This is a genomic window from Paraburkholderia sp. MM5482-R2 (genome assembly GCF_050436125.1).
Classification (GTDB): domain Bacteria; phylum Pseudomonadota; class Gammaproteobacteria; order Burkholderiales; family Burkholderiaceae; genus Paraburkholderia; species Paraburkholderia tuberum.
The window spans coordinates 2,988,314-3,103,656 of record NZ_JBNDLP010000002.1 but is presented as its reverse complement, the minus strand read 5'-3'; the positions used below and the strand labels follow the sequence as shown (position 1 = coordinate 3,103,656).

At 64.1% G+C, this 115,343-nt stretch carries 88 protein-coding genes, 2 tRNA genes and 5 pseudogenes (1 of these 95 cut by a window edge); 57 read left to right on the top strand and 38 right to left on the bottom strand.

The genetic code is table 11. The features are described from left to right. From OKW37_RS17060 to OKW37_RS17030, 7 genes are all read right to left on the bottom strand, one after another. Positions 1–275, bottom strand: the start of a protein-coding gene (locus OKW37_RS17060) for an MFS transporter (RefSeq protein ID WP_429405121.1). The gene continues 925 nt to the left of window position 1, outside the view; 275 of the gene's 1,200 nt are visible here — the first part of the coding sequence; its start codon is at positions 273–275; its stop codon lies beyond the left edge, outside the window. Positions 276–416: 141 nt separating this feature from the next. Continuing rightward, entirely contained in the window at positions 417–1,241 is an 825-nt protein-coding gene (locus OKW37_RS17055; protein ID WP_429405123.1) for a phosphodiesterase, read from the bottom strand. A 57-nt stretch (positions 1,242–1,298) separates the two neighbouring features. Beyond that, a complete protein-coding gene (locus OKW37_RS17050) occupies positions 1,299–2,345 on the bottom strand; it encodes an ABC transporter ATP-binding protein (RefSeq protein ID WP_429405126.1) in 1,047 nt (348 codons plus the stop codon). After that, positions 2,342–3,256 (bottom strand): ABC transporter permease, encoded by a 915-nt coding sequence (locus OKW37_RS17045; RefSeq protein WP_184063806.1) that lies wholly within the window; start codon positions 3,254–3,256, stop codon positions 2,342–2,344. Before OKW37_RS17045 ends, OKW37_RS17050 begins: the two co-directional genes overlap by 4 nt. A gap of 50 nt (positions 3,257–3,306) precedes the next feature. Then, complete coding sequence (locus OKW37_RS17040; RefSeq protein WP_429405128.1) at positions 3,307–4,131, bottom strand: ABC transporter permease; 825 nt, start codon at positions 4,129–4,131, stop codon at positions 3,307–3,309. Continuing rightward, positions 4,128–5,210, bottom strand: coding sequence for an ABC transporter substrate-binding protein (locus OKW37_RS17035; protein WP_429355802.1), 1,083 nt, complete (start codon positions 5,208–5,210; stop codon positions 4,128–4,130). Before OKW37_RS17035 ends, OKW37_RS17040 begins: the two co-directional genes overlap by 4 nt. An 84-nt stretch (positions 5,211–5,294) precedes the next feature. Beyond that, entirely contained in the window at positions 5,295–6,389 is a 1,095-nt protein-coding gene (locus tag OKW37_RS17030; protein WP_429405130.1) for a LacI family DNA-binding transcriptional regulator, read from the bottom strand. Positions 6,390–6,533: 144 nt separating this feature from the next. On the opposite strand from OKW37_RS17030, the gene OKW37_RS17025 reads away from it, so the two are divergent. Together OKW37_RS17025 and OKW37_RS17020 are read left to right on the top strand one after the other, a co-directional pair. Then, positions 6,534–6,618: transfer RNA gene (locus tag OKW37_RS17025), tRNA-Leu, on the top strand. A 214-nt stretch (positions 6,619–6,832) separates the two neighbouring features. Beyond that, a pseudogene (locus tag OKW37_RS17020) lies at positions 6,833–7,894 on the top strand (tyrosine-type recombinase/integrase). 152 nt (positions 7,895–8,046) lie between these two features. Here the strand turns inward: OKW37_RS17020 and OKW37_RS17015 are convergent. Continuing rightward, on the bottom strand, positions 8,047–8,592 hold the full coding sequence (locus tag OKW37_RS17015) for a flagellar biosynthesis sigma factor (protein WP_260321354.1): 546 nt from the start codon (positions 8,590–8,592) through the stop codon (positions 8,047–8,049). Between the two features lie 83 nt (positions 8,593–8,675). Then, the gene (locus OKW37_RS17010; RefSeq protein ID WP_429405132.1) at positions 8,676–9,596 is read right to left on the bottom strand and encodes a DUF2515 family protein; all 921 of its coding nucleotides are present in this window, start codon (positions 9,594–9,596) and stop codon (positions 8,676–8,678) included. Between OKW37_RS17010 and OKW37_RS17005 the strand changes: the two genes are divergently transcribed. From OKW37_RS17005 to OKW37_RS16990, 4 genes are all read left to right on the top strand, one after another. Then, positions 9,575–11,142, top strand: a protein-coding gene (locus tag OKW37_RS17005; RefSeq protein WP_429405134.1) for an IS3 family transposase whose coding sequence is annotated in 2 segments (ribosomal slippage) — positions 9,575–10,013 and positions 10,013–11,142 — 1,569 coding nt in all. Because the reading frame shifts where the segments join, the coding sequence is not laid out codon by codon here. The two genes, OKW37_RS17010 and OKW37_RS17005, sit on opposite strands and share 22 nt — an antisense overlap. A 556-nt stretch (positions 11,143–11,698) precedes the next feature. Further along, the gene (locus tag OKW37_RS17000) at positions 11,699–12,142 is read left to right on the top strand and encodes a hypothetical protein (RefSeq protein WP_184063821.1); all 444 of its coding nucleotides are present in this window, start codon (positions 11,699–11,701) and stop codon (positions 12,140–12,142) included. After that, on the top strand, positions 12,142–12,438 hold the full coding sequence (locus OKW37_RS16995) for a hypothetical protein (RefSeq protein ID WP_184063824.1): 297 nt from the start codon (positions 12,142–12,144) through the stop codon (positions 12,436–12,438). The genes OKW37_RS17000 and OKW37_RS16995 overlap by 1 nt, the downstream gene beginning before the upstream one ends. Positions 12,439–12,674: 236 nt before the next feature. After that, the gene (locus OKW37_RS16990) at positions 12,675–13,178 is read left to right on the top strand and encodes a M48 metallopeptidase family protein (RefSeq protein ID WP_429355798.1); all 504 of its coding nucleotides are present in this window, start codon (positions 12,675–12,677) and stop codon (positions 13,176–13,178) included. A 47-nt stretch (positions 13,179–13,225) separates the two neighbouring features. On the opposite strand, the gene OKW37_RS16985 is transcribed toward OKW37_RS16990, so the two are convergent. Next, positions 13,226–15,562, bottom strand: coding sequence for an FdhF/YdeP family oxidoreductase (locus OKW37_RS16985; RefSeq protein ID WP_429405137.1), 2,337 nt, complete (start codon positions 15,560–15,562; stop codon positions 13,226–13,228). 151 nt (positions 15,563–15,713) lie between these two features. Between OKW37_RS16985 and OKW37_RS16980 the strand changes: the two genes are divergently transcribed. Further along, positions 15,714–17,147 carry a PLP-dependent aminotransferase family protein gene (locus tag OKW37_RS16980; protein ID WP_429405139.1) on the top strand — a complete coding sequence of 478 codons (1,434 nt, stop codon included), beginning with the start codon at positions 15,714–15,716 and terminating at the stop codon, positions 17,145–17,147. Positions 17,148–17,195: 48 nt separating this feature from the next. Beyond that, positions 17,196–17,486 (top strand): helix-turn-helix domain-containing protein, encoded by a 291-nt coding sequence (locus tag OKW37_RS16975; RefSeq protein WP_184063836.1) that lies wholly within the window; start codon positions 17,196–17,198, stop codon positions 17,484–17,486. Positions 17,487–17,568: 82 nt separating this feature from the next. Here the strand turns inward: OKW37_RS16975 and OKW37_RS16970 are convergent. Next, a pseudogene (locus OKW37_RS16970) lies at positions 17,569–18,137 on the bottom strand (lysozyme inhibitor LprI family protein). 606 nt (positions 18,138–18,743) lie between these two features. Here OKW37_RS16970 and OKW37_RS16965 point away from each other — a divergent pair. The 7 genes from OKW37_RS16965 to OKW37_RS16935 all read left to right on the top strand — a co-directional run bounded on the left by OKW37_RS16965 (position 18,744) and on the right by OKW37_RS16935 (position 25,359). Further along, a complete protein-coding gene (locus OKW37_RS16965) occupies positions 18,744–21,059 on the top strand; it encodes a putative bifunctional diguanylate cyclase/phosphodiesterase (RefSeq protein ID WP_184063844.1) in 2,316 nt (771 codons plus the stop codon). Positions 21,060–21,195: 136 nt separating this feature from the next. Further along, positions 21,196–21,384, top strand: coding sequence for a hypothetical protein (locus OKW37_RS16960; protein WP_062129896.1), 189 nt, complete (start codon positions 21,196–21,198; stop codon positions 21,382–21,384). A 169-nt stretch (positions 21,385–21,553) separates the two neighbouring features. Continuing rightward, entirely contained in the window at positions 21,554–22,951 is a 1,398-nt protein-coding gene (locus OKW37_RS16955; protein WP_429405142.1) for an FAD-containing oxidoreductase, read from the top strand. 28 nt (positions 22,952–22,979) lie between these two features. Continuing rightward, positions 22,980–23,333 carry a cupin domain-containing protein gene (locus OKW37_RS16950; protein ID WP_429405144.1) on the top strand — a complete coding sequence of 118 codons (354 nt, stop codon included), beginning with the start codon at positions 22,980–22,982 and terminating at the stop codon, positions 23,331–23,333. Between the two features lie 144 nt (positions 23,334–23,477). Continuing rightward, entirely contained in the window at positions 23,478–24,053 is a 576-nt protein-coding gene (locus OKW37_RS16945) for a TMEM175 family protein (RefSeq protein ID WP_090800882.1), read from the top strand. Positions 24,054–24,055: 2 nt separating this feature from the next. Further along, on the top strand, positions 24,056–24,862 hold the full coding sequence (locus OKW37_RS16940) for a hypothetical protein (RefSeq protein WP_429405145.1): 807 nt from the start codon (positions 24,056–24,058) through the stop codon (positions 24,860–24,862). Positions 24,863–24,870: 8 nt separating this feature from the next. Then, entirely contained in the window at positions 24,871–25,359 is a 489-nt protein-coding gene (locus OKW37_RS16935; protein WP_429405147.1) for a metallophosphoesterase family protein, read from the top strand. A 66-nt stretch (positions 25,360–25,425) separates the two neighbouring features. On the opposite strand, the gene proP is transcribed toward OKW37_RS16935, so the two are convergent. The 3 genes from proP to argA form a co-directional block, all read right to left on the bottom strand. After that, on the bottom strand, positions 25,426–26,895 hold the full coding sequence (proP, locus tag OKW37_RS16930; protein ID WP_429405149.1) for a glycine betaine/L-proline transporter ProP: 1,470 nt from the start codon (positions 26,893–26,895) through the stop codon (positions 25,426–25,428). Positions 26,896–27,637: 742 nt separating this feature from the next. Beyond that, a complete protein-coding gene (locus OKW37_RS16925; RefSeq protein WP_026225286.1) occupies positions 27,638–27,910 on the bottom strand; it encodes an oxidative damage protection protein in 273 nt (90 codons plus the stop codon). Between the two features lie 74 nt (positions 27,911–27,984). Next, a complete protein-coding gene (gene argA / locus OKW37_RS16920) occupies positions 27,985–29,373 on the bottom strand; it encodes an amino-acid N-acetyltransferase (RefSeq protein WP_090800877.1) in 1,389 nt (462 codons plus the stop codon). 23 nt (positions 29,374–29,396) lie between these two features. Here argA and hrpA point away from each other — a divergent pair, with 23 nt between their 5' ends. Then, a complete protein-coding gene (gene hrpA, locus OKW37_RS16915; protein ID WP_429405151.1) occupies positions 29,397–33,818 on the top strand; it encodes an ATP-dependent RNA helicase HrpA in 4,422 nt (1,473 codons plus the stop codon). A gap of 149 nt (positions 33,819–33,967) precedes the next feature. On the opposite strand, the gene OKW37_RS16910 is transcribed toward hrpA, so the two are convergent. Further along, positions 33,968–36,478 carry a YadA family autotransporter adhesin gene (locus tag OKW37_RS16910; RefSeq protein ID WP_429405153.1) on the bottom strand — a complete coding sequence of 837 codons (2,511 nt, stop codon included), beginning with the start codon at positions 36,476–36,478 and terminating at the stop codon, positions 33,968–33,970. A gap of 594 nt (positions 36,479–37,072) precedes the next feature. Here OKW37_RS16910 and OKW37_RS16905 point away from each other — a divergent pair. The 5 genes and pseudogenes from OKW37_RS16905 to OKW37_RS16885 all read left to right on the top strand — a co-directional run. Then, a complete protein-coding gene (locus OKW37_RS16905) occupies positions 37,073–38,092 on the top strand; it encodes a beta-propeller fold lactonase family protein (protein WP_184063866.1) in 1,020 nt (339 codons plus the stop codon). A 90-nt stretch (positions 38,093–38,182) separates the two neighbouring features. Beyond that, positions 38,183–39,181 carry a sterol desaturase family protein gene (locus OKW37_RS16900; protein ID WP_429405155.1) on the top strand — a complete coding sequence of 333 codons (999 nt, stop codon included), beginning with the start codon at positions 38,183–38,185 and terminating at the stop codon, positions 39,179–39,181. A 201-nt stretch (positions 39,182–39,382) separates the two neighbouring features. Beyond that, positions 39,383–40,216: an EI24 domain-containing protein gene (locus tag OKW37_RS16895; protein ID WP_184048089.1), complete on the top strand. Its 834-nt coding sequence runs from the start codon at positions 39,383–39,385 to the stop codon at positions 40,214–40,216. A 19-nt stretch (positions 40,217–40,235) separates the two neighbouring features. Next, positions 40,236–41,081, top strand: coding sequence for a competence/damage-inducible protein A (locus OKW37_RS16890; protein ID WP_184063872.1), 846 nt, complete (start codon positions 40,236–40,238; stop codon positions 41,079–41,081). A 13-nt stretch (positions 41,082–41,094) separates the two neighbouring features. Then, positions 41,095–42,042, top strand: a pseudogene (locus OKW37_RS16885) (glycoside hydrolase domain-containing protein); the annotation flags it as partial. Positions 42,043–42,352: 310 nt separating this feature from the next. On the opposite strand, the gene OKW37_RS16880 reads toward OKW37_RS16885, so the two are convergent. Then, complete coding sequence (locus OKW37_RS16880) at positions 42,353–42,817, bottom strand: rhodanese-like domain-containing protein (protein WP_184022229.1); 465 nt, start codon at positions 42,815–42,817, stop codon at positions 42,353–42,355. Positions 42,818–43,271: 454 nt separating this feature from the next. Here OKW37_RS16880 and glnA point away from each other — a divergent pair, with 454 nt between their 5' ends. The 4 genes from glnA to OKW37_RS16860 all read left to right on the top strand — a co-directional run bounded on the left by glnA (position 43,272) and on the right by OKW37_RS16860 (position 49,875). Next, positions 43,272–44,687 carry a type I glutamate--ammonia ligase gene (gene glnA / locus OKW37_RS16875; RefSeq protein ID WP_184063875.1) on the top strand — a complete coding sequence of 472 codons (1,416 nt, stop codon included), beginning with the start codon at positions 43,272–43,274 and terminating at the stop codon, positions 44,685–44,687. A 199-nt stretch (positions 44,688–44,886) separates the two neighbouring features. Further along, a complete protein-coding gene (gene glnL, locus OKW37_RS16870; protein WP_184048104.1) occupies positions 44,887–46,029 on the top strand; it encodes a nitrogen regulation protein NR(II) in 1,143 nt (380 codons plus the stop codon). 36 nt (positions 46,030–46,065) lie between these two features. Further along, positions 46,066–47,604, top strand: coding sequence for a nitrogen regulation protein NR(I) (gene ntrC / locus OKW37_RS16865; protein WP_429405159.1), 1,539 nt, complete (start codon positions 46,066–46,068; stop codon positions 47,602–47,604). Positions 47,605–47,757: 153 nt separating this feature from the next. After that, positions 47,758–49,875, top strand: a complete 2,118-nt coding sequence (locus OKW37_RS16860) for a prolyl oligopeptidase family serine peptidase (protein ID WP_429405161.1) — start codon at positions 47,758–47,760, stop codon at positions 49,873–49,875. 51 nt (positions 49,876–49,926) lie between these two features. Here OKW37_RS16860 and xth read toward each other — a convergent pair whose 3' ends face one another. The 7 genes from xth to OKW37_RS16825 form a co-directional block, all read right to left on the bottom strand. After that, positions 49,927–50,703, bottom strand: coding sequence for an exodeoxyribonuclease III (xth, locus tag OKW37_RS16855; protein WP_090800854.1), 777 nt, complete (start codon positions 50,701–50,703; stop codon positions 49,927–49,929). 337 nt (positions 50,704–51,040) lie between these two features. Next, positions 51,041–52,060: an ABC transporter ATP-binding protein gene (locus tag OKW37_RS16850; protein WP_184063896.1), complete on the bottom strand. Its 1,020-nt coding sequence runs from the start codon at positions 52,058–52,060 to the stop codon at positions 51,041–51,043. Continuing rightward, positions 52,057–53,058, bottom strand: coding sequence for an ABC transporter ATP-binding protein (locus OKW37_RS16845; protein ID WP_429405163.1), 1,002 nt, complete (start codon positions 53,056–53,058; stop codon positions 52,057–52,059). Before OKW37_RS16845 ends, OKW37_RS16850 begins: the two co-directional genes overlap by 4 nt. 1 nt (position 53,059) lies before the next feature. Continuing rightward, the gene (locus OKW37_RS16840) at positions 53,060–54,010 is read right to left on the bottom strand and encodes an ABC transporter permease (RefSeq protein WP_429405165.1); all 951 of its coding nucleotides are present in this window, start codon (positions 54,008–54,010) and stop codon (positions 53,060–53,062) included. A gap of 1 nt (position 54,011) precedes the next feature. Beyond that, on the bottom strand, positions 54,012–54,947 hold the full coding sequence (locus OKW37_RS16835; RefSeq protein ID WP_429405167.1) for an ABC transporter permease subunit: 936 nt from the start codon (positions 54,945–54,947) through the stop codon (positions 54,012–54,014). Positions 54,948–54,964: 17 nt separating this feature from the next. Then, the gene (locus OKW37_RS16830) at positions 54,965–56,581 is read right to left on the bottom strand and encodes a peptide ABC transporter substrate-binding protein (RefSeq protein ID WP_429405169.1); all 1,617 of its coding nucleotides are present in this window, start codon (positions 56,579–56,581) and stop codon (positions 54,965–54,967) included. 130 nt (positions 56,582–56,711) lie between these two features. Beyond that, positions 56,712–59,402, bottom strand: a complete 2,691-nt coding sequence (locus tag OKW37_RS16825; RefSeq protein WP_429405171.1) for a TonB-dependent receptor plug domain-containing protein — start codon at positions 59,400–59,402, stop codon at positions 56,712–56,714. 1,072 nt (positions 59,403–60,474) lie between these two features. Between OKW37_RS16825 and OKW37_RS16820 the strand changes: the two genes are divergently transcribed. From OKW37_RS16820 to OKW37_RS16765, 12 genes are all read left to right on the top strand, one after another. After that, positions 60,475–61,086 carry a MotA/TolQ/ExbB proton channel family protein gene (locus OKW37_RS16820; protein ID WP_184063922.1) on the top strand — a complete coding sequence of 204 codons (612 nt, stop codon included), beginning with the start codon at positions 60,475–60,477 and terminating at the stop codon, positions 61,084–61,086. 24 nt (positions 61,087–61,110) lie between these two features. Then, on the top strand, positions 61,111–61,530 hold the full coding sequence (locus tag OKW37_RS16815) for an ExbD/TolR family protein (RefSeq protein ID WP_090800842.1): 420 nt from the start codon (positions 61,111–61,113) through the stop codon (positions 61,528–61,530). Beyond that, positions 61,527–62,270 (top strand): energy transducer TonB, encoded by a 744-nt coding sequence (locus OKW37_RS16810; RefSeq protein WP_429405173.1) that lies wholly within the window; start codon positions 61,527–61,529, stop codon positions 62,268–62,270. Before OKW37_RS16815 ends, OKW37_RS16810 begins: the two co-directional genes overlap by 4 nt. 175 nt (positions 62,271–62,445) lie before the next feature. Continuing rightward, positions 62,446–64,344 carry an extracellular solute-binding protein gene (locus tag OKW37_RS16805; protein ID WP_429408376.1) on the top strand — a complete coding sequence of 633 codons (1,899 nt, stop codon included), beginning with the start codon at positions 62,446–62,448 and terminating at the stop codon, positions 64,342–64,344. Positions 64,345–64,351: 7 nt separating this feature from the next. Continuing rightward, positions 64,352–65,404, top strand: coding sequence for a microcin C ABC transporter permease YejB (locus OKW37_RS16800; RefSeq protein WP_429405175.1), 1,053 nt, complete (start codon positions 64,352–64,354; stop codon positions 65,402–65,404). Beyond that, positions 65,358–66,470, top strand: coding sequence for an ABC transporter permease (locus tag OKW37_RS16795; protein ID WP_429509881.1), 1,113 nt, complete (start codon positions 65,358–65,360; stop codon positions 66,468–66,470). Before OKW37_RS16800 ends, OKW37_RS16795 begins: the two co-directional genes overlap by 47 nt. After that, entirely contained in the window at positions 66,470–68,116 is a 1,647-nt protein-coding gene (locus tag OKW37_RS16790) for an ABC transporter ATP-binding protein (RefSeq protein WP_429405177.1), read from the top strand. Before OKW37_RS16795 ends, OKW37_RS16790 begins: the two co-directional genes overlap by 1 nt. After that, positions 68,113–69,552 carry a TldD/PmbA family protein gene (locus OKW37_RS16785; protein ID WP_429405179.1) on the top strand — a complete coding sequence of 480 codons (1,440 nt, stop codon included), beginning with the start codon at positions 68,113–68,115 and terminating at the stop codon, positions 69,550–69,552. The genes OKW37_RS16790 and OKW37_RS16785 overlap by 4 nt, the downstream gene beginning before the upstream one ends. Next, a complete protein-coding gene (locus tag OKW37_RS16780) occupies positions 69,549–70,937 on the top strand; it encodes a TldD/PmbA family protein (RefSeq protein WP_429405181.1) in 1,389 nt (462 codons plus the stop codon). The genes OKW37_RS16785 and OKW37_RS16780 overlap by 4 nt, the downstream gene beginning before the upstream one ends. A 94-nt stretch (positions 70,938–71,031) precedes the next feature. Next, on the top strand, positions 71,032–71,553 hold the full coding sequence (locus tag OKW37_RS16775; protein ID WP_429405183.1) for a GNAT family N-acetyltransferase: 522 nt from the start codon (positions 71,032–71,034) through the stop codon (positions 71,551–71,553). Beyond that, positions 71,550–72,113 (top strand): GNAT family N-acetyltransferase, encoded by a 564-nt coding sequence (locus OKW37_RS16770; RefSeq protein ID WP_429405185.1) that lies wholly within the window; start codon positions 71,550–71,552, stop codon positions 72,111–72,113. The genes OKW37_RS16775 and OKW37_RS16770 overlap by 4 nt, the downstream gene beginning before the upstream one ends. 7 nt (positions 72,114–72,120) lie before the next feature. Continuing rightward, positions 72,121–75,306, top strand: coding sequence for a multidrug efflux RND transporter permease subunit (locus OKW37_RS16765; RefSeq protein ID WP_429405187.1), 3,186 nt, complete (start codon positions 72,121–72,123; stop codon positions 75,304–75,306). Between the two features lie 5 nt (positions 75,307–75,311). Here OKW37_RS16765 and OKW37_RS16760 read toward each other — a convergent pair whose 3' ends face one another. Beyond that, positions 75,312–75,557 carry a GNAT family N-acetyltransferase gene (locus tag OKW37_RS16760; RefSeq protein WP_429408378.1) on the bottom strand — a complete coding sequence of 82 codons (246 nt, stop codon included), beginning with the start codon at positions 75,555–75,557 and terminating at the stop codon, positions 75,312–75,314. Positions 75,558–76,194: 637 nt separating this feature from the next. On the opposite strand from OKW37_RS16760, the gene OKW37_RS16755 reads away from it, so the two are divergent. Next, positions 76,195–76,271 (top strand) — tRNA-Met (locus OKW37_RS16755). A 222-nt stretch (positions 76,272–76,493) separates the two neighbouring features. Here the strand turns inward: OKW37_RS16755 and OKW37_RS16750 are convergent. Next, positions 76,494–76,589 (bottom strand): annotated as a pseudogene (locus OKW37_RS16750) (aspartate racemase); the annotation flags it as partial. A gap of 140 nt (positions 76,590–76,729) precedes the next feature. Between OKW37_RS16750 and OKW37_RS16745 the strand changes: the two are divergent. Together OKW37_RS16745 and OKW37_RS16740 are read left to right on the top strand one after the other, a co-directional pair. After that, entirely contained in the window at positions 76,730–77,539 is an 810-nt protein-coding gene (locus OKW37_RS16745; RefSeq protein WP_429405189.1) for an RNase A-like domain-containing protein, read from the top strand. Between the two features lie 7 nt (positions 77,540–77,546). Continuing rightward, positions 77,547–77,837, top strand: coding sequence for a contact-dependent growth inhibition system immunity protein (locus OKW37_RS16740; RefSeq protein ID WP_429405191.1), 291 nt, complete (start codon positions 77,547–77,549; stop codon positions 77,835–77,837). Between the two features lie 152 nt (positions 77,838–77,989). Here OKW37_RS16740 and OKW37_RS16735 read toward each other — a convergent pair whose 3' ends face one another. Next, positions 77,990–78,688 (bottom strand): aspartate/glutamate racemase family protein, encoded by a 699-nt coding sequence (locus OKW37_RS16735; RefSeq protein WP_184057359.1) that lies wholly within the window; start codon positions 78,686–78,688, stop codon positions 77,990–77,992. A 163-nt stretch (positions 78,689–78,851) separates the two neighbouring features. On the opposite strand from OKW37_RS16735, the gene OKW37_RS16730 reads away from it, so the two are divergent. Then, a complete protein-coding gene (locus tag OKW37_RS16730) occupies positions 78,852–80,153 on the top strand; it encodes an amidohydrolase family protein (protein ID WP_429405193.1) in 1,302 nt (433 codons plus the stop codon). A 130-nt stretch (positions 80,154–80,283) separates the two neighbouring features. On the opposite strand, the gene OKW37_RS16725 is transcribed toward OKW37_RS16730, so the two are convergent. From OKW37_RS16725 to fixL, 4 genes are all read right to left on the bottom strand, one after another. Next, positions 80,284–82,389 (bottom strand): M3 family metallopeptidase, encoded by a 2,106-nt coding sequence (locus OKW37_RS16725; protein WP_429405195.1) that lies wholly within the window; start codon positions 82,387–82,389, stop codon positions 80,284–80,286. Between the two features lie 323 nt (positions 82,390–82,712). After that, positions 82,713–83,576 carry a bifunctional methylenetetrahydrofolate dehydrogenase/methenyltetrahydrofolate cyclohydrolase FolD gene (folD, locus tag OKW37_RS16720; protein ID WP_429405197.1) on the bottom strand — a complete coding sequence of 288 codons (864 nt, stop codon included), beginning with the start codon at positions 83,574–83,576 and terminating at the stop codon, positions 82,713–82,715. A gap of 448 nt (positions 83,577–84,024) precedes the next feature. Next, positions 84,025–84,669, bottom strand: coding sequence for an oxygen response regulator transcription factor FixJ (fixJ, locus tag OKW37_RS16715; RefSeq protein WP_062129599.1), 645 nt, complete (start codon positions 84,667–84,669; stop codon positions 84,025–84,027). Continuing rightward, on the bottom strand, positions 84,666–87,182 hold the full coding sequence (fixL, locus tag OKW37_RS16710) for a PAS domain-containing sensor histidine kinase (protein WP_221309019.1): 2,517 nt from the start codon (positions 87,180–87,182) through the stop codon (positions 84,666–84,668). Before fixL ends, fixJ begins: the two co-directional genes overlap by 4 nt. A gap of 275 nt (positions 87,183–87,457) precedes the next feature. On the opposite strand from fixL, the gene aceE reads away from it, so the two are divergent. The 3 genes and pseudogenes from aceE to lpdA all read left to right on the top strand — a co-directional run bounded on the left by aceE (position 87,458) and on the right by lpdA (position 93,796). Next, positions 87,458–90,154: a pyruvate dehydrogenase (acetyl-transferring), homodimeric type gene (gene aceE / locus OKW37_RS16705; RefSeq protein ID WP_184056410.1), complete on the top strand. Its 2,697-nt coding sequence runs from the start codon at positions 87,458–87,460 to the stop codon at positions 90,152–90,154. A gap of 83 nt (positions 90,155–90,237) precedes the next feature. Next, positions 90,238–91,884: a dihydrolipoyllysine-residue acetyltransferase gene (aceF, locus tag OKW37_RS16700; RefSeq protein ID WP_429405201.1), complete on the top strand. Its 1,647-nt coding sequence runs from the start codon at positions 90,238–90,240 to the stop codon at positions 91,882–91,884. Between the two features lie 131 nt (positions 91,885–92,015). Then, positions 92,016–93,796: pseudogene (lpdA, locus tag OKW37_RS16695) on the top strand (dihydrolipoyl dehydrogenase). Between the two features lie 318 nt (positions 93,797–94,114). Here the strand turns inward: lpdA and OKW37_RS16690 are convergent. Further along, positions 94,115–94,690 carry a phasin family protein gene (locus tag OKW37_RS16690; protein ID WP_013089827.1) on the bottom strand — a complete coding sequence of 192 codons (576 nt, stop codon included), beginning with the start codon at positions 94,688–94,690 and terminating at the stop codon, positions 94,115–94,117. A 745-nt stretch (positions 94,691–95,435) separates the two neighbouring features. Here OKW37_RS16690 and pbpG point away from each other — a divergent pair. Next, positions 95,436–96,626 (top strand): D-alanyl-D-alanine endopeptidase, encoded by a 1,191-nt coding sequence (gene pbpG, locus OKW37_RS16685; RefSeq protein ID WP_429405205.1) that lies wholly within the window; start codon positions 95,436–95,438, stop codon positions 96,624–96,626. A gap of 143 nt (positions 96,627–96,769) precedes the next feature. Here pbpG and OKW37_RS16680 read toward each other — a convergent pair whose 3' ends face one another. Further along, positions 96,770–97,600, bottom strand: coding sequence for an IclR family transcriptional regulator (locus OKW37_RS16680; protein WP_090800805.1), 831 nt, complete (start codon positions 97,598–97,600; stop codon positions 96,770–96,772). A gap of 178 nt (positions 97,601–97,778) precedes the next feature. On the opposite strand from OKW37_RS16680, the gene OKW37_RS16675 reads away from it, so the two are divergent. Together OKW37_RS16675 and OKW37_RS16670 are read left to right on the top strand one after the other, a co-directional pair. Continuing rightward, on the top strand, positions 97,779–98,501 hold the full coding sequence (locus OKW37_RS16675; RefSeq protein WP_184057341.1) for a (Fe-S)-binding protein: 723 nt from the start codon (positions 97,779–97,781) through the stop codon (positions 98,499–98,501). A 111-nt stretch (positions 98,502–98,612) separates the two neighbouring features. Beyond that, the gene (locus tag OKW37_RS16670) at positions 98,613–100,028 is read left to right on the top strand and encodes a lactate utilization protein B (RefSeq protein ID WP_429355762.1); all 1,416 of its coding nucleotides are present in this window, start codon (positions 98,613–98,615) and stop codon (positions 100,026–100,028) included. A gap of 95 nt (positions 100,029–100,123) precedes the next feature. Here the strand turns inward: OKW37_RS16670 and OKW37_RS16665 are convergent, their stop codons facing one another. Further along, complete coding sequence (locus OKW37_RS16665) at positions 100,124–100,651, bottom strand: hypothetical protein (protein WP_429405208.1); 528 nt, start codon at positions 100,649–100,651, stop codon at positions 100,124–100,126. Between the two features lie 275 nt (positions 100,652–100,926). On the opposite strand from OKW37_RS16665, the gene OKW37_RS16660 reads away from it, so the two are divergent. The 10 genes from OKW37_RS16660 to iscX all read left to right on the top strand — a co-directional run bounded on the left by OKW37_RS16660 (position 100,927) and on the right by iscX (position 108,149). Further along, a complete protein-coding gene (locus OKW37_RS16660) occupies positions 100,927–101,166 on the top strand; it encodes a hypothetical protein (protein ID WP_429405210.1) in 240 nt (79 codons plus the stop codon). Between the two features lie 152 nt (positions 101,167–101,318). Continuing rightward, entirely contained in the window at positions 101,319–101,816 is a 498-nt protein-coding gene (locus OKW37_RS16655) for a low molecular weight protein-tyrosine-phosphatase (RefSeq protein ID WP_018417523.1), read from the top strand. Between the two features lie 163 nt (positions 101,817–101,979). Then, positions 101,980–102,510: a Fe-S cluster assembly transcriptional regulator IscR gene (gene iscR / locus OKW37_RS16650; protein WP_018417524.1), complete on the top strand. Its 531-nt coding sequence runs from the start codon at positions 101,980–101,982 to the stop codon at positions 102,508–102,510. Positions 102,511–102,593: 83 nt separating this feature from the next. Next, complete coding sequence (locus tag OKW37_RS16645) at positions 102,594–103,817, top strand: IscS subfamily cysteine desulfurase (protein ID WP_429405212.1); 1,224 nt, start codon at positions 102,594–102,596, stop codon at positions 103,815–103,817. Between the two features lie 72 nt (positions 103,818–103,889). Further along, complete coding sequence (iscU, locus tag OKW37_RS16640; RefSeq protein WP_090800797.1) at positions 103,890–104,303, top strand: Fe-S cluster assembly scaffold IscU; 414 nt, start codon at positions 103,890–103,892, stop codon at positions 104,301–104,303. 78 nt (positions 104,304–104,381) lie between these two features. Beyond that, entirely contained in the window at positions 104,382–104,705 is a 324-nt protein-coding gene (gene iscA, locus OKW37_RS16635; protein ID WP_090800794.1) for an iron-sulfur cluster assembly protein IscA, read from the top strand. 137 nt (positions 104,706–104,842) lie between these two features. Then, on the top strand, positions 104,843–105,370 hold the full coding sequence (gene hscB, locus OKW37_RS16630) for a Fe-S protein assembly co-chaperone HscB (RefSeq protein WP_429405214.1): 528 nt from the start codon (positions 104,843–104,845) through the stop codon (positions 105,368–105,370). Between the two features lie 164 nt (positions 105,371–105,534). After that, on the top strand, positions 105,535–107,406 hold the full coding sequence (gene hscA / locus OKW37_RS16625; RefSeq protein ID WP_429405216.1) for a Fe-S protein assembly chaperone HscA: 1,872 nt from the start codon (positions 105,535–105,537) through the stop codon (positions 107,404–107,406). Between the two features lie 188 nt (positions 107,407–107,594). After that, on the top strand, positions 107,595–107,936 hold the full coding sequence (fdx, locus tag OKW37_RS16620) for an ISC system 2Fe-2S type ferredoxin (RefSeq protein ID WP_090800789.1): 342 nt from the start codon (positions 107,595–107,597) through the stop codon (positions 107,934–107,936). Between the two features lie 15 nt (positions 107,937–107,951). Beyond that, complete coding sequence (gene iscX, locus OKW37_RS16615) at positions 107,952–108,149, top strand: Fe-S cluster assembly protein IscX (protein ID WP_027198111.1); 198 nt, start codon at positions 107,952–107,954, stop codon at positions 108,147–108,149. 102 nt (positions 108,150–108,251) lie between these two features. Here iscX and OKW37_RS16610 read toward each other — a convergent pair whose 3' ends face one another. From OKW37_RS16610 to OKW37_RS16590, 5 genes are all read right to left on the bottom strand, one after another. Then, a complete protein-coding gene (locus OKW37_RS16610; protein ID WP_429405218.1) occupies positions 108,252–108,950 on the bottom strand; it encodes a glycine zipper 2TM domain-containing protein in 699 nt (232 codons plus the stop codon). A gap of 345 nt (positions 108,951–109,295) precedes the next feature. Beyond that, positions 109,296–110,822 carry a lysine--tRNA ligase gene (gene lysS / locus OKW37_RS16605; RefSeq protein WP_184057326.1) on the bottom strand — a complete coding sequence of 509 codons (1,527 nt, stop codon included), beginning with the start codon at positions 110,820–110,822 and terminating at the stop codon, positions 109,296–109,298. Between the two features lie 174 nt (positions 110,823–110,996). Further along, positions 110,997–112,101 (bottom strand): peptide chain release factor 2 gene (prfB, locus tag OKW37_RS16600; protein ID WP_429363655.1). Its coding sequence is split into 2 segments (ribosomal slippage): positions 110,997–112,019 and positions 112,021–112,101, totalling 1,104 coding nucleotides; the frame shifts between segments, so codons are not numbered across the junction. Positions 112,102–112,210: 109 nt separating this feature from the next. After that, on the bottom strand, positions 112,211–113,917 hold the full coding sequence (gene recJ / locus OKW37_RS16595; protein WP_429405220.1) for a single-stranded-DNA-specific exonuclease RecJ: 1,707 nt from the start codon (positions 113,915–113,917) through the stop codon (positions 112,211–112,213). A gap of 16 nt (positions 113,918–113,933) precedes the next feature. Then, positions 113,934–115,043: a regulator gene (locus tag OKW37_RS16590; protein WP_429405222.1), complete on the bottom strand. Its 1,110-nt coding sequence runs from the start codon at positions 115,041–115,043 to the stop codon at positions 113,934–113,936. Positions 115,044–115,343: the final 300 nt, after the last annotated feature.

The following is a 115,343-nucleotide window of genomic DNA, read 5'->3' as shown; positions in this document are numbered from 1 at the left end:
CCGGCGATCTGCAGCAGGATCAGCAGACGCCGGTCGAAGCGATCGCCGAGCGGCGCGAGCAACAGCATGCCGGCGGCGTAGCCGAGCTGCGTGACGGCCGGCACCGCGCCGACCCATGACGCGCTGCCCGGAAACGACTGGCGGAAGTTATCGAGCAGCGGCTGGTTGAAATAGATGTTTGCGACCGAGACACCGGCGATCGTCGCGAGCAGCAGCAACACGCCGCGCAACGACCGGGCGGAGGAAGCGGAAGTGGAAGCGTCGGAAGTGGACATGACAGGGGCGGATCGACGGACCGGCCCATGCGCGGTCCTCAAGCGTGCCGATCATACCGGAGCGGCGGGGTTCGTGCTGACGGCCGCGCGAGGCTCGCCCGCGCATCCGGTATCAGGCGGTTGCGAAGTGTGTCCGGCGGTTCAGTCGATCAACGCGCCGGCGTCGTAGAACGGATACGGGCCGTCGGCCGCGTCGACATACGCATGATGCGTGACGATGCCCGTCGCGGGATCGTAGTAATGGAGCGCATACGCGGGCGGCTCCATCACGAACGCCGACGGTCCGTCCTCGCGAAAATCGAGCGCCACCTGGTGCGCGGGCGCTGGAATCGCGCTCGCGATCGTGCCGCCGAAGCGCACGAACATCGACCGATGCACGTGCCCGCAGAGCACGCGCTCGACGTTGGGATGCTGAGCGATCAACGCCGCGAGCTTGTGCGACGCCGCCCGGTCGAGCCGGATCTCGTCCATATGCCCGATGCCGCACGCGAACGGCGGGTGATGCAGCGCGACCACGACCGGCTTGCCGCGCGCCGCATCGAGCTGCCGCTCGAGCCACGCGAGCCGCGTGTCGCACAGCATGCCGGCGCTCGAACCGGGCACTAGCGAATCGAGCGCGATCACGCGCAGCGGGCCGACGTCGAGCGCGTACTGCACGAACTCGCCGCCGCTCAGCAATTCCTCGCGCTCGGCAAACGCCGCGCGCAGCGCGTTGCGTTCGTCGTGATTGCCGACCATCAGGAAGTAGGGGATCGCGAGCGGCGCGAGCAGTGTTTTCAGGTGTGCGTACTGCTGCGGGTCGCCCTGATCGACGAGGTCGCCGGTGATCAACACCGCGTCGGGGCGCCGGATGAGCGCGTTGAGCGCGTCGACGCAGCGCGCGAGGTAGGGGGCGGTATCGACGCGGCGATACGCGAGTGCGCCGGGTTGCTTGATATGCAGGTCGCTAATTTGAGCCAGCAGCATGACAGAGGTCCTTCGGGTTGCTTCGTGTCGGGCGCCAGGATGCGGCGCTGTTTTTACCTACGATAGCGCAATCAGTGCGTCCGGCTCGATCGAGATGCCGACCGGCGTGCCGCGCGCAAGCTCGATGCGGCCCGCGACGTCGACGAAGAGCGGCTCGGGCGCGGCACCGCCAATCGTCAGACGCGTGCGTTCGCCGAGGAACGCGGTGCTTTCGATCTGGCCGCGCAGCTGCGCGAGCGCGGGGTCGGTGAGCTGGGCATCCTCGGGGCGAAAGAAGATTTCGTGCGCGCCGCGTGCGTTCGACGCATGCGCGGGCAACGGCACGGCGCCGCCGCTCGTCGCAAGCATGCCGTCGCGCGGCTCGCCCGCGACACGGTTGATCGTGCCGACGAACTGCGCGACCGTGCGATTGGCCGGACGATAGTAGATGTCGCGCGGCGAACCGATCTGCTCGATGCGTCCCGCACTCATCACGACGATGCGATCGCCGAGCTCCATCGCTTCGGCCTGATCGTGCGTCACGTAGACGGTCGTGATGCCGAGTTCGCGCAACAGCGCGTTCATCTCGCTGCGCAATGCGTCGCGCAGACGCGCGTCGAGCGCGGTCAGCGGTTCGTCGAGCAGCAGCACGCGCGGCTGCACCGCGAGTGCGCGCGCGAGCGCCACACGTTGACGCTGGCCGCCCGACAGTTGATCGATCGGTTTGTCGGCGTGCGCGTTGAGCCGCATCATGCCGAGCAGTTCGTCGACGCGTTGTCGCGCGACTGCGGCCGGCACGCGTTTGATCTTCAGACCGTAGCCGATGTTGCCGCGCACGGTCAGGTTCGGAAACAGCGCGTAGCTCTGGAACACCATGCCGACCGCGCGTTTTTCGATCGGCAGCGTGGTCACGTCGTCGTCGCCGAATGCGATGCGGCCGCCCGCGTCAGGTGTTTCGAGGCCCGCGATCAGGCGCAGCGTCGTCGTCTTGCCGCAGCCCGACGGTCCGAGCAGCACGAGGGTTTCGCCCGCGCCGATCGTCAGGTCGAGCGGTTCGAGCACGCGCGTGCCGCGAAACGTTTTGGCGCACTGCGTGAGCGTGATGGGAACCGAGGTCAGTTTCATGGCGTGTCGATGGGCTTCGCGGAAGAGGCAGCGCCGCGCTTCTTCGACGCGCTGCGCTGGCCGGTCGCATCGACGCCGAGCCATTGCATCGCGACGAGCAGCGGCATCGTCATGATGAAGAACAGGATCGTGTACGCGCTGCCGATCTCGATGCGCATCGACGCGTAGGTGTCGGCGAGGCCGACCGGCAGCGTCTTCGTATCGGGCGTGTGCAGCATCCACGTGAGGTTGAATTCGCCGATCGACAGCGTGAGCACCGCGAGCGCGCCCGCGACGATGCCAGGCCGCGCGTTCGGCAGCACGATCGTGACGAAGCGCGTGAAGAAGCTCGCGCCGAGGCTCGCCGCGCCTTCTTCGAGCGTGCGCAGATCGCTGCTCGCGCAGACCGCCGCGACTGCGCGCACCATGAACGGCAGCGTGAACACCACATGCCCGACGACGATGAATGCCGCGCTCATCCGAAACGCCGTGAAGCCGCCGTAGATCACCAGCAGCGCGAGTGCCGATGCGAGGCCGGGCAGCGCGATCGGCAGCACCAGAAACTCTTCGACGATGCGTGCGAAGCGCGTCTTGCTGCGCGCGAGCACGTAGCCCGCGGGCACGCCGGTCAGCAGCGTGACGACGAGCGTCGCCGCGGCCACTTCGAGCGACAGCCACACCGAGTCGTGATACTGGGTCCACACTTCGACGAGCCAGCGCAGCGTGAGTCCGCTCGACACGCCCTTGAAGTAGTTGACCGTCAGCCCGGCGACGATCGACATGACGACCGGCACGATCAGGAACGCGCACAGCAGCAGTGTGACGAACCATTGACCCGCGGCGAGCCATGTTCGTGTGGAAGGCCACGCGCGTCGCGCGCGCGGTCCCGCTGCCGGTTGCGAAGACGGCGAAGGGGCGGTGATTGAGTTCATAGGTAGGTAGTCGTTGCGTTCGCGAACGCGCGGCTCCGGCGACGCGCCGTTCACGCGCTCGCCGCCACGCCCGAACCGCTCGCGCTGCGCGCGATCGCCAGCACTGCCCACGTGACGATGCCCAGCACGATCGACAGGCCCGCGGCCGTCACCATGTTCGCGTTCAGCGTGAACTCGGTATAGATGGTCATCGGCAGCACGTCGATGTCGGTGGCGAGCGTGAACGCCGTGCCGAACGCGCCCATCGCGGTCGCGAAGCACACGGCGCCCGCCGCGATCAGTCCGGGCGACAGCGCCGGCAACACGATGTCGCGCATGATGCGCCACGGCGATGCGCCGAGCGAGCGCGCGGCCTCTTCGAGCGATGCATCGAGCTTGGTCGCCGAAGCCATCACGGTGACGATCACGCGCGGAATCGAGAAGTACAGATAGCCGAGAAACAGGCCGCTCATCGAATACGCGAACACCCAGCGATCGCCCGCGAGTTTCAGCGACAGCGCGCCGATCAACCCTTGACGTCCCGCGAGCATGATGACCATGAAGCCCACGACGACGCCCGGAAACGCGAGCGGAAACGTCAGCAGCGCGAGCAGCGGGCGCTTGCCGGCGAACTCTCGACGCGCGAGCAGCAGCCCCGCGATCACCGAGAGCACCAGCGTGGCCGCCGTGACCGCCGCCGCCAGCACGACGGTCGCGCCAAGGCTCGACATGTAACGCGCATTCGTCAGCATTGCGCGATACGTCGCGAACGCATGGCCGCCGCCGGAGAGCTGCGCGAGCGCGACCATCGGCAGCAGCCAGAACGCGATGAAGACCGCGAGCGCGGGCGCGAGCAAGGCGATGCGCCAGCGCAGCGGGAACGTGACGTCGTTCAATGCATCACCTGCAGATAGCGCTCGCCGAAGCTCGACTGCTTGTCGGCCATCTTCGCGAAGTCGACCGGCTTCGCGCGCGCGTATTCGCTCGCGGGCAGGAACTGCGCAGCCGTCTCGGCGCTCATCGCGCTCGCGCGCACCGGCCGCAGATACGCCTGCGCCCACAGCTTCTGGCCTTCGTCGGACAGTACGAAATCGAGCACCTTCTTGCCGTTCGCTTCGTGCGGCGCGCCTTTCACGAGGCTCATCACGTACGGCACCGAGATCGTGCCTTCCTGCGGAATCACGAACTCGACGTTCGCGTGATCCTTGTACTTCGCGCGATACGCGTCGAAGTCGTAGTCGAGCAGGATCGGAATTTCGCCGGACAGCACGCGCGCGTACGCGGTCTGCTTCGGCACGATCGGCGCGTTCGCCTTGAGCTTTCTGAACCAGTCGAGACCCGGCTCGAAGTTGTCGAGCGTGCCGCCGAGCGCCTGGTTTACCGCGACCGCGCCCGCATAGCCGACGAACGCGCTCGACGGATCGAGATAACCGATCATGCCTTTGTATTCGGGCTTCAGCAGATCGGCCCACGAGCGCGGCACCGGCTTGCCTTCGAGCGCGTCCTTGTTGACGAAGAAGCCGAGCGTGCCCGAGTGGATCGTGAACCAGTAGCCTTGCGGGTCTTTCAGGGCGGCGGGAATGTCGTCCCAGTGCGCGGGCTTGTACGGCTGGATCACGCCCTTGTCCTTGGCCTGGAACGCCGACGATACGCCGAGATACACGACGTCGGCGACCGGGCTTTTCTGCTCGGCCATCAGCTGCGCGATCGATTGTCCTGAGTTCTTGTTGTCGAACGGCACGCGAATGCCGGTCTTTTGCTGGATCGCCTTGATCTGGCTCGCCCAGTCGGCCCATTCGGGCGGGCAGTTGTAGCAGATCGCGGTTTCGTCGGCGCGCGCGGCTTGCGGCGCGAGCGCGACGAGCGCCGCGCCGGCGACGAGCAGGCTCGCCGGCAGTGCGGTCGCGGCGGAGCGCGCGAGTTTTTGCCACAGCGGTATGAGCGAGGATGCGAAGCGTGAGGTTGAGCGGGGCACTGCGGGTCTCCCTGTGTCGGATGGGTTGCGCGGGTTGGGAATGACAGCCAGGGCGCGCGTATGCGCGTGCCTTCATTGGGCTTCTTATGCGAGCGGTTTTTCGGTGGCGGCCGCAGCGCTCGGGACGTAGGTCGGCGACGCTCCGTCGAGGTTCGCGTGCGAGCCGAGTGCCGCGATCGTCGCGCCTTCGCGCAGGCTGTGCGGCAGCGTCAACGCGCGCGAGGTTGCGCAGAACGCGCGCTCGTCGCGCGCGCCGCCGATGCGTGCGAGCAAGCGCTGCCACGCCGCACAGCCGATTTCGCGATTCGGCGCGCAGATGCTCGCGAGCGCCGGCGACAGCAGTTCGCCCATTGCGAGGCCGTCGAAGCCGAGAATCGACATGTCCTGCGGAATCCTCAGACGCGCGCGGCGCAGGCCGCGCATCACGACCATCGCGAGCAGATCGTTGCTGCAGAAGAGGGCGGTCGGACGGTTTGCGCCGTGCGTCAGGTGCGCGAGCACGGACGGCGCGAGTTCGTCGGCGTTGAAATCGACTTCGAGCGCGGGCGCGGCCGTGAGGCCGGCCTGCTGCATCGCCTGCGTGTAGCCGAGATGCCGCTGACGCGCGCGATCCGAGGCCGCGAACGAGCCGGCCAGCATCAGAATGCGGCGATGGCCGTGCGCGATGAGCCGGCGCACGCCGTCGTAGGCGGCGAGGCGATTGTCGACCGACACCGACGGTCGGCGCACCGTGTCGTTGTGCATCAGCACGTATAGCAGGCCGTCGCGGTCGAGTTCGTCGAGCAGCGGATGGGTGTCGGCATCGGCGACGGTCAGGATCAGTCCTTCGACGCGATGCTCGCGCAGCGTTTCGATTGCGTGACGTTCACGGTCCACGTCGTACTGCGTGGTCATCAGCATCAGCCGATAGCCTTGCGCTGACGCGAGATCGTCGATGCCTTGCAGGCATTCGGCGAACACCGGGTTCGCGAGCGTCGGCAGAACGACGCCGACGAGGCGCGTGCGCTCGCCGCGCAATTGCCGGCCGAGCGGGCTCGGGCGGAAGTTCAGCGCGTCGATCGACTGACGTACCTTGTCGAGCGTGACGGGGTTCACGGTGTGCGGCGCGTTGATCGCGCGCGATACCGTGGCGATGGAAAAGCCCGCGTGGGCGGCGACATCCTTGATCGTCGGCGTCATCGGTTTTCGGCCCGCTGTAATCGTTTTCGTGAGCGGATTATCGGCAACGTTTGTGACTTGGGGATGAATGCGGGTGTCGGGCGCTTTTTTGGGGCTGCCGCGAGGCGATGGTAGAATTCGCGACCACGCGCGATTGCCACCTCTGCCGGGGTGATGAAATTGGTAAACATAGCGGACTTAAAATCCGCCGCCTTCGGGCTTGCCGGTTCAAGTCCGGTCCCCGGCACCAAATACTCGCCAACGGATTTCAACGGTTCACCACGAAGCCCCGACAGCTAGCGCTGAGCGGGGCTTTTGTTTGCTGTAGTCTCCAAGGGTTCACCAGCGATTACAACCCAGGGGGTCGTTTCGGGGGTTGCCACGATTCAAGCGCCCGTCGGATTTCAAGCGCCCGTCGGATGGAAAACGACCCCGGCAGCGGCGCGACAACCGGAGACGCAGACATGGCGCTGACCGATGCCACGATCCGTAACACGAAGCCGGGTGAAAAACAGCAGAAGCTGTACGACGGTGGCGGCCTGCTGCTGCTTGTCACGCCAACGGGCAGCAAGCGATGGATTTTCAAGTACCGTTTTGCCGGAAAGGAAAAGAGCCCCGCACTTGGCGTCTATCCAGACGTGCCGCTTGCCGATGCCCGCAAGCGTCGGGACGACGCCCGCGAAAAACTGGCAGCAAACATCGATCCGGGGGAAGCCAAAAAGGCCGGGAAACGCGCCGCCCGCCTTGCTGCTGCCAATTCATTCGAAGCCGTTGCGCTCGCCTGGATGGAAGAGCGCGGTCAGTCCGTTGAAAGCGGGCAGTGTGAAAAAACGCTTGCGCGTTTCAGGAATGACGCGTTTTCCTAGCTTGGCAAGCGACCCATCGCGGAAATTGACGCACCCGAGATTCTGGCAGTCCTTAAACGCGTGGATAGCCGGGGCGCCCGCTTTACGGCTCACCGTCTGTGCAGCGAAACAAGCCCCGTGTTCCGTTTCGCGATCAAGGAGGGCTATTGCAAAACCGATCCGGCACGCGATCTGGTTGGCGCAATACCGCCTGCACAGACAACGCATTTCGCCTCGATCACCGAGCCCGCCAAGGTCTCGGAGATGTTGCGGGCCTTCGATGCCTTTTCCGGCACGTTCCCGGTTTTGTGCGCGCTCAGGCTCGCGCCCATGCTGTTTGTGCGTCCCGGCGAACTGAGACAGGCTGAATGGGCGCAGATCGATCTGGACAAGGGGGAATGGCGCTACCGCGTCACGAAAACCAACACGGATCATCTTGTGCCACTGGCGGCACAGGCCGTCGCGATCCTGCGCGAACTGCGGGCGCTGACGGGTAGCGGCCGCTACGTGTTCCCAGGCGCGCGCGACGCGCACGCCGTACCGTATAACCTTGGTTCGGCGTACAACCGCACAAAATTCATTCGCGAGCGCCGCGAGATGATGCAGGAGTGGGCCGATTACCGTGACCGGATCAAGGCCGGGGCCGAAGTCATTCCGATCAAAGGCGGGACGGTCGCCTGACTACCTCAGCGGGACAATCTTTTGGAACAGCACCTCCCGATGATGGAAGCGTGGGCGGCGCATGTCTTTGCTCACTGAGACCTACGTGACGTTAAACAGAAAGTCCCGCCGAAGCGGGACCACTTGTACTCATCGGCTTCGCGAACTACCGGTTAATAGTCGTCGCGGTTATCCTCAAACACCGGAAAATTAAGGTCGAGGGTAATCAGGTAGCGCTCGTCGTTTGGTCGGCCGTCTGTCCGAAAGCATCGGATATTGAGGGAAACCTGATATTTGTTGCCGGCCTGCCATCGTGTCGTGGGTGCGTCGCACGCCCGAATTGTATTGCGTGTCGCCTGAGTGTCTTCGATGGGGCGATTGGCCGAAGAGTGAAAAGGTTTCCACCCGCCCCGCCTGAATTGGTTCTGTAGGTCCGTAAGGATCGCCATTGATTCATCAAGCGGTAATGTTTCGACTTGCGGCGAGAGTACAAGCGATTCGACCTTGCCTTTCTGGTCGTACTGAACCATGAAAAACTTCGCGGCCGGCGTTACGAAATCATAGTGTGGATCAACAAATCGGAGTTTTGCAGGGCGTATCAGCACCCCAGCCCAGCTTGTATTGGGTTCAATCGGCGGTAACGTCGAGTGCGATTGCTTACGCACCTGTTCATAGGGTTCCCCTAGCGTCAGCACGACCTCATCAACAGGCTTTGCCATTGCGAGCAGTCCCCATAAGGCAGCGCAGCCAACTACGGTGCAAACGAGATATCTAAACCACCTGATTTTTCGACTCAGCATGTTTACCTTGCATGCGCGATGAGATAAAGGGAATTTTCTACGTCATATTTCTTAAGCGGATCGTGTAGCAGTTGGTCGAAACGCTGTGCGGCTCGCAAAACAAATGTCATGCGCTGCTGTGGATCGGCAAGATTTGCGAGAGGCTCCTTGCTGAATCTTTCGTTCTTGGCGTTGGCCCCCGTCACCGTACACTGATTCGCAAAGGCAAGCTGGATTTCCCGCGCCGATCCAGTCGGAATATGCAATGCCCATGCGAACTGGTTGGCGCGCATCAGCAACGCGAATGTTGGATCGTTGTACATGGCCGGTTGCAAGATGTTGATTTGCTCGTGTATTGCCAAGTCTTTGACACCATCTGCAATGCGGTCACTATCAATTGCGGAGAAGGCGCTCAAAATCTGAGGCCTTTCCTCCGCGAACGGAACACTGTTCTCAATCGGCCACAGGACGGAACTGCGCAAGAGTTTGCGTTCGGGTAAGCATCGCTTTAATCGCGCAAGCCCAAACTTCTTGTAGAACATATGCAGCGGCCAAACGTCGAGAAACAGCGACGTGTTGCCCTTTGCCAGCATCTGATAGACCTTGGCACCGCTTTCGGCGGTCGCAGCACTCACCGCCGACTGTGCCCCGTAGGCCGTCATCCATGCAGCCGGGCCAACACTCGCTACCTTGCGCAAATTGGCAACGCTGTCCGAAGCCGATTTGCCGATCATCTCGGCGGCATTGAGCAGCCCGCATCCTACCTGCTTCGACGCGAACGCCGCGAGTCCGGCCCACTGGAAACGTCGGTCATCCCACCAGAGTTGTGCATACGCCGCATTGATGCTGCGGTTACCCCCCGCGTCACAATGGTTGTCGCCTGGATAAAATTGGAATCTGGGGGCGATAAAGAGAGAACAAGTTGGCGCGTTACGGAAAGACATTCAAGGACAGGGCAGTGGCGCGGTTGCTGCCGCCGGAGAGCGCATCAGTGGAAGAGGTTGCGCGAGAGATCGGTGTGGGCGCGCAGACGCTGGAGCGCTGGCGCAGTGATGCGCTGTCCATGCCCGCTCGCGAGCGGGCCTGGACAGCGGCCGCGCGTTTCGAAGCGGTGTTGAGCACGGCAGCGATGGACGAGACGGCCCGCAATGCGTGGTGCCGCGAGCATGGCGTGTATCCGCAGGAACTGGCGCAGTGGCGGCAAGCGGCCACGCAGGCGCTGGCCGAGCCCGAAGAGGCCCGTGCGAGTCCACAGCAGACGAAGCAGGACCAGCGTCGCATCAAGGAACTGGAACGCGAACTGCGGCGCAAGGAGAAAGCACTGGCCGAGGCAGCCGCATTGCTGGTTCTTTCAAAAAAACTCGGGGCGATCTTCAACACGGACAAGGGCGAGGACGAATGATCGGCCTCGAAGATCGCCAGTTCCTGGCCCGGGAAATCGATTCGGCAAGACTGGCTGGCGCACGGTTGCGCCTGGCCTGCGAGGTGGCCGGAATCGACGTGCGTACCCTGCAGCGCTGGAGGGCCAATCAAGGGCTCGTCACTGGCGACGCCAGGCCCGGCGCGATGCGCCTGCTGCCCGCGCACACCTTGAGCCCGCAGGAGCGGGAAAACGTGCTGCGCGTAGCCAGCGAGCCGCGCTTTGCCGACATGCCACCGGCGCGCATCGTGCCGATGCTGGCTGACGAAGGCGTGTATATCGCCAGCGAATCGACCTTTGCACGCGTGCTGCGCGAGCATGGGCAGATGAGGCGCCGTGGCCGTGCCAGAACTCCTTCGAGCGGCCGGCCGCCGACCACGCACGTTGCAACCGCGCCGCGCCAGGTGTGGTGCTGGGACATGACCTATTTGCCGGCAACGGTCACAGGGCGATGGTTCCACCTGTACCTGATTCTGGACCTGTACAGCCGCAAGATTGTCGGCTGGGAGGTGCACGACAGCGACGCGGCCGAACACGCTGCTCATCTCGTACGTCGTACGGCGCTCTCCGAAGGCATTGCCGCCCGTGAGGCCCGGCCGGTGCTGCACGGCGATAACGGGGCGACGCTGAAGGCCACGACCGTGCTGGCGATGCTGCACTGGCTGGGCATCAAGCCGTCGTACTCGCGTCCCCGGGTCAGCGACGACAACGCCTATGCCGAGGCGCTGTTCCGAACCGCGAAGTACCGGCCGGAGTTTCCGGTCACAGGCTTCGAGGACCTGAACGCTGCTCGCACCTGGGCTGCCGGCTTCGTGCAGTGGTACAACTTCGAGCATCGTCATAGTGGCATCCGCTACGTGACGCCTGCGCAGCGTCACGCCGGTGACGATCGTGCGCTTCTCGCCGCTCGGCATGCACTGTACGAGAGGGCCCGCGAGCGCAATCCGGCCCGCTGGTCGCGCCACACGCGCAACTGGACACCGGTTGGTGCCGTGACGCTTAACCCCGAACGCGACTCAGTCGTCGAGATGGCGTCGATCAGCGCAAATAAACAGCCTCTGGCTGCATGAGTGAGGCGACAACTTGCTTGACGCGCGCCGGTTACGCGCAATCGGATCGTCAACGGATACGATGGCCTCGGCCTTCTTCTGATAGAAGCGCCAGCAGTCGATACAGTCCTGCTTGTCCTCTTCCGCTCGCTTTTTTGCGGCGGCCTCTTCCTCTTTTCAGTTCGGATAACAGACCGGACACCTTGGGTTATCGCACTTTTGCATCTTCGTTATTCGCGTTGGTGTTGTACTGACGCCGCGCAAGGCCGATGCCATATTTCGGCGCGCAGTTCTGGGTGAGGGCATGCCGACTCTCTCGGCTCTCCGCTTCGTGAGCGAATCATAAAATGGCCTCACCTTCGACGGGTGAGCGCTGTGGATCACCCTGCGCCAAGCTAGCGCAAACAGGAGGGGGCATTCAATAGGACAGGGTCGATATTTTGTTTAACGATTGTCAAAACAATGGTGATGGTGACCATCGGGTTTAGTGAGTTGTGAGCGGCGGCGCGATAACAAGGAGCCAGCGGTCGCTGTCGCCGTTGTCGGGGGGAGTGACAACCGCTTTCATATGTACAGGATGACCAACCATCAGGTCGCCAAAGCCCTGTACGACGAAGTAAAGAACGGCAACCTGCTGTTTGTGCCCGAGCGGGACGACATGCGCAAGTGTGTGGAGGCGATACGCAAGCAGCGGGAAAAAGGTTCGGGTCCAGCGCCTGCCCGCACACAACAACCGGCCGAGGCGGACATCGCAAGCTCGCTCCATGGCAACAGTCCGCGCGTGCCGCAGAATCTCGGCAATGCAAAGCCGTTGGAGTACGCACCGGACGCGCCGAGCGGCGATGTGCAGCAGATCGCGGCGCGCGGAGTCAGCGCGGCCGAGGAAACTGAGTGCGACGCGATATATCATGCGGAAATGACAGCCTGTTCTGCTGCTGGCGCAATATTCCAAGACCCGCGCACTTATGCGCTGTGCGCGCAACGGGCATTCGCGAATTACCAGACCTGTAGAGGTTATTGATGAGTCAACGACAAACCGCGTTTATCAGTTTTTTCGACGAACACACGGGACAGGTGAAATTCTGCGTTGTGCCGCGACAGTTCGTTCAAACCGCGATTGATCGCGTCATGGCAATCAGCGTGCCGCCGGATGCCGCTGAACACTCCGACGCTCCATTTACAGACGAGGACGCGCGGAAGCTGGGGGGCTTGGCGGTCCTGAGCCTTGCCGCTTCGAATCCTGACTTGAGGTCTCGCTTGCAGATCACGACTGAAGCCCCGATGGTCTGGACACCAGCGAAGCCGTCTGGCGAATAGTGCATTCTTGTAGTCGCTCGACGTCAAGCATGCAGGGTGATTGATGCGATGAAGCGAGCGAATCAATTGCGCGGTGACGACAACGCCATCTTGCACGACGATGGAGGCGTTGAATCAGGCGGTGAAATCATCGACAACATGCACGCCTACGCGCCTTAAGTCGTCCGGAAAGAATCAAACTTGTCGCCAGGCCGGACCATGCGTAACATCACCCCCGCCAACCTCACTCCGCCTTCATGTTCCCCCTCAAATACCTCACCGGCTACCCCGCACCGTTGCAAGACAAGGTGAGAAAGCTGATCGCCGCCGATCAGCTCGGCTCCTACGTCGCGCAGAAGTACCCGAGCACGCACGAGGTGCAAACCGACCGCGCGCTCTACGAGTACTGCGCGGAACTCAAACGCGAACACCTGCGCAACGCCGAGCAGATCGACAAGGTCACTTACGACAGCAAACTCGACGTGATGCGTCACGCGCTCGGCCTGCACACGAGCGTTTCGCGGGTGCAGGGCAGCAAGCTGAAAGCGAAGAAGGAAATCCGCATCGCGTCGTTATTCAAGGCCGCGGCGCCGGAGTTTCTGAAGATGATCGTCGTGCACGAACTCGCTCATCTGAAAGAAAGCGACCACAACAAAGCGTTCTATCGTCTGTGCGAGTTCATGCAGCCGGGTTACCAACAGATCGAATTCGATCTACGTCTGTATCTGACACATCGCGATCTGGCGAAGAAGACCGTGTGAGGTACGCCGCGCGGCGGGCGCGGCAGACGTGACAAACGGAGCTGACTTCAAGCCGCCATTTCCGCGGCATCCTCCACCATCGACGCCGTCAACAACACCGGAATCGACTTCGACGTCGGCGTACCCGCGCCATCTGCGACCGAGGAGAGCGGCACCAGCGGATTCGTCTCCGGATAATAAGCGCCGAGGCAGCCGCGCGGAATGTCGTACTCGACGAGCAGAAAACCGTCCACGCGTCGCTCGATGCCATCGGCCCACACGCTCGTGATATCGACGCGCTGACCAGCCGCGAACCCGAGCATCGCGAGATCGTCCTTGTTGGCGAACAGCACGCGCCGCTGTCCGTACACGCCGCGATAGCGATCGTCGAGACCGTAAATCGTCGTGTTGTACTGATCATGTGAGCGGGTGGTCATCAGCGTCATCAGGCGTTCGCCATGTTGCTTCTTCGCCTGATGAATCGGCGTGTCGAGCGCGATCGCGTGGACGATGAACTGTGCCTTGCCGCTCGGCGTTTTCCAGATGCGATCGCGCGATGCGACGCCGAGATGGAAGCCGCCCGGCTTCTTCAGACGCTCGTTGTAGTCGTCGAAACCGTCGATCACCTTCGCGATGCCGTCGCGAATCAGCGCGTAGTCGGCCGCATGGGCGAGCCAGTCCACCTTGCCGCTGCCCAAAGTTGCATGCGCCATGCGCGCGACGATCGCCACTTCGGAAAGCAGATTGTCCGACGCCGGTTTGTTCATCCCATACGAGATGTGCACCATGCTCATCGAATCCTCGACGCTGACGCCTTGCGCCACGCCGTTCTGAACATCGATCTCGGTGCGTCCGAGCGTCGGCAGGATCAGCGCGTCGCGGCCATGCACGAGGTGGCTGCGATTGAGCTTCGTCGTCACGTGCACGGTCAGATCGCATGCGCGCATCGCGTCCCACGTGCGCGGCGTGTCCGGAGTCGCGATCGAGAAATTGCCGCCCAGCCCGATGAACACCTTCACCTTGCCGTCGAGCATCGCCTGAATCGTGTTGACGACGTCGAGTCCGTGCTCGCGCGGCGGCGCGAAGTCGTAGGCTGCGCCGAGCTTGTCGAGAAACGCTTCAGTAGGCTTTTCTTCGATACCGACCGTGCGGTCGCCCTGCACGTTCGAGTGGCCGCGCACCGGGCACAGCCCCGCGCCGCGCCGGCCGATATTGCCGCGCATCATCATCAGATTCGACAGCAGCTGTACCGTCGCGACCGAGTTCTTGTGCTGCGTGAGACCCATGCCCCAGGTCGAAATCACCGCGCGGCCCTTCACGTAGATATCGGCGAGCTTCAGCACCTCATCGAGCGGCACGCCTGCCTCGGCGACGATCGTGTCCCAGCGCTCGGCGCGCAGATCGTCGGCGAAGGCAGCGAAGCCGACTGTGTGCTGGGCGATGAAGCCGAAGTCGAGCACGCGCTCGAGGCCCGACACGAGCGCTTCGTCATCCAGTTCGAGCACGCGTTTGGCGACGCCCTTGATCAGCGCGAAATCGCCGCCGACCTTCGGACGGATGAATACCGAGCTGATTTTCGTGCTGCCCATCGTCAGCATTTCGACCGGATGCTGCGGGCTCGCGAAGCGTTCGAGGCCGCGCTCCCTCAGCGGATTGATCGACACGATCGTGGCGCCGCGCTTCGCGCATTCGCGCAGCTCGCCGAGCATGCGCGGATGGTTGGTGGCCGGATTCTGGCCGAAGATCAGCAGCGTATCCGCGTGTTCGAAGTCATCGAGCGTGACCGTGCCCTTGCCGATGCCGACCGTGTGCGGCAGGCCACGGCTCGTCGCCTCGTGGCACATGTTCGAGCAATCGGGAAAATTGTTGGTGCCGTACATGCGCACGAACAGCTGGTACAGGAACGCGGCTTCGTTGCTCGCGCGGCCCGAGGTATAGAACGCGGCGCGGTCAGGATCGTCGAGACGCTTCAGATGGCTCGCGATCAGCGCGAATGCGTCGTCCCAGCCGATCGGCACATAACGGTCGCGCGCGGCGTCGTAGACGAGCGGATCGGTCAGGCGGCCGTGCTGCTCGAGTTCGAAGTCGGATTGCCTCATCAGCTCCGTGACGCTGTGCCGCTCGAAGAACGCGGGCGTCACGCGCTTGCCGGTGGCCTCGGCGGCCACGGCCTTCACGCCGTTTTCGCAGAACTCGAATGTCGACGCGTGCTCGCGATCCGGCCACGCGCAGCCGGGGCAGTCGAAGCCGTCAGGCTGGTTCTGCTTGAGCAGCGTGCGGTAGTTGCCGCCCGCGACCTTCTCCTTGAGCAAGTTGATGGCGACATACTTCAGCGCGCCCCAGCCAGCGGCGGGGTGCTTGTACGGCTCGATGCGGGCTTCGGCTTGTGTTTCGTTCTTCTTCATGACGTGGCGGTGGAAAGATTCGACAGGGTTTGCAGACCAATGCCGGAGAGCGTACTGTGTTCCATAAACTACGTCGGGTACAGAAAATTGGAAAGAACAGGAGTACAGTTGCGCGACGATGCCTGAAGCCGCCCGAATCCACCCGAATCGCATGAAGCTCTACGAAAAACTCGCCGACGAAATCACCGAAGCCGTGCGCCGCGGCGTGTTCGCGGCCGGCGAGCGGGTTGCGTCGGTGCGTCAGGCGAGCCAGCAGCACGGCGTCAGCATCAAGACGGTGCTGCACGCGTATGCGCTGCTGGAGAGCCGCGGCATCGTCGAGAGCCGGCCGCAGTCGGGCTATTTCGTGCGCGACGCGGCCGCGCGGGCGCTCGCGCCGGCGCCCGCCGCGGCCCGCGCGGGCCGCAAGTCCGCGCCGCCGCCGGTGCCCGCGACGGTCGACGTGAGCCGGCTCGTGCTGTCGACGCTACGCAGCATCCGCGCGCACGACGCCGTGCCGTTCGGCTCGCCGTATCCCGATCCGTCGCTGTTCCCGTGGCGGCGCATCAACCAGTACGCCAACGCGATCGGGCGGCGGCACGCGAGCTGGAATCTGATCGACGATCTGCCGCCGGGCAACCCCGAGCTGATCCGACAGATCGCGCGGCGCTATGCGGAAAACGGTCTGCCGGTCGATCCGGGCGAAATCGTGATCACGCTCGGCGCGACCGAGGCGATCAACCTGAGCCTGCAGGCGGTCGCCAAGCCGGGCGATACCGTCGCGGTCGAGTCGCCGACCTACTACGCGATGCTGCACGCCATCGAGCGCCTCGGCATGCGCGCGATCGAGGTGGCGACGCATCCGGTCGACGGCATCGACATCGACGCGCTCGCGAAGGCGATCGCGCGGCAGAAGATCGCCGCGTGCATGGTGATGCCGAATTTCCAGAATCCGCTCGGTTTCTGCATGTCCGACGAGCGCAAGCGGCAACTGGTCGAACTGCTGGCCGCGCACGAGATTCCGGCGATCGAGAACGATGTCTACCAGGAGCTGTATTTCGGTGACACGCGGCCGTCGACGCTGAAGACCTTCGACACCCAGGGGCTCGTGCTGCACTGCGCGTCGTTTTCGAAAAGCCTGACGGCGTCGTACCGGATCGGCTGGGCGCTGCCGGGGCGCTATCGCGCGCAGGTCGAGAAGCTCAAGTTCCTGAATACGCTGACGACGCCGTCGGTGCCCCAGATCGCGGTCGCCGATTATTTGCGTCAGGACGGCTACGACCGCCATCTGCGGCACCTGCGCCGCGTGTACCGGCAGCAGGCGAGCATCATGAGCGCGCTGGTGCTGCGCTTTTTCCCGGTCGGCACGCGCGTGTCGACGCCGCAGGGCGGCTACGTGCTGTGGGTCGAGTTGCCCGTTGCGATCGATTCGATGCGGCTTTATCAGGCGGCGCTCGAACGCGGGATCACGGTCGGGCCGGGGATGATGTTTTCGACGCGCAACGATTTTCGGCACTTCATCCGGCTCAACTACAGCTATCCGTGGACCGCGCAGGCCGAAGCGGCGTTGAAGACGCTCGGTGAGCTGGCTACGGCGATGGCGTGACAGGCGCTACGGCGATGCACAACGACACATCACGACAGGTAGACCGACATGGATGACGACGACATCGACCCGCAACTCGCCGCGATACTCGCGCAGCTATGGCGCGCGCATCGCGAGACACCCTGGCGCGCGTGGTCGCTCGCGAAGCTGTCGAAGCAGGCCGGCGTGCCGATGAGCAGCTTGCGGCGGCAATTGACGGCGCTCTCGGGAAGCGGTCTCGTCGATACGATGTGCCACGACGATGGCACCGGAGCCGCGTCGCTGAGCGAAATCGGCGCGCAGCTTTGCGCGGAGCTGTTCGGCACGAGCGAGGGCGGCGAGCCGTCGGCCGCCGGCTAAGCGTCCCGGCGCAACTGCCACCGGCGTGCAATTGATCCGGCGCACGGGTTGATTGTTGTCGTAGTCAGCGCGCTCCGCCGTCTCATTGCCCGACGCTCGCCTGCACCTGCGGTTCTGATTGCGATGGCGCCATGTCCGCCGCCTCGAGCGTGGCGACGCCGCAGAACCAGTCGGCATCGCGCGGCTGATACTTCCACCGCTTGCTGGACTGCCCGATCACGCTCGCACACTGCTCGTTCACCATAAGGTCGGGCTGGCGGCCGTGCATTGCAGTGTCGACGGATCGGAGTGCGCATCCGCATCCACGGACGCCGCGTGCCGCGCGCCGCTCGGCAGGCTCGCCAGCAGTCGCTGCAATTCGTCGATACGCGTCGCGTACCACGTCCGCAGACACGCGGCGTCGCGGCAGTTCGCTTCGCGCCAGGCCCACTTGCTGTCGCTGTCGTCGATGAACGCGCGGCGCTGGGCGACTCGCCGACGTGCCTTCCAGTAGAGTTGGCCCAACGTGTCGTCGAGCGTCGACAGGGCGGCGTCGCCGCAAATCATGCGCTCGGCCGGCGAGCGGCCGCGCTGGCAATCGAAGCTCGCAGCGTTGGCGTACGGATGCGCGAGCAGCAGTCCGGCGATCAGGAGGGGGCGGAAGAGGGTCATCAGGGTCCGGGCGGTGCATCGGTTGATCATGCCGCCGATGATCGACCGGTCGCGCGCCTCGCGGACGTCCGAACAACGCGGGAATTCGGGCGGGTCGTTACCGGATGTTGCCGCGCGGGCTGCCGGCCCAGGTCGGCGCTCGCGCACCTTCGCGTGTCATGAAGTAGGCGCAACGTCTATATGATGGAAGTGGGGGCACTTGGGCCGGCGTGATCAAAGGCGGCCAACGAAAGAGGGAGAACGAATGCAACGACGACTCGTGATCGGTCTTTGCATGGCAGCGGGCCTTCTGATTTTACCCGGCGCGGCCAGCGCGCAGTCACAGGCCTATACGAACAGCGGGTCCAACGTGCGCGCGGGCCCTGCGGCCGACTACCCGATCGTCGCGCAACTGCCGGCCCAGCGTCGAGCCGCTGCGGCGCCTGCGGGCCACGAACAGACGGCGCCCGCACTGCCGTCGCCCGTCGTACCGGCATCAACCGATGCTGGCACGCCACACCGGAGCCGTCCGCACGCGATGCATGGCAGATTTTCACGCTGGACTTAGCGTAAACCCCGGTGTGCCGCGTACACTAACTTGCCGATGTTGGGTTGGGGGGCGCAACTATGATTTGCGAAGCAACATCACGTGGCACAACGACAGCCGCGCCGGAGGGCGGCCGCTATCGGCCGGAACGGGCCGAGGAGGTACTCGCGTCCGAGCGCGGCGTGTTGCGGCTGATCACCCGCAACACGCCGCTGCCCGAACTGCTCGACGAAGTCTGCCGTCGCGCCGAGGCGCTGCTCGGCGACGGCGCGTGCTGCTCGATCCTGCTGCTCGACCCGGACGGCGTGCATGTGCGCGTCGGCGGCGCGCCGTCGCTGCCGCCCGCGTACAGCGCCGCGATCGAGGGCGCGGCGATCGGTCCGGGCGTCGGCTCGTGCGGCACGGCGATGTTCGAGCGGCGTCTGGTGATCGTCGACGACATCGAATCCGATCCGCTGTGGGAAAACTTCCGCGATTTCGCGTTGCCGCACGGCTTGCGCGCATGCTGGTCCGTGCCCTTCGAAAACGACGCGGGCATCGTGCTCGGCGCGTTCGCCGTCTACTACCGCGCCACCCGCTGCCCGACCCCCGAGGAAGAGGCGATGCTGCGCGACATCGGCGGCAGCGTCGGCCTCGCAGTCCATCAGGACGCGATGGCGCAGCGCCTCGCGCATAGCGAGGAGCGTCACCGGCTGGTCGTCGATCATCTCAGCGAGGGCATCGTCGTGCAGTCGCGCACCGGCATCGTGCTCGCCTGCAATCCGAGTGCGCAGCGCATGCTGCACGTGACACCGGAGGTCGTCGGCAGCAGCATGCGGACCGTGATGACACGCGCGTTCGGCGAGGACGGCTCGGTCATCGGCGAAGTCAACCGTCCGGTCTCGCAGGTCTTTGCGACCGGCAAGCCGATGCTCGGCGTGACGGTCGGCCTCGAACTGATCGGCGGCGAGGTCGTGTGGATCACGCAGAACGTCGTGCCGATCCTGCGGCCCGGCGACAGCGAGCCGGACTCCGTGCTGATTTCGTTTTCCGACATCGGGCCGGTGCGCGAGGCGCAGCGCCAGCTGAAGTACCTCGCCACGCGCGATTCGCTGACCGGCCTCTACAACCGCGCCTACCTGACCGAGCGGATGCGCGACCTGTTCGCGCCGTGCGCCGCCGGCGACCATGACGGCGAGCTCACCAGCGTCGCCGTGCTGTTCGTCGATCTCGACAGCTTCAAGAAGGTCAACGACACCGCCGGTCACGAAGCCGGCGACGCCTTGCTGTGCAGCGTTGCCGAACGGCTGTCGGCCTGCGTCGGGTGCGGCGACACGCTGGCGCGCGTCGGCGGCGACGAGTTCGTGATCGTCGCCAGTGCGTACGGCAATACCGGCGAGCTGATCGGCCTCGCGCACCGCATTCTGGACATGATCGCGGTGCCATTCGCGGTGGCGGGCAACGAGTACTACCTGGGCGCGTCGATCGGCATCAGCCTGTTTCCCGAAGACGGCCAGGACGTCGCAACGCTGATGCGCAACGCCGATTCGGCGATGTATCACGCGAAGCAGCGCGGCCGCAACAACTTCCAGTTCTTCACCGCCGAGCTGAACCAGCATCTGCAGCGGCGTTTCACGATCGAACAGTCGCTGCGGCGCGCGCTCGCGGCCAACGAGCTGAGCCTCGTGTACCAGCCGATCGTCGATAGCCAGAGCGGCCGCACGATCGGTGCGGAAGCACTGCTGCGCTGGTACAACAGCGAGCTGGGCAACGTGTCGCCGGGCGAATTCATTCCGGTCGCCGAGGATGCCGGGCTGATCGTCGAGATCGGCGACTGGGTGCTCGAGCACGCCTGCCAGCAGGTCGCGCAGTGGCGGCGCTCGCTCGCGCCGCATCTGGTCGTCGCGGTCAATCTGTCGCCGCGGCAGTTCAACGACGGGCTGCTCGAGCGCATCGAACGTTGTCTTGCGCAGTCCGGGCTCGAACCGGCCGCGCTCGAACTCGAGATCACCGAGCGGTTGCTGATGAGCGACAGCGATACCGTGCTGCCGATGCTGAGCGCGCTGAACGCAATGGGCGTGCGCGTCTCGGTCGACGATTTCGGCACCGGTTATTCGTCGCTGTCGTACCTGAAGCGCTTTCCGCTGCATAACCTGAAGATCGACCGCTCGTTCGTCGCGGGGCTGCCCGATCATCGCGATTCGGTCGCGATCACGCAGGCGGTCGTCGCGATGGCGCACTCGCTCGGCATGAACGTCACCGCCGAGGGCGTCGAGACCGTCGAGCAGGCGGCGTTCCTGCGCGCGATCGATTGCGACAAGCAGCAGGGCTACCTGTACAGCCGGCCGGTCGGCGCGAGCGCGTATGCGCGCACGCTGTACGACGCGCAGCTGATCGGCATGGCGAAGGCGTCCTGACGCGATTGTTCAGATTGCCGAACAAGTGACTTCGCGTTGCCGCTATTTATCGGCGGCGACGCACTCCCTAAAATTCCCCCATCGAAACAGTATTGGTGCGCGGTGCCGAAGCGGCGCCCCGCGTTTGGGGGTCGTCATGTCAGAGTTGATCAGAAACCAGCTTTACCGGCCAGCGGTCGTACTGCCGATGGTCGCGCTGATGCAGGTGATGGTGTCGCAGGACTTCAATCTCGGCCAGGTCGGCTGGGTGTTCGCGGCGCGCGGCGCGCAGGCCGCACTGCAACGTTCGCGCGAGTTGATTTGCGCGGTTCATTGCCACGCCTGAGATTTCCCGCGCAGCATACGCAGTAATCCCAACTGATTGGCGCCGCCTCGCGCGCGGCGCGTGGGAAGACGGGCCGTCGCCAAAGCGCCCGCACAACCAGACATGACATGGCAGCGCGTGGCACTAAGCGTAAGATGCTACGACCTGCACCCAGCCGGGGAGAGTTGCCATGCCACAGCACTTCGACGCAGTCGTGATCGGTACCGGACAAGGCGGTTCGCCGCTCGCCGTGCGCCTCGCTCAAAGCGGGCGCCGCACCGCGGTGATCGAACGCGCGGAGTTTGGCGGCACTTGCGTGAACGTCGGCTGCACGCCGACCAAATCCTATGTGGCGAGCGCCCGCGCGGCGCACGTGGCGCGCCATGCGGCGGAGCTCGGCGTGCAGGTGGGCTCGGTCGGCGTCGATCTGGCGGCCGTGAAGGCGCGCAAGGACCGGATCATCGGAGAGTCGCGCAGCGGCGTCGAAAAATGGCTGCGCGGCACGGAAAACATCACGGTGTTCAACGGCCACGCGCGCTTCACCGGCGCGCGCACGCTCGCTATCTGCGGGCGCGACGGGGAATTGCTGAACGAGCTCAGCGCGTTCGAAATCTTCATCAACACCGGCACGCGCGCCGTCGTGCCGCCGCTCGAAGGCATCCAGCGGATTCCGTACTACACGAACTCGACGCTGCTCGAACTGACCGCGTTGCCGGATCATCTGGTGATCGTCGGCGGCAGTTATATCGCGCTCGAATTCGCGCAGGTGTTTCGCCGCTTCGGGAGCCGCGTCAGTGTGCTGGTGCGCGGCGAGCGCGTGTTGAACCGCGAGGATGCCGATTTCGCGGAGTCGGTGCAGAAGGTGCTCGCGCGCGAGGGCGTCGAGTTTCATTTCGGCGTGCAGCCGACGCGCGTCGAGCCGCATGCGCATCACGCGAACGACGTGTGCATCGGCTTCGAGCAGAACATCCCGGCCATGGAGGCGTCGCACCTGCTGTTGGCCACCGGCCGCCGGCCGAATACCGACGACCTCGGCCTCGACGTCGCCGGCATCGAGACCGACCGGCACGGCACGATCATCGTCGACGGCCAGTTGCGCACCAGCGTGCCGGGCGTTTGGGCGATCGGCGACGTGAACGGTCGCGGCGCGTTCACGCACACGTCCTACGACGACTACCAGATCGTCGCGGCGAACCTGCTCGACGGCGGCGCGCGCAGCGTCGACACGCGGATCATGACGTATGCGGTGTTCGTCGACCCGCCGCTCGCGCGCGTCGGCATGTCGGAGCAGGAGGTGCGCAACAGCGGCCGCGAAGCGCTGATCGCGACGATGCCGATGTCGCGCGTGGGCCGTGCGCGCGAGCGTGGCGAGACCGACGGCTTCATGAAGGCGCTCGTCGATGCGAACAGCAAACAGATACTCGGCGCGGCAATTCACGGCATCGAGGGCGACGAGGCGATCCATACGTTCGTCGACATCATGACGGCAGGCGCGCCGTATCCGACTTTGCAATACGCCATGCACGTGCATCCGACCATCAGCGAACTGGTGCCGACGCTGCTCGATGGGCTCAAGCCGATGCAATGAACTGCCTTGACGCTGGCGCGACACGCTGATGACAGGCTCGCTCAAACCCGCACGTAACAGCGGCAATCTGTTCGACCTCGTCGCGCAGTTGGGGACGACGCCCGAGGAGCAGGTCGACGCGCTCGTCGAGCGGGGCGGCGTGACGATCGAGCGGATCGTCTCGACCGGGCAGGCGAGTCCGCCCGGCTTCTGGTACGACAGCCCGCGCGCCGAATGGGTCGTGCTGCTCACCGGCGCGGCGGTGCTCGAATTCGACGGCGACCCAGAGCCGCATCGGATGAAGCCCGGCGATCACGTGCTGATCGAGGCGCATTGCCGCCACCGCGTCGCATGGACGAGCGACACCGAGCCGAGCGTGTGGCTCGCCGTCCATTACCCGTGAGCCGCGGCGGATCGAGCCATCCGCGCGTCCGGCTCTCGCGCATCGACAAATCCTCACACCATCACCGATAATCGGCAGCGGCGCGGCCCGCGCGCAAGGCGAAGGCGGGCTGTGCGCCCCACCGCATTGATCTTCGGGACTCGCATGGGCAAGGGACGCGTCGAAGCCTTCAGCGATGGCGTAATCGCCATCATCATCACGATCATGGTGCTCGAGCTGAAGGTGCCCGATGGCCACGATCTCGCGGCGCTGCGCCCGGTCGTACCGGTGTTCTGCGCATACGTGCTGAGCTTCGTCTACGTCGGCATTTACTGGAACAATCACCATCACATGTTCCATGCGGTGCAGAAGGTCAACGGCAAGGTGTTGTGGGCGAACCTGCATCTGCTGTTCTGGCTATCCCTCTTGCCGGCCGTGACGCACTGGGTCGGCGAAAACCATCTGGCCGCGTGGCCGACCGCGATGTACGGCATCGTGCTGTTCATGGCGGCGATCGCGTATTTCATCCTGACGCGGACGCTGATTTCGCAGCATGGACACGACTCGACGCTGGCCAAAGCGCTCGGCAACGACTTCAAGGGCAAGGTCTCCGTCGTCATTTACCTGACCGGCATCGGGCTCGCGTTCGTCGTGCCGTGGGCGTCGGCCGTGCTGTACGCGCTCGCCGCCGCGTGGTGGTTCGTACCGGACCGTCGCATCGAACACGTGCTGGAGGCCTGAGCATGCTGCTCGCGCTGAAGCTCGTGCTGGTGCCGGCCTTTCTCGCCGCGCTGACGGCGGCCGCGCGCGTCTGGGGGCCGTCGGTCGCGGGATGGCTCGCGGGACTGCCGGTCGTCGCCGGACCGATCATGCTGCTGCTCGCAGTCGAGCGCGGGCCGGCGTTCGCGGCGCAGGCGTCGGCGGCGTCGGTTGCGGCGATCGCCGCATCCGAGGCATTCAATCTTGCTTACGGATGGAGCTGCCGACGCTTCGACTGGCCGCTCGCACTGGTCGCGGGCATGGCCGGCTGGCTCGGCGCGGGACTGCTGATTGTGCGGATGCCCGGCTCGCTTGGGTGGGCGCTGGCGGCGGCGTGCGTGGCCGTCGCGGTGTCGCAGAGCTGCTTGCCGCGCGCGACGGGCCATGTGCCGGCGGCGCGCGTCGGGCGCGCGGATCTGGCCGTGCGGATGCTCGCGGGCGCATTGCTGACGCTCGCGGTGACGGCTGCCTCGGCATCGATGGGCGCGGCGTGGAGTGGCGTGGTGTCGGTGTTCCCGCTGCTCGGCATCGTGCTCGCGGTGTCGGCGCAGCGTGCGCATGGCGCGGACTTCGTGGCGCTCTTGATGCGCGGCATGGTGGTCGGGCGCGGCTCGTTCGCGGCGTTCTTCGCGGTGACGGCGATGCTGCTGCCGCAGTACGGTGTGGCGACGGGGTTTGCGTGCGCGACGGTGGTGTCGGTCGTCGTGCAGGGGTTGACGCGGCGCATGCTGGCTGGGCAGCGCCGTGCCCAGGCGGCGGCGCGAGAGTTGGCGCAGCCGCAGACCGAGTGAGACTGCGCATGGCTTCACATCGCTCACCTTCGACCGCTACCCGCATCGGGCTCATCTCGGATACGCACAACCTCGTGCGTCCCGAAGCGTTGCGCTATCTCGACGGCTGCGACGCGATCATTCACGCGGGCGATATCTGCAACCCGGAGGTGCTCGACGCGCTCGCGCGGATCGCGCCGCTGACCGCGGTGCGCGGCAACAACGATACCGGTGACTGGGCCGCGTCTCTACCGACGCATGCGCGGCTGACGATCCAGCAGGTGACGATTCTGGTCGTGCACGACATCGCCGAGCTGGGCTGCGTGCCGCAGCACGATGGCATTCGCGTCGTGGTGAGCGGCCACTCGCACAAGCCGTCGATCGCCGAGCGCGACGGCGTGCTGTACGTCAATCCTGGCAGCGCGGGACCGCGGCGCTTCAAGCTGCCGGTGTGCGCGGGCACGCTGACCGTCGAAGGCGCGCAGGTTGGCGCGACGTTCGATTCGCTGCTGACGTAAAAAAGCGGGCCGGCGAATGTCGCCGGCCCGCTTCAGAAACTACGCCTGACGTGATGACTGCGCAGGTCAGGCACGCGCGGTCGCAGCCGCCGCGAACCGTTCATCCATCTCCTCGGCCTCGCGCTCACCGCGCAGCACCGCGTGCGCTTCAGCGCGCGTCGCGACGCACGGACCCGAGCCGAGCAGCGGCTTGCGCGCGGTTTCGCGCAGCGCGAGCACCGACACGATGCCGATCAGCGATGCGCCCATCAAGTAGTACGCGGGCATCATCAGATTGCCGGTCCGGTCGACGAGCCATGCGGTCACGAGCGGCGTCGTGCCGCCGAACAGCGACACCGAGATATTGAAGCCGATCGCGAGCGCGCCGTAGCGGATCCGGGTCGGGAACAGCGCCGGCAGCGCCGACGGCATCACCCCGGTGAAGCACGACAGCAGCACGCCGAGAATCATCAGACCGCCGAACACCGGCAGCACCGTGCCCATCCGAATCAGCAGCAGCGCGGGAATCGACAGCGCGAACAGACCGACGCAGCCGAGCAGCATCACGGGCTTGCGGCCGATCGCATCGGACAGACGGCCGGCGGCGAGCGTCATCGGCATCATCAGGATCATCACGAGCAGCACGAGGAATAGACCGTGCGTTTCGTTGAAGTGCAGCGTGGCGGACAGATAGCTCGGCAGATACGAGAGCGCCATATAGTCGGTCACGTTGAAAATCAGCACGAGGCCGACACACAGCAGCAGCGGCTTCCACTGCTGCACGAGCAGCTGGCGCAACGACTGGCTGGGCAGCGCGCGGTCCTCGGCTTCGCGCTCTTCGGCCTGTTTCTTGAACGCGGGCGTTTCCTCGAGCTTCATGCGGATGTAGAGACCCACCAGGCCGAGCGGTCCGGCGATCAGGAACGGTACGCGCCAGCCCCAGGACAGCAGCGCGTCATTCGACAGCGTCGCCGTCAGCAGCGCGACCGTGCCCGCGCCGAGCACGTAGCCGATCAGCGTGCCGAACTCGAGAAAGCTGCCCATGAAGCCGCGGTGCTTGTCGGTCGAGAATTCGGCGATGAAGGTCGCGGCGCCGCCGTATTCGCCGCCGGTCGAGAAGCCCTGCACGAGGCGCGCAAGCAGCAACAGCGCCGGCGCGAGAATGCCGATCGTCGCGTAGTTGGGGATCAGGCCGATCGCGAAGGTGCCCGCGGCCATCATGATCATCGTCATTGCCAGCACGCGCTGACGGCCGATGCGGTCACCGAGCGGCCCGAATACCATGCCGCCGATCGGCCGCACGAGAAACGCCGCGGCAAACGTGCCGAAGGTCGCAATGAGTTGCGCCGAAGGGCTCGACGAGGGGAAGAACACCTTGCCGAGCGTGACCGCGATGTAGCTGTACACGCCGAAATCGAACCATTCCATCGCGTTGCCGAGCGCCATGGCGCCGACGGCCCGTTTCAGGAGGGAGTGATCGACGACGGTGATGTCGTCGAGGGAAAGACGCTGTTCCGGTTTGTGATGTCGCCAGAAGCCGTTGCTGGAAGCGGTCAAGGTTGAAACTCCAATGACTGCGACGAAACTCGTGATGCGTTCCGCCACGGTTTTGCTGGGAAGTGTAATTTCGTGAGCAAGGCGAGACTATTCGCGGCACCGGTTATCCGGCGGCGCAACGGATGGCGAAAAGAAGCAAACGCCCGTGCCTCGCGGTAAGTTCGCGAAAAAACACTCGACTAGATTGTGCTGACTGTTGCACCTGCGTGGCCGTGGAAGGGGGGCAGATGCATGAGGGACGCGGGGCTGGCGGGAAACTGACCCATGCGCCACTGAAGGCTTGAAACGAAAAAGGCCGGTCTTGAATTTTCCGCTTTAGGCGGGGAAACGACCGACGAGCCTTCTTGTTTAAAAACAGTTCAATTCAGGATGGCGCGTGCGCGGAAAAACACACGATGAACCAACTTGAAAGAACACGAATGAAGGTGAATTGCGGCTGAAACGAGGGCACATGTTAGCACGATGCCAGAGGATCATGCAAATCGGCAGTGCGAGGCAGGGCCGCCAATGGGACTCGATCCGTTGCGGGACGGGAGATCTGGCGGGGTCGGAACGGCCCTGAAAAACGGACCGCTTAGAACATTGGCGAGCGCTTTTTGAGGCGAAGACGACGCGAGCGGCGGGCGCGATGCGCGGCCGATGTTGGTGCGAAAAAAATCCGCGCTTGCGGCGCGGACTTTCAGGCGTGTGTTTGCTCGGTTTGGGCGACGCGTTGTGTCGTGTCGTCCTCGACGAGGCAAGCTCAGGCCGACGGCGGCACGTAGCCCGACGCGGTATCCGCGCCTTCGCCGAAGAAGAACTTTTCGGTCTGCTTCATCAGATACTGCCGCGCGCGCGGATCGGCCATGTTCAGGCGGTTTTCGTTGATCAACATGGTCTGCTGCTTCAACCAGCTCTGCCAGGCTTCCTTCGAGATACTTTCGTAGATCCGCTTGCCGAGTTCGCCCGGCAGCGGCGGGAAATCGAGGCCTTCGGCTTCCTTGCCGAGCTTCGCGCATTGAACCATACGAGTCATGCTGTGCTTCTCCTGTAATCGATGTGGGGCGGGCAGACGCCGGTTCGGATCAGATGGGGGCGATCACGAAGTACTCAAAGCTGTTTCATCAGCACGAGCGATTTGCGCTGCCAGTTATAGAGTCGGCGGCGGTCTTCGGGCAAGTCGTCGACCGTAACCTTGACGAAGCCGCGCTTCAGGAACCAGTGTTCGGTGCGCGTGGTGAGCACGAAAATGCGCGTGAGGCCGCGTGCCCGCGCGCGCTGTTCGATGCGCTTGAGCAGGCGCTCGCCGTCGCCGGTGCCTTGAGCTTCGGGCGCGACGGTCAGGCACGCCATTTCGCCGATGCGCTCCTGCGGATACGGATACAGCGCCGCGCAGCCGAACAGCACGCCGTCGTGCTCGATTACCGAGAAATGGTCGATATCGCGTTCGATCTGGTGACGGCCGCGCCGTACCAGCGTGCCGTCTGTTTCGAGCGGCTCGATCAGGGCGAGAATGCCGCCGACGTCGTCCGGCGTTGCTTCGCGCAGGCTTTCGAGGTTCTCGTACGAAATCATCGTGCCGACGCCATCGTGCAGGAACAGTTCGAGCAGCAGGCTGCCGTCGAGCGCGTACGGGATGATGTGCGCACGCGGCACGCCGCCGCGGCAGCCGCGGATCGAATGCTTCAGGTAGAACGCGGCGTCGCCAGTCACTTCGCCGCTTTCGTGCAGCTTGTAGGCGTCGTCGAGCGACAGTTCGCGGATCAGCTCGGTGCCGCTTTCGCCGGTTTCCATCAGGCCCGGCGTTTCGGTCAGGAACACGATCTTGTCGGCGCGCAGCGCGATCGCCGCGGCCGAGGCCACGTCTTCCATCGACAGATTGAATGCCTCACCGGTGGGCGAGAAGCCGAGCGGCGACAGCAGCACGAGCTTGCGGCTCGCAAGCGAGTGTCGGATCGAATCCGCGTCGATCTTGCGCACGAGGCCCGTGTGCTGGAAGTCGACGCCGTCCAGAATGCCGACGGGGCGCGCCGTCACGAAGTTGCCCGATACGACGCTGATGTGCGCGTGCGCCATTGGCGTGTTCGGCAGACCCTGGCTGATCGCGGCTTCGATGTCGAGACGCACTTCGCCGGCCGCCTCCTTCGCGGACTCGAGCGCGCGCGCGTCGGTGATGCGCATGCCGTGTGAAAACTCCGATTCGACGCCGTGCAGGCTCATCTGCTCCTCGACCTGCGGGCGCGAGCCATGCACGAGCACGATCTGGATGCCCATTGCCTGCAGCAGCGCGATGTCGGACACGAGCGCATTCAGCAGCCCCTGATGCACCACTTCGCCGCCGAAACCCACGACGAATGTCTTGTTTCGGAACGCGTGGATATACGGGGCGACGGAACGCATCCAGTCGACGAATTGCGCGTGCTGGGCGAGGGTTTCCGGCGAGTCGGCGGGGGCCGGGACGCTCGCGGGCGCGGGGACGAGGTCGGTTTGGGAATTCATGCCGGGGATTATAATGCGCCCCCATGTCGAATGTACCCAAAAGTCCCGCTGGGGCGAACGAGAAACCGGCGTCGGCCGGCGAGCCGGCCAACCCCGGCGACACGATGCGCCGGCCAGCGCAGGATGCGAAACCCGATCAGGCGCGTGACGCGCGTCGGGGGGCGGGCGCGTCTGCGCGAAAGGTGCCGCCTGAAGGGAGCCGCAATACGCCTTCGGCCGCGCCTCGCGGTGAGCATGGCAAGCAGGCTCGCGACGAGGGAGGTGATGCGCGGCAAAGCGAGCAGCGCAATGAAATCCGCGACGCGCGCTCGGACACGCCTCGTGTTGAACAGCGTCGTGCGTCTCGCAACGAACAGGGAGATCGCGGGCCACGTAGCGAGCAACAACGCGGATCGACCCGAGGCGAGCAACGTCACGGATCGCGCGACAAACAATCGGGCGAGCCGCGCAAGGAACAACCTCGCGCGCCGCGCGAAGCGCGGCCGTCGCGGGTCGTCGAGCCGAATCCGATTCCACCGGTCACGTTTCCCGAAGCGCTTCCTGTCTCCGGTCGTCGCGACGAGATCGCGCGGGCGATCGCGGAGAATCAGGTCGTGATCGTGTCGGGCGAAACCGGCTCGGGCAAGACCACGCAGTTGCCGAAAATCTGCCTCGCGCTTGGCCGTGGTTTCGGTGCCGGCGGCAATGGTCTGATCGGCCATACGCAGCCGCGCCGGATCGCTGCGTCGGCGACCGGGCGCCGTATCGCCGAGGAACTCGGCACGCCGTTCGGCGAAGTGGTCGGCTATAAGGTGCGCTTCAACGACAACCTCGCGCCGGGCGCATCGGTCAAGCTGATGACCGACGGCATTCTGCTTGCGGAAACGCAGACCGATCCGCTGCTGAATGCCTACGACACGCTGATCATCGACGAAGCACACGAGCGCAGCCTCAACATCGATTTTCTGCTCGGCTACCTGAAGGAGATTCTTCCCAGGCGTCCCGACCTGAAGCTGATCGTCACCTCGGCGACGATCGACGCCGACCGTTTTGCGCGTCATTTCGGCAGCGACGACAAACCCGCGCCGGTGATCGAAGTGAGCGGCCGGATGTATCCGGTCGAGGTACGTTACCGTCCGGTCGTCGAGGACAGCCCGGCGGTCAAGGCGGCGCAAGGGACCTCGGGTGCAACCTCGTCTGGCCGCGAGCGCCCGAAGACGCAGCGCGAGACTGATCGTGATCTGATGGAGGCGATCGTCGACGCTGTCGACGAACTGTGCCGCGAAGGCCCCGGCGACGTACTGGTGTTCCTGCCCGGCGAGCGCGAGATTCGCGACGCCGCCGAGGCGCTGCGCAAACATCATCCGCCCCACACGGAGATCCTGCCGCTGTTCGCGCGGCTCTCGGCCGCCGAGCAGGAGCGCGTGTTCCGCGCGTCGAACGCGCGCCGCATCGTGCTCGCGACCAACGTCGCCGAAACTTCGCTGACGGTACCCGGCATCCGCTACGTGGTCGACACCGGCCTTGCGCGCGTGAAGCGCTACTCGTATCGCAACAAGGTCGAGCAGTTGCAGGTCGAGTCGATTTCGCAGGCCGCCGCGAACCAGCGCGCAGGGCGTTGCGGCCGGGTCGCCGATGGCATCTGCATTCGTCTGTATGAGGACAGCGACTTCCAGGGCCGCGCGCGCTTCACCGATCCGGAAATTCTGCGCTCGTCGCTTGCTTCGGTGATTCTGCGCATGAAGTCGCTGCATCTGACGGCGATCGAAACCTTCCCGTTTATCGAACCGCCGCCGGGCCGTGCGATTTCCGATGGCTACCAGTTGCTCAACGAGCTCGGCGCCGTCGACGACGACACCCACCTGACGCCGCTCGGCCGCGAACTCGCGCGACTGCCGCTCGATCCGCGCGTTGGCCGCATGATCCTCGCCGCGCGCGACCAGCAGGCGCTGAAGGAAGTGCTGATCATCGCGAGTGCGCTGTCCGTGCAGGACCCGCGCGATCGCCCGATCGAAGCGCAGGAGCAGGCGGACCAGGCGCATCGCCGGTTCGCCGACGAGCGCTCCGAATTCCTGCAGTGGCTGAAGATCTGGAACTGGTTCGACGAAGCGATCGCGCACAAGAAATCGAACCGGCAGCTGCAGGACGAGTGCCGCAAGAACTTCCTGTCGCAACTGCGGCTGCGCGAATGGCGCGACGTCCACTCGCAGCTGCTGACGGTGGTGCGCGAGCACGGCTGGCTGCTGAACGAAGCGGAGGCAACATTCGAGCAGATCCATCTGGCGCTGCTGACCGGTCTGCTCGGCAACATCGGCCTGAAAGCCGACGACGAGCCGTACTACCTCGGCGCGCGCGGCATCAAGTTCTACTTGTGGCCCGGCTCGGCGCTCGTGAAAAAAGCAGGCAAGTGGGTGATGGCCGCCGAGCTCGTTGAAACGAGCCGTCTGTACGCGCGCTGTATCGCGAAAATCGAGCCGGAGTGGGTCGAGAAGGTCGGCGCGCATCTGCTCAAGAAGTCGTTGTCCGAGCCGCATTGGGAAAAGCGCGCGGCGCAGGTGTCCGCGTTCGAGCGCGCGATGCTGTACGGCCTGCCGATCTATCACCGGCGGCGCGTCGCATTCGGCAAGCAGGACCCGGCGCGGGCGCGCGAGCTGTTCATTCGCGGTGCGCTCGTCGAAGGCGAGTTCGACACGAAGCTTGCGTTCTTCGCGCACAACCGCAAGTTGCTCGCCGACATCGAGCAGCTCGAGCACAAGTCGCGCCGCCAGGACGTGCTGGTCGACGACGAGTTGATCTACGCGTTCTACGATCAGGCGCTGCCGGACGGCATCCATACCGGCGCCGCGTTCGAGCGCTGGTATCGCGACGAGGTCGAAAAGAGCGGCCAGGCGGAGGACAAGCTGCGGCTGTTGTATTTGTCCCGAGACGATCTGATGCGGCACGAGGCGGCGGGTGTCACGACGGATCTGTTCCCTAAGCGGCTGACGATGGCGGGCATCGAGATGGCGCTGACCTACCACTTCGAGCCGGGCACGCCGCGCGACGGCGTGACGCTCGCAGTGCCGCTGTACGCGCTGAACCAGGTCGACGCGCGCCGCTGTGAGTGGCTCGTGCCCGGGATGCTGAAAGAAAAGGCGCAGTTGCTGCTGAAGTCGCTGCCGCAAAAGCTGCGTCGGCATTGCGTGCCGCTCCCCGAGTACGCGGCGGGCTTCGCCGAACGGCACGGCGCACAGCGCTTCGGAGGAGGAGGCTTGCTCGAGGCGCTGATCGCCGACCTGCGCGAGCAGACCCAGGTCACGATGAAGCAGTCCGACTTCAAGCTCGAGACGCTGCCCGCGCATCTGTTCATGAACTTCAAGGTCATCGACGAACATGGCCGGCAGCTCGCGATGGGGCGCAATTTGTCGCAACTGCGCGCCGAGCTCGGCGCTCAGGCGCAGCAGCATTTCCAGAAGCTCGTTTCGGGCGCGGCGGGCGCCGCCTTGGCCGACGCGGGCGGCGGCGGTGTTGCGGCACCTGCACGCTCTCCAGATTTGGCTCAGAGTGGCGCGTCGCGCGGCAAGGGCGCGGCCGCGCCGCAACCCGCGACACCCGAAGGCGCACCAGCCACCGCGCTCTATGAAAACCTGACCACGTGGAATTTCGGCAAGTTGCCCGAGTTGCTCGAAATTCGCCGTGGTGGTCAGACGCTGTTTGGCTACCCGGCGCTCGTGGACCGTGGCACCCATTGCGACGTCGAGGTGTTCGATTCGCCGGAAGAAGCCGCGCGGATTCATCGGGCGGGCTTGCGTCGGCTCTTCGCGCTGCAGTTGAAGGAGCCGATCAAGTATCTGGAGAAGAATCTGCCCGGCCTGCGCGAAATGGCCATGCAGTTCATGCCGCGCGGCACGCAGGAGGAACTGCGCGATCAGCTGATCGACACCGCACTCGACCGCGCGTGTCTGCAGGATCCGCTGCCCGACGACGATGCGAGCTTCCATGTCCGCCGCGACGAAGGGCGTAGCCGCCTCACGTTGCTCGCGCAGGAAATTTCGCGGCTGGTCGGTCAGATTCTTGGCGAATACGCGAGCCTGACGAAGAAGCTCCTGCAGGCGAAGCCATTCGTGGCCGCGTACACCGATCTGCAGAATCAGCTCGATGCGCTGATCGGCAAGCGTTTTGTCGTCGATACGCCGTATGCCCAACTCGCACATTTCCCGCGTTATCTGAAGGGGATGGCGCTGCGTATCGACAAGCTGCGCGCAGACGCCATACGCGACGCGCGCCAGTTCGCCGAATTCCAGCCGCTGCTGCAGCACTATCAGCGCGCGGTGTCGCAGCGCGGCGGCGTCGTGGATCCGCGGCTTGCGGAATTCCGCTGGCTCCTCGAAGAATTGCGCATCTCGCTGTTTGCGCAGGAGTTGCGCACCCCGATGCCGGTTTCGGTGAAGCGCCTGCACAAGGTGTGGGAGTCGATGCAGCGCTAAAGCCAGGGCGCTCGCTCGCGGACGCTGGACACTGGGTGTGCACCGCGGCCGATGAGCGGGCCCGCGCACCGGTGCGCGCGGGGTACACCGAGCGTCCTCTGAGCGCCGTCGCGGCCGGACTCGGTCCGATACGTTCACTCGAGCTGATTTCACCAATGCATCCCCGCGCCGATCGATGCGCCGAACTGTCGGCGAGAGTCGGTGCTGCCTTGGACCTTGTAGATCCATTTGCCGGTGTCCGACAACTGCGACACGCTGATTGCGAGCGCAGATTGACCGCCGTACGTGCCACCCGCCATGGCGACCATGCCGTGTCCCGGCAGCACCGCTTGCGGCAAAGCTGCCATCGCGAGCGCCGATGCCGTGCCCCCGTAGCTGTCCCGACGGGCGGAGCGGATCTGGTCGTCGGTATAGCGATTCGACGCGCTGATCGCGCCGCTCACGCTTTGCTGCAACTGATTGACGTTGACCGCGTCGGTGCCTCGCACGCCGGCCGCGACGTTGGCGATCTGGCGTTCCTGGCCCGCCGCGCCAACCGATACCGTGTTCGCTCGGTCGGCGACGGAGCCCTGGCCTAACGCCACCGAGTTGTCGGCGCTCGCGCTGGCTGCGGCACCGACCGCCGTCGCGTTGTTGCCGCTGGCGATGGCGTTCGCTCCGATGCTTGCCGCGTTGGCGCCGCTTGCTTGTGCATTCGCTCCGACGGCAATCGCGTTCGTGCCGGCCGCCTCTGCGTTCGCACCCTCGGCGACCGTGTTGACGCCGCTCGCCCGCGCGTTCGCCCCGGCCGCAATCGCGTGCGCGCCGGACGCCTGCGCGCTCTCAGTCGCGCTATCGCCTGCCGCGCTGAACAACGCGTCGGCCGGGCCGATCGTCGCGTTATTGATCGCGCCTTCAAGCGCCGCGTTCAGCTGACCGAGGTTGACCGCGTCGGACGCCTGTACGCCGTCCGCGACGTTGTGGATGACGGTGCCCTCCGTGGTATCGCCGCCGAGCGTAACGCTGTTCCGGTTGATGCTGCCGTCGGCGTTCGTGTCGTACATGACCGCGCCGTCGAGCTTCGCTGCGGTCGCGCTGCTCTGGTCGCTCACCGCTTTCAGCTGGGCGACGTTGACCGCATCGGTGTCGGCGGTGCCAGCCGCGACGTTGGTGATCTGGCGTTCGTTGCCCGTTGAACCGACCGACACGGTACCCGCGCGATCGGCGATCGAGCCCTGGCCGAGCGCGACGGAGTTTGCAACTAGCGCGCTCGAGTTAGATCCGAGCGAAAGTGCGTTGTCGGCGGCTGCGCTGGCACCGGAGCCGAGCGCGAGGGCGCCGGCGCCGTTCGCCGTGGCGTTGGAGCCGAGCGCCGTCGCACCGGAGCCGTAGGCCGACGCTGAGGCGCCCAGCGAGGTCGCGTCGGCCGTGCCGGCGACGGCGCCCGCGCCGATCGCGGTCGAGTCGGTTGCGCTGGCGCTGGCGCTGGTGCCGAATGCGGTTGCGTTGCTGCCCATAGCGCTGGCGTTGCTGCCCGCGGCAAGCGCGTGCGTGCCGTCTGCGAGCGCCTCGTTGGAGCCGTCGACCGGGTCAGCAGCGCTGAAGTAATGCAGCGCGCTGCTTTGAGCGAGTACATCGACCTTGTTGTCGACCGCGCTCAACTGGCTCACGTTGACCGCGTCGGCGGGCGCGGCGCCCGCGGCGACGTTGGTCAGGCGACGCTCGTTGTTCGCCGAGCCGAGCGAGACTTCGCCCGTCGCGCTGGAGGCCGCGATCGGGGTGGCGCCCGTTCCCACGGGCACAAACGCGCTTTGCGACAGGTCCGTCGTGGTGCTGGCGTTGGCGCCTAGCGCGACGCTATTGTCGGCGCTCGCGTTTGCGTTGCTGCCGAGCGCGATCGCGCCGGCTCCCGCGGCCGTTGCGCCGAAGCCGATTGCGCTGGCGTAGGCGCCGCGTGCCTGCGCGGCAACGCCGAGGGCGATGGCGCCGACGCCGCTGACGACGGCATTACTGCCAAGCGCGACGCTCGAGTCCGCGAGCGCCGAGGCCCATGCTCCGGCGGCGAGCGAGTTGGCGCCTCCGGCCTGCGCGACATAGCCGAGCGCGGTCGATCCGACGCTGGTTGCCGTGGATAGGGAGCCAAACGCGGAGGCGGCCGAGTCCGCCGCTATTGAACCGGAGCCCGCTGCGACCGAGTCGACGCCAAGCGCCGACGCGTTCAGACCGAGCGCGGTCGCGCGTTCCGCTTGCGCATTCGCATAAGGCCCGAAGGCGCTCGCGCCTTCGCCTTGTGCGGAAGAGGAGAGGCCCATGGCGACGGCGCTATCGCCGTGCGCCGTGGCGTTCGCCCCTAACGCGATCGTGCCGTCGTTTTGCGCGTTCGCCTGCGAGCCGACCGCCAGCGATGAGTCGCCGCTTGCGGTGGCCTGTGCGCCTATCGCGACCGCGATGTCGCCGGGCGCGCTGGCCGTGCCTACCTCGACGGAATCGACGCCGGCGCCTGTCGCTTCCGTGACGTAAAGGGCCGCCGCCGCTATTGCAACACCCGCGGTACTTCGAACCGCCCGTGCGATGCTTTTCTGGCGCGCGGAAGCACGGTGTGTTTGCAGGCAGGCAGTTCGCGGCGCTGCGACTTTTATTTGAGACGTGGTATGGCGAATTATCGAAATATTCTTGTTCATCAATTAAAAATCCTCCGCATTATTGTAGTTAGTGGCACGTAGTTAGTGGCACGCAGCGCGTATTCCGACTTTGACGTGAAGTTATTGCCTGGTGGGTTTGAAAATATTGAAAATACAAAAACGCCGGTCATTGGTAAGGCTTGCGTTATTTGGCCGAGCGCGCGTCAGCCCGGCGATGTACGCTCGGGATTCATGGGGGAGGCGCTACCGGGGCGGCGCGTATGGAGAATTCTCCGATGTCCGCGTGCAATTCAGATATCAGCAAACTCCGAAATTCAATCGGGCTAAAAAATATATTAATACGGCTAGGTTTTTATTGATAAGGAAAGAGGAGTATTCTTATTGTTCCCGCTAATCATTTGCGCGATTTTAACGTGTGGCTGATGCATGATTGACCCTGACAGGGAGAGCACATTGATTCCTCACTCGAAAACCCGCGGCGCGAGCATCAAACCGGACGTGGCAGACGAAACCTCCCGCACGCGGCCGCGCTTCATCGCACCCGTCATTTTTCGGTCGTCGCCAGTGACTTACGTCAACCGCCCGGACCGGCAAACGTTCTACAATGACCGTTGTTCTCCGAAGCGAGTTTTCATGCGTCAATTTTTTCTTCCCGGCTTGAGTGCCACGTTCGCCGCGACCGCGGTGCTGGTCGCCGCCGCAGGCTTTTTTTCTCCAGCGGCGCACGCCAATAACGTGATCGTGCTCAATTCCGGCGAGGCCACGCTGAGCCTGATCGACGAGAACAGCCATCAGGTCATCGGCACCGTGCCCACGGGCAAGGAACCGCATCACCTGATGGCCACGCCGGACAATTCCTCGCTGATCGTCGCCAATTCGGTGTCGAACAGCCTGATGTTCGTCGATCCGAAAACGGGGCAGTTACAGCGCTGGGTCGAGAACATCGAAGATCCCTATCAGATCGGTTTTTCGCCTGATCGCAAGTGGCTCGTCACTACGGGACTGCGGCTCGATCGACTCGACATCTATCACTACGACAACCAGAAAAACCAGATGACGCTGGCTTCACGGCTGCCGCTCGCGGTGATGCCGAGCCACATGGCGTTCTCGAATGACAGCAAGACGGTGTTCGTCTCGCTGCAGATCTCGGGCGAGCTCGCCGCCATCGACCTGCCCACGCAAACCGTCAAATGGAAGATGAAGGTCGGCAAGGTGCCCGCGGGTCTGTGGATGACGCCGGGGGAAAAGTACCTGCTCGTCGGCATGACCGGCGAGGACTGCGTCGCCGTGGTGGACTGGCGCAACCAGAAGGTCGTCAAGACAATTCACACGGGCAAGGGCGCTCACAATTTCCGCTCGCTCGCCGACGGCAAGCATGTCGCGGTGTCGAACCGCGTCGCTAGCACGATCAGCATCATCGACGAAGACACGCTCACCAACGTCGGCGACATCACCGGCCTGATGCCGGGACCGGACGATATGGAACTTTCCGCCGACAAACGCTATCTGTGGGTGACCTTCCGCTTCGCGAAGCATGTTGGCATCATCGATCTCAACACGCGCAAGCTGATCCAGACCATTGCGGTGGGCCGCTCGCCGCACGGCATCTATTTCTTCGACCGCGCGCCGGTGACGGCGCCGAACGGCGCTTGAGGGGCCTGAGGGCGCCCGACAGTGCCTGAGGGCAACAGGGCAGAGCCAGGACGCCACGAGCCACCAAGGATGAAGTAACAGGCCAGCATCATGTTCCATCTGATTTTCTCCTCACTCGACAGCTTCGTTTCAGCCGCGCAGACGTGGCTGTACGTCGACGTGGTGCAGCCGCTGCTGTTCCGGTTCGATCTGATGGACTACGACGAGGACACCTACGACAGCCTGTACTGGGTCATCGTCGGTGTGCTCGAGGTGCTCGCGATGTACGCGATCCTGCGTCCGCTCGAGGCGCTGCGCCCGGTCGAGCAATGGGAGAACCGCAAGGCCGTGCGCGTCGACGTGCTGTACACGTGGATCGCCAAGCTCGGCATTCTGAACCTGTTCTTTTTCTTCGCGCTGCAACCGTTCTTCGACAACGTGCAAGGCTGGCTGCGGCTGCACGGCATCGCGAACCTGAACTTCGACAACCTGTGGCCCGGCGTGACCACGCAGCCGCTCGTCACGTTCGTCATGTATCTGCTCGTACTCGATTTCGCCGGCTACTGGTATCACCGCTGGCAGCACCGCGTCGGCGTGTGGTGGGAGCTGCATGCGGTACACCATAGTCAGCGGCAGATGTCGCTGTGGTCCGACGATCGCAACCATCTGCTCGACGATCTGCTGCAGGCGTCGTTCTTCGCGATGATCGCGCTCGCGATCGGTGTGCCGCCGTCGCAGTTCGTCGTGCTGGTTGCGATCACGAATCTCGCGCAAAGCGTGCAGCACGCGAACATCCGCCTGTATTACGGCTGGCTCGGCGAGCGGCTGCTCGTCAGCCCGGCGTTCCACCGCCGTCACCACGCGATCGGGTACGGTCATGAAGGGCTCAATTACGGTTGCAATTTCGGCGTGCTGTTCCCGTGGTGGGACATGTTGTTCCGCAGCGTGTCGTGGAGCCGCGATATGGAGCCGACCGGTATCAGCGATCAGCTCGAAGGCCGCCGCTATGGCGATGGATTCTGGGCGCAGCACTGGTTCGCCTTCGTGCGCATCGCGCATCGCCTCGTATCGAAGCGCCGCGCACCCGGCAACGACACCGCTGCCGTTTGAGTCGGTTCAGAGTCCGTTCTGAGTCCATTGCGGATCCATTCGAGCGCGCACTCCGCCGCGCTGCTCGCTTCCGCCGGCGGCGCGTTCCTTGGTTTATGCTGTGCACGTTCGAGCGCACCCTCCAGTGCCCCAGCATGCCTGGCCCGGGCGCGGCGCGATTCTCCCGTCCATCGATCGTTTCGTTCGCAGGCACTGGCTCGCATGAATGATCTGTTGCGCTCGTTTGGGCGCGCACTCGCAAGCGCGTTGCATCCGCGCATGCTCTGGCTGACCTTCAAACCGTTTATCGTCGCGACGGTCGGCTGGGGCGTACTCCTGTGGTTCTTCTGGCAGACGCTGACCGGCGCGACCCGCACCTGGCTCGACGACTGGTCTTTCACCGCCACGCTTTATCATCTGTTCGACGTGCTCGGTTTTTCGACGCTGCACGCGGTCATCGCGCCGTTCATCGTGATTGCGATGGCGATCCCGCTGATCGTCGTCACGGTGCTGCTGCTGATCGCCATGCTGTCGATGCCGGCCGTGATCCGCTTTCTCGCGGCCCGCCAGTTCGCCGGGCTGGAGATGCGCCACGGCGGAACGTGGTACGGTAGCCTCGGTCAGGCGCTCTGGACCACGCTGCTGTGTCTGGCGCTGCTGATCGTCACGTTGCCGCTGTGGCTCGTGCCGCCGTTCTTCGCGTTGATTCCGCCGCTGCTGTGGGGATGGCTCACGTATCGCGTGATGACCTACGACGCGCTCTCGTTGCATGCGACGCGCGACGAGCGGCGCGAACTGGTGCGGCGCCACCGGCTGCCGTTGCTGCTGATCGGTATCGTGAGCGGCCTGCTAGGTTCGCTGCCGACGCTGTTGTGGGCGTCGTCGGTATGGCTGATTGTGCTGTTCCCGGTGATCACGACGGTGACGATCTGGATTTACGCGTTCATCCTCGTGTTCTCGGCGCTATGGTTCGGCAACTACTGCCTGCGCGCGCTGCAGCGCATGCGGGCGGAAGCGCCTGGTGGCGCGCGCGAGGTCGCGCCGGTTCCCTATTGATCAAACGAAAGAGGCGGCAATGGCATTTGGCGTCATCATCATCGGCGATGAAATCCTCTCGGGCAGACGCGTCGACAAGCATCTGCCGAAGGTCATCGAGTTGCTCCGCGGGCGCGGGCTGTCGCTCGGCTGGGCGGAGTACATCGGCGACGATCCGGAGCGCATCACGGCGACGCTGCGGCGCACTTTCGCGTCGGGCGACATCGTGTTCTCGACGGGCGGTATCGGCGCGACACCGGACGACCACACGCGCCAGTGCGCGGCGGCCGCGCTCGGCGTGCCGCTCGAGCTGCATCCGGAAGCCGCGAAGCTGATTCAGGAGCGTATCCGCGACATGTATCCGGCGAACTCGCCGGCGCCGCTCGATCTGAACTCGCCCGAGAACCGGCATCGCCTGAATATGGGCACGTACCCGCAGGGCGCCGACATCATTCCGAACGGCTACAACAAGATTCCGGGCTTTTCGATCCGCCAACACCATTTCGTGCCGGGTTTCCCGGTGATGGCCTGGCCGATGATCGAGTGGGTGCTCGACACGCGGTACGCGCATCTGCATCACACGACGCCGCACGCTGAAAAATCGCTGCTGGTGTTCGAGTTGCCGGAGTCGCGCGTGACGCCGCTGATGGAGAAAATCGAGCGCGATTTTCCGGGCGTGCGGGTGTTCAGCCTGCCGAGCGTCGGGGATGCGGAGCGCGGCGGCGTGTATGCGCGGCATCACATCGATCTGGGTGTGAAGGGTGAACCGGAAGCCGTCGCCGCGGCGTTCGTGAAGCTGCGAGAGGGGGTGCATCTGCTCGGTGGCGATATCGTCGAGCCTGAAGCGGCGGCAGCGGCTTCGGCAGCGGCCACGGGTAAGCCGTGAAGCTGAGCGGGCCCTCAATACGATTCAGGTAAGTAGTCAGGACACGACTGCGCTGACGAAGTTTTATACGGCGTTCTATCACGCGCTGTGGGCGCCGAGCGTATTCAGCGATTCCAACGGCCAATATATCGGCTTCGACCAGCAGGTCCATACGGTTAGCGCGGGCCACGCGGCGCAGTACACCAGCTTTTCGGGCTGGGACATCTATCGCTCGCTGATTGCGCTCAAAGCCACGCTGTTTCCTCAGGAAACCAGCGATATGGCGCAGTCGCTAGTCAACGATGCGGATCAGTGCGGCGCGATTCCGCATTGGGTCAACGACAACGTCGAGGATGGCGTGATGCCCGGCGACGCCGGCTCGCTGATCGTGGCGGGCGCCTATGCATTCGGCGCGCGAGCGTTCGATACCTCGGGCGCGCTGAAGCACATGATCAAGATGGCCAACGTTCCCGGAACGGCGTGCAATGGCGTGACCACGAACGGCGGCCGCGCCAGTTATCTGCAGTTCGGCTACATCACGAATGGCGAATGGGGGCAGGCATCGTCGACGCTCGAATACGCGAGCAGCGATTTCGCCATTTCGCAGTTTGCCGGCCAACTGGGCAATTCAACGATCCAGAAGATGCTGCTGAGCCGCTCGGCCTATTGGCAGAACCTGCTCAACACGTCGCTGCCGCCGCCTCTGATCGCCGCGCGCAACTCGGACGGAAGCTGGATTGCGCAGACGCAGAGCAGCACCGACAACTACGTCGAAGGCAATGCCGGGCAGTACACGTGGATGGTGCCGTTCAACCCGGTCGGACTGTTTGCGCAACTGGGCGGCAACGCGGCGGCGGTGTCGCGCCTGAACGCGTTCTTTACGGTGTTGAACGCGGGGATGAGCCTGCCCAATTTCTATATGGGCGACGAACCGACCTTCGAAGTGCCATGGCTATATAACTGGGCGAGCGATGGCGGTGGGGCAGACCATCGCGATGCCGCCGGGCAAGCTCGTGACGAGCGTCGCGCTGCCGAAACAGGTCAGCGCGGGCAAGTTGCACGTGTTCGGGATTTCGGCCGCGCGCTGAACACAATGGAGCGCCGCGCGCGCGGCGCTCGACAAAACAAGCGGTCCGCGCCTGAGGGTCAGGTTGGCGCGAACCGCGACATCGCAGTGTCACCACCCGCGCCGACGATGCAATCAATGCGTGGTCGGCGCGAACCGTTTCAATCGGCGTGCTTCAGCGCCGCGCCACGGGCTTCCGCAGATGCGGGCAGTGCGCCACGCGCCATCAGGCTCCGATCCACGGCAAGCCGCGAAAACACCATCCCGACACCGTCTTCCGATGCCCCTGGCCGTCCTTGTCGCCTTCGAAGCCTTCCAGCAGGTCATACGCCTTCGTGAAGCCGGCCTGGGTCGCGGCGATCGCGGCGAGCTTCGAGCGCGCGGCGCTGCGGCACAGGAACAGCACCGGCGTGTCGGGCGAGGCGACCTGCGCGAGTTGCTGCACGAACTCCTGATTGGGCACCGCGCCCGGATAGCGCGTCCATTCGACATGCGCGTATTGGCCATCACCGATTACTGGCCGGCCGACCCAGTCGAGCTCGGCGCGGGTACGCACGTCGACGAGACGCGTGCGCGGATCGAGTTCCAGCAGTTCGAACGCCTCGGCCGGCGATACCGCGCCCGCGTAGGGCAGTTGGTTCTCGGTGCGGCGGGCGTCCGCCTTCGCGTAAAGCTGTTCGAGCGTGCTCATGAGCGTCAATCTCCTTCGGACCAAATGATCATTCTAGCGCGCTGCAGGCAGCGCACAGACCTGTGTAGACTGGACGACGCCGGGCAGTCGCGGGCGCCGTCCCAACCTCGATGCGCAAATTTGGTGCATTTCCTGCTGAATGCACCACAATGGTATGGACCGTCGTTTCCAAAGCGGTGAATGCGCGAAATTGGTGCGTTGCAATGCCCGCACGTTTGTTTGCGAGTCTGCTCGCGCCTCGTGCGTGGCCGGCAAACGTAAGCGGCGTAATGGTGTGCGCCGGATTTGCCCATGCGAGGCCCAGAGGTGGCACACTATCTGCTTTATTGGTGCCGATCGATTTATCCCGGCAGAATTTTCCGCCCGCGACGCCATATAAGTGGACGTTCCGGGATGGGTCAGCTAGATTGGGCGGCGGCTGAATCCGCCGAAATTGTTAATCAGGAGATAGGTTATGAGTAAATCCGTGGCCGACGTCATTCAACTCGTCAAGGACGAAGACGTCAAGTTTGTCGACTTCCGTTTCACCGACACGCGCGGCAAGGAACAACACGTTTCGGTGCCGGTGTCGGCATTCGATGAAGACAAGTTCGAAAGCGGCCATGCGTTTGACGGATCGTCGATTGCCGGCTGGAAGGGCATCGAAGCATCGGACATGTTGCTGGTCCCGGACGCGAACACGGCCTTCATCGACCCGTTCTACGAAGAATCGACCCTCGTGCTGACCTGTGACGTCGTCGAACCGGCTGACGGCAAGGGCTACGAGCGCGACCCGCGCTCGCTCGCGAAGCGCGCCGAAGCGTACCTGAAGAGCTCGGGGCTCGGCGACACCGCGTACTTCGGTCCGGAACCGGAATTCTTCATTTTCGACTCGGTCCAGTGGAACACGGATCAGTCGGGCTGCTTCGTGAAGATTGGTTCGGAAGAAGCACCGTGGTCGTCGGCGAAGGAATTCGAAGGCGGCAACACCGGCCACCGTCCGGGCACCAAGGGCGGCTACTTCCCGGTCGCGCCGGTCGATTCGTTCCAGGACATCCGTTCGGAAATGTGTCTGCTGCTCGAACAGATCGGCATTCCGGTCGAAGTGCATCACCACGAAGTGGGGGGCATGGGCCAGAATGAAATCGGCACGAAGTTCTCGACGCTGGTGCAGCGCGCCGACTGGACGCAGCAACTGAAGTACATCATCCAAAACGTCGCGCACACGTACGGCAAGACGGCAACGTTCATGCCGAAGCCGGTCGTCGGCGATAACGGTTCGGGCATGCACGTTCACCAGTCGATCTGGAAGGACGGCACGAACCTGTTCGCAGGCAACGGCTACGCAGGTCTGTCGGAATTCGCGCTCTTCTACATCGGCGGCATCATCAAGCACGCTCGCGCGCTGAACGCGATCACGAACCCGGGTACGAACTCGTACAAGCGTCTCGTGCCGCACTTCGAAGCGCCGGTCAAGCTCGCTTACTCGGCTCGCAACCGTTCGGCATCGATCCGAATTCCGCACGTGTCGAACCCGAAGGGCCGCCGTATCGAAACGCGCTTCCCGGATCCGCTGGCGAATCCGTACCTGTGCTTCTCCGCGCTGATGATGGCGGGTCTGGACGGCGTGCAGAACAAGATTCACCCGGGCGAAGCCGCCGACAAGAACCTGTACGACCTGCCGCCGGAAGAGGATGCAAAGATCCCGACCGTGTGCGCGGGCCTCGACCAGGCTCTCGACTCGCTCGACGCGGACCGCGAGTTCCTGACGCGCGGCGGCGTGTTCACGGATGCGATGCTCGACGCGTACATCGAACTGAAGACGACGGAACTGCAGCGTTATCGTCAGGCGGTGCACCCGATCGAATTCGAAATGTATTACTCGCTGTAAGCGGCCATGGCGCTTCGCCCTTCACCCGGCGAAGCGCTTTGCCCGACGCTCGCGATCGGTCACAAAGGGACGGCGGCGCCGTCCCTTTTTCGTTAGGCCGTACGCACGGCCGGCCGCGCGGGGGCAACACGGCATTCGGTGAAGCACAATAAAGCAGCACTCCTGATTTATCACCATCTCCTACCGGCCAGACTGCAAGATGGTTCTCAAGAATCTGATCAAGGCAAGGAAAGGACACGAACAGACGCTGTCGGACGACATGCAGCTCGTGAGTTCCGGCTTGCTGCCAGGCTTCGAGGCGCTGCCGACCGTCTTGCTGGTGCTCGAGAAGCGCACGCTGCGCGTCGCGTTCGCGAATCCGTCGGCGGAGTCGATGCTGGAGATGTCTCGCAAGCAACTCACGCAGATGGCGTGGCCAGACATCTTCTCGAACGCGGACGAACTGGTCGCGACGATCACCGCGATCGCCGCGCACCGCTTTCACGCGACGCATCTGGACGCCGTGCTCGAGCGTCCCGGCCACGAGCCGCTGCACGTGCATGCGATCGTCGGTTTTCTGGAAAGCGCGCAGGACTACGTGTTGCTCGAACTGTTCGAGAACGAGCGGCATCTGCGCACCGACCGCGAAGAGCGCATCAACGACCTGACCGCCGTCAACAAGCATCTGATCCGCAATCTCGCGCACGAAATCAAGAATCCGCTGGGCGGCATTCGCGGCGCCGCGCAACTGCTCGAGTTCGAACTCGGCGAACGTGAGCGCGACGAGTTGCGCGAGTACACCCAGGTCATCATCAAGGAGTCGGACCGTCTGCAGACGCTGGTCGACCGCTTGCTCGAACCGCACCGGCATCCGCATATCGTCGGCGACGTGAATGTTCACGAGGTGTGCGAGCGCGTGCGTCAGGTGATTCTCGCGGAGTTTCCGCGCGGCCTGACGATCGAGCGCGACTACGACGTCAGCGTGCCGGATCTGCGCGGCGACAAGGAGCAACTGATCCAGGCGCTGCTGAACATCGTGCGCAATGCGGCCGAGGCGTTGCGCGAGCGGATCTCGCAGGGCGATGCGCGCATCGAATTGCGCACGCGCATCGCGCGCAAGGTCACGATTTCAAAACGCCTGTGCAAGCTGGCATTGGACTTGCATATCATCGACAACGGCCCAGGCATTCCCGAAGAGATTCGCGACCGCATTTTCTATCCGCTCGTGTCGGGGCGCGAGGACGGCAGCGGTCTCGGTCTCACGCTAGCGCAGACCTTCGTGCAGCAGCACGAAGGTCTGATCGAGGTGGACAGCCGGCCGGGCCATACCGAGTTTCAGATTCTGCTGCCGCTCGACCTCTAGATAACACAAGCACCTCAAGACTTCTGACCGACCTATATGAAGCCGATCTGGATAGTAGACGACGATCAATCAATTCGCTGGGTGCTCGAGAAAGCGCTGGCGCGCGAGAACTTCGCGACGCGCAGCTTCGCGAACGTGCGCGAAGCGTCGGCCGCGCTCGATCACGACAGCCCGCAGGTGCTGGTCTCCGATATCCGCATGCCTGGCGGCTCCGGGCTGGAGCTGCTGCAAACCGTACGCGACAAGGTGCCGGGCTTGCCGGTCATCATCATGACTGCGTTCTCGGATCTCGATAGCGCGGTCGCCGCATTCCAGGGCGGCGCGTTCGAGTATCTGGCGAAGCCGTTCGACGTCGACAAGGCCGTCGAGCTGATTCGCCGCGCGGTCGACGAAAGCATGCGCGGCGAGCAGACGTGGGACGACCGCGTCGCCGATGCGCCCGAGATGCTCGGCCAGGCGCCCGCGATGCAGGACATGTTTCGCGCGATCGGCCGCCTGTCGCATTCGGCGGCCACCGTGCTCATTACCGGCGAATCAGGCACCGGGAAGGAACTGGTCGCGCGTGCGCTGCACCGACATAGCCCACGCGCGAACGGCCCCTTCATCGCGTTGAACACGGCCGCGATTCCGAAGGATTTGCTGGAGTCCGAACTGTTCGGTCATGAGCGCGGGGCGTTCACCGGCGCGCAGGCGATGCGCCAGGGACGCTTCGAGCAGGCCGAGAACGGCACGCTGTTTCTCGACGAAATCGGCGACATGCCGTTCGATCTGCAGACGCGTCTGTTGCGCGTGCTGTCGGACGGGCAGTTCTATCGCGTGGGCGGCCACAATCCGTTGCGCGCGAATGTGCGGGTGATCGCGGCGACGCACCAGAATCTCGAATCGCGCGTGCGGCAGGGACTGTTTCGCGAGGACCTGTATCACCGTCTGAACGTGATCCGTCTGCGCTTGCCCGCGTTGCGCGAGCGCAACGAGGATATCCCGCTGCTGACGCGGCATTTCCTGCAAAAGAGTGCGCGCGATCTCGGCGTCGAACCGAAGCGCGTGTCCGAGGAGGCGCTCGCGTATCTCGCGTCGCTGCCGTTTCCGGGCAACGTGCGGCAACTCGAGAACCTCGCGAACTGGCTCACGGTGATGGCGCCCGCGCAGACGATCGAAACCAAGGATCTGCCGCCCGATCTCGGTCCCGCGCACGGCGCCGGGAGCGAGCTTGGTGCGGGCGCCGCTGCCGGCGCGACGACGGATGGCACCGTGGCGACCAATGCGGGAATCGCGGGCGGCGTGCCGCTCGCTGGCACGAACGGCGGCGCGCTCGTGCATCCGGGTGGGGCGGCCGGTGCGTCGGTCGCCACCGCGCTGAGCGCATGGGAAGGCGGCTTGCGCACCGAAGTCGCGCGCATGCTGCGCGAAAACGCGGCCGACGTGATGGACGAACTCGCGCGCCGCTTCGAAGCGGCCGTGATCCGCGAAGCGCTCGACTTCACGCGCGGCCGCAAGGTCGAGGCGGCCGAGCGGCTCGGCATCGGGCGCAATACGATTACGCGCAAGATTCAGGAGCTCAATCTGGAGCCTTGACTGGAGCCTTGACACGCTCGTTCTGAGCGATGCTGCATGGCAGGCGGGGGCGGCTCAGGCCGCCTTCGTCGTTGTTGCATCGCGCCCCCGCGGCAAACCGTCAACCACCGCGCACGAGGCATAATCAACGCTGTTCCGATCCAACAGCCGACGATGCCAGCTTCTTCAGCTTCTCCCGCCCCGTTCGAGTGGCCGCTTTCCCCCGATCCTTTCCTGTCGCTCGAAGAGCTGTACGACGCTGACGCACTCGCATGGGTCGACGCGCAGAATGCGCGCACCCGCGTGGCGTGGTGCAGCGGCGAGTCGTTCGACACGCTCAGACGGCGGCTCGCCGATGCCTATCTGCCGCGCGAGCGTCCGGTGATTCCGGATCGCTGGAAGGACTGGGCCTACGATTTGTGGCAGGACGAGCGCAATCCGCGCGGTATCTGGCGACGCACTTCGTGGGCCGCATGGCGCAACGGCGCGCCGGTGTGGCAGAACCTGCTCGACTTCGACGCGCTCGGCGCGGCCGACGGCACGCCGTGGGTCTGCGTCGATCTCGACATCCTTTATCCGGACGGCGACCGCGCGCTGATCACGATGTCGCCGGGCGGTTCGGATGCGCTCGTCGTGCGCGAGTTCGATCTCGACGCGCGGCGTTTCGTCGACGATGGCTTCGCGATTGCGAAGGCGGGCAAGCACACGGTGTCGTGGATCGATCGCGATACGCTGTACGTCGGCTGGGACAATGGGCGCAAGACGCTGACGCGCTCCGGTTATCCGCGCGACGTGCGGCGCTGGACCCGCGGTACCGCGCTCGCCGATGCGCCCGTCGTGTTTCGCGGCGAGTTTGGCGACATCGGCGTGGAGGCGCATTACGATCCGGTCGATCGCCGGCATACGGTGACGAGCAGCGTCGACTTTTTCGATTCACACACGTATTACCTCGACGACGCTAGCGACGCCTGGCATCGTTACGAAGTGCCGTCGCACGTCGCGGTGGGGGCGTGGCAGGGCTGGCTGTTGCTCGAGCCGCGGCTCGATTGGGAGTGCGAGTGGGACGGCAATCTCGCGCGCTATCCGGGCGGCGCGCTGCTCGCGATTCGCGAGGACGCGTTTTTGCGCGGCGAGCGCGACGTGACGCCGCTCTTCACGCCGACGCCGCTGACCTCGGCCTGCGAGTGGTCGCATACGCGCCATCATCTGATCGTGTCGTATCTCGACGACGTGCGCGGCAAGACGCTGATCTGGACGCCGTCGCAGCGCGAGGACGGCACCTGGCAGTGGCGTGAGCGCGTGTTCGCGTCGCGCGGCGATGCGCAGGTCGACGTGTCGCCGGTCGAGTCGACATTGAACGACGAAGTGTTCGTCGACACCGACGATTATCTGCAACCGCCCGCCTACTGGCTCTCCGATCTCGCGCTCGAGGAGCCCGGCGAATGGGAGTTGCTCGACCGTTGGCCGACGCAGTTCGACGCGACGCGCGTTGCGGTGACGCGCGGACATGCGGTATCGGCCGATGGCACGCGCGTACCCTACACGGTGATTGGGCCGAAGGAAGCGCAATCATCGCCGGGCGATGAAAGCCCAACGGGCCCCTGTCTGCTGAGCGGCTACGGCGGCTTCGCGATTCCGCTGCTGCCGAGCTATCTGACGGGGCAGGGCATCGGCTGGCTCGAACGCGGCGGCGTGTACGTGGTCGCGCATATTCGCGGCGGCGGCGAGTTCGGCACGCGCTGGCACACGGCGGCGCAAGGCGAGTATCGCCAGCGCGCGTTCGATGATTTCATCGCGGTCGCCGAGGCGCTGATCGCGACCGGCGTGACGAGCGCCGCACAGCTCGGCATTCAGGGCGGCAGCAACGGCGGTTTGCTCGTGGCCGCCTGCATGGTGCAGTGGCCGCAGCTATTCGGCGCGGTCGTCTGCGAGGTGCCGTTGCTCGATATGAGCCGCTATCACTTGCTGCATGCGGGCGCCTCGTGGATCGACGAGTACGGCGACCCCGACGAACCCGATGAAGCGCGTGCGCTCGCCGCGTATTCGCCGTATCACAACCTCGCGGCGGGTGTCGCGTATCCGCCGGTGCTATTCACGACGTCGACCGCCGACGATCGCGTGCATCCCGGCCACGCGCGCAAAATGGCCGCGCGCATGCAGGCGCTGGGCGCGCAGCACGTGTGGTATCGGGAGAATACGGAAGGCGGCCACGGCGGCTCCGATGAGCTGGAGCAGGCCGAGCATGATGCGATGGTGTTCGGGTTCCTGTGGGGTGTGCTGGGCGGCGCTTGAAGCAATAGGGACGCGAGGCAGCGCTGCCTCGTTTCGTCGCTGTATTCCGGATCAGCCCAGCTGCGCGAACACTGGCGCGTGATCCGACGGCTGCTCCCACTTGCGCGGCACCTTGTCGATGTCGCACGCCGAGCAGATGTCGGCCAATGCCTTCGACAGCAGGATGTGATCGATGCGCAGTCCCGCGTTGCGACGGAACGCCATCATCCGGTAGTCCCACCACGAATAGATTTTTTCCTGCTGCTCGAACTGGCGGAACGCGTCGAGCAGGCCGAGGCCGATCAGTCGCACGAACGCCGCGCGTTCCTCGGGCGACACCAGATTCTGACCTTCCCATGCCTTCGGATCGTGCACGTCGCGATCGTCGGGCGCGATGTTGTAGTCGCCGAGCAAGGCGAGCTTCGGATGCAGCGTCATCTCGGTTGCGAGCCAGTCGTGCAGCGCGTCGAGCCAGCGCAGCTTGTACGCGAACTTGTCGGTGCCGGGCGCCTGGCCGTTGGGGAAATACGCGGAGATGATGCGCACGCCATCGATGGTCGCCGCGATCACGCGCTGCTGCGGGTCCTCGAAACCGGGGATGTTGCGCACGATGCTGCTTTCGTCGACGTTCAAACCTTCGCGCACCAGAATGCCGACACCGTTATAGGTTTTCTGACCCGCGTACCAGCTTCGATAGCCGACCGCCTCGAGTTCGGCGCGCGGAAATTTTTCGTCGGGAAGCTTCAGTTCCTGCAGGCACAGCACGTCGGTGCCGCTGCTCGCGAGCCAGTCGATGACGTGTTGCTGGCGGACTTTGAGGGAGTTGACGTTCCAGGTGGCGATTTTCATCAGTTGCACAAATTGTTGATTTTCAATAAATATTTGACTTGATGTGGTCGTGATATACGTATCGATATACCATTTCGCGAGTGGTGTTCCGCGAGTGGTGTTCCGTTACTCAGGAGTCACACGCCATGCCAGTCCGGCGTCGCAGCCTATATGATACGGCCTGTCACGCCGGGGGGCGCGGGTTCGTGTCCCGTCCACTCCGCCAGACAAAGCCCGTTCATGGGAACTTGAACGGGTTTTTTGCTTTTGGACCATCACCAGACCATCATCTCGGGCCGGTCGAGCGTGGGCTTTCGCCGCTGTCCCGGTTGTTGAACTCCCGCCCATGAAACAGGCGCTATTCGGTAGGAACGGGAACCCGGATGCACGCAACCCGCCGTGCATCACCTTGCTGGGAAACCGCTTGCGGTTGCGCATCGCCGCATGCGTCGATCGCGGCGGGGCAGCGCGTGCGGAACGCGCATCCCGACGGCGGTTGCAAGGGCGACGGAATCTCGCCTTGAAGCAGCAGATGCCGTCGCGCGCGCTCGACGGTCGGGTCGGGAACCGGTACGGCCGACAGCAATGCACGGGTATAGGGATGCGCAGGTGCCGCGTACAGCGCGCGTTTTTCGCCGAACTCTATCACGCGCCCCATATACATCACCATCACGCGATGGCTGATTGCTTTCACCACGGCCAGATCGTGTGCGACGAACAGCAGCGACAACGCCAGTTCGCGTTGCAAGTCGCGCAATAGATTAACGATTTGCGCTTGAATCGACACGTCGAGCGCGGACACCGGTTCATCGCAGATCACGAGTTGCGGCTCGCTGATCAATGCCCGTGCAATTCCGACGCGCTGACATTGCCCGCCCGAAAACTCATGCGGATAGCGCCGCAGATGCTGCGCATTCAGGCCGACGCGTTCGAGGATGGCCAGCACGCGAGCGCGCACATCGGCGCGCGCGACATCGGGCCGATGCGTGATCAACGGCTCCGCGACGATCTGCTCGATCGTCATGCGCGGATCGAGCGACGCCAGCGGGTCCTGAAAGATCATCTGCACGTCGCGCCGCAAGATGCCGAGATCGCGCTTCGCGCCTTGCACGGTTTCGACGCCATGAAGCTTGACGCTGCCGCCCGACGCAGGCGCAAGACCGACGATCGCGCGCGCGAGCGTGGACTTGCCGCAACCGGATTCACCCACCAGCCCGACGGTTTCGCCGCGCCGTACATCGAACGACACGCCGTCGACAGCGCGCAGCGTGGCCTTGCCGGACCACGGTAATTTGCCGCGCGGCACGCTGAAATGCACCTTCAGTTCGTTCACCGACAGCAGCGGTTCGGTACTGTTGCAAGCGGAATGCTGGTTCATCGAACGGCCTCCAGAATGGCTGAAACCGGACGGTGGCACGCGCGCAATGCACCCGCCAGATCGCTACGCGCATCGAGCGACGGCACTATGGTGCGGCAAGTATCGTCTGCAATCGAACAACGCGGTGCGAACGCGCAACCCGCGCCGATTTGCCCCGGCAAAGGCGGATTGCCCGGAATGGTTTGCAACGGGCGGTCGTCGTCGTCGGTGATGCGCGGCAGCGCGTTCAGCAGGCCGATCGTGTACGGATGGGTCGGCGCGGCGAACAGCGCACGCGCGTCTGCCTGCTCGACCGTGCGCCCTGCATACATCACCATCACGGTGTCGCACAATCCGGCGACCACGCCCATGTGGTGCGTGATGAGGACGATTGCCGTGCCGCGCTCGCGATTCAGTTCGCGCAGCAATTCGATGATTTGCGCCTGAACGGTGACGTCGAGCGCGGTAGTCGGTTCGTCGGCAATCAAAATTTCCGGTTCGGACAGCAACGCCATCGCAATCATCACGCGCTGCCGCATACCACCGGAAAACTCATGCGGATACATGCCGATGCGGCGTGCGGCATCGGGAATCCGCACCGTGTCGAGCAGCTCGACGGCACGCCGACGCGCTTCGCGACGCGACAGCTTCTTGTGCAATTGCAGCGATTCCGTCATCTGCCGTTCAATGGTCAAAAACGGATTGAGCGCCGTCATCGGGTCCTGAAACACCATGCCGATCCGGTTGCCGCGAATCCTGTTCAGCGCTGCGTTGTTCATCGTCAGCAGATCGCCGCCGTCTTTGCCACGATACAGTGCGGTGCCCGACACGCTGCCGTTCGACGACAGCAAACCGAGCAGCGCCATCACGGTCTGACTCTTGCCCGACCCCGATTCGCCGACGATGCCCAGCGTGCTGCCCGCGTCGAGCGAAAACGACACGCGTTGGACCGCATCGACCGGCGGTCCTTCGCGGCGCGTGAAGCGCACACTCAGGTCCTTCACTTCGAGTAGCGCCATGTCAATGATCCTTGGGGTCGAGAGCGTCGCGCAAACCGTCGCCGACGAAGTTCACGCAATACAGCGTCACGCACAGCATGACGGCAGGGCAGAGCAGCAGCCACGGCATCGATTCGAGTTTTTGGGCACCGTCTTCGATCAGCACGCCCCAACTCGTCATCGGCTCCTGGACGCCGAGTCCGAGAAACGACAGCACCGATTCCGTCAGCACGATCGTCGGCACTGTGACCGTGGCATACACGACCACCACGCCGATCAGGTTCGGCACGATATGCCGCGCGATGATGGCGCGGGTGCTGACGCCAGTCGCACGCGCCGCGTCGACGAATTCGCGCGAACGCAGCGACAGCGTCTGACCGCGCACCACGCGCGCCATATCGAGCCACGAAAACGCGCTGATGGTCAGCACGACCAGATAGAATGCGCGGCCGAACAGCGTCATCATCATGATCGCGATCAGCATGTACGGAATCGCGTACATCACGTCGACGACGCGCATCATAACGGCGTCGACGCGTCCGCCCATGAAGCCGGCTGTCGCGCCCCACGCGACGCCGATCAGTCCGGACACCAGCGTGCCGAGCAACCCGACTTCGAGCGATACGCGCCCGCCCACCAGCGTGCGCGCGAGCAGGTCGCGACCGAGTTCGTCGGTACCGAACAGATGCATGCCGAGCCACGACGGCGGCAGACTGATCGATCCCCAGTCGCTGTCGACCGGATTGTTGGGCAGAAACAGCGGCCCCGCAAAGCATGCGACGACGATCAGCAGCAGGATCACGAGACTTGCAAATGCCGCGCGATTACGCAAAAAGCGCATGCCGGCAATCGCGAACGGTCCGCGCGAAGCCTTCGTGACGATGCCGCCGGACAGACAGCCGCCTGCGGCCGCCGCATCGGCCGGCGGCGCGACGAACGCACGCGCGGCCAGGTTGAATCGACGAATCTTCATGTCAGTACCGGATGCGCGGATCGAGCCATGCGTAAGCAAGATCGACCAGCAGATTGAACAGGACCGCGAATGCCGTAATCAATGCGACCAGACCGAGCACCAGAGTGTAGTCGCGATTGATCGCGCCGTTCACGACCAGTTGCCCGAGACCGGGCAGCGCGAATACGGATTCGGTGACGACCGCAGCGGTGATCGACGAAATGCACAGCGAGCCGAGTAGCGATACGACCGGCATCAGCGCCGGTTTCAGCGCATGACGCAAGACGATGGTGTGGCCGGCCAGACCTTTCGCGCGCGCGGTCCGGATGAAATTGCCGGACAGCACTTCGATCATGCTGCCGCGCATCACGCGCGCAATCGTCGATACGTTGATGATCACGAGCAGTACGATCGGCAATACGCGGTAGTGCCAGTCGCCATCACCCCAACCGCCAGCGGGCAGCAGACCATGCTCGCCGCGTTTGATCAGGATCGCGAAGACCCACACCAGCACGGGGCCGAGGATGAATGGCGGCACCACACTGCCGAGATTGCCGAGCAACATCACGCCGTGGTCGATCACGCCATTGCGGCGCACCGCCGCAACCGTGCCGAGCGCCACACCGATCACCAGCGCGATCGGCACCGAAATGCCGCCGACGCCGAGGCTGACCGGTAGGGCTTTCCACACCAGTTCGCTGACCGACCAGTCCGTGTAACGGAACGACGCGCCGAGATCGCCGTGCAGCAGCGAGTCGATGTACAGCAAATACTGCTTCCACAGCGGCTGATCGATGTGGTATTTCGCGTCGAGATTGGCAAGCACGGCCGCCGACAGATGCTTCTCCGAATCGAACGGGCCGCCGGGCGTCAGGTGCAGCAGCAGGTAGCACGCGGTGATCACGGCGAGGATCGTCGGGATCGCCCATAACGCGCGGCGCAATGTATAAGCCAGCATGGCAAGGCTCCTTGCGCTCAGTGCTTGATGATGTACATGTCCTGCGACTGCCGCTGATCGACGTAGTTGGTCGGCGAATAGCCGCCCACATACGATTTCACGAGCCGCACCGCCGAGTACTGGAACATCGGAATCAGCGGATAGTCGTTCATCGCGATGTCGTGCGCCTGCGTTAGCATCGCGGTGCGCTTCGCTTCGTCCATCTGCTGGTTCGCCTGATCGATCAACGCATCGACCTTCGGATTGCAGTAGTGCTGGTCGTTCTGCACGCTGTTGCAGCGGATCAGGTCGAAGAACGACATCGCGTCGTTGTAGTCGACGAACCAGCCGTCGCGCGACGCCTGCACCTTGCCGTCGTGGCGCATTTTCAGCAGCACGCGGTTCTCGACGTTTTCGAGCTTCACGTTGACGCCGAGCTTGGTGCGCCATTCCGACGTCGTGAATAGCGCGACCTTCTTGTGCAGGTCGTTGGTGTTGTATGTCAGCGTGAACGTCAACGGCTTTGCAGCGGAATAGCCCGCCTGTTTCAGCAGGTCTCGCGCGGTTTCGATGCGTTTCGCCATCGGCCACGCGGCCCAGTCGGGCTGGAATTGCGCCGCGCCTTGCGTGCCTTTTGCAATCAGGCCGTACAGCGGCAACTCGCCGCTTGCGGTCAGTTTGGACGTCAGCAGGTTGCGGTCGATCACCATGGACAGCGCCTCGCGCACGCGCTTGTCCCTGAAGGCCGGGTCGGCGTTGTTCAGCGAGTAGTAGTAGGTGGCGATAAACATCCCGGTCTTCAGTTCGGAGCCGAACTGCTTGCTGACCTGGTTATAGATGCCGGACGGAATCGAATACGTGTAATCGAACTGGCCGGCCTGATACATCCGCATTGCCGTTTCGTCGCTTTCGATCGGCAGATAGGTGACTTTCGTGATCGCGACCTTGCTCGCATCCCAGTACCTGTCGTTCTTCACCATCACGAGACGGTTGCCCGGTTGCCAGTCGCTCAACGCATACGCACCGTCGCTGACCATGTGGCCGGGACGGGTCCATTCGTCGCCGTACTTCGCGACCGTCGCGCGGTTCACCGGCGCCATCGTCGACATTGCGGTCAGTTGCGGAAAGAACGCGGTCGGGTCTTCGGTCCTGACCTCTACCGTGTACGGATCGACCGCGCGCACGCCGAGACTGGAGAGCGGCGCCTTGCCCGCCAGAATCGCCTTCGCGTTCTTCACGAACTCGACCAGGATCGTGTATTTCGAGCCGGTCTTCGGATCGACCACGCGTTGCCATGAATAGACGAAATCGGCGGCCGTGACCGGCTCGCCGTTACTCCAGCGCGCGTTGTGGCGCAGCTTGAAGATCCATGTATCGGGCGCGCTGCGGCTCCACGATTGCGCGACGCCCGGCACGACCGCACCGTCGGCGGCGATTCGCGTCAAGCCTTCGAACAGGTCGAGGCCGATGGTATTAGCGGCCCAGGATTCGATATGCGCGGGGTCGATCGATTCTGCCTCGACGGGTGTTTGCCGCGTCAGTTCCTGGGTGGCTGCGAGCGTGACGCCGGGCGGGATCGTCACGGCGTGGGCGGGAGAGAGAAGGGCGAGTGCCAACGCGGCCAACGCCGCCCGAGTGGCGTGAATCGGTTTCATTGCGTATTTCAAGTGGCATCCGAATAGCAAAAAAGCTGGCGGTGCACGAGGCACCGCCGCCAATCCTCTTCAACAACGAAGAAGAGGCAAGAGGAGACCTACGGTCCTGCGATAAAGCCCGCTGCGACGATCAGAAGCGGTAGGTCGCACCGATCTGGAAGAAGCGGCCCAGATTCGTGTACAGCGACTGGTCGTAGCCGGTGATGTCCGGCGTTGATTGCCACTCCACGTCGAACGGCGGCTCCCTGTCGAAGATGTTCTGGATGCCGCCATAGATCGTCCAGTTCTTGAAGCCGCGATACGTCATCATCAGGTTGAACTGGCTATACGACGCCACCGAACCCGTGCCACCGTCGCCGAACTCGGCTGCCACTGCGTTGGTGTACGGACCCGTGTACTGCCAGCTCAGCGTCGTGGTCATCTTGCGGTAATCCCACGTCAGGCTCGTGTTGCCCTTCCAGCGGGGATTCGACGCACCGAACGGTTGCAGCAGCGCGAGGTTGTTACCCGCGAAGTCCTGCGTTGCAGCGCCCGGGCTGTTCAGCTTGAAGTGCCACACGTACGCCCAGTCGCCCGACAGCGTGAACGTGCCGTACTTCGTGCCGACCGACTTGCGGAAGTTCATGTCGAAGCCGTCGGTATCCAGCGAGCCGAGGTTGACGAACTGTTGCGCGATGTAGCGGATCGTGCCGTCAGGATTGCGCACGACCTTCGACGGGTCGTTGGCATCCAGCACGGCATTCGGATCGTCGGTACCGATCACGCCGTCGATATGAATCTTGTAGAACGCTGCACCGATATCGGTCGACGCATCCGGCGACAGTTCGAAGCCGATGTTGTAGTTCTTGGTGTGCTCCGGTTGGAGGTTCGGATTGCCGTTGATCTGTTCCGTCGTGAAGTGCTTGGTCGGCACGCCGCTCGGGTCGTTCGGATCGACGAGGTTCTGGTGAGCCAGGTAGGTTGCCTGCGAGTTTTCGACCAGCGTCGGCGCGCGGAAACCACGGCTGTACGACGCGTACGTCGTCAGCATCTGGACCGGTTGGAAGCGCAGTGCGAAGTTCGGCGAGAACGCGCCGCCGAAGTCGCTATAGTGGTCGTAGCGGCCCGCTTGCGTGAACGTCAGGTTGTGGATGATCGGAATATCGATCTGGTAATACACGGCCGCGATGTTGCGTTCGCCGTCGACGGACTGAACGTTCGCCGGCACGACGATCCCTTGCGACGAGTACGTGCGCGGGTTGATCAGCGAGCTTTCGTGACGGAATTCCGTACCGAAACCAATGCCGACCGGGCCAGCCGGAAGGTTGAACAGATTGCCGGTCGAGGTCTTCGCCGTCACGCTGTCGAGCTTCGAGATCGCCTGCTGGTTGTCGTCCTGGAACAGGCCGTTCAGACCGTTCGGTGTCGATGCCGGGTTCGCGAAGTTGTAGCCGCCGTTCGGGCCGAGGATGTTTTCAAGCGCGGCCGTGTTGATCATGTTCGAGTACGTCGTGTCGACCGTGCTCTGCGAATGACCATAGTCCACCGACCAGTCCCAGTCGCCGACCTTCGGCGTGGTGAACGAACCTTTCACGCCCGTCGAGGCCTTCCAGAACGTCGATACCGTGTCTGCGCGCTGCGCAACGCCCGGGAAGGTCAGGTTGATCGGCGTATCGACACCGTACGGGTTGTACGGATTCAGCGCCGACACCGTGCGGTCGAGTTGCGACACCGAGCCGGTCAGCGGATTGAACACGTTCGACGTGCTGCTGATGGCCGGGCTGCCGAAATACTGGACCGTCTCGTTGCGGCTCGCCCACAGGTCGGCGTAAGCCTGTATGTCGTCGTTGATCTTGAAGGTGCCGCGCACCTTCGCGTTCATACGCGTCGTCTGTGGAATCAGCGAGTACGTGTTCGCGTTCTTGTACACGCACGATGCGCCCGCCGCGTTAGTGCTGCCCGGAGGGCATGGGCTCAACGCGGCGGTCGAGCCGTCCGGCAGTTGCCAGAATGACTGCTGATTCGGACCCAGAGGACCAGCCGACCCACCTGGGAACTGGCTGAAGTCTTCGTTTTTGGTCATGTCGCGCTGGTCGAGCGTCGAACCGGAATCGCGATAGTAGCTGGCGGCTGCCGTCACGTTGAAACGATCCGAGTTCAGGTCGCCGAAGCCGCCGAGCACGCTGAAGTTGCCCTGACCGTCACCCGGATGCTGTGCCTTGCCGAGCTGCCCGTCGATCTGAAGACCCTGGAAGTTCTTCTTCGTGATGATGTTGACCACGCCGGCAATCGCGTCGGAACCGTATGCGGACACGGCGCCCGTCTTCACGATTTCGATGTGATCGACGATGTTCAGCGGGATCGTGTTGACGTCGAAGAACGTGTCGGTGAAGTTCACCGCCTGTGCGTAGTTCGCGACGCGTTGGCCGTCGACCAGCACCAGCGTGTACTTCTCGGACAGACCGCGCAATGCGATCCCCGAGCCGCCCGGCGCCGTGCCGTTCATCGTGGTGGAACCCCAACTGGACGCGGAGTTGGCAGACATGCCGCGCAGGAAGTCGGCCACGGTCGTGTAGCCGCTTTGCTGGATTTCCCTTGCCGTAACGGTCTGGACTTCGACGTTGCCGGTCTTGTCCGATGTGCGGATCAGCGAACCGGTGACTTCTACTTTTTCGAGCTTGCTGACGGCGGGGGGAGTCGCCGCTGGCGTGCTTGCGGCCGTCGGAACGGCCGCTGTATCAGGTTGGCTTTGTGCGTGTGCCAGCGGGACGAACGCCGCTGTCAACACCAGCTCGGCTCCGATGATTCTTTTGATGGCTGAGGCCAATCGCTTCTGTTTCACTTGCGCTCCTTCTTGTTGTTGAGGCCACTTCCGTTGAACGATCACGCAAACGCAGGCGCGAGTTGCGCATGCGCTGCAGTGCGTTGACGTCAGCGAGTTCTTCGCTGTCCGGCGCATCCCCGCGCCGTCCCGCACATCCCGTCCAGGGTGCGTCGCCGATCGTGTCGGACGCGCGCCTTGGTCTTGAAGCGAGCGCAGCAAGAGCATGAGATATGCCATGTGTGAGGTAGCGGACCGTCGGAAAGGCCTTGAGCGGCCTCCGCAAATGCATCGAAGCGATTGATTTGCTTAGGAATTAAGACTTACGAAAAATTTTGTTACGCGGGTAATGCATGGAAATAAATCTCTCCTCGTGCGTGTAACAGAACACAAGAAAATTTCAATTAAAAAAGAATACAGCCTGGTGGTTCGTTGTCGTTACGATTGGTGCGGAATTCGCACCGCGCGAATGCGTTAATTCCGAATTGGTGCATTAATAAAAGTGGATAAAACGCAATTAGATTCACTAATTCTGGGCAATTAATATGCCTTAAAAACGCTAAGTAATAAATGTAAGAAAATGATCGGTAAGATGGCTTCGCGTTGCGCGGAGCCTTTTTGGGTCGGGGATTGGTCTGCAATTGGTGTTCATGATGTAAGCAAACGAAAGGTGTAAAGAAAGCTATATGTAATAAAGTTGGCTATGTCGTATTGAGCATTGCACCAAAGCGTTTCAATTGCGATTTTTCGCACCATTTCGGCAATAGCGAATTAAAGACCTTTCCAGGATAAGTCTTCGAAAGCGGATTTACGCCATTACCGAAATCAATTTGTTTTGCTATACGCGTGCGCGAGCGCGACGCAAGCCTTCGGGATGCGAGTTTTTGTTACGCTACGTAAGGCTATGAAATAAAAGGCAAAGCGTTCCATGTAAGGGATTGGCGACGTCTTTACGGAGCAATCAGGCGCTCGATCTGGTACGGGCTTTGCATGGGTGACAGGCCTTTTTAGCTGGCGACCCATAAGGCAGCCGGCATCTCGATACCCACCGTTATTCAACGGCCGCTTGAGCCTGTACTAACCGGAGTCCGCAGTGCTGAATACCCTCATTAACTACTCGATCCAGTCGATGGGTCTGATCCCTCTCCTCGCGTTCATCTTCCTGCTCGGCATCGCGATCATCATCGAACGATTCATGTTCTTCTCGCGTGCCGTGCGTGCCGGCAAGACCCTCGAACATGACCTGAAACTCGTCGATGCAGCCAATCCCGACGATGCCGCCAAAGTGGCCGAGCACTACAAGCAGACCGTGCAAGGCGAACTCGTGAAGTCGGCGATGAAAGTGAAGGGCAAGAGCGAAGCCGTGGTCGAACGCGAGATCGAGGAAACGATCATGTTCCAGTTGCCGCGTCTCGACCGTAACCTGTGGATTCTCGATACGGCCGTGACGCTCGGCCCGTTGCTGGGTCTGCTTGGCACGATCATCGGCATGGTCGAATCGTTCAACGTGCTCGGCACCAGCGGCACCGCGAACCCGAACGGTGTGACGGGCGGCATCGGTCACGCGCTGACGGCCACCGCGTGCGGGCTGACCATCGCGATCATCTGCGTGATCTTCCTGAACTACTTCAACAAGCGTATCCGGATGACGGTCAACCAGTTCGACCTCATCAAGTCGCTGCTCGTATCGCGCTTCGCAGTCTGACGCCCGCACTCAAGGAGACGGACCATGCGAAACCATCGCAGCCATTACCTCGGCGGTGAAGAGAAAGCGCGCATCGAGATCATCCCCATGATCGACATCATGATGTTCCTGCTGGTGTTCTTCATGCTCGCGACGCTGAAGATGATCCAGGGCACAGGCATCAAGCTCGACCTGCCGCAATCGAGCACCGCCGAGCAGTTGCAGCAGACCGTCAAGCTATCGATCGGCGTGACGAAGACGGATGAAATCTATCTGGATTCGAAGCCCGTGACGCCCGACGAACTGACCGCGCGTCTGCAAGGTCTGGTTCACGACTCGAAGAAAGTAGATGTCGCGATTGCCGGCGACGAAGGCACGAGCTACAAGAATATCGTCAAGGTAATGGACCTGGTGCGCGCGGCGGGCATCAGTTCGGTTGCATTGGCCACGAACCCGACGACATGAGTTCACCGGCCATCGACATGAAAGATCCGCAAAACCGCCTGCACGGTGCACTCTGGGCATCGACGACGCCGGCGCATCACGGTCGCATGCCCATGAAGCTGGCGATCGGCGTTGCGGTGCTGGTCGAGGCGCTGGTGATTCTGGGCGTGTCGCACATGAAGTTCCAGCCGCCGCCGCCTCCGCCGCCGAAGGAGATGCGCGTGCAGATTGCGCCGCCGCCTCCGCCACCGCCGCCGCCCGAGGTGAAGAAGCTGGAGCCGCCGCCGGCGCCGCCCAAAGCGCAGCCGAAGCACGAAATACCGAAGCCGACCCCGACGCCGCCGCCGCCGCGACCGACGCCGCAGCCGGTGATCCAGCCCACGGCGAATCCGGCTCCGAACGCTCCGGCGATCGCCTCGCCGACGCCTGCTCCGGCACCCGCTCCGGCACCGGCCGCACCGCCGGCGCCGCCCGCGCTGCATGGCGTGGTGGACGGCCGCGGTCATTGTCAGTCGGTGCAGCCGGTGATTCCGCGCAAGGCATTGACGGACGGTATTTCGGCGGACGTGATCGCGCATCTGACGATCGGTACGGACGGCAAGGTCAGCGACGTGAAGATCATGCGCGTCACGCCGCCGACGTCGGTGTTCAACGAAGCCGTGATTGCCGCAGGCAAGGCGTACAAGTGCGAGAAGAATGCCGAGCCGTATGTCGGCGAGGTTCAGTTCTCGTTCAAGACCACACCGTCCGACGACGAGTAACCACGACGAGTAACGACGACGAATAAGCTCAGCTTCGACGCGAACTTCCGGCCTTCGCAATTTACCCATCCGGCCTTCAACCCGGAACCGCGCGAGCGGTGGCTACCCGCCGCCGCCCGCGCGGTTTCGAAGCATCGCGCATCGGCTACGAGCCGATTGCGTCCAGACACGCATGATGACAACCGACAGGTTTCGAGGCCCGCGCGCGCGCGTCGTTACGGCGTTCGCGGCGCGGGTTGCGATGACGCTCGTCGCGGGTCTGCTGGTCGTGCCGTTGACGACCGCGCCCGTGTTGGCGAGGGCGTCGATCGCGCAGTACGACGCGCCAAAGTATCCATCCGGGTTCACGCATTTCGATTACGCGGACCCGAATGCGCCGACCGATGGCACACTGGTTTTCCAGAACTACGACGAAAGGCAAAGCTACGATTCGCTGAATCCGTTCCTGACGCGTGGTGCGCCGGCGCCGGACATCCTGCATCTGATGTTCGATACGCTGATGCAGCGCAGCTGGGACGAACTCGCGTCGGAATACGCATTGATCGCCGACGACGTCGAGGTGGCGCCGGATGGCAAATCAGCGGTGTTTCATATCGACCCGCGAGCGCGCTTTTCGAACGGCGATCCGATCACCGCCGAGGACGTCAAGTATTCGTTCGATACGCTGACCAGCCCGCAGGCATCGCCGCTGTTCAACTCGCAGTTCGCGGTGATCAGCCGCGCCACGGTGCTCGACCCGTCGCGGGTGCGCTTCGACTTCAGGCACGTGGAACGCGACGCGCCGTTGATCGCAGGCGACCTGCCGGTTTTCTCGCGCAAGTGGGCAATGCAAGCCAACGGCACGCGCATCGCGTTCGATCAGTTGACCAACGTGCCGCCGGTGTCGAGCGGCCCGTATCTGATCGAGCAGCGCAAGAACGACACGCAGATCGTCTACCGTCGCAATCCGGCTTACTGGGCGGCCGATTTGCCATCGCGGCGCGGCATGTACCATTTCGCGCGCGTCGCGTTCAAGCTCTATCACGATCATTACACGCAGCTCGAATCGCTGAAAGCGCTCGATACCGACGTGATGGTCGAATACAGTTCGATGCAATGGGCGCGCCGTTATATCGGCAAGAACTTCGATAACGGCGCGTTACAGCGCAAACTCTTTCCGGATCACGGCGCGCAGATGCAGGGGCTGATGTTCAACACGCGCAGGCCGATGTTTTCGGATGTGCGGGTGCGGCATGCCCTTGCACTCGCGTTCGACTACGACTGGCTGAACCGGATGACCTTCTACGGCCAGTACCGGCGCACCAACAGCTACTTCGACGATAGCCCGTTCGCCGCGCAAGGCGCGCCGACCGATGCCGAACTCGCGCTGCTCGAGCCGTATCGCGCGAGTTTGCCCGCGGCCGTGTTCGGTCCAATGGTCAGGCAGGCCGACACGATTGCGCCGCACACGTTGCGCGAGAACCTGCGCGAAGCGCGCGGCCTGCTCGCCGAAGCGGGTTGGACGGTGCGCGACGGCCAGTTGCGCGACGCGCACGGCAACCCGATGTCGATCGAAATCATCGACGATCAGCCTGGCATGGATCGCGTACTGCTGGCGTATATGCGCAACCTGCAACTGCTCGGCATCGATGCGCATATGCGCGAGATCGATAGTGCGTTGTATCAGAAGCGGATCGACAACTTCGAGTTCGATATGACGACGTTCATCTATCTGCGCGTGACGATTCCCGGTTCAGAACTGGAGCGTCGTTTCAGCAGCGCATCGGCAGCGCAGGTCGGCTCGGAAAACTATCCGGGCGTGAGGTCGCCGGCGGTCGATGCGCTGGTGCGCGCGGTGATGCGCGCGAGCACGCTGAACGCACTCGAAACCGCGACCCATGCGCTCGACCGCGTGCTGATCAACGGCTATTACCTGGTGCCCGAATATTTCGCGCCGGATACGCGCATAGCGTACAAAAGCGCCCTCGGCTACCCGTCGGTGACGCCGGTCAGTTTCCAGGGCGAGGACTGGATCGTCAGCTACTGGTATCGCAAGCCGCCGTCCGCTGCGGCCAACACCGCCGAGGCGAAGTGAGGGGCTTATGTTTATCTACATCGTCAAACGTCTGCTGCTGATGATCCCGACGCTGATCGGCGTCGTTACGCTGACTTTCTTCGTGACGCAGTTCGTGCCGGGCGGCCCGGTCGAACAGATGATGACGCAGTTGCGTCACGGCCAGCAGCGCGGCGGCGAAGGCGGAGGCGGCGGCAACGCGTATCACGGCAGCCAGGGCGTCGATCCGCAGCAGATCGAGCAGATCAAGAAGCAGTTCGGCTTCGACAAACCGCCGCTGACGCGCTATCTGAAGATGCTGAGGGACTACGCGCGTTTCGATCTCGGCCAGTCCTACTATCACCATCAGAGTGTATGGGCGGTGATCCGCTCGAAACTGCCCGTGTCGATCACGCTCGGGTTATGGACGGTCGTGCTGACCTACATCGTGTCGGTGCCGCTCGGGATCGCGAAAGCGGTGCGCAACGGCTCGCGCTTCGACACCGCCACCAGCGTGATGGTGCTGACCGGCTACGCGATTCCGGGCTTCGTGTTCGGCGTGCTGCTGCTGATGCTGTTTGGCGGCGGCACGTTCTGGCAGATCTTCCCGATGCGCGGCCTCACGTCCGATAACTTCGACGAACTCAGCGCGTTCGGCAAGGTGCTCGATTATCTATGGCACATCGTGTTGCCGGTGACGGCGTCGGTGGTGGGCAACTTCGCGATCGTCACGATCCTGACCAAGAATACGTTTCTCGAAGAGATTGGTCGTCAATATGTGCTGACCGCGCGGGCGAAAGGCGCGCCCAAGCGTGACGTGCTGTGGAAGCACGTATTGCGCAACGCCGCGATTCCGCTGCTGACCGGGTTGCCCGCCGCGTTTATCGGCGCCTTCCTGAACGGCAACCTGCTGATCGAAACGCTGTTTTCGCTCGACGGCATGGGCCAACTGTCTTATGACTCGGTGATCCGCCGCGACTATCCGGTCGTGCTGGGTTCGCTGTTCCTGTTCACGCTGATTGGTCTCGTGACCAAACTCATTGCTGACGTCTGCTATGTCCTCGTCGACCCCCGCATCCAGTTCAACAGCCTGGACCGATAAGCTGCCGCCCGGCGCGTTGCCGGTGTCCGTGTCGCCTGGGCGACGCGTATGGCAGCGTTTCCGCCAGCAGAAGCTCGGTTACTGGAGCCTGATCGTGTTCGCGACGCTGTTCGTGCTGAGCCTGCTCGGCGAAGTGCTCGCGAATGACCGGCCGCTGATGGTCCGTTACGACGGCCATGACTATTTTCCGATCGTGAAGGACTATCCGGAAACGATGTTCGGCGGCGATTTTCCGACCCGCGCGAACTATCTCGATCCGTTTATCCGCAAGCAGTTGACGGAGAAAGGCAACTTCGCGATCTACCCGCCGAATCACTACCACTACGACACGATCGATTACTTCGCGACGCGGCCGTTTCCGGCGTCGCCGTCCGCGACCAACTGGCTCGGCACCGATCAATACGGCCGCGACGTGCTGTCGCGATTGCTGTACGGCTTCAGGCTGTCGGTGTTGATGGCGCTTGCGCTGACGGTGTCGGGTATCGTGCTGGGCGTGCTGGCGGGTGCGTTGCAAGGTTTTTACGGCGGCCGCACCGACCTGATCGGGCAGCGCCTGATCGAAGTATGGAGTTCGATGCCGGACCTGTATCTGCTGATCATCTTCGCGTCGATCTTCGAGCCGAGTTTGTGGCTGCTGTTTATCCTGCTGTCGATGTTCGGCTGGCTGGTGCTGTCCGACTATGTGCGCGCCGAATTCCTGCGCAACCGTTCGCTCGATTATGTTCGCGCCGCGCGCACGATGGGTTTGAGCAACTGGCAGATCATCTGGCGTCATCTGCTGCCGAACAGCATGACGCCGGTGATCACCTTCCTGCCGTTCCGGATGAGCGCCGCGATTCTGTCGCTGACGAGTCTGGACTTTCTGGGGCTGGGTGTCGCACCGCCCACGCCGAGCCTGGGCGAACTGCTTCAGGAAGGCAAGAACAACCTCGACGCATGGTGGATTTCGGTATCTGCGTTTGCCGCGCTGGTGATCACGTTGTTGCTGCTGACGTTCATGGGCGACGCGTTGCGCAATGCGCTCGACGCCCGTTCACGCGGGTCGGCGTTCGGCGGGAGGAAGTGATGGGCGACGCAACGTTGCACAAGCCTTTGCTGGAAATCGACACGTTCTCGATCCGTTTCGGCGACAAGGTCGCGGTTCGCGAACTGAATCTGACGATCGGGCGCGGCGAGCGGGTTGCGCTGGTCGGCGAATCCGGTTCGGGCAAGAGCGTCACGGCGCTGTCGATCCTGCGCCTCGTCGAACCTGCGCAGACCAGCGGCCAGATCCGTCTCGACGGCGTCGATCTATTACAGAAAACCGAGCAGCAGATGCGCGGGATTCGCGGCGCCGACGTCGCGATGGTGTTTCAGGAGCCGATGACCGCGCTCAATCCGCTGTTCACGATCGGTCAGCAGATCGCCGAAAGCCTGCGTCTGCACGAGGGTTTGTGGTCGAACGCGGCGCGCGCCCGCGGCATCGAACTGCTGCGCCGTACCGGCATTCCCGAGCCGGAACGGCGGATCGACAGCTACCCGCATCAACTATCCGGCGGACAACGCCAGCGCGCGATGATCGCGATGGCGCTCGCGTGCCATCCGCGCCTGCTGCTCGCCGACGAACCCACTACCGCGCTCGACGTCACCGTGCGTCAGCAGATCGTCGATCTGCTGATCGAGTTGCAGGAACAGGAAGCCGCCGATCGCGGCATGGCGGTGCTGCTGATCACGCACGACCTGAATCTCGTGCGCCGCTTCGCCCAACGCGTGGCGGTAATGGAAAAGGGTGTGCTGGTCGAAACCAATACGACCCGGGCGCTGTTCGCAGCGCCGCAGCATCCTTACACGCAGCGATTGCTCGACAGCGAACCGCATCGCGAGATCGGGCCGATCGAACCGCACGCGCGTCGGGTGCTCGAGGTGCAAGGCCTCGCGGTCGATTACAGGACGGCCGCGAAAGGCTGGCGCTCGCTGTTCAGCGGTTCGACCTTTCGCGCAGTGCACGACGTCGATCTGACGCTGCGTCGCGGTGAGACGCTCGGCGTGGTCGGCGAATCGGGCTCCGGAAAATCGACGCTGGCGGCGACGCTGCTCGGTCTGCAACGGCCCGCCGCCGGTCATATTCATATCGACGGCGCGCCGTTGTCGGCTTTGCGTGGCGCGAACTCGCGCCGCGCGTTGTACTCGCGGATGCAGGTGGTGTTTCAGGACCCGTTCGGGTCGCTATCGCCGCGTATGACGGTCGAGCAGATCGTCGGGGAATGGATCGAGGTGCACCGGCCGGAAATCGACGCGCGCACGCGCCGCGCGCGGGTGGGGACGATGCTCGAAGAAGTGGGCATGCCGCAAGAATCGATGCTGCGCTATCCGCACGAGTTTTCCGGCGGGCAGCGGCAGCGCATAGCGATCGCGCGTGCGTTGGCGGTCGAACCGGAAGTGCTGATTCTCGACGAGCCGACCAGCGCGCTCGATGTGTCGATCCAGCAACAGGTGCTTAAGTTGTTGGCGGGCTTGCAGAAGAAGTACCGGTTAAGCTATCTGTTGATCACCCATGATCTGGCGGTGATGCGTGCGATGGCGCATCGCGTGATCGTGATGAAGAACGGCCGCGTGGTCGAGGCGGGAGACACGCTCGATGTGCTGCATGCGCCGTCACATCCTTATACGCAGTCGTTGCTCGCCGCGTCGATGATCGCGCCGGAGCACGACGAACCCGAGGTGCTGCAATGAGTGAATCGCGCTGGACGCAGGCCGCCCGTGCGTTGAAGAGCAATGCGGCGTTCTGGTCCTTACGGATTTGCGATGAGCAGATCGACGACCACGAAGTGCGCAACGACGTCGCGCAGCCGCTGCGCACGCAGCGCGAACGCGGCGCCATGCTGACCGCGTGGGCCGGCGCGGGCGCGGGCTATGCGGCAACCACGGATCTGTCCATCGCGGGCTTGCAGGCTGCGCTCGATATCGCGACGCAACGTGCGCTGGCGAGCGCCGGCGCATCGCTGATCGACCATCGCGCGGTGTCGCGCGAAGCGCTCAGCGGCGCGTATGTCTCGCCCAATGCCGACCAGCCGCTGCCGACGCGCGGCGAATGGCTCGCGCGTCTCGCGCACGAATGCGCCGCCGCGAAAATCGACGACCGGATCGTCGAGCGCACGGCATCCGTGCAGATCACGCGCACCGAACAGGTTTATCTGACCAGCGACGGCGCGCGAATCGACCAGCGCTTTTGCCTCGTGATGCCGGAAATGAGCGTCGCGGCGCACGCGAACGGCGACACGCAGGTGCGCACGCTCGGCGGCAACTACGGCACGCTCGCGCAAGGCGGCGTCGAAGTGCTGGACCGCTACGCGTTCGACGGCGCAGGCGTGCGGCTCGCCACCGACGCGCTGACCTTGCTGGCCGCGCCGAACTGTCCGTCTGGTCCTCGCGACCTGCTGCTGATGCCCGATCAGATGATGTTGCAGATTCACGAATCGATCGGGCATCCGCTCGAACTCGACCGGATTCTCGGCGACGAACGCAACTTCGCCGGATGGAGTTTCGTGAAGCCGGAGATGTTCGGCACTTACCGTTACGGCTCGGAACTGCTCAACGTGACATTCGATCCGTCGTTGCGCGAACAAGCCGCGTCGTACGCATTCGACGACGACGGCACTGAAGCGCGCAAACAGTATCTGATTCGCGATGGCGTGCTCGAACGTCCGCTCGGTGGCGCGCTGTCGCAACAGCGCGCAAAGATGGCGGGCGTCGCGAATTCGCGTGCGTCGAGCTGGAATCGCGCGCCGATCGACCGGATGGCGAACCTGAATATCGAACCGGGAACCAGCACGCTCGGCGAAATGATTTCCGGCATCGAACACGGCATCCTGATGCGCACCAATACGTCGTGGTCGATCGACGATCACCGCAACAAGTTTCAATTCGGCTGCGAGTTCGGCCAGTTGATCGAAAACGGCAAGCTCACGCAAATCGTCAGGCAACCGAATTATCGCGGCATATCCGCGAATTTCTGGCGCAGCCTGAGCGCGGTCGGCAATGCCGGCACGCGCGAAGTGTTCGGCACGTCGATGTGCGGCAAAGGCGAACCGGTGCAACTGGTGCGCGTCGGCCATGCGTCGCCGCCGTGCGTGTTCACGCATGTCGATGTATTCGGAGGCGCGCGATGACTACAACCCATGCAGTCAATGCATCGAGCGGCTTCGATTTCGCCTCGAACGCGCAGTCGCCGGATTGGCACGCGCATTTCGCGCTGCTCGCCGATGCGATCGACACCTTGCTCAGCGGCGACGAAGTGGCGTTGACGCGGCTGTCGGCGGAGCAATCCGACTTTATCCGCTTCAACGGTGGCAAGGTTCGGCAGATCGGCCAGGTGTCGCAAGGCAAACTGACCGTCCGCCTGATCGACGGCGCCAGGCAGGCGTATTCGAGCTTCACGGTATGCGGCGATCCAGCGACGGACCTGCGCGATATCGCCGATGCGCTGAATACGTTGCGCGACGGCTTGCGCGATGCGCCCGACGACCCGCATCTGTTGTACGACGCCACCCAATGGACCCAATCGACGCGCCGCAGCGGCAAGCTGCCCGCGCCCGACGCACTGTTGCGGATCGCCACCGAAAGCGCGCGCGGACTCGATTTCGTCGGCTTCTATGCAGGTGGCTCGATGGTGCGCGGCTTCTCGTCGTCGCGCGGCAGTCGCGGCTGGTACGAAGTCAGCAATTTCAGCTTTAGCTGGTCGTTGTACGACCCGAGCGGTCGTGCGATCAAAAGCACGTACACCGGCGACCACTGGGACGACAGCGTGTTCGCCGCGAAGGTCGAACAGGCCGCCGCACGTTTGCCGGTGCTTGGACGCACGCCGCGCGCGTTGTCGCCGGGGCGGTATCGCACGTATTTGGCGCCGGCGGCGATGCTGGAACTGGTCGGCACGGCGTCGTGGGGCGGGTTTTCCGCGCGCGCGAACGCCACCGCGCGCAGCCCGTTTTACCGGCTGCACAGCGGCGAAGTCGCGCTCGATCCGCGCGTGTCGATGACCGAAGACCTGAGCCTGAATATCACGCCGCGCTTCAACGAAGACGGTTATCAGCGCGACAGCGTGCCGTTGATTCACGACGGCCGCAACGCCGGACAACTGACCAACGCCCGTAGCGCGCGCGAATACGGATTGACGCCGAACGGCGCGCTCGCCAGCGAAACGCCCGAGTCGCTGGCGATGGCTGGCGGCGATCTCGACGCCGCGGATATCCTTGCCGCACTCGATACCGGGCTGTATGTCGGCAATCTCTGGTACGTGAATTTTTCTGACCGGATGAATTGCCGGTTGACCGGCATGACGCGTTTCGCGACGTTCTGGGTCGAACGCGGCCAGATCGTCGCGCCGGTCGACGCGATGCGTTTCGACGACAGCCTGTACCGTTTGCTGTCGAGCGAGCTCGAACGTCTCGACGCCGAGCCGGAACTGCTGCTGAACGATGGAACGGAGGGCGAGCGGCAGACCGGCGGCTGGAAACTACCCGGCTTGCTGGCACGCTCGTTCGAACTGACGCTGTGAGTGAGTTTCCGATGACAGACTGAACGCCATAACAATGACAGAACCAAAGACAATATTTGAGAGCACGACCCGGTTCGGGGCCGAACCGGTCGAGATGAGCATTCGGCCGCTGGATCCGGACGACGCCGCGCAATTCCACGCGCTGCGTTCATGCCCCGGTGTGATGCGCCAGAACCCGATGCGTCCGTATCCGACCTTGCAGCAGACTCAAGGCTGGCTCGCGAAGCTCGCGGCGCCGTCGATGGCGATTGCAGCGCTGGTGGGCGATACGCTGGTCGGCTCGGCCGATCTGCATCCGGGCACGCTGCGTCGCGCGCATAGCGGCTGGCTGGGTATCAGCGTGCACGACGACTGGCAGGGCAAGGGCGTCGGCACGCGGCTGATGGCCGAACTGATCGATGCCGCCGACAACTGGTACGGGCTGCGCCGTCTCGAGCTGAACGTGTTCGCCGACAACCATCGCGCGATTGCGCTGTATCGCAAGTTCGGTTTTTCGCACGAAGCGACCTTTCGCGGCGCCGTGCTGCGCGACGGCATGCTGATCGACTCGATGTTCATGGGCCGCTTACGCGCGCCGATGGGTCATCTGCAAGCGGAAATCGAGGCGGCCGTATGAACGTCTCGTTGAAACCCGACATGGCGCATGTGATTATCCGCGCCCGCGAAGTGTCCGATCTCGACGCGATCACTTCGTTGATGAACTGCCCCGGCGCGCGGCATGGCACGTTGCAGACGCCGTATCGCTCGAACGCGACGGTCGGGAGCTGGCTCGAAAAAATGCCCGCGAACACGCTCGGGCTGTGCGCGGAGGCGGGCGCTCGCGTGGTCGGGATGATCGACGTGTTGCCGCGCATGCACCGGATGGCGCATTGCGCGGGAATCGGTCTCTGCGTGCATGACGATTACGTCGGGCGCGGCATCGGCACGGCGCTGCTCGCGGCGGCCGTCGAGTGCGCGGATACGCTGCTCGGCCTGCGTCGGCTGGAGTTGACCGTGTTCGTCGACAACCACCGCGCGATCGCTCTGTACCAGCGCTTCGGTTTCGTCGAGGAAGGACGCTCGCCAGCGTTCGCGATGCGCGACGGCAAGCTGGTCGATGCATTCCATATGGCCCGTTTCGCCGATGCGCCGGTGTTCGCTTCGCCGGTCGCGCTCGCACCGAACCCACACGCGTGAGCATGCCTTGGCCGCCTTTTTTATCGACCGACCGGTCTTTGCGTGGATTCTGGCGCTTGCGGTAATCATCGCGGGCGCGCTCGCGTTGACGCAACTGCCGGTCGCGCAATATCCACGACTCGCGCCGCCGCGTATCGTGATCGACGCCGTCTATCCGGGTGCATCGACGGAAGCCGTGGATGCGAACGTTGGCAGCGTCATCGAAGAAAGTCTCGACGGTGCCGACGGGATGCTTTACTACGAAACCGCCAGCGACGGCCTCGGCAACCTTGAAATCGCGGCGACCTTCGCGCCCGGCACCAACCCCGATATCGCGATGATGGACGTGCAGAACCGGCTCAAGCAGGTCGAGCCGCGTTTGCCGCAACAGGTGGTGCAGCAGGGTATCAGCGTTTTCAAGGCCGCCAACACGTTCCTGATGCTGGTCGCGCTGACATCCACCGATGGCACGCGCGATTCCGCGCAACTGAGCGACATCCTCAGCCGCGACATCATGCGCGAACTGAAGCGCGCGCCGGGCGTCGGTTCCGCGCAACTGTGGGACGCCGACGAAGCGTTGCGCGTCTGGCTCGATCCGATGAAGCTGCGCGAATTCGGCCTCGCCGCGTCCGACGTCAACGCCGCGATTGCCGCGCAAAACGCGAGCGTCGCGGCAGGCACACTCGGCGACGCGCCGCTGGTGGACGGCCAGCAGCTGAGCGCGTCGGTGAACGTCAAAGGGCAGTTGCTGTCGCCGGAGGAATTCGGCCAGATCGTGCTGAAAGCGCACCCCGACGGCTCGGCAGTGCGGCTTGCCGACGTCGCGCGGGTCGAGATCGGCCGCGACAACTATACGTTCTGGTCGCGCCTGAACGGCAAGCCGTCGGCGACGGTCGGGATTCAACTCGGGCCGCGCGGCAACGCGCTCGAAACATCGGACGCGATTCGGGCGCGGCTCGCGGAACTGGCGAGCCGTTTGCCGCCGGGCGTCGCGGTTCAGGTGCCGTTCGATAGCGCGCGCTTCGTCAACGTTGCGATTCGCGAAGTGCTGATCACGCTGGCCGAGGCGATCTTGCTGGTGTTTCTCGTGATGTGGCTGTTCCTGCGCGATCTGCGCTACGCGCTGGTGCCGACAGTGGTGATTCCGGTCACGCTGATGGGTGCGTTTGTCACGATGTACGCATTCGGCTTGTCGATCAACGTGTTCACGATGTTCGGCCTCGTGCTGGCGATCGGCATTCTGGTCGACGACGCGATCGTGGTGGTCGAGAGCGTGCATCGCGTGATGGACGAAGAGGGCATGGCGGCGCGCGACGCGACATTGAAAGCGATGAAACAGATCGGCGGTGCGATCGTCGGCGTGACGGCGGTGCTGACCGCCGTGTTCGTGCCGATGGCGTTCTTTCCTGGCGGCGTCGGTGGGATTTACCGGCAATTCGCGGTCGCGATGATTGCGTCGATGCTGGTGTCGTCTTTCATGGCGCTGTCGTTGACGCCCGCGTTGTGCGCGAACCTGCTGGGCGCGCCTGCGCAATCGGTCCGTCAGCGTGACGCGCGACGCGGTTTGCGTGGCGTTGCCGCGCGCCTCTCGACGCGTTTCGAACAGGGCTTTGATCGCGCGTCGCGCGCCTACCGGGCCATGACGGCCGCCGCGATGCGCAGGGTCGGGCCGCTGCTCGCGGTGTATGCCGTATTGCTGCTGCTGTGCGGCGCGTTGTACTGGCGGATGCCGGGCGGCTTCCTGCCCGTCGAAGACCAGGGCCAGCTGCAGGTGATGATGCAGTTGCCGGCCGGCGCGACGCAGGCGCGCACGCTCGCCGTCGTCGAAAAGACCGAGTCGATTTTGCGCATGCAAACGGCGGTGGCGAACGTGACAAGCGTGATCGGCTGGAGTTTCGAGGGCAGCGGACAGAACGTGGCGATGTCATTCGTCACGCTGAAAGACTGGGGCCGGCGCGGCGTTGATGCGATGACGCTGCGCGACACGTTGAACCGGTCGTTCAGCCGGATTCTCGACGGCAACGTGCAGGCGCAATTGCCGCCGTCGGTGCCGGGCGTCGGGCATTCGGACGGCTTCACGTTCCGGCTCGAAGATCGCGGCGGCTTGGGCCGCGACGCGTTGAAGGCCGCCCGCGACCAGCTTGCCGAGCGCGCGAAGGCCGATCCGTCGCTGGCGTCGATTCATTTCGAGGATCTGCCCGACGCGCCGCGTATCGAACTCGACGTGGACCGCGCGAAGGCGTACGCGCTCGGCGTATCGTTCGACCGGATTGCGGACGTGCTCGGCAGCACCTTTGGCTCGTACTACGTCGCCGATTTTCCGGCGGGTGGCCGGATGCGCCGCGTCCTGGTGGCGGGCGATGCGTCGACGCGGATGACGGAAACCGATCTGCTGGCGTTGTCGGTGCCGAACCAGTCGGGCGCGATGGTGCCGCTGTCGTCGGTTGCGACGCGCCGCTGGACCATCGGGCCAGTCGCATTGACGCGCTACAACGGCTATCCGTCGCTCGATCTGAACGGCCGTGCGGCGAGCGGTGTCAGTTCGGGGGCGGCGATGGAGGCGATGGAGCGGCTCGCGGCGAGCTTGCCTGCGGGCATCGCGTTCGACTGGGTCGATGCGGCGCGCGAAGAACGCGCGGCGGCGCGGCTGACGCCGTTGCTGCTCGGACTGTCGCTGCTGGCGGTGTTCATGGCGCTGGCCGCACTATACGAAAGCTGGACGATTCCGCTCGCGGTGTTGATGGTCGTACCGCTTGGCATAGTCGGCGCCATTGCGGCGATGCTGATGCGCGGCATGCCGAACGACGTCTACTTCAAGGTTGGGATGATCACAGTGATAGGCTTGTCCGCGAAAAACGCGATCCTGATCGTGCAATTCGCGCGCGACCTGAGCCTACGCGGCGTGCCGCTGACGCGCGCGGTGATACGCGCGGCGGGCGCGCGATTTCGCCCGATCGTGATGACGTCGTCGGCGTTCCTGCTGGGCGTCGTGCCGCTGGTGCTGGCGAGCGGCGGCGGTGCGGAAAGCCGCCGGTCGATCGGTACGGGCGTGTTCGGCGGCGTCGTGACGGCGACCTTGCTCGGGCTGGTGTTTGCGCCGGTCGCGTTTCAGGCGGTGGCGGTGGTCGCGCAGCAAGGGCCGCGCGGCGCGCTGCGGCGCTTGCATGGCTATCGGCGTCAGTCGCGCGAGTTGATTCGCGATGTCAGCACATGATCGGCTCACGCGCCGTCGATCTTCAGATACGCACGCGCGAGGCCTTCGTTTTCGAAGCCGAGCCGCTCGAGGAGTCGCGCGCTGCGCAGATTGTCGGGCCGGTAATTCGCCATTACGCGATGCAGTTGCAGCGTGCTAAAGACGTGGTCGATTGCGTTGCTCAACCCTTCGCGCGCGAAGCCGCGACCTTCGAAGCGCCGCGATACCGGGAACCTGAGATGACGCGCCTGGAAGGATGCGAGACCAAAGATAGAAGTGTCATGGCGGTCTCACTGATGTGGCAACTATCGGCAGGGCGGCTATAGCCGATGTTACTTCAGGCCCACAGCTTCCTCCAGGCATAGCCAGTTGGAAAGCTCGCCAATTGGGGCTTTCATCTGGAAGGATATCGCGTGAACAGGTATCCCCGCTTACGCAAATTGATGATCGATTGGAAGCACGAAGGGACGACTCATGGCGCAATACGCATGAGCATGGGCGACCGTGCTCCCGGCAGAAAAATTTAAATGCCGTGTCGATTCCTCGTGCATGGGTGCCGATGCCTGAGCAACTTGAGCAAAGAGGTTTTCACGGGCAGCGCAGCAAGAATTGCATCGGGTGGATACGTCATATCAAGTCCGCTCAACGATGAAGATAGCTTCTTGCGTTGTTGCGTTCGCGCGGGCGAGGCTCGATGAATGAAGTCCCGGCCAGTTGCTCCGATTCGCGGTAGTCCCGCATCTTATCGCGTGCGCGAGCGGGGAGTGTGCAACTTGCCGTTGCGATGTTTCGTAGCGCGTGCGACGCATCGCGCCGCGCGAATGTGCCGCTTGCTCGACCGCACTCGATATGTATTTCGCGCCAACATTTGACGTTGTGTCAGCGATCCGATATACTCTTTTTCTCTGACGCGGGGTGGAGCAGTCTGGCAGCTCGTCGGGCTCATAACCCGAAGGTCGTAGGTTCAAATCCTACCCCCGCAACCAAAGCATTGTTGAAAGCCCGCATCGCGCAAGCCATGCGGGCTTTTTGACTTTCGGCGCTACGTTTTGCTTGTGGCGCTCGCTGCGTACGCTGTGCGCGCGTGAATAGATGCAACACGATTCGCGCGGGATCGAGGCCTCGAGCACATCGTCACTCTCCTCCAATCGCCCACTGCACCGCCGCCTCGTCATGCAACGCGGCGGTATCGAAGCCGGGCAGCACTGAATCTTCCGGCTCGTGTTCGTCGCGAGGATCATGAGATTGGCGCCGCTGCGTTCGAGTTGGCGCGCGGCGTTGGCCATCCGTTCGCCGAGCGCGAGTCAGTATCCGAATCTTCGTTGACCGATGGGACGCAAGAATCATCCATCGCCCATATCCGATGTCTAAACCAACGGTTAGCTTGGTCGTCCCAACGACCAGGAGTAGGTTTCAGACGTCATATGAACAGGATTCAGACAGCGTGCGCGTGGTGCTGAGCGCCCCGCAACTGTCGGCCGTGCTGGCTCGCCACTCGATTAACCCCACCGAAATGCTTTCCAACCGTCTGTGGGGCGGTTTGCAGGGTGTCGGCGGGGTGCTTGAAATGGCTGGAGCGGCAGCGCTGTGCGTGTTGCCCGAACCGACGATGGCAAGCAAGGCCGGGTGTGTAGTGTTCGGGGCGCATGGTTCGGACACGGCCGAGGCGGGCCTGCGTCAGGTCTGGACAGGGCGCGATACCGCCACCTTGACTCAGCAGGGCACGGCGAAGCTGGCAGAGGCGATGCGGGTCAGCCCTGACATGGCAGACCAGATCGGCCTGTCTATCGATATGGCCGTGCCGTTCGGCTTTGCTGGCTCGATCAAGGCTGCACGCGCGGCCAGCGTTAGGACGGGCCGGATCCATCTGCAAATGCACGAGGCGAAAGCGCTCAATCCAGGGCTCGGAGGGCACACGCTCCAGAAGCACGTTGGCAAGGACGAAGCATGGCTCAGGGAGCGGCTGAAACGCGAGTCCGGGCGAGACATCGTGTCGTCATTTACAAATCTCGAGCAGGCCGAACGTGCCATTTCTGAAGCAGTGGATGCCAATGCTGCAAGAATCAGGACGTGGGCGCAGTCTTCGACTCGAAGCGCGACGATCATGGTAACCAAAGTCGTCTCAGGCGACATTGGATATGGAGTGACGCGGGAAACAGGCACACTCACGCGCATGAACCAGGTGTTCGTCGTCCTGAAATACGAAACCTATAACGGCATGCCATATTACGTCCTTACCGCCTACCTTGAATGAGAAATCAATGAGTTACTCCGAGCGCTATCCAGCAATGGAGCATATTTTTAATGTGTATTTCGGCCAGGACTTCGACCTGTTCGGGGAGAACGTGCAAGAAATTGTCGCGTGTTACAGGAAAGACAGCCCTTACGATTATGAAAATTTGATTCGCGAAATTGACTCGTTCAGGAGCGAACATCCGAGTGACCTGGACGCCACTTTCAAACAGGTGTTCAGGAGGGGGTTTCGTCCCGAAGGCGGGGGCTACACAACCGCCTCTTTTCTCGACGAGATCCAGCGAGTTCTGAGCGAATAATCGGCTTGTAGCCAGTTGCGCACAGTTCCGTGCGGTCCGACGTCTATGCACGGGACGTCGATCTATCGCTTTCGACTCGCGCCTTCTCTCACCGCCAAAGGGAGGCGAATCCGCTTTCCTTCCGGCGCAAAACCAGAGCCCCGCGCCCATTTTCACTCCGCCCCGATCGCCCACTCCACCGCCGCCTGCGCATGCAACGCAGTGGTATCGAACACCGGTAGCACCGAATCTTCCGGCTTGATCAGCAGCGTGATCTCGGTGCAGCCGAGTATCACCGCCTGCGCGCCACGCGCGGCCAGATGCTCGATCACGCGTTGATAAACCTTGCGCGACGCGTCGGCCACGTTACCGTGGCATAGCTCGTCGTAAATGATGCGGTGCACGTCCGCGCGTTCGTCCTCATCAGGCACGAGCGTGTCGAGTCCATAGCGCTCGCGCAGCCGGCCCATATAGAACGTCTGCTCCATCGTGTAGCGCGTGCCGAGCAGGCCCACCCGCTCGACGCCCGCCGCGCGCAGCGCCGCGCCGGTCGGATCGGCGATGTGCAGGAACGGTACCGTGATCGCCTGCTCGATCGATTCGCACACGCGATGCATCGTGTTCGTCGCAAGAATCACGAGATCGGCGCCGCCGCGTTCGAGCTGGCGCGCGGCGTCGGCCATCTGTTCGCCGAGCGCGTGCCAGTCGCCGGCGCGCTGGTTTGCCTCGATCGACGCGAAATCGACGGTCAGCAGCAGACTGCGCGCGTTGTGATGGCCGCCGAGCCGCGCCTTCGCGTGGCGGTTCAGCAGCCGGTAATACTCGGTGGACGACTCCCAGCTCATTCCGCCGATCACGCCGATCGTTTTCATCTGTACGCTCCGTCAATGCATGGCCGAAACGGCGAGTATAGGCGCGTCGCATTGCGCGCAGCCGGTACGGATTTCGGCCTGCGCGCCGGTACGCATCGGTGCCCGCATTTTTCTGGCGCCGATAGAATCGTAGCGAATCCGAACGCGATCAACCGGAGCGAACATGGATCTGATCATCCGCCACGCGACGCTGCCGCGCAGTGCCGCCCAGCTGTCCCCGCATCACCAGACCCCAGTCGACATCGGCATCGACGCGGGCCGTATCGTCGCCGTCGAGCCGAACCTGGCCGCGAGCGCGCGCGACGAAATCGACGCGGCCGGTTCGCTCGTCACGCCGCCGTTCGTCGACCCGCATTTCCATATGGACGCGACGCTGTCGTACGGTTTGCCGCGCGTGAACGCGTCGGGCACGCTGCTCGAAGGCATCGCGCTATGGGGCGAGCTGAAGCCCGAGCTCACGCAGCAAGCGTTGATCGAACGCGCGATGCAGTATTGCGATTGGGCGGTCGCGCGCGGCCTGCTCGCGATCCGCAGCCACGTCGACGTGTGCGATCCGCGTCTGCTCGCGGTCGAGGCATTGCTCGAAGTGAAGCGCCGCGTCGCGCCGTATCTCGATCTGCAATTGGTTGCCTTCCCGCAAGACGGTCTGCTGCGCAGCGCCGGCGCGTTCGATAATCTGAAGCGCGCGATCGACATGGGCGTCGACGTGGTCGGCGGCATTCCGCATTTCGAGCGGACGATGGCCGACGGCGCGCAGTCGGTGCGCATGCTGTGCGAGTACGCGGCCGAAAAGGGCCTGCGCGTCGACATGCATTGCGACGAATCGGACGATCCGCTATCGCGCCACATCGAAACGCTCGCGGCCGAAACGCACCGGCTCGGCCTGCACGGACGTGTCGCCGGTTCGCACCTGACGTCGATGCATTCGATGGACAACTACTACGTGAGCAAGCTGTTGCCGTTGATTCGCGAGTCGGGCGTCGCGGCGATCGCGAATCCGCTGATCAACATCACGCTGCAAGGCCGCAGCGACACGTACCCGAAACGGCGCGGCATGACGCGGGTGCCGGAGATGCTGGCCGCGGGCATCACGGTCGCGTTCGGCCACGACTGCGTGATGGACCCGTGGTACAGCCTCGGTTCGGCCGACATGCTCGAAGTCGCGCAGATGGGTCTGCATGTTGCGCAGATGACCAGCGTCGACGGCATGCACGCCTGTTTCGACGCGGTGACCGTGAACGCGGCGCGCATTCTCGGTCTGGAAGACTATGGCATCGCGCCCGGATGCGCGGCCAATCTCGTCGTGCTCGATGCGCGCGACGAGCTCGAGGCGATCCGTCTGCGCGCCGCGCGGCTCGTGGTGGTGAGCCGGGGCAGGGTGGTCGGCCGCGCGCCGGCCGCGAGCGTGTCGTTATCGCTCGAAGGGCGGCCTGAGCAGGTCGATTTCAAGCTGCATCGCGCGTAGCGACGTATCTCGCGCATCAATGACAAACCGGCGGCCTGCGCGAGCAGACCGCCGGTTTTTCTATCGGCATCGTTCATTGAGCGCCATCGCATCCAGGCCGAACGAACGATCTTCGCGACGTTTCAATCGCTCAGTGCGCGGCACCCGGCGCCATGCCGTTATGCCGTAGCAGCGCATCGATATTCGGCTCGCGGCCACGGAACGCCTTGAACGATTCCATCGCCGGACGGCTGCCGCCCACTTCGAGAATCTCGCGACGATAACGCATCCCGGTCGACTGATCCAGCACGCTGCCCGCGGCTTGCGCGGCTTCCTCGAACGCCGCGTACGCGTCGGCCGACAGCACTTCGGCCCACTTGTAGCTGTAGTAGCCGGCCGCATAACCACCCGCGAAAATATGGCTGAACGTATTCGGCCAACGCGAGAACGGCGCTTGCGGCACGACGTGGAAGCGTTCGTTGATTTCGCGCGCGAGTTCGTTGGCGCTCTTCGCGCCGTTCGCGTCGAAGCCGGTATGCAGTTGCATGTCGAACATCGAGAACACGATCTGCCGCAGCGTACCGAGGCCGCTCTGGAAGTTCTTCGCGGCGAGCATCTTGTCGAACAGCTCGCGCGGCAGCGGCTTCGCGGTATCGACGTGCGAGGTCATGTCGGACAGCACGTCCCACTCCCAGCAGAAGTTCTCCATGAACTGCGAAGGCAGCTCGACCGCATCCCATTCGACGCCGTTGATGCCCGACACGCCGAGCTCATCGACGCGCGTGAGCATGTGATGCAAGCCGTGGCCGAACTCATGGAACAGCGTGATCACTTCGTCGTGCGTGAAGCAGGCGGGCTTGCCGCCGACCGGCGCCGAGAAATTACAGGTCAGATACGCGACCGGCGTTTGCACCGCGCCATGCGCGAGCTTGTGACGGCCGCGCGCGTCGTCCATCCAGGCGCCGCCGCGCTTGCCTTCGCGTGCATACAGGTCGAGATAGAACTGCGCGACGAGGCCGCCGTCCTGATTCTCGACGCGGAAGAAGCGCACGTCCGGATGCCAGACGGCCGCTTCGTCGCGGCGGATGCGCACGCCGAACAGCGTCTCGGTGACCTTGAACAGGCCCTTGAACACCGCATCTTCCGGAAAGTACTGCTTCACTTCGTTTTCCGAGAACGAATAGCGCTTCTGGCGCAGGCGCTCGGCGGCGAACGTCATGTCCCACGGCTGCAGATCGGTCATGCCGAGTTCGCTCGCGGCAAATTCGCGCAGCTCTTTCCAGTCCTGCTCGGCATGCGGACGCGCGCGCGTCGCGAGGTCTTCGAGGAAGGCCATTACCTGCGCCGGCGATTCGGCCATCTTCGGCGCGAGCGACACTTCGGCGAAGTTGCCGTAGCCGAGCATCTGCGCTTCTTCGGCGCGCAGCTTCAATTCGTCGGCGAGCACCTGGGTGTTGTCCCACTCGGTCTTGCCGTTGCCGTATTGCGCGCCAAGCTCGGACGCGCGCGTCACGTATGCGCGATACATCGCTTCGCGCATCGGACGGCTTTCCGAGTACTGCATGACCGGGAAATAAGACGGGAAGTGCAGCGTGAACTTGTAGCCGGTCTTGCCGTCTCGCTCGGCGGCTTCCTTCGCGGCTTCGATCACGTCTTCGGGCAGTCCCGCCAGTTGCGCTGCGTTGCCCGCATCGACGATGTACGCATACGCGTTGGTCGCATCGAGCACGTGATCCGAAAACGCCTTCGACAGCGCCGCCTGGCGCTCCTGCAATTCGGCGAAACGCGGCTTCTGGTCTTCCGGCAACTCGGCGCCCGACAGACGGAAATCACGCAGCGCGTTGCTGAGGATCTTCTTGCGTTCGCCGTTCAGCGATGCGAATTCGTCGCTGGCGTTCAGTGCCTTGTACTTCTCGTAGAGCGCGAGATTCTGGCCGACGCTCGACCAGAACTCGGTCACGCGCGGCAGGTTCTCGCCGTACACGGCGCGTAGCTCGGGCGTATCGGCGACGGCATTGAGATGACCGATCACGCTCCACGCGCGCGACAGCGGCTCGGTGGCGCGCTCGACCGGTTCGACGACGTCGGCCCACGACGCGGGCGTGGCCGGCAGCGCGGCACGCTCGACGGCGGCCGCCGCGTCGGCGAGCAGCACGTCGAGGGCGGGCGTCACGTGTTCGGGTCGGATGGAGCCAAAGCGCGGCAGATCGGAAAAATCGAGGAGCGGGTTGTCTTGATGCGTGGCGGTAGTGGACATAAGGCTTCCTGTCTGACGCGGGTGAAGGGGGCGGTGCGGCGCTCGCGCGTGCCGTCTCGTGCTGGGTCGCTCGACGCCCGGCGCATGGCTGCACCGGCTACGGACATTATTGGGGCGGGGGGCGCCGATTCCAATCCATCGGCTGACAAATTAACAGATGTTGCGGCGCGTTGGGCGCGCGTTGGGGCAGGGCGTGGCGTGGGCCGCGGGTTCCGGCGACGCGGTAAGGAGACGGTGGTTCTGCGAGAGAGAAGGGCGGGTGATGACCCGGTGGACGAGACGGATGAGTCGCCTCACTCCGCCTCGCGCTCACCGCCCGGCGGTTACGCCTTGGCCGCGTCCGCCTCGCGCTCGGCCGCTTCGATCGTGTTGACGAGCAGCATCGTGATCGTCATCGGGCCGACGCCGCCCGGCACCGGCGTGATATGGCCGGCCACTTCCTTGACACCCGCGAAGTCGACGTCGCCGCACAGCTTGCCGGCGTCGTCGCGATTCATGCCGACGTCGATCACGGTCGCGCCCGGCTTCACCATGTCCGCGGTCAGGATGTTGCGCAGACCGGTCGCGGCGACCACGACGTCGGCGTTGCGCGTGTGCGCGGCCAGATCGCGCGTCTTGCTGTGGCAGATCGTGACGGTCGCGCCCGCTTCGAGCAGCAGCAGCGCCATCGGCTTGCCGACGATGTTCGAGCGGCCGATCACGACCGCGTTCGCGCCCTTCAGATCGATGCCGTAGGCCGCGAACATCTTCATCACGCCGTACGGCGTGCACGGACGGAACAGCGGCTGACCCGTCATCAGCGCACCCGCATTGGCGACGTGGAAACCGTCGACGTCCTTCGCGGGCGCGATCGCCTCGATCACCTTGTGGCTGTCGATGTGCTTCGGCAGCGGCAGCTGCACGAGAATGCCGTGGATGGCCGGATCGCGATTCAGCTCGTCGATGCGCGCGAGCAGGTCGGCTTCGGGCAGATCGGCCGGATAGCGGTCGAACGACGAGCCGAGGCCGTTGTCGTGGCAGGCCTTCACCTTGTTGCGCACATACACTTCGCTGGCCGGATTGTCGCCGACCAGAATCACGGCGAGGCCCGGCTGATGGCCGCGGGCGGTCAGGGCGGCGGCGCGCGCCGCGACGTCGGCGCGCAGGGTCTTGGAGAGGGCGAGGCCGTCGATCAGTTTGGCTGTCATGGTCGGTCGAACGTTGGGTCGAGATTGGGATCGGGAATCAGGTCGGGACAGACGGTTTGGCAGGCGGGGCGAAGCGCTCGCGCGGCGGGGCGCGCGACGGCGTGCTTCGGCTGGCTGACGGAGCCACGGAGCCCCGTCGCCCTGCGACAGGCGCGTTGCCGGTTCGGGCAAGGCGCCGCTGCGAAGTCCGACATTATACCGGCGCGGGGGCGCGCCTTCGCGGTGGATTCGGGGCGCGCGGCGCGCGTGGGAGCGTCCGGGATGTGAGGCGGCGGTCCTGTGGCGGCCAGGAAGCGCACCGCGAGCGGCGGGGCAGGCAGGCCGCTCGCACGCCACCCGCACGTCGGACTCGGCGTCGGTCAGGCCGTCGCGAACCGGCGACGCAACCGCCACGGATGGCGGCCACGTACCAACGGCCCCTCCGAACGAAAGGCCGCCCGTGCCTCTGTTACTGCGCCGTTTGCGGCTTGTTCGACAGCGCGAGTCGCAGCAGATCGGCGACCGTGTTGACGTTCAGCTTTTCCATGATGTTCGCGCGATGCGCTTCGACCGTCTTGATGCTGATGCCGAGGTCGTCGGCGATCTGCTTGTTCAGGCGGCCCGCGATGATCCGCTCGAGCACCTGATGCTCGCGCGCGGTCAACTTGCCGAGGCGCTCGGCCGCGGCGCGCTGCTGCTGGACGCTGGTGCTTTCGCTGCGTGCCTTGTCGAGCATGCGCTCGACGAGCTTGCGCAGTTCGGCTTCGTCGAACGGCTTTTCGATGAAGTCCATCGCGCCTTTTTTCATCGTCGACACCGCCATCGGCACGTCGCCGTGGCCCGTCACGAAAATGATCGGCAGCGACGCGTTGTCGGCGATCAGGCGTTCCTGCAACTCGAGCCCGCTCATGCCGGACATCCGCACGTCGAGGATCAGACACGCGATCTGGCCCGGATGCTGATGCGGCTGCCATGCGTCGATGAACTGCTCGGCGCTCGAGAAGCACTGAACGCGGTAGCCGTTCGCCTCCAGCAGCCAGCGCAGCGAATCTCGCACGGCCTCGTCGTCGTCGACGACAAACACGGTTTCCTGTGTGGTGACTGGGCTGTTCATAGCTCTCCCGTAACGGTTTGTGGTATCGGCGCCTCGGACCCGCCGTTGCTCGGGCCGTCAGGCTCCCCAATGGGCAGACTGCAATGGAACGTGGCGCCCGTGATGTGGCCGTCGGATTCGACGTTGTTGACCACCCACAGACGGCCGCGGTGCGATTCGATAATCGAACGGCAAATGTTCAGCCCCATGCCCATGCCATCGGACTTGGTGCTGTAAAACGGTTCGAACAGACGCTCGGCGGTCGCTTCGTCGACGCCGGGCCCCTGGTCGACGACGCTGATGCAGACGAAGCCGCTCTCCAGTCGCACGACCACGCGGATGACCGGGTCGACCGCGTTCGGGCGCGCTTCGGCCATCGCTTCGACGCCGTTCTTCAGCAGGTTCACGAGCACCTGCTCGATCAGCACCGGATCGACGTAGATCACCGGCAGCCGCGAGCGCAGATCGGTAACGATGCGAATGCGCCGCTTCCTTGCCTCGATTTCGGCGAGACCCACCGCGTCCGCGACGATATCCGCGACCCGCGTGGCCTGCCGCTTCGGCTCGCTGCGCTTCACGAACTCGCGGATACGCTTGATGATCATGCCGGCGCGCACCGCCTGCTGCGCGGTCTTTTCGAGTACCGGCAGCAGATTGTCGGGCGTCGTTCGACCGGATTTAACCAGTGCGACGGTTCCGGAGCAATAGTTATTGATGGCGGCGAGCGGCTGGTTCAGTTCGTGCGCGAGCGACGAGGCCATTTCACCCATCGTCATCAGGCGGCTCGTGAACTGCAGCTTCTCGTCCTGCTGGCGCGCGAGTTCCTGCGCGCGCTTGCGGGTCGTGATGTCGGTCGCGATCTGCATCTGCGCGAGGTGGCCGTCGACCCACTGGATGTACTGGCGTCGCACCTCGAACCACTTCTGGATGCCGGGGATGTAGATTTCCTGCGCGTCGGCGGCGCTTTCGGTCAACGCGGCGGCGGGCAGGCCGACGAAGGTGTCGACCATGTCGATCGAATCGGACGACGCCTGCGAGGCGTCGAAGCCGCCGCCCGCGAGTTCGAGGTGGCCGTCCGGGCGGATGCCGAACAGATGCCGGTAATAGCGGTTCGCGAACAGCAGCTCGGCTTCGTCGGCGGCGAGCACGGACACCGCCGCGTCGAGGCTTTCGAGCACGGTCGTGAAGCGTTCGTGGGCGGCGGCGAGCTCTTCGCGCGCGCGCTTCGGCTCGGTGATGTCGGTCATCGACGACATCCAGCCGGTCTGGCGGCCCGAGCTGTCGATCAGCGGCGACACGTAGAGCCGCGCGTGGAACGTCGAGCTGTCCTTGCGCCGCACGCGCAGCTCGAAGCCGGACGAGGGCGCCTTGCCGCGCAGCGTCATGTCGAGCTGACGCTGCATCTCGGGGTACGCGTCGCGCGGCCAGTAGGCGAACGGCGCGCTCTTGCCGACGAGGTCGCTTTCGTCCCAGCCGGTCATGCGGCAGAACGCCGGGTTCACGTGCGTGATGCGGCCGTGCATGTCGAGCACGCGCATGCCGATCAGCACCGAGTTTTCCATCGCGCGGCGGAAAAACGCTTCCGCGTAGAGCGCCTGCTGCGCCTCGAAGCGCTGGCGCGTGTGCTTCCACAGACTCCACAGGCTCCACAGTACGAAGCAGGAGAGGCCGGCCACCAGCCACACCAGCGTGTTGTTCGTGAAGTTGGTGATCTGCGGGAACGCGTACACGCGCACCGAAATGCCCTGGCCCGGCGGGTCGAGCGGCAGGTCGTAGAACATGTCGCGCGGCAGGCGCGGGCGGGTCGACGTGGTGGTCAACTCGCGGTTGTTCGCGTCGATGATCGAGATCTTGTATTTGGCCGACAGCTCGGGCGGGATGTCGCGCTTCAGAATGCCTTCCACCGAGAACACCGCGGCGATGGTGCCGAGGAAATCGCGGTCGCGGAAGATCGGCGTTTGCAGCGTGATGAAGCCGTTGCCGAGGTCGTCGTAGATGAGCGGTGAGTACACCTGGCGGCGCGTGTTGCGCGCCTCGGCGAAGCCGGCCTTGACAGCTTCGTCCATCTGCGCGTCGTTCGGACGCGCGAGCCGCTGGCCGAGCACCGGCGGCGCGGCGTTGGGCCAGCGCGGCTGCTGCTGGCCCGTGTACCAGTTCATGTAGAGGATCTCAGGATGCCCCTGCATGATGTCCGTGGTGCTCACCTGGAACGAATGCTCGTCGGCATGGCCGGCGGCGAGGTCGCGCGCGAGTGCCTGGATCTGCTCTTGCGCGCCCGTCATCGACAGGCGGATCTGCTGCTGCGCCCACGCGACGTTGCGGTACAGCGTGTCTTCCTGCTGTTGCTGCTCGCGCCGGTTCAGACTCCACAGAATCAGGCTCATGACGACCAGGAACACCAGGATCGACAGGAGCGGCGTCAGCAAATAGGAATTGGACCACCAGGGTCCGTGGTGCCAGCGCGAGGACGGCGACGAATCCGCCGGCGAACCCGCGGTGCGCGCCGAGCGAGAGAAGAGCCGTTCGGTCAACATGCGTGGCATTGTAGCTCAGCGCGTCCCCGACAAATGGCGCAAAAAAGCACGGAAAGTGCAGTTAATCGGCGCAAACTAGCCGGCGGATCAGTCGATCGGCAGTCAAACCAGGTTGCGTCGCAGCAATTTTCCGCATTATGAGAATTGATCTCGTAATTTGAAAATTTGGTTGCGCTGACGTCGGGACCCTTATTACAATCGGCCGGAGCTGCCGCGGCCATTCCTGCGTCCGCGTCGTCTGTTCAAAGTGCGTTCCCCATACCCAGGAGACGAGCATGTCCGCTGTACCCGACGAAGTCATGAAATATGTCGCCGCCGATAAAGACGACGATCCCCAGGAAACCGGCGAATGGCTGGAAGCGCTGGATGGCGTGATTTCTGCAGTAGGCCCTGACCGTGCCCACTACCTGATCGAAAAACAGATCGAATTCGCACGCGTGCACGGCGAACATCTGCCGTTCTCCGCTAACACTCCTTACATCAACACGATTCCGGTTGCGCGCCAGGCCAAGAACCCCGGCGACCAGGACATCGAACACCGTATCCGCTCGTACACCCGCTGGAACGCGATGGCGATGGTGCTGCGCGCCGGCAAGGAAACCAACGTCGGCGGCCACATCGCGTCGTTCGCATCGGCCGCCACGCTGTACGACGTCGGCTACAACCACTTCTGGCACGCACCGTCGGCCGAGCACGGCGGTGACCTCGTGTTCGTGCAGGGCCACTCGTCGCCGGGTGTCTACTCGCGCGCGTTCCTGCTCGGTCGCCTGACCGACAAGCAGCTCGACAACTTCCGCCAGGAAGTCGGCGGCGAGGGCATCTCGTCGTATCCGCATCCGTGGCTGATGCCGGACTTCTGGCAATTCCCGACCGTGTCGATGGGCCTGGGTCCGATCATGGCGATCTACCAGGCGCGCTTCATGAAGTACCTGCAGGCGCGCGGCATCGCGAAGACCGACGGCCGCAAGGTCTGGGCCTTCCTCGGCGACGGCGAAACGGACGAGCCGGAATCGCTCGGCGCGATCGGCATGGCCGGCCGCGAGCGTCTGGACAACCTCGTGTTCGTGATCAACTGCAACCTGCAGCGTCTCGACGGTCCGGTGCGCGGCAACGGCAAGATCATCCAGGAACTCGAAAGCGAATTCCGCGGCGCCGGCTGGAACGTGATCAAGGTCATCTGGGGCAGCCGCTGGGACGCGCTGTTCGCGCGCGACAAGTCGGGCGCGCTGATGCGCCGCATGATGGAAGTCGTCGACGGCGAGTACCAGACGTACAAGTCGGAGTCGGGCGCGTTCGTGCGCGAACACTTCTTCAACACGCCGGAGCTGAAGGCGCTGGTCGCCGACTGGTCCGACGACGACATCTGGAATCTGAACCGCGGCGGCCATGATCCGCACAAGATCTACGCGGCGTTCACGGAAGCGACGAATTCGAAGGGCCAGCCGACCGTCATCCTCGCGAAGACGATCAAGGGCTACGGCATGGGCGAAGCCGGCCAGGCGATGAACATCACCCACCAGCAGAAGAAGATGCAGGTGGAGCAGCTGAAGAAGTTCCGCGACCAGTTCCGTCTGCCGATCACGGACGAGCAGATCGTCGACGTGCCGTACCTGACGTTCGAGGAAGGCTCGAAGGAACTCGAATACATGCGCCAGAAGCGCATGGACCTGGGCGGCTATCTGCCGGCGCGTCGTCAGAAGGCTGAGTCGCTGCCGGTGCCGGAACTGTCGGCATTCGAGCCGCTGTTGAAGGGCACGGGCGAAGGCCGCGAGATCTCCACGACGATGGCGTTCGTGCGGATCCTGAACATCCTGCTGAAGGACAAGACGCTCGGCAAGCGCGTCGTGCCGATCGTGCCGGATGAATCGCGTACGTTCGGCATGGAAGGTCTGTTCCGTCAGATCGGTATCTGGAATCAGGACGGCCAGAAGTACGTGCCGGAAGATTCCGACCAGTTGATGTTCTACCGTGAGTCGGAGACCGGTCAGATCCTGCAGGAGGGCATCAACGAAGCCGGCGGCATGGCCGACTGGATCGCGGCCGCGACGTCGTACTCGACGCACGGCGAGATCATGATCCCGTTCTACATCTTCTACTCGATGTTCGGTTTCCAGCGCATCGGCGACCTCGCATGGGCCGCTGGCGACATGCGCTCGCGCGGCTTCCTGCTGGGCGGCACGGCGGGCCGCACGACGCTGAACGGCGAAGGCCTGCAACACGAAGACGGCCACTCGCTGATGTGGGCGGCTTCGGTGCCGAACTGCATCAGCTACGACCCGACGTTCGGCTACGAACTCGCGGTCATCGTGCAGGACGGTCTGCGCCGCATGGTCGCCGACCAGGAAGACGTCTACTACTACGTCACCGTGATGAACGAGAACTACGAGCACCCGGCGATCCCGCAGGGCGAGACCGTGGCGGCCGACATCATCAAGGGCATGTACTCGTTCAGCAAGACCGCAGCCGATAAAAAGGCGCCGCACGTGCAGCTGATGGGCGCGGGCACGATCTTCAACGAAGTGATCGCCGCGGCCGACCTGCTGAAAAACGACTGGGGCGTCAACGCCGACCTGTGGAGCGTGCCGAGCTTCACCGAGCTCGCGCGCGAAGGTCACGAAGTGCAGCGCTGGAACCTGTTGCACCCGACCGAAGAGAAGAAGCTGTCGCACGTCGAGAAGCTGTTGAAGGATGCGCCGGGTCCGGTCATCGCATCGACCGACTACGTGCGCGCGCTGACCGAGCAGATCCGCGCGTTCGTGCCGCAGAAGTTCGTCGTGCTGGGCACCGACGGCTACGGCCGTTCGGACACGCGCGAGAAGCTGCGTCACTTCTTCGAAGTCGATCGCTACTGGGTCACGGTCGCCGCTCTGAACGCGCTGGCGGACGAAGGCACGATCGAACGCAAGGTGGTCGCCGAGGCGCTCAAGAAGTACAACCTTGATCCCGCCAAACCCAACCCGATGACCGTCTAAGGCATCACCCGTGTGCCACGATGCACGCGCTTGCTCCTCGTCGCGAGGGGCCGGCGGCGTGCGCGGCCCAGGAGACACTAACAATGAGTCAAGCGATCGAAGTCAAGGTGCCGGACATCGGCGATTACAAGGACATCCCTGTGATCGAGGTGCTGGTGAAGGCGGGTGACACCGTCGAAAAAGAGCAATCGCTCGTTACGCTGGAATCCGACAAGGCGACGATGGATGTGCCGAGCTCGGCCGACGGCGTCGTCAAGGAAGTGAAGGTCAAGGTCGGCGATGCGGTGTCCGAAGGCACGCTGATCATCGTGCTGGAAGGCGCCAACGCCGCTGCCGCTGCCGCGGCGCCCGCACCGGCTCCTGCTCCTGCGCCGGCGGCAGCTACCGCTGCGGCGCCCGCACCCGCGGCGGCAGGCGGTGGCGTGCAGGAAATCAAGGTGCCGGATATCGGCGACTACAAAGACGTTCCCGTGATCGAGATCGCGGTGAAGGTCGGCGATCGTGTCGAGAAGGAACAGTCGCTCGTCACGCTCGAATCCGACAAGGCGACGATGGATGTGCCGAGCTCGGCCGCCGGCGTCGTCAAGGAAGTGAAGGTGAAGGTTGGCGATACCGTGTCGGAAGGCTCGGTCATCGTCGTGATCGAAGCGGAAGGCGGCGCTGCCCCGGCACCCGCGCCGGCACCGGCCGCGAAGGCGCCGACTGAAAAGCCGTTCGACGCGCCGGCCACGCCGACCCCGGCACCGGCCGCGCCGTCCGCGCTCGCGCAGGCGCCGCTGATCCCGGCTGGAGAAGGCGGCTCGCGTCATCCGAGCCATGCGTCGCCGTCGGTGCGCAAGTTCGCGCGCGAACTCGGGGTGGACGTCGGCCAGGTGAAGGGCACCGGTCCGAAGGGCCGCATTACGCAGGCCGACGTGACCGCGTTCGTGAAGGGCGTGATGACGGGCCAGCGCGCGGCGCCGGCTGGTGCGGCCGCGCCGGCCGCCGGCGGTGGCGAGCTGAATCTGCTGCCGTGGCCGAAGGTCGACTTCACGAAGTTCGGTCCGATCGATCCGAAGCCGTTGTCGCGTATCAAGAAGATCTCGGGCGCGAACCTGCATCGCAACTGGGTCATGATCCCGCACGTCACGAACAACGACGAAGCGGACATCACCGAGCTCGAAGCGCTGCGCGTCAAGCTGAACAAGGAACACGAGAAGGCGGGCGTCAAGTTCACGATGCTCGCGTTCGTGATCAAGGCCTGCGTGGCGGCCCTGAAGAAATTCCCGACCTTCAACGCGAGCCTCGACGGCGACAACCTGGTGTTCAAGCAGTACTACCACATCGGTTTTGCCGCCGACACGCCGAACGGCCTCATGGTGCCGGTGATTCGCGACGCGGACAAGAAGGGCCTCGTCGACATCGCGAAGGAAATGGCCGACCTGTCGAAGGCCGCGCGCGAGGGCAAGCTGAAGCCGGACCAGATGCAGGGCGGCTGCTTCTCGATCTCGTCGCTGGGCGGTATCGGCGGCACGCACTTCACGCCGATCATCAATGCGCCTGAAGTCGCGATTCTCGGCCTGTCGCGCAGCGCGATGAAGCCGGTGTGGGACGGCAAGCAGTTCGAGCCGCGCCTGACCATGCCGCTGTCGCTGTCGTACGACCATCGCGTGATCGACGGAGCGGAAGCCGCGCGCTTCAACGCATACCTCGGTTCGATTCTTGCCGATTTCCGGCGTGTGATTCTTTGACCGGCTGGTGAGGTCCGCCGGCGCGGGCGCGGATGGTTTCGACCGATCCGCGTCGCGCCGTCCGCGCGTTCGCGTGCGCTGTGCGCGTCGAAGGCGCCGCTCATCATCGATCAATAAGAGAAGGGGACACCATGAGTCTCGTCGAAGTAAAAGTGCCGGACATCGGTGACTTCAAGGACGTCGACGTCATCGAAGTCAACATCAAGCCGGGCGACACCATCGAAAAAGAGCAGTCGCTGCTGACGCTCGAATCCGACAAGGCGTCGATGGAAGTGCCGAGCGATACCGCCGGCACCGTCAAGGAAGTGCGTATCAAGCCGGGCGACAAGGTCTCGCAGGGCACGGTCATCGCGCTCGTCGAGGCAACGGCGGGCGGCGCGGCTGCGGCCGCTGCGGAGCCGAAAGCGCCCGAGAAGGCGGCTCCCGCGCCGGCGCCCGCCGCTGCGGCGCCGAAGGCCGCCGCACCGGCTGCGCAAGCCGGCAGCTATTCGGGCAGCGCCGACATCGAGTGCGACATGCTCGTGCTCGGTTCGGGCCCCGGCGGTTATTCGGCCGCGTTCCGCTCCGCCGACCTCGGCATGAAGACCGTGCTGGTCGAGCGTTATCCGACGCTCGGCGGCGTGTGTCTGAACGTCGGCTGCATCCCGTCGAAGGCGCTGCTGCACACCGCGCTCGTCATCGACGAAGCGGCTGATCTTGCCGCGCACGGCATCACGTTCGGCAAGCCGCAGATCGATCTCGACAAGCTGCGCGATTTCAAGTCCGGCGTGGTCAGGAAGCTGACAGGCGGTCTCGCCGGCATGGCGAAGGCGCGCAAGGTCGAAGTGGTGGTCGGTACGGGTGCGTTCGTCGATCCGAACCACATGGAAGTGCAGACCGAGGGCGGCAAGAAGGTCGTCAGGTTCAACCAGGCGATCATCGCAGCGGGCTCGGAAGCGGTGAAGCTGCCGTTCATTCCGGAAGATCCGCGGGTCGTCGATTCGACCGGCGCGCTCGAACTGCGCCAGATTCCGCAGCGCATGCTCGTGATCGGCGGCGGCATCATCGGTCTCGAAATGGCGACCGTGTACTCGACGCTCGGCGCGAACATCGATGTGGTCGAAATGCTCGACGTCCTGATGGCCGGCGCGGACCGCGATCTGGTCAAGGTCTGGGAGAAGTACAACAGCAAGCGTTTCGCGAACGTGATGCTGAAGACCAAGACCATCGCCGCCGAAGCGAAGGACGACGGCATCTACGTGTCGTTCGAGGGCGAGCAGGCGCCGGCCGGGAGCCGCAACGCTACGACCTCGTGCTGGTGGCCGTCGGCCGCTCGCCGAACGGCAAGCGGATCGGCGCGGAAAAGGCCGGCGTCGCGGCGACGGATCGCGGCTTCATCGAAGTCGACAGGCAACAGCGCACGAATGTGCCGCACATCTTCGCGATCGGCGACATCGTCGGTCAGCCGATGCTCGCGCACAAGGCCGTGCACGAAGGCCACGTGGCGGCGGAAGCCGCGCATGGCGAGAAGGCGTACTTCGACGCGCTGCAGATTCCGTCGGTGGCCTACACCGATCCGGAAGTGGCTTGGGCTGGCAAGACGGAAGACCAGCTGAAAGCCGAAGGCGTCAAGTTCGGCAAGGCGGTGTTTCCGTGGGCGGCATCGGGTCGCGCGATCGCCAACGGTCGCGACGAGGGCTTCACGAAGCTGCTGTTCGATGAGGAAACGCATCGCGTGATCGGCGGCGGTATCGTCGGTCTGAACGCGGGCGACCTGATCAGCGAAGTCTGTCTCGCGATCGAGATGGGCGCGGACGCAACGGATATCGGCAAGACGATCCATCCGCATCCGACGCTCGGCGAATCGATCGGCATGGCGGCCGAGTTGTATGAAGGCGTCTGTACCGATCTGCCGCCCGTCAAGAAGAAGTAACGCGGTGCGCCGCGCCTGCATGACGACATGCGGGCGCGGCAAAGCCGGTCGAGCCGTACGGCAAACAAAAACGGCGCGCTCCATGGCGGAGCGCGCCGTTTCTGTTTTCGTGGCGGCCAGTGGCGGGCAAAAAAATCCCGGCTTGACGGCCGGGCAAACGATACGTCATTGCAACGTATCGGAGCGTTCGGCTCATCAAACCGTATAAGCGGCAACGGCACGACGCTGTTGCTTGCGATAACGCCGGCGCAGCGCATAGGCTGGGCCGGCGTGAAAGACGACACGAGGCATAAAGCCTGGCGTGTTGACGCGTGAAGCTTAGACGGCCTTCTTGGCGGCGGCGCGCGATGCTTGCGCAGCGGCTTGCGAAGCTGCCTTCGAAGCGGCCGTTGCAGCTGCGTTGAAGTTGCTTTCGGCGATTTCGACAGCCTGGCGGGTTGCCTTGTGGACCGTTTCGTACGTGGTGTTGGCGGCGGTGATAGCCGACTTCATCACGGCGACAGCGGTTTCCGAACCGGCCGGTGCGTTCTTGGCGACGTTTTCGACGAGCGCCTGAACCTTGCGGTTTTGCTCTTCGAATTGCGCTTCCGCGACGCGGGTGAATTCACCCTGCGTTGCCGAAACGATTTCGTACACATGGCGGCCATACGACAGCGCCTTTTCAGCCACCGGCTGCGCGAGGCTTGCTTGCAGTGCCAGCAGTTCCTGCGCGTCCTTCACGGACAGCGCGCGTTGGGCATTTTCCTGGCTTTCGGCGAGCGTCGACTTCACAACTTGCAGGTTCAGTTCGACCAGCTTTTCGACACCTTCAAATGCTTTGGTCGTCAGGCCGAACAGGGTTTCGAAGTTGGCTTTCTGGGCTGCGGCGAATTGCTCAGGGGTCAGCAGAGTCATGGTTTACGCTCCTGGATTGCGGCCGGTCTGTGCGGACCGCATTGGGTGGGTGGCGAGACGCAGATTCATCGTCTCCCCGGACCGCGATGTTTTGTGCATCGCAGCAATGGTTCCCATTTTAGGATGCCCACAAGGAATGTCAAGCGTTTTTTGTGCGTTGCACAATGTTAAGAAAATGCCGACAAAACAATAGGTTATACAGTAGGCATGTCATTAATATGACGTGGAACGATTGCTCGTTGCCCCGTGCTGGTGCGACATAAACCAACCGTTCAGCAGGCCGTCGGGAGATTATTTTTCCGTGTGGCAGCGATTCGCCCCTGAAAGACCGATCATCATCAATTCGATGTAAACCACAAGATGACAAGGAACGTTAAAGAACGATGGCAGTCGAACGCGCGTTAGCGACTTTCGTCGGACACTTAAAAAAGTCCGTCGCACGCTCGCAACGCCTTCATGGCGCGGCGCGGTAGTTTCCGCCTGTGCTCTGACAGTATTTCCCCGAATCAAGGTTGTCTCAAAATTGCCGTTATCCTGCAATGATCTGCTCGATTGGGCCGGGCGGCGATGGCGAGGCTTGCTGGCGACGATCGTTTTTTTCGATCGAGGCGCGGCACTTATTCGTGTTTTCGCGATCGGAGCTGACAAGCCGGTTTAAGGAGCGCGTATAAGTGCTTCAAATTGCTAATTTTTCGTTGCTTTACTACACTTGCGGAAACCTCTCGCCGCTCCCTATCGAACACCCATGAAAACCGACATGTTTTCGTCGCTAAAAGTGCTCCACGGCGCGGCGCGCAGCACCGCTCTGTCGGTGGCCGTCTCGCTGGCCGTCGCAGCGGCGTTCGCTACGCCTGTCAGCACTTTTGCAGCTACGTCTGCTGCATCCGCAAAAATTTCCAAACACGCTAAAACTGCCAGGAAGCCGGCGCAGGCGGCCGCCACCGGAAAGGTGCCGAGCCATGCGGCGAAAGCCGGCAAGGGTGAGGCCGTGAAAGCCGCTGCGGCGGATGAAGATGCCCCGCACGCCGTCGTCAAACGCAAGCGCGTCACGTTCACGGCGAACGGCCGACACCGTTCGGTGATGCGACGCGTCGCGTACGAGCCGCGCCAGCCGAGCGTCGGCCAGGCATTTGGTCTGCACGAGACGCCGGACGCGCTGATGCTGCGCTCGAGCGTCGCCTATGTGATCGACCAGAACAGCGGCGAGACGCTGTTCGACAAGAACTCGCGCGCGGTGGTACCGATCGCATCGATCAGCAAGCTGATGACGGCGATGGTGGTGCTCGATTCGAAAGAGCCGATGACCGATCAGATCGAAGTCACCGACGAAGACCGCGACTACGAGAAGAACACCGGTTCGCGTCTGTCGGTGGGCTCGGTGCTGTCGCGCGAGGACATGCTGCACATTGCGCTGATGGCGTCGGAAAACCGCGCGGCGGCGGCGCTGTCGCGCTACTACCCGGGCGGCCGTCCGGCGTTCCTCGCGGCGATGAACGCGAAGGCCAGGCAGCTCGGCATGAACGACACGCACTTCGAGAACCCGACCGGTCTGACGAGCATGAACGTGTCGAGCGCGCGCGATCTCGTGAAGATGGTCAACGCGGCGTATCAGTACCCGTTGATCCGCAAGTTCTCGACCGATCACAGCTATGAGGTGTACACCGGCAAGCGCACGCTCGCGTACAACAGCACGAACGCGCTGGTGCGCAACCCGACGTGGGACATCGGTCTGCAGAAGACCGGCTTCATCAACGAAGCGGGCGAGTGTCTCGTGATGCAGGCGACCATCCACGGCCGGCCGATGATCCTGGTGCTGCTCGATTCGTCGGGCAAGTACTCGCGTTTCGCGGACGCGACGCGTCTGCGTACGTGGCTCGACAACGGCGGCGACCAGCCGCGTATCACGAGCGCCGATGCCGGCGGTCCGGGTACCTGATGCAGCAACGCATACTCAGCCGGTGGTAGTCAGTCCGGCTGCAGCTGACGTGCAAAGAAAAAGCCTCGCGGATGCGAGGCTTTTTTCATGGCGCCGGCGGGAGGGCAAAGGGTGCAACGGCGGTTGGGCGGCCGCCCCCTTCACTAATGCTGGCCATGCGAGCCATGTGAGCCGTGCCCGCCGTGCGCATGGTCCTGCTGTGGCTGCGGCCGGTAGCCGAGCGATTCCGAAATCATCAACGCGGTCTGGCTCAACTGCCCGAGCCATGAATCCTGCAAACGATCGGCCGGCGCCGACAGCGACAGCCCCGCGACCAGCTTGCCGGTATCGTCGTAGATGCCGGCGGCGATGCAGCGCACGCCCAACTCCAGTTCCTCGTTGTCGCGCGCGCAGGCCTGCTGGCGCACATGCGACAGCTCGCGCTCGAGTTTCGCGAGATCGGTGATGCTGTTCTGCGTGTGGCCCGACAGACCGGTGCGTGTTGCGTAGGCACGCACGCGGGTGGCTTCGTCGGCCGCGAGGAACAGCTTGCCGACCGAGGTCAGATGAAGCGGCGCGCGCCCGCCGATCGCCCGCACCACCTGCATGCCCGAGCGCTCCGAATACGCGCGTTCGATATAGACGATTTCGTCGCCCTGACGCACCGACAGGTTCACGGTCTGCCCGGTCTCGCGGTGCAGCTCGCGCATCGGCGTGAGCGCCGCGTCGCGCACCGACAGGCGCGCCTTGACGAGATTGCCCAGTTCGAGCAGGCGCATGCCAAGACGGTAGGTGCCGGGGTCTGAACGGTCGACCAGCCGGCACATCACCATATCGTTCAGGATGCGGTGCGCGGTGGATGGATGCAGCTCCGTGCGGATGGCCAGTTCTTTCAGGCTGACCGGGTCGCTATGCGCCGCCAGTGCGTCGAGCAGGCGCATCATGCGTTCGATCACCTGGATCGAAGTTTTGGGATCCGGGTTCGTATCGCTCATATGAGAATCGGTGGATGCGTCAAACAGCGAAAACTGATTGTATCTCGTATTGTGAAAAAAGCGAACGCTTCGAGGCGCGCTTCGAATCCGGCGCGGCGTGCTTCCTATGCCTTCCGGCCGTTGGTATTGCACCGGCAAACAGCGGATAATCAGGGACGTTTCCCCGCAAGGAGGGCTCATGCGAGTCGGATTGTTCGTCACTTGCCTCGTTGACCTGATGCGTCCCGAGATCGGTTTCTCCGTCATCAAGCTGATCGAAGGCGCCGGTTTCGAGGTCGTAGTGCCGCCCGCGCAAACCTGTTGCGGGCAACCTGCGTATAACTCGGGAGACCGCCGCCTCGCGCGCGACCTTGCCGAGAAAACGCTGCGCGAGTTCGAACAGTTCGACTATGTGGTGGTGCCGTCGGGCTCGTGCGGCGGCATGATCCGCGCGCACTACGGCGACCTGTTCCGCGACGATCCCGAACTGATGAACCGTTTCGGCCGCCTGCGCGGCAAGGTGTTCGAGCTGACGGATTTCCTCGTTAACGTCGCGAAGGTGCAGTTGCAACCGGGCGAGTTCGCGGGACAGGTGACTTATCACGACTCGTGTTCGGGCTTGCGCGAACTGGGCGTCAAGGAACAGCCGCGCGAACTGCTCGCGCAGGTCGGCGTCGCGGTCACCGAGATGAAAGGCTGCGAGCATTGCTGCGGCTTCGGCGGCACTTTCGCGGTCAAATACGGCGATATCTCGACCGCGATCGTCGACGAAAAGTGCGCGAACATCGCCGCGAGCGGCGCCGGTGCGGTGGTGCTCGGCGACCTCGGCTGCATGTTGAATATCGAAGGGCGGCTGCGCCGCAACGGTGACTCGACGACGCGCGTGCTGCATATCGCACAGGTGCTGGCCGGCGACGTGTAATCCCCGCGCGGCGAACACCGCCATTGTTCGCGTCACGTTTATCTTGTCTGTCACGCATTGCGTCGGGCGCGAATGCGCCGCGCCTTTCAATGCGATTTCATCAGGGCCGCCATGCAAGTCCAATCGATGCAGTTCAAGGCTCGCGCCGGTCAGAAACTCGCCGACCAGCGCCTGCAGCAGAACCTGACCAAGCTGTCCACGAAGTTCGTGTCGGCGCGCGCGAGCGCGATGACCGCGATCGATTTCCCCGCGACGCGGGCCGCGCTCAAGGAGCGCCGTGATCGCGCGCTCGAGAATCTCGACGTGTGGCTCGAAACCTTCGAGCGCGAGGCGACCCGGCGCGGCGTGACTGTGCTGTTCGCGGAGACCACGCAGGAGGCCGCGCGGCTCGTCGGCGACATTGCGCGCAAGCACGGCGTGAAGAAGGTGATCAAGACCAAGTCGATGGTCACCGAGGAAATGCGTCTGAACGAAGTGCTCGGGCAGATGGGCGTGCAGTCGATCGAAACCGACCTCGGCGAATACATCCTGCAGATCAACGACAACGAGCCGCCAAGCCACATCATCGCGCCGGTCGTTCACAAGGATAAGGACGAGATCGCCGATCTGTTCGCGAAGACGCACGGCCGGCCGCGGCTCACCGAGATTCCCGACATGACGCGTGAGGCGCGCGAGATGCTGCGGCCGCATTTTCTGAGCGCGGACATGGGCGTGACGGGCGGCAATTTCATCATCGCGGAAACGGGCTCGGTCGCGCTCGTGACCAACGAGGGCAACGAAGGTATGTGCACGGTGATGCCGCGCGTGCATGTCGCTGTCACCGGCATCGAGAAGGTGCTGCCGACGCTCGAGGATCTCGCGACGGCTATGCGCCTGCTGCCGCGTTCGGCAACCGGCCAGGCCACCTCGAACTATTTTTCGATGCTGACCGGGCCGCGCGGCGCGGGCGATCAGGATGGGCCCGAGCATATGTACGTGGTGCTCGTCGACGGTGGCCGCACAGGGCTGATCGGCGGCGACTTCCAGGAGATGCTTCGCTGCATCCGCTGCGGCGCGTGCATGAACCATTGCCCGGTGTATCAGAAGGTCGGCGGGCACGCATATGGCTGGGTCTATCCGGGGCCGATGGGGTCGGTGCTGACGCCGAGCTATGTCGGCATCGACAAGGCGCTCGACCTGCCGCAAGCGGCGACGTTATGCGGCGAATGCAATAGCGTGTGTCCGGTCGGTATCCCGCTGTCCGATCTGTTGCGCAAGCTGCGCGAAAAGCAGATGGAGCGACACCTGCGGCCGTGGAAGGAGCGCGCCGGGTTGGCGCTGTGGGGCTGGTTCGCGCTGCATCCCGATGCCTATGCGCTCTTTACCAAACTCGCCGTGCGCGTGCTGGAGCGCATGGGTGGGCGCAATCGGTCGATCGCCAAACTGCCGCTCGGCGGCGCGGGCTGGACCGATACGCGCGACATGCCGGCGCCGGTGGGTCGTACGTTCCGCGAGTTGTATGCCGCGCAGCGCAGCCATATTGGCTGAGCGGGCGGCATTGGGATTGGTTTGACGGCTGCGCGCTCGCGCAGCCGTCGAAATGGGCGAAGAAGCCGGCGGGATGCTTCAGCGCCGCTCCGTCTTCAATGTTCGGTCATCTGCCCCGGCTGACGCGCGGGCGCATTTCTCCCCGAATCGTTGCCTCGTCCACCGCCGTTGCCGGCTTGCGGGTGGCCCGGCGGCGGGCCGCCCGCGCCGGGGTGCGGGCCGCCATTGGCACCACCAGGGCCGTGCGGACCGCCCGCTGCGCCCTGCGGCGGCGGGCCGCCGTGCGGTTGTCCAGGACCGCCGCCATTGTTGCCATGACCGTTGCCGTGATCGCCGTGGTGCCAGTCGTTGTCGTTCGGATGACCGCGATCCGGATAGCCGCGATAGCCAGAGCCCGGCGCCGGGCCGTAGTAGCGTCCCGGACCGTAATCGCCGTAGCCGAGGTACACATTGGTTTGCGGCACGACCGCGGCACCCGGCGCGTATGCGGAATCGTCATAACCATTGTAGCCGCTATAGGCGCCGTAGCCGTTGCCGTACATCGGCGTGCCGTCCGGATAGATCGCGCAGCCGCCGAGCAGCGCGGCGGCCACCAGGCCAGCGAGAGGTGCAATGCGTTTCATTTTGTGGGACCGATGCCAGTGCAAAGAAATGTAAGGGTAAGAATAAGACCGTGATTGTCGCCGTCCGTCGCGGCGGCTTTGTATGCATTTGTAAGCTTCACTTTTGTGTGCCAGCGATGCGCCACTCGTTCCCGAAAGAGGTGTCAATTGACTGTTTCGTATCAAGCAACGATCTATCTCGCGCGGGCCGCTTTTTCCCGATTGTGAATTCCTATAGCATTTCGTTAGGGCATAGTGCGTCATAAGCTCATGCGCCCCTAATTGAAAAACACATCATGAAAAAGACAATACCGGTGTACTGGCCCCTAGCCATCGTTGTACCGCTCGCGGTGCTCGCCTTTCTGCACGTCAACGGCCAAACCGCTTCGCGCGCTTCGCAGATGCCGCTCGACGCCAACCATCTGACCGCCGAACTCGCACGCGCGGTGTCGTACGGCATGATCGACACGGCGTCGGCATTGCCGGCCAAGCCGATGCGTGCAGCCACGGCGACGCCGCTCGCCGAGGCATCGTAAGCGGGCGCGGCGGACCGCGACGCTCCGAAGCCGCTGATCTTGCTGGCTGCGCCCCGCTCGGCGCGAATCTGTCGAGATTTGTATAATCGCGGCGCAGTCCGCTGACTGTCTGACGACCTCACGCGCGGCGCCTCGGGCGTCGAAAATCCCTGATGAAAACTGTGTCCATCTGTTTCGTTTGCCTCGGGAATATCTGCCGTTCACCGACGGCGGAGGGCGTGATGCGTCATCTGGTCGACGAGGCGAAGCTTGCGGACTGCATCCTGATCGATTCGGCCGGCACCGGCGATTGGCACATCGGCGCGGCGCCCGACGAACGCGCGCAACACGCGGCCCGCCAGCGCGGCTATGCGCTCGACGCGCTGCGCGGCCGCCAGATCACGGTCGCGGACTTCGAGCGCTTCGATCTGCTGATTGCCATGGACGACCGAAACGTCGCCGCGTTGCGTCAACTGTGCCCGCCCGCACAGCGCGACAAGATCCGTCTGCTGATGGAGTTCGTGCCTGAGTCGGATGGCCGCTGGAGCGGCGCGCGAGAGGTTGTCGATCCGTATTTCGGCGGCGCGGAAGGCTTCGAGTTGGTGCTCGATCAATGCGAAGCAGCCTGCCGCGGGCTGATCGCCGCGCTGCGCCCGCAGTTGCTCGCGTAGGCATCGGGCGAAGAACGCAGACGCACCACACGGGTGGGGGCGCGGCGTCGACGTATGGCGATCAATTAAGCGAATGACACAAAATTTACCGCCCATACTTGACTAAATCGCTCATGTATTTATACTTGACCGAACTTGTCGAGAATTGCGGTTCCCACATCATATGAGACTCACCACGAAAGGCCGTTTCGCCGTCACGGCGATGATCGACCTGGCGCTGCGCCAGGAGCAGGGCCCGGTGACGCTTGCGGGTATCAGCCAGCGCCAACACATCTCCCTGTCGTATCTCGAGCAGCTGTTTGGCAAGCTGCGCCGTCATGAAATCGTCGAGTCCGTGCGCGGACCGGGCGGTGGCTACAATCTCGCGCGCCGTGCCGAAGAGGTGACGGTGGCCGACATCATCATCGCGGTCGACGAACCGCTCGACGCCACCCAGTGCGGCGGTAAGGGCACGTGCGAAGGCACCAAGCAGCACGACGGCCACTGCATGACGCATGAGCTGTGGTCGACGCTGAACCAGAAAATGGTCGAATACCTCGATTCGGTTTCGCTGAAGGATCTGGTCGATCAGCAGCGTTCGCGCGAAGGCACGCCGGCCGTGCTGCGCGACAGGCGCAACGACGCTCCGGCGGTCGAACCCGTCCGCGTGGCGCCCAAGGGTCCCAATTCCGTTTTCAACATGGCCGGTTCGTGAAGCGCGGCACGCAATAGAAAACCCTCGCCGCAGCCCCATATCGAGCCCAGAAGCCAGAGCACATGACGTCCCCGGAGCAATTGATGAACAACGACTCTCTCCATCTGCCCATCTACATGGACTACAGCGCCACGACGCCGATCGATCCGCGTGTGGTGGAAAAGATGATCCCGTATCTGCGCGAGCAGTTCGGCAATCCCGCATCGCGTAGTCACGCTTATGGCTGGACCGCCGAGCGCGCAGTCGAGGAAGCGCGCGAGCAGGTCGCCGCGCTCGTGAACGCCGATCCACGCGAAATCATCTGGACCTCGGGTGCGACGGAGTCGGACAACCTCGCTCTGAAAGGTGCCGCGCACTTCTACAAGAGCAAGGGCAAGCACATCATCACGGTGAAGACCGAGCACAAGGCGGTGCTGGACACCACCCGCGAGCTCGAGCGCGAAGGCTTCGAAGTCACCTATCTGGATGTCAAGGACGACGGTCTGATCGACCTCGACGCGTTCAAGGTGGCGCTGCGCCCGGACACGATTCTGGTGTCGGTGATGTCGGTCAACAACGAGATCGGCGTCATCCAGGACATCGAGGCGATTGGCGAGATCACGCGCGAGAAGGGCATCATTTTCCACGTCGACGCGGCGCAGGCCACCGGCAAGATCCAGATCGATCTGCAGAAGCTGAAGGTCGACCTGATGTCGTTCTCGGCGCACAAGACCTACGGCCCGAAAGGCATCGGCGCGCTTTACGTGCGTCGCAAGCCGCGTATCCGTATCGAGGCGCAGATGCACGGCGGCGGTCACGAGCGCGGCATGCGTTCGGGCACGCTCGCCACGCACCAGATCGTCGGCATGGGAGAAGCGTTCCGTATCGCGCGTGAAGAGATGGCGACCGAAAACGAGCGCATCCGCATGCTGCGTGACCGGCTGCTGAAAGGCCTGTCGCCAATCGAGGAAGTGTATGTGAACGGCGACATGGAAAAGCGTGTGCCGCACAACCTGAACATCAGCTTCAATTTCGTCGAAGGCGAATCGCTGATCATGGCGGTGAAGGACGTCGCGGTGTCATCGGGCTCGGCGTGCACATCGGCGTCGCTGGAGCCGTCGTACGTGCTACGCGCGCTTGGCCGCAACGACGAACTCGCGCACAGCTCGATCCGCTTCACGGTGGGACGCTTCACGACCGAGCAGGAAATCGACTACGTGATCAACCTGCTGAAGTCGAAGATTTCCAAGCTGCGCGATCTGTCGCCGCTGTGGGAAATGCACAAGGACGGGATCGATCTGTCGACCATCCAGTGGGCCGCGCACTGACGCGCCGGCTGGACGAAGCGGACATCGAACGTTCATCGCATTGCAGGTTGAAACGAATCAAGGAGTGTAATCATGGCTTATAGCGACAAGGTCCTCGACCACTACGAAAACCCGCGCAACGTCGGTTCCTTCGCGAAGGACGACGACACGGTCGGCACCGGCATGGTCGGTGCGCCGGCCTGCGGCGACGTGATGAAGCTGCAGATCCGCGTCGGCGCGGACGGCATCATCGAAGACGCGAAGTTCAAGACCTACGGCTGCGGCTCGGCCATCGCATCGAGCTCGCTCGTCACCGAATGGGTGAAGGGCAAGACGCTCGACCAGGCGATGTCGATCAAGAACACGCAGATCGCCGAAGAACTGGCACTGCCGCCGGTGAAGATCCACTGCTCGATCCTCGCGGAAGACGCGATCAAGGCAGCGGTCGCCGACTACAAGCAGCGCCACGGCGAAGCAGCGCTTGCCGAAGACGGCAAGGCCGCCTGAGCAACAGGGTAAGAACGGAGTAACCGGTGAGCGCGGCGCGGACACGCGCGCCGCGCGCTCTGGCAACTGAGAAACGTTATGGCAATTACGTTGACCGAAAAGGCAGCACAGCACGTCCAGAAGTATCTGACCCGCCGCGGTAAGGGCATCGGGTTGCGCGTCGGCGTGCGCACCACCGGTTGCTCGGGCCTCGCCTACAAGCTCGAGTACGTGGACGAAGTCGCGCCTGAAGATCAGGTGTTCGAGACGGGCGGCGTGAAGGTCGTCGTCGACCCGAAGAGTCTCGCGTATATCGACGGCACCGAGCTCGACTTCGCACGCGAAGGGCTGAACGAAGGCTTCAGGTTCAACAACCCGAACGTGAAAGACGAATGCGGCTGCGGCGAGTCGTTCCGCGTCTAGGTTCGATACTTTCCGCGTGCGGCGGATCAAAGGCGGCGCGGGCCGCCTTTTTAGTTTGATCCGCGGGCGACTGAAGCGGTCGCGCCTGACAAGGCCCGACGTCTCCATACCAGTTTTCATCAACGGACTTTAATCCGATGGCCTCGCTGAACGACAGCCACTTCGATCTGTTTGGTCTGCCGGCGCAATTCGCGCTCGACGCGAGCACGCTCGATCACGCGTACCGCACCGTGCAGGCGCAGGTGCATCCGGATCGCTTCGCGGCGGCCGGCGATGCGCAAAAGCGCATCGCGATGCAGTGGGCGACGCGCGCGAACGAGGCCTATCAGACGCTGCGCGATCCGCTCAAGCGCGCGACCTATCTGCTGTCGTTGCGCGGCATCAACCTCGGCGCGGAGAACAACACGGCGATGGAGCCCGCGTTCCTGATGCAGCAGATGGAGTGGCGCGAGAACATCGAGGACGCGGCCGCGGCGAAGAACGTCGACGCGCTCGACGCGCTGCTCATCGAGTTGCGCGACGAGGAGCGTCGGCGCTTCGACAAGCTCGGCGCATCGCTCGATCACGGCGCGAATCAGGCGGCGGGCGAGGCGGTGCGGCAGCTGATGTTCATCGAGCGCGTCGCGTCGGAAATCGATGCCCAGATCGAGCGGCTCGAAGGCTAGCGCGCTTTCGCGCGACGCGCGCAAAAACGCGGCGCGGGCAAGCAGCAACAGCAGGCAGCGACGTAGTAAGCGACAAACAAAAAACCAGAGCGGCCGCGAGCCGCGGCATCACCCCAGCAACGCGAACATTCAGGACGGGGCACAACGTCCCCGAGAAGATCCAGATGGCCTTACTGCAAATCTCCGAACCCGGCATGGCGCCGGCGCCTCACCAGCGGCGTCTGGCGGTCGGTATCGATCTCGGCACCACCAACTCCCTCGTAGCCGCCGTGCGCAACGGCCTGCCCGATGTGCTGCCCGACGAAGACGGGCACGTGCTGCTGCCGTCGGTGGTGCGTTACCTGGAGCAGGGCGGCCGTCGCATCGGCCGCCGGGCGAAGGCCGAAGCCGCGACCGACCCGCGCAACACGATCGTGTCGGTCAAGCGCTTCATGGGCCGCGGCAAGGCCGAGGTGGAGGGCGCCGAAAACGCGCCGTACGACTTCGTCGATGCTCCCGGCATGGTGCAGATCCGCACCGTCGACGGCGTGAAGAGCCCGGTCGAGGTATCGGCTGAAATTCTCGCGACGCTGCGCCAGCGCGCCGAAGACACGCTCGGCGACGAGCTGGTCGGCGCGGTAATCACGGTGCCCGCTTACTTCGACGAAGCGCAGCGCCAGGCGACCAAGGACGCCGCGCGTCTCGCGGGGCTGAACGTGCTGCGTCTGCTCAACGAACCGACCGCTGCCGCGATCGCCTACGGTCTCGACAACGGAGCCGAAGGTTTGTACGCGGTCTACGACCTCGGCGGCGGCACCTTCGACCTGTCGATCCTGAAGCTCACCAAGGGCGTTTTCGAAGTGCTCGCGGCGGGCGGCGATTCCGCGCTCGGCGGCGACGACTTCGACCATGCGCTATATCGCCATGTGCTCGAACAGGCCGGCATCGCGTCGCAGACGCTCGCGCCGCACGACGTGCGCCTGCTGCTCGATAGCGTGCGCGAGGCCAAGGAGGCGCTGTCGAGCGCGTCGCACACTACCCTCGAACTCACGCTTGCCAACGGCACCGCGCTCGATCTGACGATCGACGAAGCCACTTTCGAGACCATCACGGCCGCGCTGGTGCAACGCACGCTGGGCCCGACGAAAAAGGCGCTGCGCGACGCGAAGGTCACCACGAAGGAAATCAAGGGCGTCGTGCTGGTCGGCGGCGCGACGCGCATGCCGGTGATCCGCCGCGCGGTCGAGGCGTTCTTCGGCCAGCCGCCGCTCGTCAATCTCGATCCGGATCAGGTCGTCGCACTCGGCGCCGCGATCCAGGCCGATCTGCTGGCCGGCAACCGCGGGGCGGAAGGCGACGAATGGCTACTGCTCGACGTGATTCCGCTGTCGCTCGGCGTCGAGACGATGGGTGGCCTCACCGAAAAGATCATTCCGCGCAACTCGACGATTCCAGTCGCGCGCGCGCAGGATTTCACGACCTTCAAGGACGGCCAGACCGCGATGGCGATTCACGTCGTCCAAGGCGAGCGCGAGCTCGTCAGCGATTGCCGTTCGCTCGCGCGCTTCGAGCTGCGCGGCATTCCGCCGATGGCGGCCGGCGCCGCGCGCATTCGCGTGACCTATCAGGTCGACGCCGACGGCCTGCTGTCGGTGTTTGCGCGCGAGCTGGCGTCGGGCGTGGAGGCATCGGTCGTCGTGAAGCCTTCGTATGGCCTCGCCGACGACGACATCGCGCGCATGCTCGAAGACAGCTTTTCGACCGCTGAAATCGACATGCGCGCGCGCGCATTGCGCGAGGCGCAGGTCGAAGCGCAGCGTCTCGTCGAAGCGACCGACGCGGCGCTCGCCGCCGACGCCGAGCTGCTCGACGACAGCGAACGCGCCGAACTCGACGCGCTGCTCGCCGCGCTGCGCAACGTCGCGCCAGGCGAAGACGTCGGCGCGATCGAAGCCGCGACGAAGGCGCTCGCCGAAGGCACCGACGAATTCGCCGCGCGCCGCATGAACAAGGGAATTCGCCGCGCGCTGTCGGGCCGCAAGCTCGACGAGATCTGAACGGGCGAGCGTAGCGACAGCAACGTGCACGCGACGCGCGCTCAGGCCACGCACGAACTGCTCCCCCCACGAACCACCGATCGCGCCCGCGCGGACTTAAAAAGTCCGCGCGGCGCCAGTAAAATGGCACGGAGCCTGCACCCGGCATTGCTGGCAGCCGCCGTGCCTCAGACCCAAACGGAAACTGTATGCCTCAAATCGTTGTGCTGCCTCACGTCGAACTGTGCCCGGAAGGCGCGGTGATCGACGCCGTTCCCGGCAAGAGCATCTGCGACAACCTGCTCGATAACGGTATCGAAATCGAGCATGCGTGCGAGAAGTCGTGCGCGTGCACGACCTGCCACGTAATCGTTCGTGAGGGTTTCGCCGCCTTGACGCCATCCGAGGAAGACGAGGACGATCTGTTGGACAAGGCATGGGGGCTGGAACCGGCTTCGCGCCTGTCGTGTCAGGCGGTCATGCCGGACGAGCAGGATCTGGTCGTCGAAATTCCGCGTTACTCGATCAATCACGCGAAGGAAAATCACTAACAGGAGGGTGCCGCCATGAAGTGGACCGATACGCAAGACATCGCGATGGCTCTGACGGACAAGCATCAGGACGTCGATCCACAGCAGGTGCGTTTCACCGACCTGCACCGCTGGGTGACCGAGCTCGAAGGCTTCGACGACGATCCGAACCGTTCGAGCGAAAAGATTCTCGAAGCGATTCAGGCGGCATGGATCGAAGACGCGGATTATTGAACGCGTGTTCGAACGGGTGTATTGAACTCCAAAGAAAAGGCGATTCCGATGGAATCGCCTTTTTTCATGGCGCGTCGACGAACGTTGGGCGCCGAGCTCAGCTCAGTCGGCGACGAGGCCGCCGTTCTGAACGCGCACGCGCTCGCCGTCGCGCAACGGCGGCGCCTCGCTATAGGTGAAGTAGCGCGTCTTGCCGTCTTCCATGTGCACGCGCACCGAATACGACGTCGTGCTGCGCAGATGTTTTTCGACCGAGTTGCCGGCGAACCCGCCGCCCAGCGCGCCGAGCAGCGTCATCGCGGTACGCCCGCCGCCGGCGCCGAATTGATTACCGACGACGCCCCCGGCCACCGCACCGCCGACCGCGCCAATGCCGGTGCCATGTCCTTCATGCCGAACCGCCGAGATCGCGACGACGGTGCCGCAAGTCGAGCAATAAGCGGCATGCGGCGCCGGCTGCTGCGCATACTGCGGCGCGGCCTGTGCCTGCTGTTGCTGCGCGTATTGCTGCTGGGTCGGAGCGGCGGCAGGGGCGGCCGGCACCGCTTGCTGAGCCTGATCCTGCCGCTGTTGCGCAGATGGCTTGACCGGCGCGGCCGAATCGACGACGCCCGGCGCTTGCGTGCTGACCTGCGCGGCCTGCGTCCGATCGTTCTGTGCGCCGTTGCCCGACGCCTTCGGGAACACGCCGGTGATCGCCGCGGTAGCGACGAGACTCGCGACGAGCACCGCGCCGGCGGCCACCGCGATCAAGGGATGAAGACGACGTGGCTGCGTGGGTTGATGAGTAGGGGTGTCCATGTAGGGCCTCCGTTTCTGACAGAGCCGACTTCTTGTGAGACTGATTGTCGGGCAATTCGATCCGGGCAGCGTTTCTATTTGTAACCGCTCAGATGGCGCCCTCGGGCGTGGGTAGGCGCCCTTTACGCGGTGCGCTTTGGTGTCAACAAACTTCTAAGACCATCGAGTCCGCGGCGACTTGCGCGCGAACGAGCAGCTTTTACCGCTGGTTACAAACGATGAGAAGCAGAAAACGGTCCCGCAAAGTGAAAACGCGCGCATAAGAAAACGCCCGGCATCAACCGGGCGCTCTTCAAACCATCGCATTGCTCGCGAAGCACAACGCGCGCTCGCGCCCAGCGTCGCTCAGTCTTCGCGCCGCAGATGCGGGAACAGGATCACGTCGCGGATGCTCGGGCTATCGGTCAGCATCATGACCAGACGGTCGATGCCGATACCGCAGCCGCCCGCCGGCGGCATGCCGTACTCGAGCGCGCGGATGTAGTCGGCGTCGTAGAACATCGCTTCCTCGTCGCCGGCGTCTTTCTGGTCGACCTGCTTCTTGAAGCGCGCGGCCTGATCTTCCGGATCGTTGAGCTCCGAGAAGCCGTTGGCGATTTCGCGGCCGGTGATGAACAGCTCGAAACGCTCGGTGATGCCTGCCACCTTGTCCGACGCACGCGCGAGCGGCGACACCTCGATCGGGTAGTCGATGATGTAGGTCGGCTCCCACAGTTGCGACTCGGCGGTCTCTTCGAACAGCGCCAGTTGCAGCGAGCCGATGCCCGCGTTGAGGAACTGCGGCTGCGACGCATCGACGCCGAACTTCTTCAGCTCGGCGCGCAGGAACGTGCCGTCGGCGAGCTGCTCGTTCGTGTATTGCGGCGCGTATTTCTGGATCGCCTGCGTGATCGTGAGCCGATGGAACGGCTTCGACAGATCGAGCTCGCGGCCCTGATAAGTGATGGTGGCCGTGCCGAGCGCATCGATCGCGGCCTGGCGAATCAGCTGCTCGGTGAAGTCCATCAGCCACTTGTAATCGGTGTAGGCCGCGTAGAACTCGATCATCGTGAATTCCGGGTTGTGGCGCACGGATACGCCCTCGTTGCGGAAATTACGATTGATCTCGAACACGCGCTCGAAGCCGCCCACCACCAGCCGCTTCAGGTACAGCTCCGGCGCGATGCGCAGGAACATCTGCATGTCGAGCGCATTGTGGTGCGTCGAGAACGGCTTGGCCGCCGCGCCGCCCGGAATCGGGTGCAGCATCGGTGTTTCGACTTCCATGAAGTTCGCGTCGGCCATGTACTTGCGGATCGACGAAATCGCCTTCGTGCGCGCGACGAACGTGCGGCGCGTTTCCGGCGTGACGATCAGATCGACATAGCGCTGGCGGTACTTCATTTCCTGGTCGGCGAGACCGTGGAACTTGTCCGGCAGCGGACGCAGCGACTTCGACAGCAGACGCAGCTCCGTGCAGCGCACCGACAACTCGCCCTTGTTGGTGCGGAACAGCACGCCGCGCGCGGCGACGATGTCGCCCATGTCCCACTTCTTGAATGCGTCGTAGGTCTCCTGACCGACGTCGGCCGGTGTGATGAAGAACTGGATCTGACCCGAGCCGTCGCGCACGGTCGCGAAACTTGCCTTGCCCATCACGCGTTTCAGCATCATGCGGCCGGCGATCGCGACTTCGAGCGGATGCGCTTCGAGCGCTTCCTTGTCGGCGTGCTCGTACTGCGCCTGCAGATCTTCGGCGTGGTGCGTGGGACGGAAATCGTTCGGATAGGCGACGCCTCGCTCACGCAGTTCGCGCAGCTTTTCGCGGCGCTCGGCGATGATCTTGTTGTCGTCCGCTTCGGGCACGACAGTCGGCTGGGTCGGTTCAGTCATGATGATTTGGTATTCGGTGGCCCGCCGCGGAGTGCTCCGCTGGCGGGAAGCCAGTCAGTGTAAAAACCTCAGGCGGTACTGGAAAAACGGCGAATAAATAGCGTGGAAGCAACGCAAAAGCAGCAACGAAGAAGGTGCGGTCCCGATCGGTGAACGGGGCCGCGCCGTGCGCGCCTAGACGCCCTGTTTCAGGCTCGCGCTGATGAACGGATCGAGGTCACCGTCCAGCACGCTCTTCGTATTGCTGATTTCGACGTTGGTGCGCAGATCCTTGATGCGGCTGTTGTCGAGCACGTACGAGCGGATCTGATGGCCCCAACCCACATCGGTCTTGCCGGCTTCCAGCTTGTCCTGCTCGGCCTGACGCTTGCGGATTTCCGCTTCATACAGGCGCGATTTCAGCATCGCCATGGCTTCGGCGCGGTTGCGGTGCTGCGAACGGTCGTTCTGGCACTGCACGACGATGCCCGACGGCATGTGCGTGATACGCACCGCCGAGTCGGTCTTGTTGATGTGCTGACCGCCCGCGCCCGAAGCGCGGTACGTGTCGATGCGCAGGTCGGCCGGGTTGATGTCGACTTCGATCGAGTCGTCGATTTCCGGGTACACGAACACCGACGAGAACGACGTGTGACGACCGCCCGACGAGTCGAACGGCGACTTCCGCACGAGCCGGTGCACGCCGGTTTCGGTACGCAGGAAGCCGTACGCGTATTCGCCTTCGATCTTGATCGTCGCGTTCTTGATGCCGGCGACGTCGCCTTCGGTCTGCTCGAGCACTTCGGTCTTGAAGCCCTTGCGCTCGCAATAACGCAGATACTGGCGCAGCAGCATCGACGCCCAGTCGCACGCCTCGGTGCCGCCGGCACCGGCCTGGATGTCGAGAAAGGCGTTGTTGGGATCGGCCGGGTTCGCGAACATCCGGCGGAATTCCATGTCGGCGACGCGTGCCTCGATGGCCTGGGCGTCACCCTCGCAGGCGAGCAGCGTGTCGTCGTCGGCTTCTTCGCGTGCCATCTCGAACAGGTCTTGCGCGTCGCGCACGTCGTTCGCGATCGACGTGAGCTTGCCGACCGTGTCGTCGAGCAGCTTCTTTTCCTTACCGAGCGCCTGGGCGTGCTTCGAGTCGTTCCAGACGTCCGGGTCTTCGAGTTCCCGGTTGACTTCGATTAGACGCAGTGCTTTGTCGTCGTAGTCAAAGATACCCCCGTAGGTCGTCCGCGCGCTTGCGCAGGTCGGCCAGAGAGGCTTCGATCGCGTTGAGACGTTCCGCTTCCATGTCGATCTTCTATTCTGCGTAAAAAGCAGAAATTATAGCCGATCGGCACGCCGCGCCGGAGCCTCGCGGGCGATCTGGCGCGTGTTCGCGATTGATTTTGCGGAAGATTTCAGCTCACCGCGTGCTCGACGATCAGTTGCACGCGCGACACGCCGTTCCATGTATCGCTCGCGAGCCGATAGGCGACGGTGGTGCGCGCAGGCAGCGTGTCGGTGTGATTGAACCAGATCGCGTTGAAGCGCTGGCGGCCGCGCAGCAGTTGCAGCTTCAGGTGCTTGTCCTTCACCAACGCCTGCGAGGCGACCTCGAATTCGCCGGAGAACACCGGCGCCGGAAAACCCTGGCCCCAGACGGCCGCGTCGAGCATTTCGACGAATTGCGGCGTGAAGTACGCGTCTTCGAGCTCGCCGTCGGTTTCGATCGTGCGCGCGAGCGCCTGCGCGGACAGCCATTCGCGGCCGACCGCCTCGAACGCGGCGGTGAAGCGCGGCACGTCGGCGGCGGCGATCGTCAGGCCCGCGGCCATCGCGTGGCCGCCGAATTTGACGATCAGGTCCGGCTCGCGCTTCGAGATCAGATCGAGCGCGTCGCGCAGGTGGAAGCCCGCGATCGAGCGGCCCGAGCCCTTGACGAGCATGCCGGTATCGTCGGCCGGCGCGAACGTGAACGACGGGCGGTGGAACTTCTCTTTAAGCCGTCCCGCGACGATGCCGATCACGCCCTGATGCCAACCCGGATTGAACAACGTGATCGTGGTCGCGCCGTCGGGATCGACCGTCGACAGGTCGTCCAGCGCCTGCTGCTGCATGCCCGCCTCGATTTCACGGCGCTCGCGGTTCATCGTGTCGAGCTGCTGCGCGAGTTCCCAGGCGCGGCCGACGTCGTCGGTGGTCAGGCATTCGATGCCGAGCGACATGTCCGACAGCCGTCCCGCCGCGTTCAGGCGCGGTCCCAGCGCGAAGCCGAGGTCGAAGCCGGAGGCGTTGCGCGCATCGCGCGCGGCGGCCCGAAACAGCGCGGCGATGCCAGGCTGCATGCGGCCGCGGCGGATGCGCTGCAGACCTTGCGCGACCAGCACGCGGTTGTTGCCGTCGAGTTTGACGACATCGGCGACGGTGCCGAGTGCGACCAGATCGAGCAGGCCGTCGAGGCGCGGCTCGGGCAGCGCGTCGCCGAACGCCCCACGGCGGCGCAGTTCGGCGCGCAGCGCGAGCAGCACGTAGAACATCACGCCGACGCCGGCGAGGCACTTGCTCGGGAACGTGCAGCCCGGCTGGTTCGGATTGACGATTGCGCGCGCGGCGGGCAGTTCGTCGCCGGGCAGGTGGTGGTCGGTGACGAGCACGTCGATGCCAAGGGCGTTGGCCGCCGCGACGCCGTCGACGCTCGCGATGCCGTTGTCGACGGTGATCAGCAGATCGGGCTTGCCGGCCGCACTGCGTGTCGCGAGCTCGACGATGTCCGGCGTGAGCCCGTAGCCGTGCTCCATGCGGTTCGGCACCAGATAGTCGATGCGCGCGCCGAACATGCGCAGCCCGCGCACCGCGACCGCGCAGGCGGTCGCGCCGTCGCAGTCGTAGTCGGCGACGACCAGCATGCGGCGCTGCTGCTGGAGCGCGTCGGCGAGCAGCGCGGCGGCCGCGTCGCAGCCCTTCAGTTCGGCGGGCGGCACGAGCCGCGCGAGGCCGGTTTCGACGTCCTCGGGCAGGCACACGCCGCGCGCTGCGTACAGGCGCGCGAGCACCGGATGCAGGCCGCAGCGGGTCAGCACTTCGGCGTCGACGGGGGAGCAGGGGCGCGTAACGATTCGGGTCATGCGGAAGGGCCGTGGATCATTCGATGAAAAGCGAGGCCAGCACGCGCCGCCGCCAGAATTTGCGCAGATCGCCGCGCGTGACCGTCAGCGTCACCGAGCCGGTGTCGCCGCACAGCGTGAGGCCGAGCTCGGCGAGTTCGCCCGACTGGAGTGCCGCGAGCGCGGGCGCGAACCAGTCGGTCTGCAGCGCGGCGAATGCCTGGTTCCAGCGCGCCCAGTCCTGTTCGATGTAGGGCGCGGAGAAGGGGTCGAGTTCGACGAGCGTTGCGCCGCTGCCGTTGGCGGTACCGCGCAGCGCCGCGGCCAGTTCGCGATACGACGTCGGCGGCGCGCCTGTCGCGACCCCGGCGCTGAGCGCGAGACCGCGCGTTGCAGCGGCATCGGACAGCACCTGCGCGAACGGACTGCGCACGCTCCGCGCGGCGCCTTGCGCGTGAAACCAGATCGAGTTGACGGCCGGCAGCCCGCGCGCCTCCCGCGCTTCGTTGACCGGATGCTCGAACCACGCCATCTGCACTTCGTTCTGCAGCTTCATCCACGCGCGAGAGCGTTCGCCGGAATGCGCTTCGTGCGGCAACCAGATCTCGATGTTGCGGCCGCTCGCGCGCAACGGCGACGCGCCCGCGAGCGAACCGAAAGCGTCGCTCGACAGATACCAGCGGATTGGCTTGGGCGCCTCGATGCGCACGCCGAGTTCCTCGATCAGCGGACGTGCGAGCGCGAGCAGCGTGCTCGCTTCAGCGTCCGACAGATTGAGCGACGCCGGGTCGATCAGCACCAGATGGTCGTGCGCGATGTGCACGTGTACCGGCTGCACGCAGGCCCACGTCGCGTTGCCGGGTTCGCCGCCGTCGGCGCGCAGCATGTAGGGCGCGAGCGGGGCTTCGTCGGCGGCGGCCGAGGCGCCGTCGGGCAGCGCGCCGAATTGTCGCGCGACCCAGCGCTCGTGCGGCAGCGTGCGCTGAAAATCCTCGCCGATCACGCGTTCGATCAGCGTCGCGCGCGCGATCAGCCTGTCGAGAGCGGGGCACTGGATGTCGTGAAGCGCGGTGGAGGCGTCGGCCGCGGCAGGCAGCGCGAAGGGCAGCAGAAGATGGAGGCGGTCGGCAGGCATGATGCTGCGCATTGTAGGGCAAACGGTGCGAGTATTTCGACGAAGCGCGGCCGGTTCGTCGATGGCGCGGCCAAGGCACGTCCTTTGCGCGAGCCGGCGGCATTGTGTGGCAAACTTCGCGCTTGATCGCTGGACCCGGCAGGGTGGCGCACCGCGGCGCCGCGCCTCTATGCGCCGGCAGAGCCGCACAGCGGCCGGGCGCGCGAGGAACGATCCGCGCCGCCGCGAGCCCAACGATCACGACGTTCGGGCCGCACGGCGGACGCTCGATGTCCGCCGGTCCCGACATACAGTCGAAGAACGCACAAAAGG

Excerpts from the sequence above, each read along its gene's own strand:
- OKW37_RS17055 (WP_429405123.1), bottom strand. The coding sequence starts at position 1,241 with ATGCTGCTGGCTCAAATTAGCGACCTGCATATCAAGCAACCCGGCGCA.
- OKW37_RS17050 (WP_429405126.1), bottom strand. The coding sequence starts at position 2,345 with ATGAAACTGACCTCGGTTCCCATCACGCTCACGCAGTGCGCCAAAACG.
- OKW37_RS17045 (WP_184063806.1), bottom strand. The coding sequence starts at position 3,256 with ATGAACTCAATCACCGCCCCTTCGCCGTCTTCGCAACCGGCAGCGGGA.
- OKW37_RS17030 (WP_429405130.1), bottom strand. The coding sequence starts at position 6,389 with ATGACGCCGACGATCAAGGATGTCGCCGCCCACGCGGGCTTTTCCATC.
- OKW37_RS17015 (WP_260321354.1), bottom strand. The coding sequence starts at position 8,592 with ATGGCAAAGCCTGTTGATGAGGTCGTGCTGACGCTAGGGGAACCCTAT.
- OKW37_RS17010 (WP_429405132.1), bottom strand. The coding sequence starts at position 9,596 with ATGTCTTTCCGTAACGCGCCAACTTGTTCTCTCTTTATCGCCCCCAGA.
- OKW37_RS17000 (WP_184063821.1), top strand. The coding sequence starts at position 11,699 with ATGACCAACCATCAGGTCGCCAAAGCCCTGTACGACGAAGTAAAGAAC.
- OKW37_RS16995 (WP_184063824.1), top strand. The coding sequence starts at position 12,142 with ATGAGTCAACGACAAACCGCGTTTATCAGTTTTTTCGACGAACACACG.
- OKW37_RS16990 (WP_429355798.1), top strand. The coding sequence starts at position 12,675 with ATGTTCCCCCTCAAATACCTCACCGGCTACCCCGCACCGTTGCAAGAC.
- OKW37_RS16985 (WP_429405137.1), bottom strand. The coding sequence starts at position 15,562 with ATGAAGAAGAACGAAACACAAGCCGAAGCCCGCATCGAGCCGTACAAG.
- OKW37_RS16980 (WP_429405139.1), top strand. The coding sequence starts at position 15,714 with ATGAAGCTCTACGAAAAACTCGCCGACGAAATCACCGAAGCCGTGCGC.
- OKW37_RS16975 (WP_184063836.1), top strand. The coding sequence starts at position 17,196 with ATGGATGACGACGACATCGACCCGCAACTCGCCGCGATACTCGCGCAG.
- OKW37_RS16965 (WP_184063844.1), top strand. The coding sequence starts at position 18,744 with ATGATTTGCGAAGCAACATCACGTGGCACAACGACAGCCGCGCCGGAG.
- OKW37_RS16960 (WP_062129896.1), top strand. The coding sequence starts at position 21,196 with ATGTCAGAGTTGATCAGAAACCAGCTTTACCGGCCAGCGGTCGTACTG.
- OKW37_RS16955 (WP_429405142.1), top strand. The coding sequence starts at position 21,554 with ATGCCACAGCACTTCGACGCAGTCGTGATCGGTACCGGACAAGGCGGT.
- OKW37_RS16950 (WP_429405144.1), top strand. The coding sequence starts at position 22,980 with ATGACAGGCTCGCTCAAACCCGCACGTAACAGCGGCAATCTGTTCGAC.
- OKW37_RS16945 (WP_090800882.1), top strand. The coding sequence starts at position 23,478 with ATGGGCAAGGGACGCGTCGAAGCCTTCAGCGATGGCGTAATCGCCATC.
- OKW37_RS16940 (WP_429405145.1), top strand. The coding sequence starts at position 24,056 with ATGCTGCTCGCGCTGAAGCTCGTGCTGGTGCCGGCCTTTCTCGCCGCG.
- OKW37_RS16935 (WP_429405147.1), top strand. The coding sequence starts at position 24,871 with ATGGCTTCACATCGCTCACCTTCGACCGCTACCCGCATCGGGCTCATC.
- OKW37_RS16925 (WP_026225286.1), bottom strand. The coding sequence starts at position 27,910 with ATGACTCGTATGGTTCAATGCGCGAAGCTCGGCAAGGAAGCCGAAGGC.
- argA (WP_090800877.1), bottom strand. The coding sequence starts at position 29,373 with ATGAATTCCCAAACCGACCTCGTCCCCGCGCCCGCGAGCGTCCCGGCC.
- hrpA (WP_429405151.1), top strand. The coding sequence starts at position 29,397 with ATGTCGAATGTACCCAAAAGTCCCGCTGGGGCGAACGAGAAACCGGCG.
- OKW37_RS16910 (WP_429405153.1), bottom strand. The coding sequence starts at position 36,478 with ATGAACAAGAATATTTCGATAATTCGCCATACCACGTCTCAAATAAAA.
- OKW37_RS16905 (WP_184063866.1), top strand. The coding sequence starts at position 37,073 with ATGCGTCAATTTTTTCTTCCCGGCTTGAGTGCCACGTTCGCCGCGACC.
- OKW37_RS16900 (WP_429405155.1), top strand. The coding sequence starts at position 38,183 with ATGTTCCATCTGATTTTCTCCTCACTCGACAGCTTCGTTTCAGCCGCG.
- OKW37_RS16895 (WP_184048089.1), top strand. The coding sequence starts at position 39,383 with ATGAATGATCTGTTGCGCTCGTTTGGGCGCGCACTCGCAAGCGCGTTG.
- OKW37_RS16890 (WP_184063872.1), top strand. The coding sequence starts at position 40,236 with ATGGCATTTGGCGTCATCATCATCGGCGATGAAATCCTCTCGGGCAGA.
- OKW37_RS16880 (WP_184022229.1), bottom strand. The coding sequence starts at position 42,817 with ATGAGCACGCTCGAACAGCTTTACGCGAAGGCGGACGCCCGCCGCACC.
- glnA (WP_184063875.1), top strand. The coding sequence starts at position 43,272 with ATGAGTAAATCCGTGGCCGACGTCATTCAACTCGTCAAGGACGAAGAC.
- glnL (WP_184048104.1), top strand. The coding sequence starts at position 44,887 with ATGGTTCTCAAGAATCTGATCAAGGCAAGGAAAGGACACGAACAGACG.
- ntrC (WP_429405159.1), top strand. The coding sequence starts at position 46,066 with ATGAAGCCGATCTGGATAGTAGACGACGATCAATCAATTCGCTGGGTG.
- OKW37_RS16860 (WP_429405161.1), top strand. The coding sequence starts at position 47,758 with ATGCCAGCTTCTTCAGCTTCTCCCGCCCCGTTCGAGTGGCCGCTTTCC.
- xth (WP_090800854.1), bottom strand. The coding sequence starts at position 50,703 with ATGAAAATCGCCACCTGGAACGTCAACTCCCTCAAAGTCCGCCAGCAA.
- OKW37_RS16850 (WP_184063896.1), bottom strand. The coding sequence starts at position 52,060 with ATGAACCAGCATTCCGCTTGCAACAGTACCGAACCGCTGCTGTCGGTG.
- OKW37_RS16845 (WP_429405163.1), bottom strand. The coding sequence starts at position 53,058 with ATGGCGCTACTCGAAGTGAAGGACCTGAGTGTGCGCTTCACGCGCCGC.
- OKW37_RS16840 (WP_429405165.1), bottom strand. The coding sequence starts at position 54,010 with ATGAAGATTCGTCGATTCAACCTGGCCGCGCGTGCGTTCGTCGCGCCG.
- OKW37_RS16835 (WP_429405167.1), bottom strand. The coding sequence starts at position 54,947 with ATGCTGGCTTATACATTGCGCCGCGCGTTATGGGCGATCCCGACGATC.
- OKW37_RS16830 (WP_429405169.1), bottom strand. The coding sequence starts at position 56,581 with ATGAAACCGATTCACGCCACTCGGGCGGCGTTGGCCGCGTTGGCACTC.
- OKW37_RS16815 (WP_090800842.1), top strand. The coding sequence starts at position 61,111 with ATGCGAAACCATCGCAGCCATTACCTCGGCGGTGAAGAGAAAGCGCGC.
- OKW37_RS16810 (WP_429405173.1), top strand. The coding sequence starts at position 61,527 with ATGAGTTCACCGGCCATCGACATGAAAGATCCGCAAAACCGCCTGCAC.
- OKW37_RS16805 (WP_429408376.1), top strand. The coding sequence starts at position 62,446 with ATGACAACCGACAGGTTTCGAGGCCCGCGCGCGCGCGTCGTTACGGCG.
- OKW37_RS16800 (WP_429405175.1), top strand. The coding sequence starts at position 64,352 with ATGTTTATCTACATCGTCAAACGTCTGCTGCTGATGATCCCGACGCTG.
- OKW37_RS16795 (WP_429509881.1), top strand. The coding sequence starts at position 65,358 with ATGTCCTCGTCGACCCCCGCATCCAGTTCAACAGCCTGGACCGATAAG.
- OKW37_RS16790 (WP_429405177.1), top strand. The coding sequence starts at position 66,470 with ATGGGCGACGCAACGTTGCACAAGCCTTTGCTGGAAATCGACACGTTC.
- OKW37_RS16785 (WP_429405179.1), top strand. The coding sequence starts at position 68,113 with ATGAGTGAATCGCGCTGGACGCAGGCCGCCCGTGCGTTGAAGAGCAAT.
- OKW37_RS16780 (WP_429405181.1), top strand. The coding sequence starts at position 69,549 with ATGACTACAACCCATGCAGTCAATGCATCGAGCGGCTTCGATTTCGCC.
- OKW37_RS16775 (WP_429405183.1), top strand. The coding sequence starts at position 71,032 with ATGAGCATTCGGCCGCTGGATCCGGACGACGCCGCGCAATTCCACGCG.
- OKW37_RS16770 (WP_429405185.1), top strand. The coding sequence starts at position 71,550 with ATGAACGTCTCGTTGAAACCCGACATGGCGCATGTGATTATCCGCGCC.
- OKW37_RS16740 (WP_429405191.1), top strand. The coding sequence starts at position 77,547 with ATGAGTTACTCCGAGCGCTATCCAGCAATGGAGCATATTTTTAATGTG.
- OKW37_RS16735 (WP_184057359.1), bottom strand. The coding sequence starts at position 78,688 with ATGAAAACGATCGGCGTGATCGGCGGAATGAGCTGGGAGTCGTCCACC.
- OKW37_RS16730 (WP_429405193.1), top strand. The coding sequence starts at position 78,852 with ATGGATCTGATCATCCGCCACGCGACGCTGCCGCGCAGTGCCGCCCAG.
- OKW37_RS16725 (WP_429405195.1), bottom strand. The coding sequence starts at position 82,389 with ATGTCCACTACCGCCACGCATCAAGACAACCCGCTCCTCGATTTTTCC.
- folD (WP_429405197.1), bottom strand. The coding sequence starts at position 83,576 with ATGACAGCCAAACTGATCGACGGCCTCGCCCTCTCCAAGACCCTGCGC.
- fixJ (WP_062129599.1), bottom strand. The coding sequence starts at position 84,669 with ATGAACAGCCCAGTCACCACACAGGAAACCGTGTTTGTCGTCGACGAC.
- fixL (WP_221309019.1), bottom strand. The coding sequence starts at position 87,182 with ATGTTGACCGAACGGCTCTTCTCTCGCTCGGCGCGCACCGCGGGTTCG.
- aceE (WP_184056410.1), top strand. The coding sequence starts at position 87,458 with ATGTCCGCTGTACCCGACGAAGTCATGAAATATGTCGCCGCCGATAAA.
- aceF (WP_429405201.1), top strand. The coding sequence starts at position 90,238 with ATGAGTCAAGCGATCGAAGTCAAGGTGCCGGACATCGGCGATTACAAG.
- OKW37_RS16690 (WP_013089827.1), bottom strand. The coding sequence starts at position 94,690 with ATGACTCTGCTGACCCCTGAGCAATTCGCCGCAGCCCAGAAAGCCAAC.
- pbpG (WP_429405205.1), top strand. The coding sequence starts at position 95,436 with ATGAAAACCGACATGTTTTCGTCGCTAAAAGTGCTCCACGGCGCGGCG.
- OKW37_RS16680 (WP_090800805.1), bottom strand. The coding sequence starts at position 97,600 with ATGAGCGATACGAACCCGGATCCCAAAACTTCGATCCAGGTGATCGAA.
- OKW37_RS16675 (WP_184057341.1), top strand. The coding sequence starts at position 97,779 with ATGCGAGTCGGATTGTTCGTCACTTGCCTCGTTGACCTGATGCGTCCC.
- OKW37_RS16670 (WP_429355762.1), top strand. The coding sequence starts at position 98,613 with ATGCAAGTCCAATCGATGCAGTTCAAGGCTCGCGCCGGTCAGAAACTC.
- OKW37_RS16665 (WP_429405208.1), bottom strand. The coding sequence starts at position 100,651 with ATGAAACGCATTGCACCTCTCGCTGGCCTGGTGGCCGCCGCGCTGCTC.
- OKW37_RS16660 (WP_429405210.1), top strand. The coding sequence starts at position 100,927 with ATGAAAAAGACAATACCGGTGTACTGGCCCCTAGCCATCGTTGTACCG.
- OKW37_RS16655 (WP_018417523.1), top strand. The coding sequence starts at position 101,319 with ATGAAAACTGTGTCCATCTGTTTCGTTTGCCTCGGGAATATCTGCCGT.
- iscR (WP_018417524.1), top strand. The coding sequence starts at position 101,980 with ATGAGACTCACCACGAAAGGCCGTTTCGCCGTCACGGCGATGATCGAC.
- OKW37_RS16645 (WP_429405212.1), top strand. The coding sequence starts at position 102,594 with ATGAACAACGACTCTCTCCATCTGCCCATCTACATGGACTACAGCGCC.
- iscU (WP_090800797.1), top strand. The coding sequence starts at position 103,890 with ATGGCTTATAGCGACAAGGTCCTCGACCACTACGAAAACCCGCGCAAC.
- iscA (WP_090800794.1), top strand. The coding sequence starts at position 104,382 with ATGGCAATTACGTTGACCGAAAAGGCAGCACAGCACGTCCAGAAGTAT.
- hscB (WP_429405214.1), top strand. The coding sequence starts at position 104,843 with ATGGCCTCGCTGAACGACAGCCACTTCGATCTGTTTGGTCTGCCGGCG.
- hscA (WP_429405216.1), top strand. The coding sequence starts at position 105,535 with ATGGCCTTACTGCAAATCTCCGAACCCGGCATGGCGCCGGCGCCTCAC.
- fdx (WP_090800789.1), top strand. The coding sequence starts at position 107,595 with ATGCCTCAAATCGTTGTGCTGCCTCACGTCGAACTGTGCCCGGAAGGC.
- iscX (WP_027198111.1), top strand. The coding sequence starts at position 107,952 with ATGAAGTGGACCGATACGCAAGACATCGCGATGGCTCTGACGGACAAG.
- OKW37_RS16610 (WP_429405218.1), bottom strand. The coding sequence starts at position 108,950 with ATGGACACCCCTACTCATCAACCCACGCAGCCACGTCGTCTTCATCCC.
- lysS (WP_184057326.1), bottom strand. The coding sequence starts at position 110,822 with ATGACTGAACCGACCCAGCCGACTGTCGTGCCCGAAGCGGACGACAAC.
- recJ (WP_429405220.1), bottom strand. The coding sequence starts at position 113,917 with ATGACCCGAATCGTTACGCGCCCCTGCTCCCCCGTCGACGCCGAAGTG.
- OKW37_RS16590 (WP_429405222.1), bottom strand. The coding sequence starts at position 115,043 with ATGCGCAGCATCATGCCTGCCGACCGCCTCCATCTTCTGCTGCCCTTC.